The sequence below is a fragment of the Flammeovirga sp. SJP92 genome, assembly GCF_001583495.1.
In the GTDB taxonomy this organism is placed as follows: domain Bacteria; phylum Bacteroidota; class Bacteroidia; order Cytophagales; family Flammeovirgaceae; genus Flammeovirga.
The window spans coordinates 1-99081 of record NZ_LQAQ01000034.1 but is presented as its reverse complement, the minus strand read 5'-3'; the positions used below and the strand labels follow the sequence as shown (position 1 = coordinate 99081).

The 99081-nt window shown below is 33.8% G+C and carries 85 protein-coding genes; 71 read left to right on the top strand and 14 right to left on the bottom strand.

Translation table 11 applies throughout. From position 1 onward, the window contains the following. Positions 1-210 precede the first annotated feature (210 nt). A complete protein-coding gene (locus AVL50_RS32920) occupies positions 211-357 on the top strand; it encodes a hypothetical protein (RefSeq protein ID WP_157491219.1) in 147 nt (48 codons plus the stop codon). A gap of 336 nt (positions 358-693) precedes the next feature. Here AVL50_RS32920 and AVL50_RS08585 read toward each other — a convergent pair whose 3' ends face one another. Next, on the bottom strand, positions 694-2364 hold the full coding sequence (locus AVL50_RS08585) for a Hint domain-containing protein (RefSeq protein WP_172826801.1): 1671 nt from the start codon (positions 2362-2364) through the stop codon (positions 694-696). Positions 2365-2432: 68 nt separating this feature from the next. Then, complete coding sequence (locus AVL50_RS08580; protein WP_062616080.1) at positions 2433-3248, bottom strand: hypothetical protein; 816 nt, start codon at positions 3246-3248, stop codon at positions 2433-2435. A 635-nt stretch (positions 3249-3883) separates the two neighbouring features. Here AVL50_RS08580 and AVL50_RS08575 point away from each other — a divergent pair. The 55 genes from AVL50_RS08575 (at position 3884) to AVL50_RS08300 (ending at position 50783) form a co-directional block, all read left to right on the top strand. Further along, on the top strand, positions 3884-4915 hold the full coding sequence (locus tag AVL50_RS08575) for a hypothetical protein (protein ID WP_062616079.1): 1032 nt from the start codon (positions 3884-3886) through the stop codon (positions 4913-4915). A 186-nt stretch (positions 4916-5101) separates the two neighbouring features. Beyond that, positions 5102-5443 (top strand): hypothetical protein, encoded by a 342-nt coding sequence (locus AVL50_RS08570; RefSeq protein WP_216639022.1) that lies wholly within the window; start codon positions 5102-5104, stop codon positions 5441-5443. A 439-nt stretch (positions 5444-5882) separates the two neighbouring features. Continuing rightward, positions 5883-7133, top strand: a complete 1251-nt coding sequence (locus AVL50_RS08565) for a TlpA disulfide reductase family protein (protein WP_062616078.1) — start codon at positions 5883-5885, stop codon at positions 7131-7133. A gap of 296 nt (positions 7134-7429) precedes the next feature. After that, complete coding sequence (locus tag AVL50_RS08560) at positions 7430-7924, top strand: hypothetical protein (RefSeq protein WP_062616077.1); 495 nt, start codon at positions 7430-7432, stop codon at positions 7922-7924. A gap of 124 nt (positions 7925-8048) precedes the next feature. Further along, complete coding sequence (locus AVL50_RS08555; RefSeq protein ID WP_157491218.1) at positions 8049-8495, top strand: hypothetical protein; 447 nt, start codon at positions 8049-8051, stop codon at positions 8493-8495. Between the two features lie 121 nt (positions 8496-8616). Further along, a complete protein-coding gene (locus AVL50_RS08550; RefSeq protein ID WP_062616075.1) occupies positions 8617-9084 on the top strand; it encodes a hypothetical protein in 468 nt (155 codons plus the stop codon). A 208-nt stretch (positions 9085-9292) separates the two neighbouring features. Continuing rightward, on the top strand, positions 9293-10021 hold the full coding sequence (locus AVL50_RS08545; RefSeq protein WP_157491217.1) for a hypothetical protein: 729 nt from the start codon (positions 9293-9295) through the stop codon (positions 10019-10021). Between the two features lie 97 nt (positions 10022-10118). Beyond that, on the top strand, positions 10119-10718 hold the full coding sequence (locus tag AVL50_RS08540) for a hypothetical protein (RefSeq protein WP_062616073.1): 600 nt from the start codon (positions 10119-10121) through the stop codon (positions 10716-10718). A gap of 118 nt (positions 10719-10836) precedes the next feature. After that, positions 10837-11418, top strand: a complete 582-nt coding sequence (locus AVL50_RS08535) for a hypothetical protein (protein WP_062616072.1) — start codon at positions 10837-10839, stop codon at positions 11416-11418. Positions 11419-11662: 244 nt separating this feature from the next. Continuing rightward, positions 11663-12019: a hypothetical protein gene (locus AVL50_RS08530; RefSeq protein WP_062616071.1), complete on the top strand. Its 357-nt coding sequence runs from the start codon at positions 11663-11665 to the stop codon at positions 12017-12019. Positions 12020-12594: 575 nt separating this feature from the next. Beyond that, positions 12595-13296, top strand: coding sequence for a hypothetical protein (locus AVL50_RS08525; RefSeq protein WP_157491216.1), 702 nt, complete (start codon positions 12595-12597; stop codon positions 13294-13296). Positions 13297-13300: 4 nt separating this feature from the next. Further along, positions 13301-14296 (top strand): response regulator transcription factor, encoded by a 996-nt coding sequence (locus tag AVL50_RS08520; protein WP_172826800.1) that lies wholly within the window; start codon positions 13301-13303, stop codon positions 14294-14296. Positions 14297-14706: 410 nt separating this feature from the next. After that, complete coding sequence (locus tag AVL50_RS08515) at positions 14707-15594, top strand: S9 family peptidase (RefSeq protein WP_172826799.1); 888 nt, start codon at positions 14707-14709, stop codon at positions 15592-15594. Positions 15595-15680: 86 nt separating this feature from the next. Further along, positions 15681-16142 carry an HAD domain-containing protein gene (locus AVL50_RS08510; protein WP_062616067.1) on the top strand — a complete coding sequence of 154 codons (462 nt, stop codon included), beginning with the start codon at positions 15681-15683 and terminating at the stop codon, positions 16140-16142. Between the two features lie 95 nt (positions 16143-16237). After that, on the top strand, positions 16238-16999 hold the full coding sequence (locus tag AVL50_RS08505) for a hypothetical protein (protein ID WP_062616066.1): 762 nt from the start codon (positions 16238-16240) through the stop codon (positions 16997-16999). A 217-nt stretch (positions 17000-17216) separates the two neighbouring features. Beyond that, entirely contained in the window at positions 17217-17756 is a 540-nt protein-coding gene (locus AVL50_RS32915; RefSeq protein WP_062616065.1) for a hypothetical protein, read from the top strand. Next, complete coding sequence (locus AVL50_RS08495; protein WP_062616064.1) at positions 17734-18075, top strand: helix-turn-helix transcriptional regulator; 342 nt, start codon at positions 17734-17736, stop codon at positions 18073-18075. Before AVL50_RS32915 ends, AVL50_RS08495 begins: the two co-directional genes overlap by 23 nt. 194 nt (positions 18076-18269) lie before the next feature. Beyond that, positions 18270-18944, top strand: coding sequence for a hypothetical protein (locus AVL50_RS08490; protein ID WP_062616063.1), 675 nt, complete (start codon positions 18270-18272; stop codon positions 18942-18944). A gap of 4 nt (positions 18945-18948) precedes the next feature. Further along, entirely contained in the window at positions 18949-20217 is a 1269-nt protein-coding gene (locus AVL50_RS08485) for a hypothetical protein (RefSeq protein ID WP_157491215.1), read from the top strand. Positions 20218-20376: 159 nt separating this feature from the next. Then, the gene (locus AVL50_RS08480) at positions 20377-20937 is read left to right on the top strand and encodes a Crp/Fnr family transcriptional regulator (protein WP_062616061.1); all 561 of its coding nucleotides are present in this window, start codon (positions 20377-20379) and stop codon (positions 20935-20937) included. Positions 20938-21022: 85 nt separating this feature from the next. Further along, positions 21023-21757: an SDR family oxidoreductase gene (locus AVL50_RS08475; protein WP_062616060.1), complete on the top strand. Its 735-nt coding sequence runs from the start codon at positions 21023-21025 to the stop codon at positions 21755-21757. Between the two features lie 49 nt (positions 21758-21806). Next, positions 21807-22598 carry a DJ-1/PfpI family protein gene (locus AVL50_RS08470; protein WP_157491214.1) on the top strand — a complete coding sequence of 264 codons (792 nt, stop codon included), beginning with the start codon at positions 21807-21809 and terminating at the stop codon, positions 22596-22598. 785 nt (positions 22599-23383) lie between these two features. After that, a complete protein-coding gene (locus AVL50_RS08465) occupies positions 23384-23962 on the top strand; it encodes a hypothetical protein (protein ID WP_062616058.1) in 579 nt (192 codons plus the stop codon). A 53-nt stretch (positions 23963-24015) separates the two neighbouring features. Further along, positions 24016-24549, top strand: coding sequence for a hypothetical protein (locus AVL50_RS08460; protein WP_062616057.1), 534 nt, complete (start codon positions 24016-24018; stop codon positions 24547-24549). 35 nt (positions 24550-24584) lie between these two features. Further along, a complete protein-coding gene (locus AVL50_RS08455) occupies positions 24585-25472 on the top strand; it encodes a tetratricopeptide repeat protein (protein ID WP_172826798.1) in 888 nt (295 codons plus the stop codon). Positions 25473-26022: 550 nt separating this feature from the next. Beyond that, positions 26023-27093, top strand: coding sequence for a hypothetical protein (locus tag AVL50_RS08450; RefSeq protein WP_157491213.1), 1071 nt, complete (start codon positions 26023-26025; stop codon positions 27091-27093). A gap of 161 nt (positions 27094-27254) precedes the next feature. Then, positions 27255-27872, top strand: coding sequence for a hypothetical protein (locus AVL50_RS08445; RefSeq protein WP_172826797.1), 618 nt, complete (start codon positions 27255-27257; stop codon positions 27870-27872). A 171-nt stretch (positions 27873-28043) separates the two neighbouring features. Further along, positions 28044-28649, top strand: a complete 606-nt coding sequence (locus tag AVL50_RS08440) for a hypothetical protein (protein ID WP_062616053.1) — start codon at positions 28044-28046, stop codon at positions 28647-28649. Between the two features lie 139 nt (positions 28650-28788). Further along, positions 28789-29451, top strand: a complete 663-nt coding sequence (locus AVL50_RS08435) for a hypothetical protein (RefSeq protein WP_062616052.1) — start codon at positions 28789-28791, stop codon at positions 29449-29451. A 102-nt stretch (positions 29452-29553) separates the two neighbouring features. Next, on the top strand, positions 29554-31104 hold the full coding sequence (locus AVL50_RS08430; protein ID WP_062616051.1) for a hypothetical protein: 1551 nt from the start codon (positions 29554-29556) through the stop codon (positions 31102-31104). Between the two features lie 229 nt (positions 31105-31333). Next, positions 31334-31981, top strand: a complete 648-nt coding sequence (locus AVL50_RS08425) for a TIGR02117 family protein (RefSeq protein ID WP_062616050.1) — start codon at positions 31334-31336, stop codon at positions 31979-31981. A 137-nt stretch (positions 31982-32118) separates the two neighbouring features. Next, entirely contained in the window at positions 32119-32607 is a 489-nt protein-coding gene (locus tag AVL50_RS08420; RefSeq protein WP_062616049.1) for a hypothetical protein, read from the top strand. A gap of 3 nt (positions 32608-32610) precedes the next feature. Further along, positions 32611-33399: a hypothetical protein gene (locus AVL50_RS08415; RefSeq protein WP_062616048.1), complete on the top strand. Its 789-nt coding sequence runs from the start codon at positions 32611-32613 to the stop codon at positions 33397-33399. A gap of 7 nt (positions 33400-33406) precedes the next feature. Continuing rightward, complete coding sequence (locus AVL50_RS08410; RefSeq protein WP_062616047.1) at positions 33407-33826, top strand: SMI1/KNR4 family protein; 420 nt, start codon at positions 33407-33409, stop codon at positions 33824-33826. A gap of 658 nt (positions 33827-34484) precedes the next feature. Then, entirely contained in the window at positions 34485-34931 is a 447-nt protein-coding gene (locus tag AVL50_RS08400; protein WP_062616045.1) for a hypothetical protein, read from the top strand. Positions 34932-35104: 173 nt separating this feature from the next. Further along, positions 35105-35647: a DUF2284 domain-containing protein gene (locus AVL50_RS08395; RefSeq protein WP_062616044.1), complete on the top strand. Its 543-nt coding sequence runs from the start codon at positions 35105-35107 to the stop codon at positions 35645-35647. A 79-nt stretch (positions 35648-35726) separates the two neighbouring features. After that, positions 35727-36569 (top strand): hypothetical protein, encoded by an 843-nt coding sequence (locus tag AVL50_RS08390; RefSeq protein WP_062616043.1) that lies wholly within the window; start codon positions 35727-35729, stop codon positions 36567-36569. Positions 36570-36610: 41 nt separating this feature from the next. Next, positions 36611-37435 (top strand): hypothetical protein, encoded by an 825-nt coding sequence (locus AVL50_RS08385; protein ID WP_062616042.1) that lies wholly within the window; start codon positions 36611-36613, stop codon positions 37433-37435. A 389-nt stretch (positions 37436-37824) separates the two neighbouring features. Next, on the top strand, positions 37825-38781 hold the full coding sequence (locus AVL50_RS08380) for a DUF5694 domain-containing protein (protein ID WP_062616041.1): 957 nt from the start codon (positions 37825-37827) through the stop codon (positions 38779-38781). A gap of 255 nt (positions 38782-39036) precedes the next feature. After that, positions 39037-39486, top strand: coding sequence for a hypothetical protein (locus AVL50_RS08375; RefSeq protein ID WP_157491212.1), 450 nt, complete (start codon positions 39037-39039; stop codon positions 39484-39486). A gap of 72 nt (positions 39487-39558) precedes the next feature. Then, complete coding sequence (locus AVL50_RS08370; RefSeq protein WP_062616039.1) at positions 39559-40755, top strand: S41 family peptidase; 1197 nt, start codon at positions 39559-39561, stop codon at positions 40753-40755. Positions 40756-41643: 888 nt separating this feature from the next. Then, on the top strand, positions 41644-42225 hold the full coding sequence (locus AVL50_RS08365; RefSeq protein ID WP_157491211.1) for a hypothetical protein: 582 nt from the start codon (positions 41644-41646) through the stop codon (positions 42223-42225). Between the two features lie 538 nt (positions 42226-42763). Continuing rightward, positions 42764-43300, top strand: a complete 537-nt coding sequence (locus AVL50_RS08360; RefSeq protein ID WP_062616037.1) for a cupin domain-containing protein — start codon at positions 42764-42766, stop codon at positions 43298-43300. Between the two features lie 189 nt (positions 43301-43489). Beyond that, the gene (locus AVL50_RS08355) at positions 43490-44326 is read left to right on the top strand and encodes an SDR family oxidoreductase (RefSeq protein WP_062616036.1); all 837 of its coding nucleotides are present in this window, start codon (positions 43490-43492) and stop codon (positions 44324-44326) included. Positions 44327-44499: 173 nt separating this feature from the next. Further along, positions 44500-44973 (top strand): hypothetical protein, encoded by a 474-nt coding sequence (locus AVL50_RS08350; protein ID WP_062616035.1) that lies wholly within the window; start codon positions 44500-44502, stop codon positions 44971-44973. 256 nt (positions 44974-45229) lie between these two features. After that, a complete protein-coding gene (locus AVL50_RS08345) occupies positions 45230-45463 on the top strand; it encodes a hypothetical protein (protein WP_062616034.1) in 234 nt (77 codons plus the stop codon). Positions 45464-45517: 54 nt separating this feature from the next. Next, complete coding sequence (locus AVL50_RS08340) at positions 45518-46255, top strand: hypothetical protein (protein ID WP_062616033.1); 738 nt, start codon at positions 45518-45520, stop codon at positions 46253-46255. Positions 46256-46265: 10 nt separating this feature from the next. After that, positions 46266-47000 (top strand): hypothetical protein, encoded by a 735-nt coding sequence (locus AVL50_RS08335; protein WP_062616032.1) that lies wholly within the window; start codon positions 46266-46268, stop codon positions 46998-47000. A 71-nt stretch (positions 47001-47071) separates the two neighbouring features. Continuing rightward, positions 47072-47353, top strand: a complete 282-nt coding sequence (locus AVL50_RS08330) for a DUF2024 family protein (RefSeq protein WP_062616031.1) — start codon at positions 47072-47074, stop codon at positions 47351-47353. 61 nt (positions 47354-47414) lie between these two features. Beyond that, a complete protein-coding gene (locus tag AVL50_RS08325; RefSeq protein ID WP_062616030.1) occupies positions 47415-47981 on the top strand; it encodes a MarR family winged helix-turn-helix transcriptional regulator in 567 nt (188 codons plus the stop codon). A 45-nt stretch (positions 47982-48026) separates the two neighbouring features. Continuing rightward, entirely contained in the window at positions 48027-48434 is a 408-nt protein-coding gene (locus AVL50_RS08320; RefSeq protein ID WP_062616083.1) for a hypothetical protein, read from the top strand. Between the two features lie 41 nt (positions 48435-48475). Then, a complete protein-coding gene (locus AVL50_RS08315) occupies positions 48476-49048 on the top strand; it encodes a hypothetical protein (RefSeq protein WP_062616029.1) in 573 nt (190 codons plus the stop codon). 120 nt (positions 49049-49168) lie between these two features. Further along, on the top strand, positions 49169-49525 hold the full coding sequence (locus tag AVL50_RS08310; RefSeq protein WP_157491210.1) for a cystatin domain-containing protein: 357 nt from the start codon (positions 49169-49171) through the stop codon (positions 49523-49525). Between the two features lie 120 nt (positions 49526-49645). Next, on the top strand, positions 49646-50332 hold the full coding sequence (locus tag AVL50_RS08305) for a VOC family protein (RefSeq protein ID WP_062616027.1): 687 nt from the start codon (positions 49646-49648) through the stop codon (positions 50330-50332). A gap of 82 nt (positions 50333-50414) precedes the next feature. Beyond that, positions 50415-50783, top strand: a complete 369-nt coding sequence (locus tag AVL50_RS08300) for a phage holin family protein (protein ID WP_062616026.1) — start codon at positions 50415-50417, stop codon at positions 50781-50783. A 71-nt stretch (positions 50784-50854) separates the two neighbouring features. Here AVL50_RS08300 and AVL50_RS08295 read toward each other — a convergent pair whose 3' ends face one another. Continuing rightward, positions 50855-52171 (bottom strand): O-acetylhomoserine aminocarboxypropyltransferase/cysteine synthase family protein, encoded by a 1317-nt coding sequence (locus tag AVL50_RS08295; protein ID WP_062616025.1) that lies wholly within the window; start codon positions 52169-52171, stop codon positions 50855-50857. A 410-nt stretch (positions 52172-52581) separates the two neighbouring features. On the opposite strand from AVL50_RS08295, the gene AVL50_RS08290 reads away from it, so the two are divergent. Then, entirely contained in the window at positions 52582-53442 is an 861-nt protein-coding gene (locus tag AVL50_RS08290) for a hypothetical protein (RefSeq protein WP_157491209.1), read from the top strand. 304 nt (positions 53443-53746) lie between these two features. Here AVL50_RS08290 and AVL50_RS08285 read toward each other — a convergent pair whose 3' ends face one another. Genes AVL50_RS08285 through AVL50_RS08255 form a run of 7 tightly spaced genes read right to left on the bottom strand, consistent with a single transcriptional unit; the run spans position 53747 to position 61439 of the window. Beyond that, positions 53747-54829 (bottom strand): heparan-alpha-glucosaminide N-acetyltransferase domain-containing protein, encoded by a 1083-nt coding sequence (locus tag AVL50_RS08285; protein WP_063850614.1) that lies wholly within the window; start codon positions 54827-54829, stop codon positions 53747-53749. A gap of 3 nt (positions 54830-54832) precedes the next feature. Further along, positions 54833-56638 (bottom strand): IucA/IucC family siderophore biosynthesis protein, encoded by a 1806-nt coding sequence (locus tag AVL50_RS08280; protein ID WP_172826796.1) that lies wholly within the window; start codon positions 56636-56638, stop codon positions 54833-54835. Positions 56639-56654: 16 nt separating this feature from the next. Then, the gene (locus tag AVL50_RS08275) at positions 56655-57002 is read right to left on the bottom strand and encodes a GNAT family N-acetyltransferase (RefSeq protein ID WP_172826795.1); all 348 of its coding nucleotides are present in this window, start codon (positions 57000-57002) and stop codon (positions 56655-56657) included. Then, positions 56990-57382, bottom strand: coding sequence for a GNAT family N-acetyltransferase (locus AVL50_RS08270; protein ID WP_062616020.1), 393 nt, complete (start codon positions 57380-57382; stop codon positions 56990-56992). The genes AVL50_RS08275 and AVL50_RS08270 overlap by 13 nt, the downstream gene beginning before the upstream one ends. Positions 57383-57387: 5 nt before the next feature. Beyond that, the gene (locus tag AVL50_RS08265; RefSeq protein WP_062616019.1) at positions 57388-58578 is read right to left on the bottom strand and encodes an MFS transporter; all 1191 of its coding nucleotides are present in this window, start codon (positions 58576-58578) and stop codon (positions 57388-57390) included. Continuing rightward, positions 58575-59894: a lysine N(6)-hydroxylase/L-ornithine N(5)-oxygenase family protein gene (locus AVL50_RS08260; protein ID WP_062616018.1), complete on the bottom strand. Its 1320-nt coding sequence runs from the start codon at positions 59892-59894 to the stop codon at positions 58575-58577. The genes AVL50_RS08265 and AVL50_RS08260 overlap by 4 nt, the downstream gene beginning before the upstream one ends. A gap of 12 nt (positions 59895-59906) precedes the next feature. Continuing rightward, positions 59907-61439 (bottom strand): aspartate aminotransferase family protein, encoded by a 1533-nt coding sequence (locus AVL50_RS08255; protein WP_062616017.1) that lies wholly within the window; start codon positions 61437-61439, stop codon positions 59907-59909. Positions 61440-61773: 334 nt separating this feature from the next. Between AVL50_RS08255 and AVL50_RS08250 the strand changes: the two genes are divergently transcribed. The 5 genes from AVL50_RS08250 to AVL50_RS08230 all read left to right on the top strand — a co-directional run bounded on the left by AVL50_RS08250 (position 61774) and on the right by AVL50_RS08230 (position 69062). Continuing rightward, complete coding sequence (locus tag AVL50_RS08250; protein ID WP_062616016.1) at positions 61774-62721, top strand: AraC family transcriptional regulator; 948 nt, start codon at positions 61774-61776, stop codon at positions 62719-62721. A 21-nt stretch (positions 62722-62742) separates the two neighbouring features. Further along, the gene (locus AVL50_RS08245; RefSeq protein WP_062616015.1) at positions 62743-65082 is read left to right on the top strand and encodes a TonB-dependent receptor; all 2340 of its coding nucleotides are present in this window, start codon (positions 62743-62745) and stop codon (positions 65080-65082) included. A gap of 23 nt (positions 65083-65105) precedes the next feature. Beyond that, the gene (locus AVL50_RS08240) at positions 65106-66347 is read left to right on the top strand and encodes a DUF4374 domain-containing protein (RefSeq protein WP_062616014.1); all 1242 of its coding nucleotides are present in this window, start codon (positions 65106-65108) and stop codon (positions 66345-66347) included. 106 nt (positions 66348-66453) lie between these two features. Further along, the gene (locus tag AVL50_RS08235) at positions 66454-67599 is read left to right on the top strand and encodes a PepSY domain-containing protein (protein WP_062616013.1); all 1146 of its coding nucleotides are present in this window, start codon (positions 66454-66456) and stop codon (positions 67597-67599) included. Between the two features lie 440 nt (positions 67600-68039). Beyond that, on the top strand, positions 68040-69062 hold the full coding sequence (locus AVL50_RS08230) for a LacI family DNA-binding transcriptional regulator (RefSeq protein ID WP_062616012.1): 1023 nt from the start codon (positions 68040-68042) through the stop codon (positions 69060-69062). 479 nt (positions 69063-69541) lie between these two features. Here the strand turns inward: AVL50_RS08230 and AVL50_RS08225 are convergent, their stop codons facing one another. Then, the gene (locus AVL50_RS08225) at positions 69542-70012 is read right to left on the bottom strand and encodes a GNAT family N-acetyltransferase (RefSeq protein WP_062616011.1); all 471 of its coding nucleotides are present in this window, start codon (positions 70010-70012) and stop codon (positions 69542-69544) included. A 174-nt stretch (positions 70013-70186) separates the two neighbouring features. Here AVL50_RS08225 and AVL50_RS08220 point away from each other — a divergent pair, with 174 nt between their 5' ends. Further along, positions 70187-71260, top strand: a complete 1074-nt coding sequence (locus tag AVL50_RS08220; protein WP_062616010.1) for a type IX secretion system membrane protein PorP/SprF — start codon at positions 70187-70189, stop codon at positions 71258-71260. 18 nt (positions 71261-71278) lie between these two features. Then, entirely contained in the window at positions 71279-76972 is a 5694-nt protein-coding gene (locus AVL50_RS08215; protein ID WP_062616009.1) for a PKD domain-containing protein, read from the top strand. Between the two features lie 43 nt (positions 76973-77015). On the opposite strand, the gene AVL50_RS08210 is transcribed toward AVL50_RS08215, so the two are convergent. The 3 genes from AVL50_RS08210 to AVL50_RS08200 all read right to left on the bottom strand — a co-directional run bounded on the left by AVL50_RS08210 (position 77016) and on the right by AVL50_RS08200 (position 81908). Beyond that, positions 77016-78515, bottom strand: a complete 1500-nt coding sequence (locus tag AVL50_RS08210; RefSeq protein WP_063850612.1) for a sulfatase-like hydrolase/transferase — start codon at positions 78513-78515, stop codon at positions 77016-77018. Between the two features lie 195 nt (positions 78516-78710). Further along, complete coding sequence (locus AVL50_RS08205) at positions 78711-80348, bottom strand: sulfatase (protein WP_062616008.1); 1638 nt, start codon at positions 80346-80348, stop codon at positions 78711-78713. A gap of 39 nt (positions 80349-80387) precedes the next feature. Further along, a complete protein-coding gene (locus tag AVL50_RS08200; protein ID WP_062616007.1) occupies positions 80388-81908 on the bottom strand; it encodes a T9SS type A sorting domain-containing protein in 1521 nt (506 codons plus the stop codon). A 770-nt stretch (positions 81909-82678) separates the two neighbouring features. Here AVL50_RS08200 and AVL50_RS08195 point away from each other — a divergent pair. The 7 genes from AVL50_RS08195 to AVL50_RS08165 all read left to right on the top strand — a co-directional run bounded on the left by AVL50_RS08195 (position 82679) and on the right by AVL50_RS08165 (position 98986). Next, positions 82679-85045 (top strand): PDZ domain-containing protein, encoded by a 2367-nt coding sequence (locus AVL50_RS08195; RefSeq protein WP_062616006.1) that lies wholly within the window; start codon positions 82679-82681, stop codon positions 85043-85045. 43 nt (positions 85046-85088) lie between these two features. Beyond that, positions 85089-86534 carry a glycosyl hydrolase family 30 gene (locus AVL50_RS08190; RefSeq protein ID WP_062616005.1) on the top strand — a complete coding sequence of 482 codons (1446 nt, stop codon included), beginning with the start codon at positions 85089-85091 and terminating at the stop codon, positions 86532-86534. Positions 86535-86561: 27 nt separating this feature from the next. After that, the gene (locus AVL50_RS08185) at positions 86562-88199 is read left to right on the top strand and encodes a glycoside hydrolase (protein ID WP_062616004.1); all 1638 of its coding nucleotides are present in this window, start codon (positions 86562-86564) and stop codon (positions 88197-88199) included. Positions 88200-88524: 325 nt separating this feature from the next. Further along, positions 88525-90324 carry a sulfatase-like hydrolase/transferase gene (locus tag AVL50_RS08180; protein WP_063850616.1) on the top strand — a complete coding sequence of 600 codons (1800 nt, stop codon included), beginning with the start codon at positions 88525-88527 and terminating at the stop codon, positions 90322-90324. A gap of 102 nt (positions 90325-90426) precedes the next feature. Beyond that, positions 90427-94833: a cadherin-like beta sandwich domain-containing protein gene (locus tag AVL50_RS08175; RefSeq protein ID WP_172826794.1), complete on the top strand. Its 4407-nt coding sequence runs from the start codon at positions 90427-90429 to the stop codon at positions 94831-94833. A gap of 108 nt (positions 94834-94941) precedes the next feature. Then, positions 94942-97617, top strand: coding sequence for a hypothetical protein (locus tag AVL50_RS08170; RefSeq protein WP_062616001.1), 2676 nt, complete (start codon positions 94942-94944; stop codon positions 97615-97617). Positions 97618-97627: 10 nt separating this feature from the next. After that, complete coding sequence (locus AVL50_RS08165) at positions 97628-98986, top strand: alpha-L-fucosidase (protein ID WP_062616000.1); 1359 nt, start codon at positions 97628-97630, stop codon at positions 98984-98986. The last annotated feature ends 95 nt before the right edge of the window (positions 98987-99081 follow it).

The window sequence follows — 99081 nt, the reverse complement described above, 5'->3', positions numbered from 1 at the left end:
GAAAAGTATGCTCGCTTGCAAACACTTGCGAAAGCTCAATGAAGAATTCTATCGGTAAGCCGTATGAGGGAAAACTTCACGTACGGTTTGATGAAGGGGGTTCTGATAGCTTTCTCAAAATGATTACATTTATAATTATTTAAACAGAGAGAGCTATCAGGCTCTACTCTACGGCATTATCATCAATATTATTACTAAAAAATAAAACAAATGAGTTTCGAAATTTCAGTTGTAGCAGAACAAGAAGATATATATGTTGATACATTTTTTAGTGAAATTTTTACAATATTTTTAACAGGTTGGGAGTTTGAACAAATAATTAAATTTTCAGGTATAGATATGACTCCAAATGTTTAAGTTCCTTATCGTAAGTCATCCTCTCATTTCTCATAGATATAAAGATTATTAATAGAGTCTTAACTTGATATCTAGTCAAAGTATAGCGGGTAAACATTCCTTACGCTACAGTTTGGCTTATCGCTAAAAAGGTTTTCAGGAAACCTTTTCTTAACGCTTTTCCCTCCGACTGTGGTTTCAAAACTTCTAAAAAAACATAAGTTTTAAAACGCTCGACACCCAAGCCTCCTCCTCATATTTGTTTACCTGCTATGTATTCAAATTAGGCCTGAAAATCTCTGATTCTCGTATTTTTGCCTCCTATGGTAGTTAGGTTGATTTACATATTAAAATGAGTTATTTCTTTTTAAAATATATTTCAACATCCTCATGTAAAAATGAAGGAACTTGTGATTTTATCCAATTTATGTCATTTAACCTCAATTGACGTTGTATATGCTGAGCATTAACATCTCCAACTAGGAAGCCATTGGCGAAAAATGTACCAGAAGGGACAGAGACATCATGAGAAGATTTAAAATTGGATGTTGCCAGATTGCACATGATGCCTGCATCTTCTATTTGTTCTATTTTGGAAATCTCTTCCATCCCATCAATGGTTTTAAGTTTTTCACCTATTAGTAATTCCTGAGCTGTTTTAGACTCTTCCTGAGTAAAAAAGATATGATTGTGGCTCGTAATTATTTCTTTTTCTTTAGAGGTTATGATTTTATAAGCATTGCTTTTATGAATACCTTTCGTTGTCCATAAAACCTCCACTACATCACCTTTTTCATTGATAACTACTTTATCTCCAGCTTTTATTTCTTCTATTACTTTTTGATGATTACCTTCTAGAGTAACCAAAGCGTCTTTACCTAGACAATGCCAAACAAAATTTATGGGCATTATTCGTGTCGTTCCGTTAAAAGTTGAGTCTTCATAACCTGTGCTTATGACATACGTTACTCCAAAGTGACCATCTTCCAAGACTACTGCAATCTCTGCATAAAAAGCTGCTAGGATATCTGAACTCCAAGGTACGTTTCCAAAAGTTATTGGGTTTCCTCGATCTTTAGCATCTACTCCGGGAGGTAAATTCCAAACCAATTTCTTTGGATTGTTTTCATCAACACTAAAACTTTCAGCTATATGGTCATATTCTTGTGCATTTAGTTTTGTATTACCTCCAGAAGTTTTATCTGTTAGATCAATTTTTAGAAGTAGATTTTTACCAAATACTAAAGGAGATTTGATGTTTTTCGAGAATGTTGCATTTCCAACAAAAGGAACTTTACCTATTGGATGATTCTGGGTTTTTTCATCCCAAACATAATCAAATTGAGCATCACGTCCTTGGTCACTCCACGGTCTTCCGAGACCTATATTTACTGCCTTGTCATTTAGAGGGTTTCCTGATGTACGTATAGGGGCGTTAATCTCTTGTTTTTCTGAAAAGTTCATATTTGAACTTGTTTGACGCTTCACTATACCGGATATACCTTCATTCTCCTCTTTAATTCCTGTTGTAGATGGGAAGTAAATATATGACATAAAGGATTCTACGCCTGTATCCGTTGAATCGGAATGGTCAGAGTTTATATCTAAATATGTATTCCAAAAGCTTTTTCCAGAACCATGCGCTACGATGTCCTTGGTTTCTGTATTTTGAATAAGCAAAGTCATATCCATAGCGTCAAAACCTCCCACTACAGTACCAAAACCAGTAGCCACAATTGTATTATCTTTTTGTTTGTCAACAACAGGTATTCCAAAAGTAGTTTCCCAACCGGATATCTCCTTCTTTATAGCTTTCTTTTGATAATCAGAATCTCTCTTTTGGTGCTTTTCCTTTATTTTTTCTAAGCTTATTAAAGTCCCTGGGTATTCTTTTGAATGTCCACTTAAAAAAAACATTAGCTTCGCAAATTCAAATTGTTTTTCATCTCTGAAATCAAATTCTAAATGATCTTCCTCCTCCAAAAGTTTGTTGATATACTTGAATAATTCTTTTTGGTCTTTTGTCAAACTGTGCATAGTAAGAAATTTAAATACCCGCTTTGTATGATCGACATATCAAAGCGGGTAATGATTAATTAGGCTAGTTTATTGATCGATTTAAAGAACGCTATTTCCGACTCATCAAGTGGTACAGAAGGAACTTTTGAGACGGCTAATAACTCTTGCAAGCTACTATTATCAATCTGACAGGTTATCTGTCCTTCTATAGTATCCGTTTTGACATCAATTCCTAAACTATCAAAGTTAATGTCAAATGAGTTTTCTTTTAAATCTTCTTCTACACTTAGGTTATTATCTGAATCTCTCTCAATTATATTTTGTGATATTGCAGACACACCTTTGTCTGAATTAAAATAAAAATAGGTCATTTGTGAAAGAAGCAAAGAAGTAGATAATATCGTCAACTGAGTAGTTGTACAAGATAACCTAAATGGGCCAACATATATATATTTTCCAAAAGTTAAGCCTTTGAAACCAAGCTTAAATAAATTGTGTCCTCCTCCAGCTACGCTTTCAAGGTTACCCTCCCCCTGAACCAAGCCTGTAGTGATATTCGTTTCGGGACTTACCAACGGGTTTTCAGCCTCATCGAATGGTATCTTTTCTAAGGGCTGTATTACGTAAGTCACTCCTCCTTGATCATTTCCTTGGGTTGAATTAGGCACAGCAATTGAAGCATATGAAGTTGGAGAAGTATTGGCAGCATAAATAGTTGATTTACCGTCAACATTTTTTCTATAAAATGTGACTCCTCCTGATTCCACAACACCAAAAAAGCTAGCGGAACTTTCTTCATGTACAAAAACAGATCTGCTTTCCCCCGGACTTAATGCTTGGCAAACTTTCCCTATAAGCATACCCCCTGTTAATAATGCGTTTATTATACTCATTTTAGTTTGGATTTAAATATTAAATAGTTGGTTTGTTATAATTAACTGAGCTATCGCTCTTTTAAAAATTTTGAATTAAAACTCTTAATTATAAAAGTTATAAACTTTTCCTACTCAATTTAAAAATAGGCTTTTCGGATTCCGCCTTTGTAATTAAAACTGATAGTAGCTACTCAATCGAATAATTTGTTTTGATTACTTTACAAATGTCTTATGATATTAGACTATATTTTAGAGTATAAATACCTGATTTAAAAAAATAAGTACTAACACCTAATCTTAGTTATCTCCTAACATTTGATAATTCAAAATTGAGGCATTAATGACTTGAATTATGGTGAAATGTCATGATTGCTTGATATTAGTGTATAAGCGTACTAATTCTTGGCACAAAAGGAAAAAGTGCATAACAATTTATAAACGTAATAGGAGCAAAGGTCTGTTAGATTTGGAAAAGTATGCCCGTTTGAAAACGCATGCGAAAGCTCGTTGAAGAATCCTATTGGTAAGCCGTATGAGGGAAAACTTCACGTATGCTTTGATAAAGGGGGTACTGATAGTTTACTGAAATTTACTACTTTTATAATTATTAATTTGAGTGAACTATCAGACTCTACTTCTACGGTAAAATTTAAATGAAACGAGCGTCTAACATATTACTGATTTTGTTCTTGATTATTTCAAGAATTAATACTTATGGTCAAATAACTATAGCACCTTTATTAACTATTAAGGATAACTTGTTGGATATAAATTATAACGCAAAGCAGGAATATTGCTTATTTGAAGCTGAACCGAAAAATTTAATTGAAAATCCAGAATATAGAGCACAATTAATTAAAGATTACAGAATTAAATCTATTACATACAAGACTTTATCAGATGAAAAGACTGAACTATTTGATAGCACAGGTCACCTAGTAAAGGTAAGGATAATGAACAATCAAGAGCAGATTCGAGAAGTAAGTTATTTCAATGAGATTAACAATCAATCATTTCTTGTAAAATCTTCACCAAATAGAAAACCTTCTAAAAACCTCTATTACTACAACTATGATAAAAATGCCAACTTGATTAGTTATAATGAGATTGACAAAAGAGGCTTTTTTCGAAGAAGATATAGAGCTTCACAAAATTATATATATGATACAAACGGAAATCTTCGCGAGATTAAAGGAGTTAAACAGTTCGACTATGATTCTGCAAATAGATTAGTATTGGAAAAGGAAATAAACATCTATGGTGAAAGATTTTCAAAAGTCAACAGAATAAAAAGGGATAGAGCGAATTATGCTAATAGACAATTCAAAGAGTACTTTTATAATTCATCTGGATTATTAAAACAGATTCGAATTAACCATTTTGACAGCCTCCAATTCAAAAATTACAAGATAACATTTGAGCACGATGATTTAGATCGATTAATAAAGATTACGAAATATCATGCAAGTGGAGAGGAATGGAAAGTAAATAAATTGGAGTATTCAAATGGATACATAATTACAAATTCTAAAATTTTGTGTTCAGGTTCTGATAGCTTTACCATTGTCAAAATGCTATATCACTATGAAAATGGATTAATAACTAAAAGTGAGAAGTATTTTAGTAATAAATGGACAACAGAAAAACAGATAGAAGAAGTCAAATATGAGTATACATTCTATTGATTTGATATGAAAAATTTGCATAACAAAAAATATAGGTCATTTGGCGAATAGTTCTAAATTTGAACAAGGTAACATTAAATAAAATACATATCGGTTTGATAGGCAGGTGTTTTTTGTGCCAAATGCTGCATTTTCAAACCGTTGTGTACAATTATGTTAAACACTCAGATGTAAAAATTTAATTCAGTGGAAAATAAAAATAACGAATCAATTTGTGAAAAAATAGGTGTAAAGCCTGATAGACCAACACCAAATTCTATTATTGGATTAGCAATAGATTCTTTAGGCAATGGTGTAATACATGGTTTGAGGCACCCTTCTGAACAGAATACCAATGGGTGGTATATTTGGTCAGGTGATTATTCAGAATATGAAGATTTTTTTAAACCTGTTTGTAAAGAACATCTAAATGAGTACATAAAAATAGACCTAGAAAAGTATTTGGATTTACCAGCAGGATATCGATTTTTAATTGATGGGAATCAATATGAAGATGTTTGGTTTGATGAGAGTCTTCTTGAAATTTAATTATTAAAGTCAAAGATTATTCTTATTTAAATTACTGTTTTACGTACTAATGTTTTAATCTATATAGACGTATATTTTATATATTCTACAAAATTCATTTATGAGTTATATCAATATTTTGAAAGATTCAAATTGTAAATACTAATTTCAAATGCAGTTTTATTGAATTGGAAGTTAAATAAATAGTGCAGAATAATTAGGGTTTAGTTTGGTCTTCAAAACCAAAAATTTAGCTCTAGTTGAACAAAGGTGGTGAGTAAACAATTAATTCTGAAATCATATTTGTGATGAAGTTCTTCTCCTAATCAACATCACATTCATGTGGTTATTCTCTCTTTCACTTCTTAAAAAAGCTATTCTTGTTTTGTAATACATAAAAATGTAAATTCATATCATCTTTCAACAATCTAGTAGCAAACTTTGAAAACTGAAATCTAAAATGAAACTAATAACAAACTTCCTATTACTATTTGTAACTGTATTTTTTTTCAACTGTTCATCAACTCAAGAACAACTTCTTGAAATCAATGGAAAAACAGTTGGGGTAGACACTAAATCCATAATTTTAGTCAAAGCTGGTCAGTATATTGACTCTGACTCATTGATTGAAATACCTGTTAAGGATGGAGAATTTTACTATAAAGCAAAGTTAGATTATCCTCAGTGTGTGGAATTGTATCTAGGAGAAGCAAAAAATATTGGAGGAAGATTTATGCCTCTGTTTTTGACAAATGAAAAAATTGACTTAACAATTTACGCTGAAAAAGAGTTTGACAAAAACGTAGTTGAAGGTGGTGAACTCAACGCTCAATACCAAAAGTACAAAGTAGATAATATATTCATTTCAAAATTAAATACTTTGCATGACAGTATGGCGCTGTTATTACAAACTGATCAATTTCATAGTGATCAAGCAAAACAGTTAAATGCAGCAAAAAGAAAACCTGAAAATCGTGAGGATAAAGTCATTATTCAACAAAAAATTAATGATTTAAAAGAGAGCAATCAGTATTTAAGCACGAAAGCACAAATCATTGATAACAAATTAAAATTGTACAATAAGAAACAGAAAGAATTTCAGCAAGATTACATAGAAAAAAATCCTTCAATTGTATCTTACTTTTTCTTTATTCAAGACCTTATGTATCATAAAGAGAGGGTCGATATTAATATCGCTAAAAAAAATCTTCAGCTTCTTTCAGATGCAAACCCCAATCACCCATATAATACATTGGCTTACAACTTAACTAAAGCAATTGACAACATAAAAGTTGGGAAAAAATATGTTGACTTTACTGCACCTGACTTGAATGGAAATAATATCAAACTTTCTGAAAAAATTGAGAATAAGATTGCTTTGTTAGATTTATGGGCAACTTGGTGTGGGCCTTGTATTGTCAAAAGTAGAACTATGGTTCCTGTATATAATGATTTTAAAGACAAAGGTTTTACAATTATCGGAGTAGCAGGAGAAAGAAAAAATACGGATAAATTTATCAGATTTCTCGAAAAAGAAAAATGGCCTTGGTTGAATTTGGTAGAAGTAGATGATCAAAATAATATATGGCAAAAATATAATATAGATGGAAGTGGCGGTGGAATATTTCTAATTGATGAAAACGGGGTGATTCTTGTCAAAGATCCAACTGCGGAAGAAGTTAGAAAGGTATTGGAATCGCGTTTGAATTAAAACATTTTACAAGGATTTAGTAAAATACAATCAGAGTAAAATTATAAAATGAGGATAAAGGCTGATAGGGAGAATATATAAAAAATAGTTCTTGTTGTGGTTCGTGTGGACGTCCCTACAACGGTATCCATCGTAAAGGATACCTTACAAAATTGAAAGTAAATTGAGGGGACATTATATTGCAATATTCTTTCGGATCACTATAAAAAGCACTTGAGAGGCCATAAGGTTTTGAATGTCCTCACAAACCACAACAAGAAGCCTCCAACTCAATTTACATTTACTCTATACATAAGATGAAGCAATTTATTATTATTACATTACTAATTACCTCTTTCTCTAATGAATTAAAAGCATGTGAATGTACACGTCCATGGAATGACTCATTTAAGAAGACCATTAAAACATCTAATTTTGTAGCCTTGGTTAAGATCATTTCATTTGATTCTTATGTAGGCCATAATCCCTCGGGTGGCTCTGAAAAAACTCCTTATTCAATGACCGTAGAAATAATAAGAAAGTTTAAAGGAAAAGAACAGAGAAAGAGAGTCACTATATATGGAGATGATGGAATGCTTTGCAGACCATATCTAACAGCCTTTGAAATAAATAAATACTATTTAATATCACCAAATGCATTAGAAAAATCTTCAAAAACCGATTACTATTTCTTTTTATGCAGAACTGAATTTTTGAAGGTGGATCTTAATAAAAATAAAGTTTTTGGAAGGTACTCATTTTTTCAAAATAGCGCTTCGATAAATTCAGTTGAACGAGTTTGCAGAAAATAAAGAAACACTTCGACTGTTTTCAAAAACAGTTTACGCCATGAATCGACTGACCTAACCTATCTCTCAAAGCGTGGTCATTCTGATGTCAAGATTCTAACTTAATAAGATGATAAGGTAGATAAATATGACACTTCAGAAAAATACCTTATTACTATTGGGAAAAATGGACAAATCTGAAAAAATTAAAAGGTTAATTATTGATTTTGAAAATGACAAAATTTCAAGTGAAAAAGCATTAATTGAGATTAATAAACTATCAAATATTGTGGTTGATAATTTCTCTTTACAAACCTATAATTCAAGTATGGATTTAGAAATGTATGTGAGGATTTTGACGATAGAGTCTATTGTGGATTGGCAAGAAATAGACGACAAAAGAGCTATTGATCTAATAAATGAAATCCTTGAGTCAACTGATGATGATGCAGTACTCCACAGAAACTTTGAGGCGCTTGAAAAAAGATATTCAAAACCCACTGGCACATTATCTGATTGGATATTTCATGACGATATTACGGAAGCAAATGAATTATTACTGTTATTAAAGAAAAATACAACGATTATTTTATAAGGGTACAGATACATTCTATTTTAATAATAATTTTATGGTTTTCTGTAAGAATAATTTTAATAGCCAAAAGGTGACATTCAATTTGAAATAAAACAACAACTAAAACAAACATCAAAGAGTTATGGGAGTAGCAACATATGTGCAAGGGTACAAGAAAAATGAAGACTGTATTTCAGGAAAGATTCAATCTATTGGGTGGTTTGAAGTCAATAAAAACAAAATTCAAGATCACAAAATCGAGAATTCATTTATGGTCTTTCACGAAGAACTACACTCATTAATGTATATAATGAGGTATGAAGTACCTTATGATCTCGGTTTTTATGATTTAAGAAACCTTACTTTTTATTATCATATTGTCGATTATATTACGGGTAACGGATATTGTCAAATTAATAATGAGCCTCATGAGGTAATGTTTGATGGTAAAAATGTATTAGAAGCTCTATCTTCTATTTATAATGTTTTTGATCGTTTACCTCTTGATGAAGAGATTAAAACTTCTGAAAAAGAAATCCTAAAAGAGCTTATCGAAATATTAACCATCATATCTAACAATGATGGGATTGTAAGTTTCACTTTAGGTTAAATTTACCAATGGTTAGATTTCGTGTCATTGCAGTTACATTACATCATAAAAAATCTTCAATATCAAAAAGCCTCATCTATATATAATAGCTCTTATCATCTTGGTTTGTTCTTGTCAAGAGAAAAAATCAAAATTAGATAAAGCATCATTTACCAATACTAAGTGGGTATCAATCACTGATGATGAAACAGATTACCTCTCGTCAAGTATGTTGATCATTGATTCAATTGGTAACATCACCTATCAAAATCAAGATAATAGTGTTTATATTTCAGAAATTACTGATTACGATTCTAACCGCTATTATTCTTTTAAAGGTGAAATTGTTAGGCATACAAAAGACACAATTGAAATAGAATTAAATACACCAATTAGAATTGAAGTACAAAATTTAGGGCCTTTTACTATCCATCAAAAAAAGCTATCATTTGTGAACTTAGAAAAAGAACTACAATATAATACAGACTTTAACCTTATATCATTATCAAGCAATTGTCACAAAAATAATTACAAGGGTTTTACTATAGAGATTGTAGAAAATGGTGAAGTATTTTTTTTCGGTTCGTTATCCAGGGGTTCTAGTATGGAATTGTATACAAGCCAACTAAGTGATTTTCAAATGTCAATGTTAAAAAGTTTATTGGACATAGCTGTTTTAAATACACCAAGGTCATTTTATCAAAAACCATATATTCTTGGTAATGGTCATAATTGCTATATTCATTTAAAAATCTCTACAAATAACTCAAATGACGAAGCTATTATGAGTCAAGACGATATAGATTATAATGTGAAAGAGCTAACCGATTTTATGAATAAAATAATTGACAATAATACATTTGAGAAATATAAAGACGAGCATATTTTTCAAACAAAAAGATTTTATAAAAATAGTTTTAGATTAAGTGATTACTTCAGTAATTCAAAATATAATTAACTAAAGCAATCTAGCAACAGCTAAACGTTACATGTTGGATGATGTACCTTCTTATATCGTTTAGCGAATTCATTTAAATTTACCATAAAGAAATAAAATGGAAGAAGAATTATATTCAAAGTTCGCTCAAGAAATACTTGAGAGCCCTGACGAAGTGTATGAACTGACAGAAAAGGACATTCAAACAGGAACAATTGAGTTTCTGATAATGAGGGAAGAAGGATATGCTGAGTACGTCATTGAAATTGGGGTGGAAGAAAATGAGTTTAGCGACGAAACCAATTATGGTGGTTTTACCATTGAAATGCCTATAAAATCATATGGTTTCAACTCATTACAAGGAAAGACTTTTGATAAAGATGATTTAATAGATACTCACGGTTCTTTCTACATCGTCAATAGATATGAAGATTTAGAAATTCATAGCATTACTTTTGGTCAACTGAAAGGAGAAAATCTGGAGGCCTCAATCGAGTTCTCACTAATCTATCCAAATTGGAAAAAATCTAAAGGGACGATCAAATCATCATTGAAAATCGGACCGATCGTAGTTAGTAATCAAATTGTTGATCCTTCAGAAGAAAACCGGGAAAAAACACTTTCTATTTTGGAAAACTATCTTGATCAATCTGAACTGGATCTTGATTCCAACATTCCAAATATGAACGGATTTAGATTTCAATATAGGGTGAAATAGAAAGTACACTATAATGGATATATTCTATGGTGTTTTAAAAAATATAATTTGACATACTGGTATTTATTCAATGTTCGGAGCCAATACAATTGTAACTTTATTACACACTTAATTTATTATGAGAAGGCAGAAAATGATACTGTTAGTATTATTATTAGGGATGTCATTCAGAGCTTACACTCAAGAGGTTGAAGCTATAATGCCATTTAATAATATGATATACCTTGGCGATAGACCGATACCATTACAAAGTAAACGGGTCGATTTTGGACTAAGAGTTTGGTTTAATATTGGGACGTCTATAGACAGAATAATAACTTTAACCAAAACAACAACTTCAAATCAAACTGAAATCTATTGTTACATCCAAGAGATAGGGACAGTTCATAAAAGAAAGAAGAGTAAACAGATCTATAATCGATATGAAGCCAAACCAAATAGTGGTTATGATACTTTCTTAAGTACAATAGATAGTCTCAATCTTTTTGATTACAAAAGTCAAGATACTTTTGAACATGTATTAGATCACAATCCTTTTTCAGTTTATATGATTGAAGTTAAAGATAAAGACAGGTATAATTTTTTTGAGTTTAATACTTATTGGCCATATAAAGAATATGCAATAGAAAAGCAGTATGAAGAGCTTATAGAACTTATAGTTTCTGAATTTGAAATAAACTTTAGATTTCCGGAGAAATAAAACTAGCTACACCAATAGCAAAACATCAAGTCTCGATCGACGCGACCTCCCTCGCAGTTTAGAAATTTCTTTGGAACACATTGATCTTTATGCGAATTAAATTCATCTTTTTTATCTGTTTACTGATAATATCTTCATGTAATAACAAACGATTTACAACTCCAATAAATATCAATAAATCGGTGAGATATATTGAGTTTGTTGATAGTGTCATTCAACAGCATTCAAAATATGAAACTGTAAAATGGATTTTGTGCACCCTGTAAATGTACAAAGAACAGAAGATGTTGTAAATGATAATTTTGGAGATAAAGATCTATTAATACCTCAAACCTTTGTTCCTCCACCAACGATTTTAACGTATGAGTTGAGTGACTTTTCATTTGAGGAAAGTAAAATAAATGTAGATGTTTTGCATCCTTCTAATTTCGATATGAATCTAGATTCATTGTGTTACGAGGAGTCAATGAAGAGAGGTAAAGGAATAATTTTTTCCAAGCCCTATTTTTGGAGTGACTCTCAAGATAAGAAATGGATAGACTATCAAATAATAGAAAATCCTTCATATGATTTGGGGTATTTTAGAATAGAATATAAATAAAAACGTGTGAAATAATTAGAGCTTAGTTTGGCCTTCAGCCCCCAATAATATGTCCTAGTTGAGCAAAGGTGGTGGAATCTTTCTAATTGATGAAAATATGAGAATTCTTGCCAAAGATCCAACTGCGGAGAAAGTTAGATAGGTATTGGAGTCGTGGTTGAATTAAAGAACGTATAAATTATCAACCGTAAAATAAACAGGGCAGTTCAGTCATCGATATATATACCTACAGACTTCAAGCTAATCATGAAACCCAGAATTGAGAAACCCTCACTATATGTGGTTTTGAACTAATAGTCATCATAGCGAATGATATTTATAGTTGAGGGAGCAGTCTATAGTGAAAAACACATCCCTGTATGCTTATACGCAGAAAATCAATTGAATATATTTTAAAATCATCCTTAGAGTTTAATTTTTCATACTTCTTTCATACCTTTTTCCTACCCCATTCGGACCTATTTTTTTGAATGCTCAAGTTAAATTTGCTCTCAAATCAATTATTAGACATTAAATTTACAATGATGCGAAAAGACATAATTTTTTTATTCGTTTTACTTCTAAACAACACCTTTGTGTTTTGTCAAGTAGAAAAAGATAAGCCGGCAGACAACTACATCTACCCTCCTAATTCATATAATAATTATGAAGGGTTGACACCTAAAGAAAGTTGGGATATTCACAAAGCAGCTTACATCAAGCAATTGAAATCAAAAGGAAGTACAGGTGAAGAATACGATAAAAGTCTTCTTGAATATGAAAAACAGAAAGAGGAATTTTTAACCCAAGTGAAAGAACAGAATAGAATTGCAGAAGTTCAAAGGGAGAAAGACGATGAACTTAGAAAGCAACATGCTATTCAAAGAGAGAAAGATGCTGAACTTAGAAAGAAATCACAAGCTTGGAGAGAACATTCCGAAGATATATTAATTAAAAATATTACGCTCTCTAATAAATCCAATGGTAGTAAACCAATCACTTTTGATGTACCCACAAAAACAACTTTGTACATAGGTGTCCGAGCACATATACGTTCTGGAAATGTTTCAATCGAAATTTTCAATCCTAAAGGAATTAAAGAAGGAGAACTATCTTTAAAGTATCAACCAAATTCAAACGAAAATAGTGATGGACCGGAATATACCTCAGGTGCACTTAATAAAACAATCTCAAATACAGATGTTGGGGAATGGCAGATAAAAATCTCATCCCAAAAATCGAACGGTAATATTGCCATGTCCGTTGCTCAATCTATTAAACCTACTGTGGATGAATAAAATAATGAAAAACACAATAACTATTCTCCTCCTCATTTTGTGTTGTCAAGTCAATGCGTTTTCTAATAATATTGGTCACATATCTGGCAAATTGATATTAGATGATACTTGGGACAGAAAAATATATGTGTCCTACCTCAAAACATTTGAAAAAGAATATGCTGTTTCGAATGATATAATAATTACAAGTGCCACTATTGATAGTCTTGGTAATTTCAAAATAGATTTGAAGAAGGTGCCAACAGAATGGTCATTCTTCCGATTACATATCGTCAAAAAAGGCGTTTCACCCAACTCATTAGTCATTGGCAGTTTAGATGAAAATTTTATGCACTTAATCGCCAAACAAGATTCTGAAATAGAATTGTTCAATACGGGAGGAAGGCCAATATTCTCGAATACAAAAATTAATGGGGCCGACCATATGAAGACTTTTGACTATATTAAAAAACTGTCTAATTATCCCAATTCAATTGACTACGAAAAGTCAATCATAGAAAAGGAATTTATTAAAGAGGTCGTCTCAGAAAAGTTAAAATCAGTTGCAGATACCTGCAAGCATCCATTGGTTTCTCTTTATGCCATTTACCAAATCGATTTTCAAGCAAATTATTTAGTTAATCCTAAATTTTACGAGGACTATTTGTCAAAATGGGAAAATGAAAACAGTTCATATTTTTATTCCTTCCGACAAAAATTCCATATTGTTGAAGATGATTTCTCCAATGAAAATACTATAAAACACATCATTTTTTTTATGAGTGTTGTAGGTTTTATTACAGTTGGTGTTTTGATTTTATTTAAACGTAAAAATCAAAACATCAATCAATTAAGCATTCAGGAACGAAAAATATTTGACTTATTAAGAAATGGCCTGAGTAATAAAGAAATATCAGCTGAATGTAATATCGAGTTAACCACCGTAAAATCACACATAAGCAGTATTTACTCCAAACTAAAAATAAAATCTAGAAAAGAAGCTGTAAATTTTAAAATCTAAATCAAAATAAAAACCTTCAAATAACACTATTCTTCTTAAGGTAAATCTGTAATAAAACGCTCAAAGTCGGGATCTACACCCTCATTGGGTTGTAACATTATTAAAACGCTCATACCTGAAGGCAAATCGACACTTCTTGTTTTGTAATACATTACTATTTAAATTAGAATCATCTTTCAACAATCACATGAGCAAACTGATTTTTTGATGGGATATTCTAAACATTTTTTACTAATAGATACAAATTATTATGCTAATTCGAGGATCTAGTGGTAAAAGCATTCTTATTATTCATCATAGATAAAGGATAAAACTCACTATAATACTATTTAAAAATGAATTTAATATTGAATCGTGCTACTCTGACACAATCATTTCAAATACCAATATACCAAGAGAAAAATTTCATCATGCAAAATATAAAATCACTAGCTATAACATTTATACTTATTGCAAATTTTATAAGTCTATGTACTATAGAAAGTTCTGCACAAGTTCAAAAATCGAGATATAAAGACTTTAGAAAAAATTTTAAAACCTCTATAATAAAAGAAATAAAAGCACCTCAATTTTATAATGAATTTGACTCACCTCCTGAGAATGTTTCGGTTGTTTCATACGAATCTAACGGAAGAAAACTTAAAGGACTTCTGAATACGGTTAACTTGGATTCAACCAAAAAAACAAAAGCAATAGTATATTTACATGGAGGGTTTTCCCTTGGGTATTCAGACCTTTCAGATTGCCAGCCATTTATAGACGCTGGGTATATAGTCTTTGCTCCAACATATAGAGGTGAAAATGGTAATGAAGGCAATTTTGAATATTTCTTTGGAGAAGTAGAGGATGCTGAAAATGCAGTAAATTGGTTAGCTAAGCAAAGCTATATCGATTCAGAACAAATATTTGTCTTTGGTCATAGTATTGGAGGAGGAATGTCAGCTTTATTAAGCCTCAATAATAATTGTGCTTCAAAGCTAAATGGTAGTAGTTCCGGAATATATTTTCAGGAATGGCTACCTCAATTAGTAGATGAAGAAAATATGCCTTTTGATATATCCATTGAAAATGAAATCCTATATCGATGTCCAGTTTACACATTAAACTATCTAGAAAGAAGACACTTAATGTATATAGGTTCAGATGATGATTTCGAATGGTACAAAACAACAATAGAAGAAATGTATGAAAATACCATTCCCAAATACTTTAATCTGATTGAATTAGATGGTGATCATTTTTCAAGTTTAGAACCTTCAATGATAAAGTTTATCGAAGAAATTGAAAAAAAACTATAAAAAGGAAATAAAACTAACATTACATTTCTAGACTAAAGAGAAACACCTGCATCCAAGGAGAGTTTTTTAATACAATCTTAAAAAAAATGAGGAAACCTACTTTGATTTTGGATCTAGATGGAGTTTTAATTACAACTCCGATGTGGAAAGCAGACGAAATTGATGCAGATGGATATTCAAAATTCAATGCAAATTGTGTTACTAATTTAAATAAACTTCTATCTGTTTTTGAATGCGATATTATATTAAGTTCAACACGTAGAACCGTGAAAAAATTGGATGAATTCAACGAAATTTTCAAGTATAGACAGATAAATTGTCCAATAAAATCATTTCTACCTATTTATGACCACTGCAAGAATCGAAAGGAAGAGATTGAACAATATATAAATGAATCAGATATTGTCGATTTTTTAATTATTGACGATGATAAATCCTTAAATAGCTTGAATCCATCTATTCAAAATAAATTAGTTCGAACAGAACTTATAAAAGGGTTCAATGAAGAGAAATTAAATGAGGCAATTAGGATTATAAAAAGATCATAATCTCTTATTTGATGCTATTGTTGTATGGTAGTTATTAAATATTTGTTGGAAACAATGTGTATCTAAAAAGCTGAAATAGTAATAAATTCAAAATCATGACTTCTATGTTAATCAATTATGCTCCTTTTATTTCAATTTATAACTTAGATGATGTTGAAATTCAATTACAAGATGAGGTAATATGGCTTTTTTCTAAGCATCTAAAAGGATTAAAAGCTTCAAGAACACGATTAAATATTCATATTTTAGAAAACCCTAAAGAGATATTTGTAGATGAAGAAACGAGTATAAAGTCTGTTTCGATATATTTTGATGTGCCAAGTTTTTTAGAATTAGAGAGAGAAAAGAAGAAGGAGTTGTTATTAACCTTAATCTATGATTGTTTATCAATCATAAGTGAAAAAGTTGAAGGGTGGGTGCAAGGAAATATTGAAGAAGCATATCAAAATTGCTTGAATGACGAATGCCCAAATGTATATATCACTAATTATAAACAAAGCCCAAACAGAAAAAGGAAAGTAGCAATTAAGTATGTTCTTGATGGAAAAAAAGTAACCCTATTTTTACTGCTAAAAATAAAAGCAACGCAAACAGAAAAAGAGTATAAATTAATTGAAACATTTCTGGATGAGTTGGCTTGGAACAAAACTTTTCAAAACCCTCGATGGTTAAATGACGGTGAATTTGGTTTTACTTTAAAGAACAGTAATGATGTCATGCTTACTTATAATTTTGAAAAGGAGTTTCCTAATTGGATCCATAATGGAAGTTCTTCAGTTGACTTAGGCCACATTAGACGTGTTACATTTAGAGAATTTAATTCAGTTGAAGAAAGAAGGAGATGGGTGAATTTTTAAGAGTCAGAAAATCCAATGATAACATACTATATAATGCTATTACCTTGTGATAGTAATTTATAAACGAAGTGTTATATTGAAACACCTAAACAAATGAATACTACAACTAAACTTGTTGCAAAAGAAAATGCTTCAATTTGAATATATCTTACTCTTTATAACCTACACTGCATTGACCATTTCTTTGTTTCTGCAAATACTGTGTTACAATAAGAAAATGGAGAATCGGGAGACGATTGGGTTTACAATTTCACTTCTATTATTATTAATCTCCATAAGTGTGTCCCCATTATTTCAAGAGGAAGAGACGACAACCCTTTCTACCTTACTTTGTATGATTTTGATCTCTTGTACTACCTTTTTGGATACGTTGAGTCAACAGAAACATTCCATCCCCGTTAAGTTTAAAAAAATACACATTGGGGTTTCAATAGTTTTAGCGGTAATAGTGATCGGTGCAAAGCTATTGGGTGAAATGATTTTGGCACAATGGGCGGTGATTGTATTTCTAATTATTTCCATCGTAACATCAATGCTTATTACAAGAAGTACAAAGGCCATCCAGCAATTCCAGCATTTGGAGAAATCTAATAGGATTTTTGCACTCACTTTTCTAGTGCTGACACCTATTTATCTGATTTTTCATTATGCTTTTGAACAAGAGTACCAACATTTTCAAATTGGGTTTCTATTGTACATTGCTTTTACAGCATTGGCTATCAGAAAAATCTACGATGATTTTTCATTATGCTTTTGAACAAGAGTACCAACATTTTCAAATTGGGTTTCTATTGTACATTGCTTTTACAGCATTGGCTATCAGAAAAATCTACGATGACATGCAAAGGTTGTCTCTCATCCAAAAAGATAGCACACCCAACGGACAGCAATTCAAGAACTATTCTCTTACAAAACGGGAGCAAGAAATAGCATCTTTGCTTCACAAGGGTGTGACTTATCAGAATATCGCTGATCAGCTTTTTATTTCTCTACCTACTGTAAAAACTCATGCAAGTAATATCTATAAAAAATGTGGTGTGAAAACCCGTAATGAACTTTCAAACTTGCTTCGATAATAGAATTTCGATAGTTGTCAGTCATCATTAGCCCACGACTTAAGTCGTGGGCTAATGATGGGGTAAATAATACAACTAACTGAATATCAATGCTCATACTTTTGTATGATATTCCTTTATCAGGCCTAAATCATACTTTTACCCGATTGTGAACCTCTCACATCACTAATAGTTTTGCTTCAAAAATTAAGATTATGAAGCACAAATTATTACTCATCACATTTATTGTTTTTTATTCCATTGGGACTAATGCACAAGAAATAGCACTGCATAAGACAACCTCCAAAAAACAATGGAATGCTACTGACTATTCTTCTAAGGTGAATAGCGTCTATAAGGATTCTATTCAAAGTAAAACTACGAAGTTCTTTATTGCCTATGACCTTGGAGAAGCTGTTTTTAACCAATTCAAATCTCTGGGTGGAGAAGTAGGTATAAGGTTTAAAAATGACCACTTACTAAGGCTTGCTTTCACCTATCTTTATTTGTCTGAAAAACATCTATCTTCTGATTTTGCAAAAGCGGTAGACGGTAAAAATGTAAAAGGAAAGCAAGTTGGTTTTGAATTCTTTTATGACTTTCCTGTTTTCACCAAAGGGCTTTATATCGCACCTTCTTTTGGGTATTATGACCATGAATACACACATACTATCTCTAATGAAAAACTTCAAAAATCCTCTTTTACTATTGGAAGTGCCATCAGTTTTGTGGAAACAGATGTAATGAAAATAAAAGGTCTTTACTATAGAGTTTCTCTTCCATTACGATTCACCCTTGATCCCATTCAGGATACACAACTCGGTGATACAACCGTTAAGAATAATCGATTTGATAATAGTATTTGGTTTTTCATTGGCTTTCAATTTTAATAAAATGGATAAGATAATAATCACAATCATCATGAGTTGTTTGTTCGTTTTCAACCTACAAGCTCAAGACAATACATCCCAAAAACAGAGATTGGATTTTGCACAAATGTATTTAGAAGCAGGGGGCAACTTTTTCCCTTCCTTTACAGGGAAACAAATGATCAACGGAGAGGTAATGCCCATTGATTACTCCGCTACTTTAAATCCATACATCACTTGGGGAGGATTTCACTTTTGGGGTCATACCGAATTCTATGTAACATTCCCTCTAAGTCAAATCAACTTGGATGGAAATGATGCCCAGCACAAAATGCTACATTCTGTAGCAACTGGAGCAAGGATCTACCCTTGGGCCATGAAAAAAGGGAAATTACGTCCTTATATTGGCTTTAACTGGGGTGCATTGACATTTGAACAAATTCCGCAGACAGGAGAGAAACATACCGCGATTGCTAAAGATTTTATGCTGAATTTTGATGCAGGTTTAATGTACAGTTATAAAAAAATCGCATTCAGAATGGCCGTCAATTATTTTCCTAATACTAAATGGAAATACCCTCTTAGTAAGACTGATATGACAGAAATTAAAACGCCTTCGTATTCCATTCAATTTGGCTTACTTTATTCTTTTGACGCTACCAAAAACAATACTCAAAAGAACCTTGATCAATGGAATAGTTACCCAAGTGTTTCAAAGCTTTCTTATGATGCCAAATCATTCGGAGACTTCTTTATTGGTGTTGGACCTTCCATCTCATTTTCACTTTCCAATTCAGCCTACAATGCTCAGGAATTTCCTTATTTACAACAACGATTAGCTTCTTCCAGCTATCTTGATTTTGCATTGGGTTATCACTTTAACAAAGCCAACTTTTTCACAGCTTTATCTTTCAGAAACCCAACCTTTACCACCGAGGGGTTTGGCACCAAACAAACCCTCCAAAAAAACTCATGGACTCTAGAAGCGAATAAATTTCTGATTGACTTCTCTGGCTTTGCGCCCTACATTGGTCTCAATCTCGCCTATGATACTATTGAATACACAGAGGAAGTAGATGGATCGAAACGTAGTTTTAATTATTCATCCTTTGAACCTGGACTTACTTTTGGGTGGGACATTGTACCCGGAAAAACCAATGAAGCTATTATTCTCAGAACCAATCTAAGATGGTATCCTTACTCTAGCTTTAAGGTTGATGGTAAAGCATTTGATTTTAGTCAGCTAGAATATAATTTGATTCAGGTGGTGTTTTATCCGCAAAGGCTTTTCTAATAAGCTGTACTTAAATCAAGACTAAGTCTTCTCTTTTTTTAAAAAAAAGAAATATCAATTGATAGTAGGCGATAATTCTGTTTATAGTGTATTCAATAGATAAATTTTCAGTACTTTCAGATGTATTTTGTCGAGTTAGTTATGGAGTGAAATTATAATATGCTAGAAGAAACTTTAAAACAGATTGTCCCTTTTGATGATAAAACACTGGGAAAACTGACACATCTATTCGAGGAAGTTCACCTAAAAAAAGGGACAAAATTTGCTGAAAAAGGAGAATATTCAAGGAATATTGCTTTTGTAAGATCAGGAGTTTTACGAGCGTATTACAGTAGTGAAAAAGCAGAGGAATACAATAAAACATTTTTTACAGAAAATAATTTTGTTGGAGCTTATTCTTCATTAATTACGCAAAGCCCAAACCTTATTGATATTGATTGTCTTACTGACTGCCGATTGCTTGTAGCTACTTACCGGGACGTTATTGCACTTTATGATCAATATCCTCAGGTAGAAAGGCTTGCTCGTATTCTAGCCGAGCAGTTTTTTGTAAGGAAGGAAAAAAGAGAAATAGAATTGGTAACCTTAGAAGCTAAAGACCGCTACGTTATTTTTCAAAAAGAGCATCCAGAGCTCGAACAACTTATACCACAATATCACATTGCTTCTTATTTGGGGGTGAGCCCCACACAGTTGAGTAGAATTAGAGCCCAAAGATAAAACTCCTCTCCATTCCTTTACATATGTAAAGGGAATCCTTCCTAAAATCCCTGAACTTTGTATCGCAACATTTAGACAAAATAATATGCGATTAAACGGAAATAAAATTCTTATTACAGGAGCGACGGCGGGAATTGGAGAAGCATTACTTCATAAGTTTCTAGCCCTTGATAATCAAGTGATAGCCATTGGTAGAAATGAACTAAAGCTAAAAGAATTAGCCCAAAAAGATAAACGAATAATTCCATTTACTTGTGACATCTCCAAAATTGATGAATTAAAGGAGCTGAAACTTTTTATAGAAGAAAAGCACCCCGACACCAATATATTAGTCAATAATGCTGGGGTTCAATGCAACTATCATTTTGATGAAGAAGAACAACTGATGGACAAGATAGAACAGGAAATCGATGTCAATTTTAGAGCACCTCTTCAACTTATTGCTTTGACGTTGCCCTTTCTAAAAAACAATGATAATTCGGCTATCGTCAATGTATCATCAGGCTTGGGGTTAGTACCCAAAAGGCAGGCGCCAGTGTATTGTGGTACAAAAGCAGGGATTCATATTTTTTCCAAAGCCTTACGCTATCAACTTAAACATACTAAAGTATTTGAAATTATCCCGGCTTTGGTAGATACTCAAATGACTGCAGGCAGGGGAAAAGGAAAAATAGCACCTGAACAGTTGGTTGAAGAGTTTATCGTTTGCTTCAAAAAAGACAAATATGAGGTAAGTATAGGAAAGGTAAAACTATTAAAAATTATCAATCGCTTATTTCCTTCAATTGCTGAGAAAATCATGAAAAATGGAGGTGAATAATGACTTCATCATTCCAACATCCGAACTTATCAAACTCAAAAAGTACAAAATGAAACAGATCACAAAAGCAATCATATTATTCATCTCGTTATTGGTTTCGACTTCAACATTTGCTCAAAATAGTAAAGTGTTATTTGTCATGAGCGAGGCAGATACTTTACTATTGAAAAAAGGAAAAAAGAAACGCTCAACGGGTGTATTTCTCAATGAATTTTATCAAGCTTACAAAGCGATAATCAATGAGGGTTATACAGTAGATTTTGCAACGCCTTCAGGAGGAAAAGCCTCCATAGATCAAGAAAGTTTAAATGATGATTATTGGAAAGAAAACCTAGAGATGAAACAAGAAGCAATTGATTTCTGGGAGAGTAATACTGCCTTTTCCAATCCTATGATTTTAGAGGAAGCTATCGAAAGAGAAAGCGAATACATTGGCTTAGTGATACCAGGCGGACAGGGACTTATGGTTGATTTGATTTATGATCAAAATACTCCTGAACTCCTAAAATCTTTTGCCAAGGATCAAAAAGCAATAGGTTTAATATGCCACGCTCCAAGCCTGATTACAACTATTCCAAAAAATGATAATCCTTTTATCGGCTACAATGTCAATTCTGTGACAGGATTTGAGGAGTTTTACATCGAGAAATTTATAATGAAAGGCAAGCCTAAGAACCGTAAAATTGCGAAACAACTTAAAAAACTAGGATTGAAATATGAAAAGGGCAGACCAGGTAAAAGCTTTGCAATAAGAGATAGAAACTTAGTCACCAGTCAAAACCCGTATTCAGGCAACAAGTTCAATACACTCTATTTGAAAGCCCTCGAAGAAGTGAAATAAAGCATTTCAATCTACATACACTGAATCTTTAAATGACTACTCGATAAATATGATAACTCTGTTTGGCCGTTGTATTGCAACGGCTAAACGTATTTCACACTACTTACAAATCAAAGAAAAGTACAGCTACAAAAGTCCATCATTTCAATTATGGGTTTACATTAAAGGAAAAGAAGTCAAGTAGTCATTTGGTGATTTGTAATATAAATTAGAATAATAATGTATTGCGTTTGATAGTTTGAAATTCTTTTCTACCTTGATAGAAGTAAACTATATATTACTTAAAGTATTACTATTACAAGAAGTAATTTTTCTATAGAATTCAAACAAACGCTTAATCATGAATCAAAAAGTTGAATTCATTCTATCCAAAACCTTGGTTAAATTACAGAGAAGATGGCAATTTCTAAAAAGGGCTTAAGGCAAATCATTGTTGGCAATCGTCAATTTTACTGGAAATTTCACGAAAAGATTTTTGTGTTTTCGGAAGAATATAAAAATAGGGTGTTAATTGTAGATTTCGGTTGGTATGATGTATGACTTTATGTAAATGAAAATAAGTCTCCTGATTTTGAGCCAAAAAACGTTACACCCAAGTTTGTTAGTGAGTCAATTAATTATGCTTTGGCTCAAGGTTGAGGTGATGAAAAAATGGAAATAGAATTTAGAAATGGAGTTTACTCAAAAAAAAATAAACAGTATTCACATAAACATTAAAACTGTATTTTGGAAGGATAGACCTTTATTACAGTTTGGTGAATTTTTGATCATAAACTAATATAAGAATGAAAAAATCATTACTCTTACTTCTTTTTACGCTATTCAGTTTTTATGGATATACACAATCAATCGCACCTGCACCAACGGATAAGGCAGTCGTTTACTTTGTTAGATCTTCATCGTTAGGGTTTGCTATAAATTTCACTTATTTTGATAGTACTAAAGTTATTGGTCGTTTTAATGGACCAAATTTTTTGAGATATGAGTGTGATCCCGGTGAGCATTTGTTTTGGGCTAGGGCAGAAAATAAAGATTATGTTAAAGCAGACCTTGAAGCAGGAAAAATTTATGTTATCGATGTTATTCCAGAAATGGGAGCTATAAAAGCAGGACTTCAACTACAACCTATTAACTCTCCTAATTATAAAATGAAAAAGACACAGAAACTGCTTACTAAAGGCACATCTGAATCATTTACTGAAGCAGAATTAGCAGAGTTACAACAGCAAATGGAAGAGGTTGTAATAAAAGGGTTGGAAAAGTACAATAAAAAGGAATCAGTGAAGGAGCTTGGTGACTTAACATTTGAGCCTGAGAACCTTTTATATATCAAAAAGAAAGAAAAAGATAAAAAAACGATGTAGAAATGTCAAGGAAATTTAGTTTACAATGTACTTAAAGGGAATTTATTGATACCATGAAAATACTAAAATATATAGCATTAACTGTGATAGTTGTAGCCGTTGCGTTGGCATTTTCTTATAAGCAAATTATCTCTGCTGTTTTGATACCGCAATATATAGAATGGGCCTATGAAACAGATAAAAAAGGCTTAGAAATTGGTGTGCCCTTAAACGATAAAGAGCTATTACTGGCTTCTGATATCGGGATCAAACACCCGGATAAAGTAAGGTTAGTTTACGTGGATCAAGTTCCGTTCCCTCGTGAGAATTTTGCCTTAAAAACACTTGGCGAAGCACTGGGATTTATTGGTGAAGGTATTATAAATAATGCACAAGCTTTTGGCTATTCAATATATATTCGAAACGGATATGAGTTAACTCGACCTAAATTAGCTCATGAACTGGTACATGTACTTCAGGTGGAAAGGTCTAGTTTAGAGATAATAATAACACAGTATTTTTCAGATTTAGAAAAATATGGATATGACAATGCACCATTGGAGGTTGAAGCTTATAAAGCCAATAAGAAATACAGCGAAAACTGGTAATAATAGTAATTAATAATAGTACTAAAATGAGAGAAATGAGATTTTTTATTTTACTGATTCTGAATGTAGTAACGACTTCTATACTACATGGACAAACTCTAACGGAGAAAATAGCAAAAAATGCTTGCGAATACTTGGATTCAATAGATAAAAACAGCATCAATGAAGATAGTATTCAATCCAGCGTTGCTATAGCAATGGCCAAAGTTCTATCTGAAGATTCTTTAACTTCAGACGAAAAAGAATACCTTGGAACAATGGAAGGTATAAAAGGGACATTAGAAGAAACATATAATTTACTTCCAAGTGACTGTTATAAAGTAAGGTGGTATGTTTTAGAATCTAAAAAAAGTATTTTTTATAAAAGTTCTGACAACCAATCAGCAAATGATTGTTTTGAAAAAGGGAATGAATTTTTGAAAAGCGGTAATTATAATAAAGCCCTCAAGCAATTTAAAACTGCAGTGAAAAAAGATAATAATTTTATCTATGCCATTGATCATTTAGCAATCTCATACAGAAGAAAGGGAAACTTTAAATCAGCAATAAAGTATTATAAAAGGTCCCTTGAAATATTTCCTGAAGGAGATCTTGCACTACTAAATATTGCAGTTTGCTATTCTTTAACCCAAGATTATGAAAATTCAATTGATAGTTATAGTCAACTTAAATACCTTTATCCTGATAATCCAGAAGGTTATTTTGGGTTATCAAAAATGCTGTTTTTGAGAGGTGATTATGAGAATGCCTTAGACAATATCTTTATTGCACATCGCATATATGTTGAAATGAACTCTAACTATGCAAAAGATAGTGAGCAAATAATGGGGCTTATGTTTTCAGAACTTAAAAAATTGAATAAATCAGATTTGATAGAGAAAAAAGCGAAAGAGCATAATATAGAGGTACAGGTACAGAAATAATATCTACCAGGAATACTTTAACTGCATCAAAAGCACATAGTATTATAGCATCAAAAATGAGATGTATTGGTTAAACAAATTAGTTTAAAGCAATGATGAAGAAACAGTTTCAAAAGTTTTTATTAATATCCATCTTCACATTTTCATTTTTGGTGGTGGCTTTCTTTTCAGTTTATTTTTGGTTATCCATTAAATGGAAAGATTTCATTTCTGTTCAGGAAATGATAGAAATATTACACCCTCTTTCCAAATGACCATAGAGCAACGGAAAAATTTTTGATATTGAAAAGGGAGAAATAATAAAGCGTTCTTACTATAAGCTTTGCAATTACTTGGTAACTTATTTCTAAAACGTTCAATTACTATATCTCTTGTTTTGTAATACATAAAAATGTAAATTCAAATCATCCTTCAATAATCTAATAGCAAACTTAAACTTCATGGGTTTTGAAGGCTTTTTTACAAATGGATATATACTATATGGCGTCCATCCTTTAAATTTTGAGGGATAAGTGTCATTGTGCTTATCCAATGTTGGCGGTAATTTAAGATGAAGAAAACGACATTACTCATATTATCAATTTTAATTGGATTAAATTCGTATTCACAGAGTGAAATGAAATCCATAAAGCTATCTGATGAATATTCATGGAGAAGTCATTCTCAATCAGAACTCAATGAATTTTACTTTGAAGTTGAGCCTATCAAGAATTCTGTGTACAAATATCATTTTCGACATCAAAGGGATGGACAGATAATTGACATTTATAGTGATAATGGAAAAGTCTTTTCAGGTGAATTAATAAATTCCATTATCCAATATAAAGACATTAAAACAGACTACGGAACAGGTTCAAAAGCCAATAGTTACATTTATCAGAGCATTCAATTGAATACTGATAGTGCAACAAAAGTTGGTGCAATGATATTAAATCAAAAGTTTTATTCAACACCTACTGATACATTAATTGCAGGGTGGAATTTTGGTTGGTTAGATTGTGGGAGTATAAGTTTTTCTTTTAAGGTTCAAAATAATTTTAAGGTTTCAGAATACACTTGTCATAGGCTTCAAAATGATTCAATAAATTATGTGACTTCGATAAAGACAATGTACGATACAATTGGTCAAATACTCGATTTGCAAAATAAATATTCTGAATTTGAACCCAAGCTGGATAAAGGAAAAACGTATTCTAAAAATGGATTTGTAATGATGTATATAATGAGTGAAAAACAATCATTAGCATTCCAGAAAAGCAAACCTCAAAGAGAATATTTAAAATCAATTAAAGATACTGTTGACACTTATTTGAAAGCGGAGATTGTAAAACAGAAAATTGAATTTAGCGAAATTGACTGCATTGAAGACTATCAATTGACTTTTAATAAAAATGGCAAATTGAAAGATGTTAAAGTATCTAATTACGATAAGCCAAAATTATCTGACGGACTAGACTTCTATTTTGAAGAAAAACGAGAAATTCGGAAATGCAAAAAACTTATTAAACAAATTTTTAAAGAAATTGACATGAGTTCCTTCAATATGAAATTCAAGATATATAGAACATTAAGTTTTGGACTTGAAAATGAAGCTCAATTGAGCGATAATATGATATATTGAAAAGATAAACTTGCCGCCAACAGTATATAAATTTCATAGCCGAGATAGTAGTGATTTCAGGGTTTGTAACCCACTTCAACTTTCGTATAGTTTGACAGGAAAGTGACACGCAATTTATACGAACTGTTATGCTTTATTCATATATGAAGAAATTTTCTCAAATGACATTTTTACAATTAAACAAACACAAACTAAAATATTTAATTATTACTTGTACATTGATAGGTTTCGTCGCAAGTGAATTATTTTACTGGGGTATAATGCATAATAACCAAAATGAAATCAATCTTTTAATTAATGTATCGACATGTCTATCTATTGGTTTTATTTTTACTTTAATTGTGTTTTCATTTGCATATATTGAATGGGCTTCTAAAATGTATTTTAGACAAAAAGTTTACAAGCTCATTTCAATGAAAGAGTTAAAATTATATGGCTTTAAATTTAAAAAAATTAATACTGATTCAAACTTCTTTTTTACTGAAGAAATTTTAGAAGGGAAAATTGAAGGATTCAATGTATTTTTTGATTCTTTAGATTTCAATTTAATTAAAATATTCATGGAAGTTAAACCATCAAGATCGATAGGTAAAATTGAGTTCTCTGAAATAGAAAGTAAAATGGCACATTTAAATGGAAAGTTAGTTTATGGTGGAGTTTCTATACATTATAAAAAAGAACGTCTTCTTAAAATGAATACAAAAATGATAATTAATGAAATAGAAGATATTATTTTACTTTTAACAGCTCATGACATTCAACCCTTAAACAAAGCATAACAACAGCTTTCTATCCATCCACTAGTTAACACGTTCGTTGATCGTAGTTCAATCAGGAAACATAAAAGGTTATAGTTTGCTTCGACGAAAGTAATGTTTATGATAAAGGAAACAGCAAATGAGATATTGTAAACGGAAGTTGTATGGTTAAAGAATGAAATTTACTAAAAAATGAACTGGGTATTAGTAGGAAAAAATTTGAACCGATGTATTATTTCAACGATAGTTTTATTGGTTTCAGTGTCATTCGGTTTTAGTCAAACTTCACAAAAAACGGACACTTTTCAATTTGAAGAATTTTGGATTTCAAGGAATGCAGATTGGCAAATCGCTTATGATGATGTGAAATATTGTTCAAGTGCATTGATTATAAAAAGTAAAGATTCTGTTTATGGAGTACTTTTTCCTGGTTCGCTAGCGCTAAGTAATGACACAATTAGTGTTAATCAAGAAGCAGGCTTTCCAAATACATGTGTAAAAGTTGGAAAAGTTAAGGTAGGGGAAGGGGCGATTGTGAGAATTGATTACCCACATGAGAACATTGAATTTATGGTTTTTGATGACACAATTAGTATTAATCAAGAAGCAGGCTTTCCAAATACATGTTTAAAAGTTGAAAAAGTTAAGGAAGAAGAAGGGGAAATTGTAAAAATTGATTATCCACATAAATACGTTGAATTTAAGATTCTTAATGACACAATTATAGAATTTGATAAACAACAATTTATTCGGACAGAAAAAACAGTCCTATATGGCTGTTGGTGTGATTGGGAATAAGAAAAAATATATACAAAATAGGCGAGGTTGTTGCAAAATCAACGGTTGTAGCCCACTTTAACTTTCGTGTAGTTTGATAAGTTGAAGCCTGCAATTGCCTCCTTTGCATTTACTCGCTGTTATTAATTTCAATTAAAATATGACTGCAAAAGACCTTATCTATAAGCTTCTTGACTATGATTATCTATGGGCAAGACCAGATCTTAAAAACGAAAAACCAAGTGCTATTAGAAGGAAACAAATAGAAGCATTGTTGGAGGCATTTGGATTGTCAAAAAAATATGTAAACCCACTGGTTCAAATAAAATATTCTATTGTTGGGAAAAAGGAAGAGTTAAGTAGAGTGAAACAACTTAACAAACTGACCAATATTCAGTATTTATTGCAAGGAGAGTTTTTACATGACAGACCATATGAAGAAAACAAGGAGCTATCAGAACAAGCAATCAATAAAATTAAAGAATTGTTTGAACATGTTCCAGAAGATAGAATGAGTAGACCTGTAGATATCGGATGGATGTTCAATAATTTATGGAATTTTCGTCAAGAAATTTACAAAGTGACTTATCCAAATGGTGGAATGTTAGAAGGTTTTTCAATTGGTTTGATTTACAGTCAATATCTACAGAAAGAACTAAAAGATCTTATTAAAGATAATTTAGAAAATATAGATAACACGCTTTGGTTAATTCTTGACCCAAAGCAACGCGAAATTGAAATTGAAGAATTAACATCAAGATTCAACTATCCTGATGTTGATTTAGACAAAATTGATTTAGATTGGAGAATTGATAATTATTAAAAATAAGCATAAATGTAGCTGTAAAATTAAAGCAGTCCTGCAAAGCAATAAAGCTTTTTAGTCCGAATATTACGGGTAAGCCTTAAAGACAACATAGAAAAAATGGAAATCTGGCAAAACATAGAAATCTTAAGACGTCCTAACAAAACTTGGTTTTTCTCTAAGAACAACACTGAAGAGAAAATTAACGCCTTGACTAAAATTGCCAATGATGGCCATACAAACATAATTTACAGCTTAATAGAGTTTCTAAAAGATAGCAATAGAGAAATTCGAGAAGCTACTTGTAGGACGATAACTCACCTATTCCAAAAAATAGACAGTAAAAAAGGATATTATGATACTCTAAAACACTGTGGGATTTCAGAAAGTGATATTGACTTTTATGAAGCGAATTTTCCAAAGGAACAATTTGTAGAATTGTTAGCCATTAGCTCATTAAACAGAAGTGGTTATGTTAGAGAAAAAGCAGTAAAAAAACTTTCACAAGTTGATAGTTCAAGAGCTATTCAATTTCTAATCTATCGCTTAGCTGATTGGGTTTTGCCAGTTCGACAAGCTGCACAAAATGGTATTGATAACTATAAAACAACTCATTACATCGATAGCTTAATTGAAAATTTGCCAATTTTTGAATGGCTTCAGAAAGTTCAACGAACAGATTTAGGCAGTGTTTACAGAGACATTGTTGAGTTCATTGCTTCCAAAAATAGGACATATGTAATTGATAACTTTAAGAAGTACCCAGACAAATTAAGAATTCTTTTAGCTAGATATATTTCAATTTCACTTAGAGACAATTCCCAAGAATTAAAATTGTTTTTATCTGACAAACATTTTTTGATTAGGAAATTAACAATAAGCCACTTTGAAAAACTTGAGCAAACTGTAATCGAACAATTACTGAATGATAAATCAGCTAATGTTAGAATTCAAGCACTTTATTGTTTAAAAGACCAAAATGGTTTTGAAATAATTGCAGAGAAGTTTTTATCGGACAATTCCGCTACAATACGTCATTTTGCTAGGTTTACGCTTAAACAATCCAACATTGACTTCGCTAAATTTTACAATGACTGTTTACAAGAAAACAAACAAGTCATAGGATCATTAAACGGACTTGCTGAAACACAAGGTAAACAGTATTTGGAAACAGTTAAGGTATTTCTAAATGATAAAAGAATTAGAATCAAAAAGACAGCATTTTTAGCTGTTTGTAAGCTCGATGAAGAAAGTGCTTATGACTTTGCATTAGCAAATCTGGACAGCCAATATCTAGGTCTTAGAAACTTAATCATTGAATTCTTATCGCGTATTCCAAGACAAGAAATATTGATTAGGGCAAAAATTATATACGATAAAGGCGATTATGAGTTAAAGAAGTCAATGCTAAAATTCTTCAACAAAGTTGGTGGTTGGGCAACAATACCTGACTTGATGATTGGAACAATTGATCAAAACGAGAACATAAGACAATTAGCACTTGATTATTTACAAAATTGGAGAAGACGAGCAGTAAGACTATTCTCAACACCAAAACAAGGTGAAATTGAAAGAGCAAAACAGGTTTTCAAGTTTGTAGATGAGATACACCAAGAAAAAAAATATTTTAAATCAAACCCTGTTGAGGGACTTGATTTTTACTTCAAATAAAAGAGTAAGCCTGTAACAATATAATAGTCGAAATAGCATTAAATTTAACATGTTTATTATATTTCAAACATGCTCTATAAATATAGAATCTATGAAAATAACGAAGAATAAGAATATCAGCCGAATTATTTCTGATGCAAAAGGATTTAGTCTTGAATAATTTTAAATGGAAGACTAATATAAATATAAAGTAAAACACAATTGTCAGCACATATAAAAGCAAAATTTTATGAAAATAGGAAAGAAAATATTGAAGTGGACTTTATTTTTTTTACTAATTCCAATAATCTATGTAGTAATCTCTCTAGTTCTATCTTTAATAACTGTTGATAGAATTGTAACTGATGAGCGTTCTGAAAAACTGATTTATTTAAATACAAATGGAATTCATTTAGACATTGTAATGCCAATTGAAAATGTCGATGTTTTGGTTTTGTCGGGAATAAAATACCTAAGGAACGAGAAGTATTTATCCTTTGGTTGGGGAGATGAGAATTTTTATATCAACACTCCAACATGGGGAGATTTGACTTTTAGTAATGCCTTTAGAGCAATGTTTTTAAAGAGTTCAACTTTAATTCACGTAACTCGATATCGACAAAAGCAATCAGGTTGGATTGAAATAAAAGTAAGTGAATCTGAGTTACAAAAACTCAATAGTTACTTGCTTAATACGTTTGAAATGAAGGAGGACGGAATGAAAATTATTCTAGAAAATAAGGGGTATACCTCAATAGATGATTTCTATAAATCAAAAGGGAGTTATTCTTGCTTTAATACCTGTAATAGTTGGGTAAATACTGGATTTAAAGAAAGTGGATTAAAGTCTTCTTTATGGACACCTTTCGACTTTGGATTGATGATGAAATATGAATAAAACTATTGAAAAGATCTAGTTTAAATGTCAAAGAATAAATTCTTTAAAATGGTTTCTGGTGATAATCTACCACTTCAACACCACTAATAATTAAACTAAATAGTTAATCAAATAAGTAGTTTTTATATCACAATTTTATGAAAGAGAATATTTGGGAAATAAAACATTTAGAATTTGATATAGAGGAATTCAAAATAAAAGATGCGAAATACAATATCTATAAAGGTGAAGATGGAGTATGGGAAATGACTATTTGTTTTGAAGAGTCGACACCAATCAAGCGTGATAAAGAGTTGGAAAAAATAATTGATCCTGTACCCAACTTTGAGGCTACAGCTCTATTAACAGCCGATACTTTAGAATTAAAAGTAGGGAGGAAGATTTACCAAAAAGAGGGATATGATAATGAAAGAGAGGAAAATCTATCCAACGTATATTACTTTGAGCATAGTAGTGTGGAAGAACTTGAAATAGAGTTACTCGACGTCAATGAGACTTGGATGAAAGCAAATGTAAAAGGGAAAACATTAATAAATGGTTCTAATGGTAATTTACCTGATGCAGACTTTTTAATACAGAATACAATTTTTAAGCTAGATAAAACACTTGAAAGAAGTGTGATGTAAGAGATGAAATACATATTAATATTATTGGCTCTCATTTCATTGAGTGCTTGTATTCAAGACAATAAGAATGAACAACGCAACAGACTTGAGTATGTAATTCATCCGAATCCGGATGATACGCTGTGTATTTCTGAAATTGAAAGAGCAAAAAGGGATATTGAAAATGGTAAGATTGTGTTTACACAAACTGCTGGTTTCCTTTTTGGTTTTATCACTTATGAAGCTGAATTGAGAGACCTCTGTAAATTAAATGGACTTGAATTTGATTATGATCTAAGAAGTTGTGTGGTCTATGAAGGTCAGTCAGAAGGTTGTTATGGAGATTATATGGACAAGATAATCATTGATAAATATGGAATAGACTTCAAAGAAAACCTTCACAAAAAAGCTGAAAGCCTTTACCAAATTAGCAATCAATTAGAAGATGAAATTGTTCAATATTTGGATTGTGACATACCACCAAGATTACCGAATGAAACGAAACAGACAAGCGATTACAATCTAACGGTTACGGTTAATAGACCTAATATAAAAGAGAAAAAGGAAAACTATGGTGGTTGGCCATTTTTTGACATAGGTTTTACTGTAGAAAAAGATAGTACTATGTCTGGGTTTCATTCCATCAAATTTATGGCAAAACTTAAAGAAAATAAGAAATACAAAGATGAACTTTTTGAAATTGCTGTAAAACACATAAAAGCTGAATATCCAATTTGGATACCAGGTGAGGCTGATGGAAAACAGGTAAGATCAGATGTTAATGTAAGAGTGATAATAACGAAAAAAGAATAAATACCACATGAATATAGATGATATCAGAAAAATTGAATTGGAGCTAAATATCGAACTTCCTCAACATTTTATTGATTATATCACAAATTACCCAATAGAACTTACTAAGCTTAAAACAATGTTAGGTGAGTTGTTATTTCTTTATGATGATCCAGAACAACTAATTTCAATAAACCAATACCTTGGATTCTATGGATCAGAAAAATTAATTAAACAGAAACTTTGTATTGGTGAAAACGGTGGGGGAGATTATTACCTGATTAATTTAAAAGAATTATCAGATGAAAAAGTTTATTTCTGGGATCATGAAGAGTCGACTGAAAGGTTTTATAATGAAAAAACAGATACTTGGGAATGGGAAAAATTAGAATTTTCAAAAAATCTAAAAGAACACGAAAAAGAAATTCTTGAAATATTTGGGCAATAGTTAAAGGTTCAATTGTTATTACACACATGAATCTGACCTATTGATTTATGAATTGGAAAAGATTCAATTTATATCACAGACAGTTATCAACTTAAATAATCTAGATAATTACGAGAACATATCAATCTCCTATCTATAGGAGAAAGAGGTAGCTTGAATTTAGTTTTAAAAATTTGCTATCTTTAATCATTGTAACATTCAATGATATGGCATCTAAAAAAGGCACTCTGTATTAAGTACTAATCGTATTTAATACATCATGAAAACCAGAATTAATAAGAAGTATTACAACTTCACTGAGAAGCAAAAAAGAAATGATACCCATCGACTTGTGTGTTTTCATTTTCACACTGTTGGTAAAGAAATGAAAGTTCTTGCAAACAAAAAATTCAGAAGGGAAAACAACCGTATCTTAAAAGAGATCCTGAATAAGGGAAAAGACAAACCGTTTGTTAAATACTGCAAGTATATGTGGTGGGATTGTTAAACTAAAAATGATATGAAGGCATAATAATTTTAATTTCTTAAGCCTTCTTTTATATTGTTTGTATAATCGTAATACTTAGGTTTTTCGGTTCATTATTATCAATGTAATAAAGTATTATTTCGAAAATGAATAAGGAGGTTCTAATTTTACTAAATAACAAATTGTGAAAACATGGAAACCAAAGCACTCTTTTTTTTAGTCATCATCTTTTTTATTGTAGGTCCGTTTAGTACGGTATTCGCACAGTCTTCAGATTCGTCAATTTGTCAACAAAAAATTGATACGCTTACAAATCAGACCTATTATTATAATGTAGATACTGTTGCAAAACTGAGGGACCCTAAAAACACTTTGCTTAAGGAAATTTCAAAGCTTGTAAAAGTTTCTGATGTGGCCAAAAAGCAAGGTATTTCAGGTGTGAAAATTATAGTATTTTATTTGATAGCTGAAAATGGAGATGTATTTGGTACAAGGTTTTTGAGAGGGGAGGAGCAAATAGCAAACAAGGAAGAAATTATTCAAATCATAGAAAATAAAAAATATACACCGGCTATGTGTAATAATGAAAAGGTAATATCAAATGGCCTTTTTTCTTTACAATTATGTTTTAAGTACTAGTACAGAAGAAAATTTGTCCTGACTCTTTAGTGAAGGAAAAATAAGCTAGAAAGTATGCGAAACTATCAATTGTTAGTGGATTAAAACGTAGTACTAAAACGATATAAGAAGTATCAAAACGTGTTTGATATAAACGTTACAAGCAAGGAAATTAAAGAACAATTATAAGACTTATGCTAAAAGAAAATGAGATGATCGAGGTGTGTCTAACGAAAGGAGCTTTTAAAGCACACATGATTGAAGTAAGTAGAATTACATTTGATGAGAAATTAAGGAAATATTGTGAAGTAAATCATTGTGGGCAGTTCGGGAAAAATTATGCATGTCCACCTTTAGTAGGTGAAATAGAGGAGACTATCACAGAAGCAAAAAGCTATCAAAAAGCATTAGTGTATCAAACTGTAAATGATGTTCCTGAAGCTTATGATAAAGCGGAAATGATCAAGGCAATGAAGGCTCATGGCAACGTTTCTAACAAAATCAGTAAAGAAATTAATTTACATTATGAGAAGCACCTTGATTTAAGAGCAGGCCCTTGTACAGTTTGTAAGGAATGTTCTGTTGTTCACAATGAGCCTTGTAAATATCCAGAAAAGAAAAGAGCATCTCTTGAAGCTTATTGTATTAATGTATCGTTTTTGGCAAAGGAATGTGAAATGGAGTATGTAAACGGTAAAAACACAGTGACTTTTTTTGGTGCATTTTTGTTGAAGTAAAATAGATAAAGGGAGTATTAAGTACCTAAGTACAAATTCAAAATTCTCTATTTTGGGCTTAGTACATAAACAATAAATAATGAAGAAAATTTCAGCAGACGACTTAGTAAATCAAGGGAGATCCAAATTTGTTAACAGACCTTTAATCTTCGCTTTTGGTTTAATTCCAATCAACTTTTTTTTGTCAATTTTTTTAAGACCTTATATAAATGAAGAAATTTTGGAATACGATTTTTTATTTCCATTCTTTTCTTTTTCAATTCCATTACTTGTCGCTTTTATTTATGTACAATATAATATTGGACCTTGGAGAATTTGGGCCTACAAAAATGTAGATAATAAACATGCTTTTCACCGTAAGGCACTTGAACAAAAAATATTTTCAAGTGCAAGTGGCTCTTTTTTTATGAGCCAAGCACAAAAAGAACAACTTAGAGAAATTGAACTGTTGCTAAGAACTAGTAAAGAAAAAACGTCTAAATCTTACTTGCCTAAAAACCATAAGGTGTGTTATTACAATAGTCGTTTTTGGATAATAATTCACCTTTTATTCCTTGTGCCGTTTACCTTTTTAGGTTTGTTCTCTTACTTTGATCTTGATGCAGATCAAAAATATACTTTCGAAAATATACTTCTTCTTTTAGGTTGTTTGATAGGGTTATTTCTCATATCAAAAAATATAATTCGTTTGTTGGATCGGAAACCAAAACTCACACTTGATAAAAATGGTATCAAAGAGAGCAATCAGAAAGTAATCAGGTGGAATGAATTTTCAACTGCAAAAATTAAAAGAATAGGTCATAAAAATAGTAAAGAAGTATTGGAATTAACTTCAAACAAAAAGGTAAAACATATTAATCTTGATCGTTTATCTATTAATCATTCTGAGATATCAGATTTTTTGACTTATCATGGAAAATAGAAATCATTTACTTTAAGCATTACTCAACAAACAAAATTACAATGAGACAATTATTATTACTTGTATTTATGCTATTGAGCTTCAGTTTATTTTCGCAAACTAAAAATGCTGATAAACTGCTAGAAAAAGGAAAATTACTATATAGAATGGACAAAGGTTCTTGGTATGGGACAGATCATTTTTTATCAAATTTCCCCTCAAAGAAAGATTCTATCGGTGGCTATTTATCTTATGAGGACACAAACAATAAAATAAGAACTATATTTTTTAGCAGGTACAACCCTGATAGGATTTTAGCAAGGTATGAATTTGAGACGATCCCTACTGAAACACCAATTTCGATAGATACAATACATCATCAAGTGACGGAAGAGGAGAAAGTATTAATCGCGGTACGATCGGATACCTTCCAAAGAATATATAAGCAGACCAATAGCTTTTATAGTCATTATGAGAATACTTCATTAAATATTATACCATACCGTAATGAACGCTCTATAGATGTTTATGTCGTTACTGCTCCAAGAACTCATGGTGTGGTTTTAATAGGAAACGATTATAAACTTTCATATAGTCATAAAGGTGAATTCCAAAAAGAAGAAAAGCTACATAATAGTTTAATACAGTTGCCTTATGCTTCTGAAAAAGGGGCTTCAAAGATTCAATCAACAATTCATTCCCATGTCAAATCTGACCTAATTACTGAAACAGATATTTGTACTTTACTTCTGTATAAAGAGTATGTGGAATGGACACAACATATTGTGGTAGGTGATAAATTAGTATCCATTTTTGATCTTGAAAAAACAACTTTATTCACCATGAAAAGAAAAGTCTTCGAGAAATTATATAAACAGGAACAATAATAAGTGGTTCTCAACTGTGTGGCTAGTTTGTTATGAACTTGCTAGTTACATAGTGTCTAAGTTTTTGACTTCCATTTAATTAAAAAAATCACTATCAATGCTGTAAATAAAAGAGATACGTTATATATTGTAATCCGAAAAATAAATACTAAGTCAAAAATAAAATATAGTTAATTCTAATTTATTGTTTTGAATTTGTACTTATTTAAATAAAAACTAAACAGAATACATCCAAATTAAATAGAAATGTTAAAGTAAACATTGGCTAAGATCATGTTCTGAACATACTTTAAGTATCAGCTATAATTACATCCATCAGCAATACTCCAACTGTTTGCACTTTAACAGTTTCCATTTGTCCAATTCTAAATATTTAAACTAAAAAGCAAATGTCCAAAAAACTATCTATGAGGATAATTTATTCTCTCTATGTCCTATTCTTTTTCTTTTCTGAAGCTCATTCACAAGAAAAAGAGGTGTTATTGATTGGTAGTATGCACACCGTTCCCAAGCTTGTAAAGCATAGTTACAAGCCACTCCTTCGGAGAGCTCTCCAATATAATCCAGAAGCCATTTATGTTGAAGCACCAAGAGGTGATGATACTTTAAGCTGGGAATATTTAAAAGATGGCTGGTCAGACAATTATAAACAATTTTATTTCCTTTCGGACTCTTTAATAAAGAATTTTCAGTATAACGAAATAAAGTTAAATCAGTTACTTGAAAAAAGGCTAGAAGAAATAACAGCTAGCGAGTTAGATATTATCATTAATTCGTTCGGTTATTTAAGGGACAATCCCAATTATGAGTTGTATAGTTACATCAAGAAATATGGTATTAAAGGCTCCAAAAAACCTACTCGTCATGAAGATGGAGATTTAACCGCAAAACTGGCCATTAAGCTTCAATTGAAGAGATTAAAATCTATGGATTTCCAGCAAACAAATAAGGAATATCATGAAGCTTGGGATCAATGTGGTGCAGAAGGTAGAAATAATGGCAACAATGATATCAATAACAAATTGAACAAGAAACAATATAATAGTGCAATACTTCCAGCTCTTTTTCGAGGATTGGGAATGCATGTAAATACCCAAAAATCATTGGAGCGACTTCATCAATTATCTTCTTTCACTTATGTGAAAAACAAAACCGAAGGTTGTTCTTTAGGAGAGAAATATTGGAGGATACGAAATGAAAATATGGTGAAGAACATTGCCGAACAGGTTTTGAAGGGTACTGAAAAGAGAAACTTAGTTATAGTTGGTGCTTCACATATTATTGGACTAAAAGAAGAATTTGAAAAGAGTTATCCAGAAATAAAACTGATATTTTTAAATATGTAATAGAGCTCTACACCAAAGACATAGTGATAAACTGTGTTTTTGGTTTTTTATTGAGTAGATTCCAATCAAATAATTTTTATTGTGTAATTACAATTTCTAATCATAGAAAGTAAAAAACGAGGTGTTTTGATTATGGGTTTCAAGTTAATTGGAGGAAGTAAAGGAATGTCATAAAAGATGGTTAGCAGTTATTAGTATAAGAGTGATGGGGCTAAGTAAATACATGAACAAATAAATAATATTAATACACATCATATGCTTTCAATTCGCAGAAATCCTTTCAAAAAAGAGAACTACTTAAGACTTTTGATTCCTTGTATACTTATGAGTTTATTTTTTAGCCTTGAGGCAATAGAACTTTTATTTAATGCACCATTTATTTATATCGCTATAATTATTTCAATAGGTGTTTTATTGGCTTTATTTATTTGGTCGAGACAATATAAATATGTGGAGGAAATAGAATTAGAGCCAGATAAGATTACTATTGTACAAAGGCATTATTTTAAAATGAAAGTATTTTCTTGTCCCATCCACAAGGCCGATTTTAAAAGTAATAGCTCATTTTTATATTTAAATTTATACGTCCCAAAGACCTTGAAATTAGAAAAGTTTAAAATTCCATTTTCAGAATGGAACGATTTAAAAAAATTAGAGCAATTATTGTATCAATATAAAAACAATAATACCATTACCGTTACCTAATTACAGGAAGAGATTGATTTCAACTCCTAAGAGGTTTGGTGCTAATACATTATACACTACCAACCATAAATTATGAAAAACTACATATTATTCCTTTTATTATTAGTGAGTTGTAACTCTAAAAAGGAATCAGAAAATGTAAAAGAATTTCTAGACTTTACAGACAAACTATCCACGGAATTTATTTATAAAGAGGAGAAAAAAGCGATACTGGATTGTATCAGATCGGAATATATATCAGCTGTGGATACCCTTACTACTGATTACAATAAAGTACTTTTTTATGAAAATGTCCTCAACGAATTGTATGACTCTCATATACATTTAAATGTCAATACTGGTCAGTCGTACCGATTAAGTGCACCAGTCTACGTCAAATACATTGAAGGGAAATATATTATAAAAAATGTATTCTCCTCACAGCTCGTAAATACTCTTGATGAAAATATTATTGGAGCAGAAATTTTGGAATTCAATGGTATTCGTTTTTCAAAAACAATAGAAGATTTTCCAACAAAATGTCATCAAAAGAACCAAAGCGAGGTGAAAGAATGGCTAGCCAATAAAATTGTAGCAGGACAATTACATCGACCAAGGGTTCTAGATCTTCGCCTTCAGAATAACTCCACCATAAAACTGGATCTTGATCAATTAAACTACAAGGAAAGTAATTCAGTATTGGATTATTCAGTTGAGAACAACATTGGTGTGATTCGAATCAATAATTCGCTTGGTGACTCTCGCCTAGTGGATTCCTTAGACTTAGCCTTGCTCCATTTAATGCAAACCGATGCTCTAATTTTAGATTTACGAAATACACCAAGCGGAGGAAATACAGATGTAGCTGAACCTATATTAGGACGATTTATTTCTACTACACAAGGCTATCAAAAGTGTGAAAGTATCAAAAGAAAATATATTAAAGAAGTATCACCTCGAAAGGAAACATATAAAAAGCCTTTGTATGTTTTGGTTGGCCGATGGACAGGTAGTATGGGAGAAGGCATGACAATAGGTCTTGATGGAATGGGCAGAGGTATTGTTGTAGGCACTGAAATGAGTCGATTAGCAGGAGGAATTAAAACAATTGATTTCTTGAATAGTAAGTTTGGTTTTACAGTTTCCATTGAAAAAATGTATCATTTAAATGGTCGCTTGCGCGAAGAATTTGTTCCATCAGAATATGTTGATCAGAAAAGTAGCAAAGAGGATGAATTTATGCTTTATACTAAAAAATTAATACAAAGTAGTCTCAATGGAGAAGATTAAAGGATTGTCTCTCAATAATTACTATTTTTTTTCCTGACTGTTCTAAGCCTTTATGCCGAGGCATTTCTTATAACAATAAAGCAAGCCAACCTACTCTCAGGTAAATTGGCTTGTTTGTATATTACAATCACCATTAAAATGTGGTTTGAAATAAGCCAGTATTCCGAATAAAATCAATCCATTTTGCTGTAATTAAGGATTACAAGTGTTAGGACTCGCAACCCGTACGTCCAGGCATGTACAGTGTTGCATCTATTTGAAGGAGTTGTCCCATACCCATGAGAAAGAGGATCTTCCCACTGTTCGTAATGTTAAGCGTTAGCGTCATTACGAACTATATTATTGTTTAAGTTTCCGAACTTAAAACAAAAAAACATAAGCCAATCTACCCTCACGTAAATTGGCATGTTTGTATATTACAAATCACCATTAAAATGTGGTTTGAAAGAAGCCAGTATTCCGAATAAGATCAAACCGTTTTTGGTAATTAAGGATTAAATCAATGTAAGTGCTAGGACTTACATCGTGTACATAGTAGCATATGTACAGAGTGTAAGTCCTAGCACTCGCAAACCGTACGTACCGTTATGTACAGTGTGTACGTGCTAGGATGTACTGCATCGACAGTGAGGAGTCGTCCCATACCCATGGGAAAGAGGGTCTCATAGTAATGGGAAAAGATGTCCCCTCTATATGGGAAACCCTTTCCCATGTATAGGGGAAAGAGTTCCCCCTTTCTACTACAAGTGCGATCTCCTGCTTAACACTAATTTGACCGTTGCAGGAACGTTCATTTACAGGGTGATTTATTAATGATATGTTTACATTCAACACGAGAAAAGAAGAGAAATAATATTTAGATTTCATTTTTAAATGAAAAACCAAGTTATGAAAGAAAAAACACTAACTATCATTGCTCTTCTATTTTCTTTGTTCGGTTGTAAAAACAACGATGCTGAACACACGAATAGCATTCTAAAAGAAAAATTTCAAGGTCAGTATGAAATTGTATCAGCGACTTCAGACGTAGCAGTTGATCTAAATATGGATGGTAAAACGTCCAGAAATCTTTTAGAAGAAAACGTTGAAATAGTAAATGCAGGAATCTCTTTAATGATTAATGAAAATTCGAATCTATTTACAGAACATTGGCCTATTGAGTATATTGGAGTGGAACCAGGAGTAGCGTTTGATTCAACAAAATATTATCCCTCTTACACCTTGGATTATGCGAGATATGCCATCACAAGTCTTTTCCAATTTGATGATAGTCAAAAGGTCATCGATTTGATAAACCCTGAGCCTGTAATTTCAAATGGAGTGGCTGATGCACGATTCGTTTTTCCTGATCAGATTGATGTAGAAGACGACCTTATTATAGTGACTTCTACAAGAAATCTATACACATTCAAGGGATACGTAAAAACTCAAATTACAGCAAAGTACAAAAGGTATACAACAATACTTTAGATCTGTACTAAAACAAAAATAAAATTAAATACTATTGTCTAGGTACTAATACATTGTAAACTAAGTTTTCGTTATTTAAGTGTATAGAAATCAGGAGATTTCTGATGATTTGAAGGACACGAATGACGCTAACGTTTAACATTCGTGCTATTGAGCTTTATACCATTATAGTTTGGTAGTACTCCCCCTGGCCTTGAAGGGAAAAGCGTTAAGAATTTCATGAATTGAGCCGTTAAAAATGATTTTCTTGTTTGAGCAAAGCGAGTTTAAAATCATTTAGGCGAGTGGAATGAAATTTAGCTTTTGACTTCTAAGCCTAGATTTTTTGCTTCGTTTTTCATCAATGGAAAAATGAAGAAGAAGGAAGCTTGAAAGTAGGACATAAAAGCTTGCAAATTAATTGACTATAATTTCACGGTAATTTAGTTACAATGTACTAATCTAGTAATAAAAATGAAGCCTCTATGGTTTTTAAAGTAAATACTTTGAAAACCATAGAGGCTTGTTCAGTTTTAAGTTTACACTCAATTTCAAATACATGGAAAACAAAAAGAAAGAATTCAGAAGAATTGTAACAGGTCATTCAAAAGAAGGGAAATCCATTATAGTAAATGATGCCATTGTAGAAAAGATAGACCTTGGTGGAGGAAAAGAATTTATGCAACTATGGGGAAGTGATACCATTCCAAAACACCCTGATGATGGTACAATGGAAGAGTACCTTGATTGGTTTCCAAAAGTTGGAGGACATCGTTTTTTCATATGGATTGTTCCGCCTAAATCACAAAAAAATGACAAGCCAAAATCAAAAGAAGAAATAGAAAGCTTAGTACCAGGTTTTTTACAACATTTTGAATCCGAAAACCCTGGTATGCACACCACAGATACGGTTGATTGCACTTATTTGATATCAGGTTCCATTGTTTTGGAATTAGATGATAACGTAGAGCTAGAGATGAATCAAGGAGACTCAATTATTCAAAATGGAACAAGGCACAGGTGGCATAATAGAGGTGAAATTCCTGCTGTCTTAGTCACAACATGTATAGGTTCTGAAAGAATTACGACTGAATAAAGGCTTATATCAGAGGAAAATCACAGATACTAAGTACAAGTTGAAGCTTTGGTCCCTCAACGAATAATAATAACTAAATTTTCATAACCTGCTAATATCCGATATGTATACATAATGCTTCAATATGTATACTTTTATCGTTTTAGCTACTACTAAATTTGTGTATATCATTTATAAAACGCTGATAACATGAATAAAACAGTTTTAATCACAGGGTGCAGCTCAGGATTCGGAAAACTAGCGGCTAAGAAGTTTCACAAAGAAGGTTGGAATGTAATTGCAACAATGCGTTCTCCTGAAAAAGAAACAGAATTGAATAAGCTCGATAATGTCTTTGTGACCGCACTAGATGTTACAAGTAATGAGAGTGTAAAGAAAGCGGTGAACGATGGATTAGAAAAATTTGGTAGTATTGATGCTTTGGTAAACAATGCAGGATATGGTGGACATTCATTCTTAGAACAATTTACAGAAGAACAAATTTATGCCATGTTTGAAACCAATGTTTTTGGAGTAATGCGTGTTTGTAGAGAAGTATTGCCACATATGCGTAAACAAAAAAGCGGTAGTGTGATCAATATTACATCTATGGCAGGGTACATGGGTTTAACTCTAACCTCTACTTACTCCGCTACAAAATGGGCTGTTGAAGGTTTAACGGAATCGATGGCAATGGAATATAAACCTTTTGGTATAAATGTAAAAGCTATTGCACCTGGAGCGTTCGGAACAAACTTCGTGAATGCTAGCGATAACAATTTTGAAGGGGGTGATGAAGAAATCCAAACTGCATCAGCAAAAATAGGAGCTCATTTTTTAACTGTAGTTCAACAAATGCAGGAACAAAGTGGTCAGGTAGCCGACCCTCAGGAAGTTGCTGATAAAATTTATGAGTGTGTTACCACAGATATGCCTGTTCATAACATTGTAGGAGCAGATGCAGAAATGCTAAAAGGTATGATTGATACAATGCCACGCCAACAGTTTATTGAAACACTCGACGATATGTTGTTGCCAAAAGATTAACTCTGAATATCGACAAATGAATAGTGAGAGTAAAGATGACGGAAGAAAAGGGTCTCAATTATTGAGGCCTTTTTTGTCAATATATTTTGTATACTTTAATTAAACTTTGTAAGTTAGAAACTTAAAGCAAAAACATTTAAACTTCTAATTACTCATAAATAAAAACTAATATAATGAAAAATCTATTATTGATTCTAACTTTTGGCTTTTTGTTATTTTCATGCGACAAGAGTGATGATATCATCGAAATTAATGAACAAGACTATCTCGTCTTTGGTCACTTTTACGGTATGTGTGCTGGCGATGGGGCTGGATGTGTTCAAACTTACATGCTGACAGACCAAAAATTATACGAAGACGTGAAGAATGATTACACAGGGCAAGATCTTCAATTTATTGAAATGAGTAATGATTCTTTTGCCCAGGTGAAAAATTTGGGAGACTATTTTCCTACTGAACTTTTAAATGAAAGTGATGGAGCATTTGGATGTCCCGATTGTGCAGATGGTGGTGGTTTATACATTAAGCTGTCACAAAATGGAAATGTTAGAAGTTGGAGAATAGACCAAATGAAGGACAATGTTCCTGAATATCTTCATACTTTTATGGATAAAGTAAATGAAAAAATTGCTCTCATTGAGAAGTAATTAATATTGGGTCAAGAATGGAATTAAGTTTATTAATTACTAATTTGATCTTTAAAAATAGACATTCCTTTATATAGGGATGTCTATTTTTTTGTTTCATAAAGGTTACGAATAGAGAAGTATACCCTCTAACTTAAGAGGAAAAAGCACTCATTTTATCAAAAAAGAAAAAAAACTAGCATGAAAATTTTAAAAGTTAGGAATCCTATTTATATTTACATCAGCAATATCGCTTAACACTCTAAATTTTAATAAAATGAGTAAGTCAATTTTTTATCACGCAGGTTGTCCAGTTTGTGTAAGTGCAGAACAAGATCTTATCCATTTGATTGGGTCTGAAAAGGTAGAAGTCGTTCACCTAGGAGAGGAAAGAGGTAAAATTGAGAATGCAGAAAAAGCAGGTGTGAAATCCGTCCCAGCTTTGGTTACACCAAATGGAAATGTTCTCCACATCAATTTTGGTGCTTCTCTAGAAGATGTTAAATCTTAATCTATTTTTTTAATACAAAAAGTTAGGAATCCTAATTTAAAAAATCTATTTTTTATGAAACAATTAGCAAGTTTTCTTCTTCTCTTCATTTTTACATTATCAGTATTTGCTCAAGGACAAAATGAAGATCCCAACTTTAAAAATAGTCCTGATCTAAAAATTACTGATGTATCTGTGGTTTTTGATAGCCGATTAAGCCAACTTATTTTCACGATTGAAACGGAAGGTTTGGCAGGCAATTCAACTCCTTCAGCTTTTGGAAAAATGGATGGTGCCCCAGTTTTGGGGTACGTTTTTCCAACCACTTTAAAACCGGAAGATGTGGGGTTTAGCACAACTGAAGGGATTGTAGCTTTAGCATTGACTTCACATCCTGATTTTGATGACACTCCGTTATGGGATGAAAACAATGATAGAAATTATGCAAATGATGGTGTGATTTGGCATCCCCACTGGGTAGTTCTGACAGAGGATACCAGAGTTTCAGGTGGATTGGCGGTAAAACAATTTAATCCTGATGACAAGAATGTTACCCTGCCACCTACAAATCCTGGAATGCCGATGTATATGGATTCCCCAGGTTATCCCGTCATCACCAAAGAAAATGAAGTTAGAGTTGTTGTACCAGCGTATCGAATGAGTCATAAAACACAGTTTAATTTTGACGCTGTGACTGCTTATATGCAGGTCAATGCTTCCAATGCAAACTATCCTATGCTTGGCGTTTATGCTGTGTATTCAATCGCTTCTGGAGATTTGTCTTTGCCTTTTACAGTTAGTAATAATCTATAAAGTGGTCATTATGAAAACGTATTACAGAAGAATAGTAGGATTGATTTTAGGTCTAGCATTTTTTTCATGTTCTAATGAAAAAGATATTCATGGAGAGACTGAAGTGAATGAGAACTTTAGTATAACGTCAGCTTCTGCTTTCTATAATGAAGATTTAGAACAAATTGTGATGTCTATGGAAGTTCAAGGTGTGGCAGGAGAAACAATACCAATAGCCATTGGACAATTGGATGAGGCACCAGTGTTTGCTTATGTTTTTCCGACGTCACTAAAAAGCGAGGATATAGGTTTTGGGATCGAAGAAGGAATCGTGGCCATGGCATTGACTTCGCATCCTGATTTTGATGATACTCCACTTTGGGATGAAAACAACGATAAGAATTATACAAATGATGGAGTTGTTTGGCACCCTCACTGGGTTTTGTTGGTGAGTGATCCAAGGGTAAAAGGAGGTTTGTCAGTTAAACAGTTTGAGGTCGATGCCCCAAATGTTACTCTGCCACCCACCAATACTGGAATGCCAATGTATATGGATTCTCCAGGTTATCAAGTAGTGACAGAAGGAAAGAGTATATCGGTTGTAATTCCTGTGGCTTTTATAAATCATAAAACCAATTTCAATTTTGATGCAGTTACTGCTCGTATGCAAGTCAATACGTCAGATTCAGAGTTGCCAATGTTGGGTGTTTATGAAGTCTATGGAATTTTATCAAAAGATTTATCACTCCCATTTCAAAGTCAATAATTAAATTTTCTTTTCATACTCAATACTTTGTAATAGAGTTTAATATTTTCAACCGAAAAACAACTAAAAAAATGGAAGAAGTAATTCAAAGCAATGTCAATGTTTGGGACACTTATGTCACAAAAAAAGACGGCAATACGATGCATTTTGATATTATTGCTCCGGTAGAAATTACTGATCCAGAGCATATTTATAATTATGGTAAAGCTTATCTAAAATTAAAAGGACAAGAAGGACAACCGCTTTCCTCTAAACAATGCAGGCTATGTCACATTGAATCATTAAAACCTGAATGGGAGGAAGAAATTAATCAAAAAGGATATTTCATCATTGAGATGGAAGGTTGCAATTAGTAAATCAAAATTAGGATTGCTAACTTTATGGCAGTCCTAATTTTTTAATTGTAAATCAGTTTTGAATATAGAATCAAAAATAGTCAACGGATTAGAAAGACTTTCAGAAGCCTTAAAAGCATTACTTTGGGAAAAAGCGAAAACATATGGTATAAGTCCCATACAGATTCAGATTCTTTTATTTGTAGCAAAACACAAAAGAGAAATTTGTAATGTGAGCTATCTCGCCAAGGAATTTAATGTTACAAAAGCCACTATTAGTGATGCTGTAAGAGTATTGATAAAGAAAGAATACTTAGAAAAGGATTATTCCCCAACAGATAACCGAAGATATAATTTATTGGTGACTTCATCAGGTGAAGACTTAGTGCAACAACTTTCCGGATACGCAGATGTATTTAATAAAGAGTTATCCTCTTTCAACGAACAGGAACTAGCCAATATATTTGATACGTTGTCAAAATTGATTTTTCAATTAAATCAAAAAGGCATCATTCAGGTACAAAGAACCTGCTACAACTGTAAATATTACAGTGGAGATAAAAAAGAAAATCATCACTGTAACCTATTGAACAGTAAACTAAAAGGGGACGAAATTAGAATTGATTGTGATGAATTTGAAGGGTAATATGTTGTTTCAAATTTTAGGCCATCATCCATCTTAATGGCAAACATGAAAGTATATATTTTTGGTAATGGAAATATCAAGTTTTCAGAATTTGAGGTTTTATATTTGAAACCTTTACAAGAATTGGTATTTAATAAAGGTGTTGAGTTTATTGTCTGTGATTTTCGTGGAGTTGACACCTTAATTATGGAATATTTAAAGTCAGAAACTCCTAATGTAACAGTACTTCATATTGGAGAGCAACCTAGATATATTCCCGATAGATACAGAACAAAAGTAAGCCAATGGAAGGTTATTGGAAGTTTTGAAGATGATGAAGCTAGAGATCGTTATGCCATAGAAAATTGTACTCACTTTATAGCGAAAGACTTTAATTCAAGCCCAAAAAGAAAAAGTGGAACTCAAAAGAATATAGAGTTATGCCTAACTTTGGGAAAGGAACAAATTGAATAAATATAGAGATGTACTATTTATCTACTTGAAGCAATTGAACTATGGATTTCGAGCAAACAATACAAGGTCTAGAAAAAAACAAAACCATCTTATTGGGAAATAGATTCATTAAAAGAGTTAATAAACTGATTACTTATTATGGACTTCGATTCCAAAATATAAAAATTTCAATACTTATAGCTTCCATCATTACCCTATCTTATACAGCAGATGCTCAGGAAAAAGTATATGTTTTAAATGAAGGGGAAAGTAGTTCGATATTACACCTTAAAGAAAATGGCATTTTCAAATATTTTTATGCTTCGGGTGGGTGTAAAGGTGAGGTGATAGGTCATTATGAAGTTGACAGAGGAAAAAATATCACCTTTTTTCCAGAGAAAGAAAATACAGAAGAGAATTTAGAACAGCAACGTATAAAACGTAAGGTACCTTTAGAAGCTCTGAAAAAAGAAAATAATGACTTAGAGATAGCAATTTCAGATATGATTCCTTGTTATCCAAACCTAAATGAGGGAAAGTGGGCTTTGAAAAAGGAGGGAGTTTTACAAAGAAAAAATATGGAATGTTCTTGTTGGTCTTCAAAAGGTTTCCACAAGTTAAAAAATGAATTTTGAAATAGAACTCAGGGCATAAGAGGTGTTTCAAACATGCTTTTATAGTAAATCTAGAGGAAAGGGCTTAAATTGAGAAAAGATGTTTTAATCATAAAACAAAACAACAAAAATCTATATACAATGAAGACAAAAACACTATTTCTTTCATTAACAGTATCACTAATGCTCTTTTCTTGCGATAATTCAAATAAAGATACTTCAAAAAATCAGATGGAAAAACAAGTTCCTTTAGTTGGAGGATGGTCAGATTCGTCCATCACACCAGAAGTAAAAGAAGCGGTCAATTTTATTATTTCTACAATGGATAAACCAGCTTCTCTAAAAGAGATCATTTCTGCAAAAAGTCAAGTGGTCCAAGGTATGAATTATGAAGTGATTTTTTCATTGGAAGACAATTCGGTTTGGACTGGGAAAGTATACCGAGACTTAAAGGGGAACTTTACGCTTTCGAAACCTATAGAGAAAAAGGTGGATTAGTAATTAAAAATGGAAACCATTTGAGAGTAGAGACATACAAAGAATCTTTTGATAAAAGCTCTTTTTTCTTATCCCATTAGGGAGTAACTTAGATGAGCATTTTAATATCAATCTATCCATATGAAAATCAAAAAGCTCTATCTTAAAACCCCATATTTAGAGGAACAATACCTTTTTTATAAAGACACTTTAGGATTTCAGGAACTTTATAAAGAGGCAGAAACTATAGCTTTTCAAATAGGGCAGTCTGAACTGGTTTTGGAACAATCTCAAGCAAGTAAACCTTATCATTTTGCTTTAAATATTCCTTTTGAATTAGTAGAACAGGCTGTTTCCTGGTTAAAGAAAAGAGTCACTATATTAAAAGAAGGAACATCAGATATTCAAGACTTTTCTGCTTGGAAAGCAAAAGCCATTTACTTTTATGATAAAGATCAAAATATTGTGGAGCTTATTGGTAGAGAAGATGTGAAAGGAAACCCACATGATACTTTCAATGCTGCAGCTGTAATTTCTATTTCCGAAATAGGAGTACCTTCAAAAAACATTGAAAAAGTGTATCAATCCTTAGTGAATATTAATTCGTCAGAGTTGCCAATTTATGATGGTTCGTTTCAACGTTTTTGTGCTGTAGGTGATCCCGAAGGCTTGTTTATTTGCATTAATAATGAGAAAAAAGGAACTTGGTTTCCAACAGAAGATGCAGCTTACGCATCAAGTTTTAAGGTAGAAATCTTAGAAAATCATAATTTGATAAACCTCAAATATTGTGATATTGAAGAGCAATTCAAGATTAATAATTCCTAATAATGACAAGAGTCGCAGTTTTGTGTTATTTTAGGAATGACTTTTTAAAGAAATAAATTAGAATCTAATTAAAATTTAAAATATGAAAGACTTTATCATTCGAATCTTAGTATCTGCCATAGCTGTTTGGGCATGTGCAGGCTTCTTCCAGTGGATTGCACCAAGTTCAGGTGTTCATTTGACAAATTATGGGACAGCAATTTGGGCCGCTTTAGCCATCGGTTTTATGAATGCCATTGTAAAACCAATTTTAACCCTTTTGACTTTACCTATTACGGTTTTGACATTAGGTCTTTTTCTATTGGTCATCAATGCTTTGATGTTCTATTGGGCAGGTTCACTGATTAATGGATTTGGAACAGGAGGATTGTTAATGTCATTCATTTTCAGTTTAGTATATTCAACAGTGTTGACTTTTTTAGACAGTCTTTTTGGAGTGAAAAGAGACTAGAAAAGAAGTAATAAAAAAACTCCCAATTTCTAACATCGAGAAATTGGGAGTTTTTTATAGCTAATAATTCCTTAAGCTACAGGAACTTGTGTTTTTTGCAATGCTTGTTCGATGTCCGCTAAAATGTCATCGATGTGTTCATAACCTGTAGAGATTCTGACCATACCAGGCGTTACACCACTTGCTATTTGTTCTTCAGCACTCAGTTGTTCGTGAGTAGTAGAAGAAGGGTGAATAGCCAACGTTTTGGCATCACCGACATTGGCTAAGTGAGAAACAAGATTTAATGAAGAAACAAAAGTTTTTGCTGCTTCGTAGCCACCTTTCACTTCAAAACTAAATACACCACCGGCTCCGTTAGTCAAGTATTTTTGAGCTAGCTCATAGTACTTACTTGATTTTAAACCTGGGTAATTTACTTTCTCAACTAACTCATGAGCTTCGAGCTTTTCAGCAAGCGTCTGAGCATTGGCCACAATTCTCTCCATACGTAAAGAAAGTGTTTCTAATCCTTGCGTCAATTGGAAAGAGTTGAAAGGAGAGATAGCAGGGCCATAATCACGAAGACCTTCTACTCTCGCTCTGATTGCAAATGCAATGTTTGGTAAGCCAAGCGGGTTGCCTTCTCCAAATACTTCCCAGAATTTCAAGCCATGATAACCTTCAGACGGCTCAGTGAAAATTGGGAATTTACCATTGCCCCAATCAAAGTTGCCACCATCAACTATGATACCACCAATAGACGTACCATGACCACCAATCCATTTTGTCGCTGATGCTGTTACAATGTTAGCACCATGTTTTAGTGGTTGGAATAAATAGCCACCTGCACCAAAAGTATTGTCAACTACCAATGGAATTTTATTGGCTTTTGCAATTGCTGCAATTTTTTCGAAATCAGGAATATTTAATTCTGGATTACCGATTGTTTCCAGATAAATTGCTTTTGTCTTATCATCAATTTTTGCTTCAAAAGCCTCAGGAGTGTCTCCTTCAGCAAAACGTGCCTCAATGCCAAGGCGCTTAAATTGTACCTTGAATTGATTGTAAGTTCCACCGTAAAGGAAAGAAGAAGAAACAAAGTTGTCTCCATTTTCCATGATGTTTGTCAAAGCAAGGAATTGAGCTGACTGACCTGATGCTGTAGCTACTGCTGCCACACCACCTTCCAACGCGGCCATTCTTTTTTCAAAAACATCAGTTGTTGGGTTCATGATACGAGTATAGATGTTACCAAACTCTTTCAGTCCGAAAAGATTGGCAGCATGTTCAGCGTTATCAAAAACGTAGGATGTCGTTTGATAAATGGGTACGGCTCTTGAATTAGTTGTTGGGTCTACTTCTTGGCCTGCATGTAATTGTAATGTTTCGAATTTGTAATCGCTCATTTCTTAGTATCTATTTTTTAAATAAACAACTTGTATGAATTAGTGTAGATTCAGGTGAAAAGTATTACTCTACTGAATCTATAGGTAAAGTAAAGATAACTTACTTTAGAAACAAAATATTCCACATAAATTTTGCAGTTTTTAATATAAGTCTTCTTTTATTCAAAAGATAGAAAATTATCACCTATTTTATTGAAATTTAGTAAACTTATCGCTCTGATAACGTGATTAATATAAATCCATTGAAATTGAAAAGTTTTTGTTAAAAAAAGTCAGTTTTGATGTTGTATTTTTTACTATATCACAATCTATCTTAATCTTTCTAAATGTATGATTATGATATTTACATCTCCCTCAGAAAGCAGGTAAATTTGAGCATACACTATAATAATACTTACTACCGTACTAAATTGAAATATTCACTTTACATAATCATCACTATTTCTTTGGGACTCAATTTATTTAGTTGTAAATCAATAGAAAATAAAAACGAGCTTCCTAAAAAAATAACTTATAAGACTATCCATAAGCAGGAATTAGACTTTAAAAAGAAGAATGTTACTGGAATGGTTTATTCGGAAAACCTGAAATCTTTTTGGATTCAGACAAAATCTGAGAATGAGCCCTATTTGTTTTTGATAAATCCTAAAACAGGAAAAACAAAAGATAAAATCTTCGTCAGAAGTACGTCTTTTGGGTGGCAGGGAATATCGAATTATGAAAATACGTTGCACATTGGTGATATCGGGGATCCAAAGCGAAAAAGGAAAAGTATACAGGTTTATTCTATTGCGGAAGGAGATATAAAAGATCAATTTACTGTGCCGTCTATCAAAACGTTTTCTTACCCAAGAGGAAAGAAAGACGCTAAAGCAATGGTTTACCATCCAAAATTGAAGCAGTTCTTTATCTTCACTTATGGTGCTAAAAAATCAGAAGTATATAGTATTTCTTCAAAATTGGATAAAGGAACACTCAAGAAAGTAGGAGAGGTGAACCTTCAAAAAGTTACCGACGTACAGCTTTCTTCAGATTTCTCAGAATTATTGATTGTGGCAAATAATGAAGTAAAAGTTTTCTCTATAAAATCAGAAAAAGATATTTTATCAGTGATTGATACTGGAATGCCTATTTTTCAGAAAAGGCTGAATAATTGTGTATTTCAAAGCGGATGTTTTTATGGGCACAAAAATGACCTTTGTTTGTTGGTATACAATCCTATTCAGAATAAAACATTCTATACTTTAGAGCAAAAAGAAGGGTATTACTAAAGTAAAACTTTAAAGTTGTAGTTTGAGAAGTACTAAGTACAAATTCAAAATGAACTATGATTTATTTTTGACTTAGCACTTACAAGATAAAAACCCACCTTAAATATTAAGGTAGGTTTAGGTATGACTCTTTATATAGGAACTAAGACATAATTATTTAATACTAATTCTTATTAATATTTTGCGAATACTTGCTTTGAAATTTTAGATAGAGACTACTATTCATACGTTTTTTAACGTCATACTCACAAAAAATATTTTAGAATTAATTATCAATTATTGTTGGCTTAGTACTAATAGGAAATTAATGAGAAGCAAATCTTCCCGTGAGAGATGGTTTGCTTTTTTTTGCTTTATCAATGACAATTAATAATGCAAAAACGAAAAACGAATAAATCGGAATAATCATTAGTACCCCTTGTTGATTCATGGTTGCAAAGCCGAAAAGCCCCATTCCCCAATCAATAACTACCCATTGAAGGAAATAGATAAGGGTCACGTTTTTACTTGCATAAACCAGAAATGGGAAAAATTGAGTGTTTTTTATGGCTTTAAAAATAAGGTGAGAAATGTAAATAAATGATGTATTTACTCCAAGTAATAATAGCATCCCACCTGGCCCTAGATGATAGTAATCTCCAAAGTGATAATCATAATCAAGGTAGCAAAGAAGGGCACCAATGCTTATTGTAATTCCTGATAGGATTATCACTTTTTGGAAGAAGCCTTTAATATTTGTTTTATTTTCTATGTACAATTCACCTACAAATCGTCCCATTAAAATAAAGCCCATCCAAGGAAATACGGGGAAGTAAACATTGTATTGATTTCCCCATAAGAGATCCAACATGTAATCAAAACCATCAATTCCCAGTCGTATTCCACTCAATGCTCTTGAGGAAAGAATAACTGACATTGCTACACCCAATATCATGTACTTGTTCTTGAAAATGGGTACACATAAACTCATGATAATTAATGATACACCAGCAAGCTGAAGAATATCTCCCAATAAGAAGAAATGAATAGAATTATCCACAAGATGCTCTGGATTCAACCCATGAGCAACGATCAATTTATTTGGGAAGAAACCCAAGAGCATCGGGATAATAAACTTGAACGTGTTCAGGAGGTAACCAATCACCAGTATTTTAAACCCACGTACAAGCAATGCCTTAAAACTCTGACGTTTTGAAAAAACAAAAGATATACCCATAACCACCATGAAAGAAGGGCTTCCTCTTTCCACCCATTTTATGATAAAACCAAGGTTGGTCTCATTCCATGTGTCGGCTGTTGCATACATCATCATGCAATGCAATGGTATTAAGAATAACACACTAATGCCTCTAAATACATCGAGAGAGTGTAATCGTTGTGTACTCATCTTCTAAACTAAGTTGGGTTGAAATTGATGAATAGGGTTTTTAATTCTACCAATAAACTGTAAACTATTTACTGGATCAGTAAGATCTACCATTTGTTTATTGTTTTGAAGTTGTAATCGGTTTAAGCAGGAAAGAATAAAGTCTTCACTGAAAAGATCACTTTTAGCAAATTTCTCAGACAAATGTGGGTTTTCTGTTTGATAAGAAAGAATACATTCACTCACCAATTCCCAGAACTGATTTTCTTTCATCACTTTGTGTTCTTCCACTATTTGACCAATAAATCGGAAAAAACAGTCAAATACATCTGTTAAAATACTTAATGCTTTAATCTCATCAGTTGTTTTTACTACTAAACGCTGCACAGGTTCAGGCAATCCTTCTTCCTCTTCAAACAATACTACTTCTTCTGTAATGTCTTTCATGAAAACACCCACTGGAACATTATTTTCCATTCTTAAAATGAGGTTTTCTCCATGAGGCATAAAAGCAATTTCATGTTGATACAAACAGTGAAGAAGTGGTTTCAGATACACATTCAAATAACAACAGATCCATTCTTGAGGAGTAAGTTTTGAAGTTTCAATGAAGGCTTTAAGTAATGATTCACCTTCAGGAGTGATATGTAATAGAGAAGCCATTGTGGTTGCTTTTTGTCCCTTTTGAAGATACTGTTCTGGCGATTCTCTCCAAAGCACTGCCAACATTTTATTGTAAGCATTGGTCCTTCCTAAAGACTCAAAATTAGTATTTCTATAACCCATGGTCGCTACCTCACCCAGCATTTCAAAACCGTACTTGTTCAGATATACATCATGTTGGAGTTTTGTATTGATCCATTCTGTAATAGAAGGTGTGGACTGCATATAATAAGGAGACAACCCACGCAAGAAACCCATATTCTGAATAGATAATGCAGTTTTTACATAAAACTTTTCAGGGTAGCTTTTATTGAACAGTGTTCGGGTAGATTGCTGTGGCTGGTAAGTATCAGCACCCTCACCTAATAGTATCAATTTTTTCTTCGTAATATCGGAAGCGAAGATTGTAGATAGCTTACTTTGCCATTGCCAAGGATGCATTGGAAAGATTACATAATCATCAGGGTCTAATCCACGTACTTGTAGGATATTTTTGAAAATCTCAAATTGGGCTTTTCCCATCTCTTGCTGCATGACATCTTCATAACTCAAGCCAGCAACAGCCGTGAAAGTAGCCACAGAACGGTGTCCTGCCAGCCACAATAGTTGAAAGCCGTTTGATGCCTCCGGAGAATAGTGTAGGAAATCTTCAGCAGTAAAACCAATTCTCCCACTGTTGGCGACAAAACAAGGGTGCCCTTCAATCATATTGCCTTCAATGGTTTGGAAATTTGAATGAGCAAGTGTTGAAGCTGAAGTTTTATGGTGTTTGTATTTATAATTCAAAGAGTAAAGAGTATTCGTAATCTCTTCCAGATAGGTTGGTAACATTTCTGCAGGGATTTCTAATTGATCTTTAAACTCTTGAATAAAATCTATTAATAAAATGTCTGTTTTTTTGCCGTTGACTTGCTTAACTATACTATCAACTTTGATCCACCAATGATCCAATTGAAGAATTTTAGCATCAAAAATATAACTGAATTGCTGGTCAGTACTTTGGATCTGATAAGTTGAAAATTCACCTTCTGAGATTAAAGACGGTTGAAGTAGTTTTTCGTGAGCAAATTCACTAATGGCCTTGCAGACATATTTCTGGTTGACCTTTTCCCAAGTTGAAGCTTCCAAATGATCTACAGCTTCTTTGTGATGAGCGAGTGTGTGCATATTCATAATGAGAAGATTATGGAAGTTGAATGTTATCTAAAGCTTTTTGAAAACTGCTTCTGTTATTAAAAGCAAGAAATGCTGTTTTCTCTTCAAACTCGATTTTTTTATCATAAATAAAACCAGCTCTCTTGTTGAGCACATGAATTTTCTCATTGTTGACATCGGGCTCAACAACAACTCTTTCTACTTCTTCTTGTTGAAATAAGAAAGTGAGTAGGTAAACAAAAATATGAGTGGTGAATTGGGAGATAACCATTTCTTTAGGACCCGCAAGAATATGAAATCCATAATCTCCAATTTTTGCATCATAGTGTTGACCTACTCTGTCTTTGGGAGCATAATAAAATTCTACCAAAAACACTTTCTTATCATTGAGTACACATGAAATCCATAATCTCCAATTTTTGCATCATAGTGTTGACCTACTCTGTCTTTGGGAGCATAATAAAATTCTACCAAAAACACTTTCTTATCATTGAGTACACCCCAAAAAACACAAGTATTCTTTCCTTCAAGAATTTCTTTATAGGAGTCGTATACTGTTTCGATGGAACTGTTTTCCAATTGCCAATATTTAGCATAGGGTTGGTTAACCCAATGGTGCAGCAATGGAACATCTTTGTCTAATTGAAAAGGAGCGAATTTAAATGATAAATCCTGATTAATGTTGTAACTGCTTTCAGTAGCTTTCTTCTGCCAGAAGTCTACACCAAAAGGAGTTTCATATATATTTTGTACCATATTATTTAAGCATTTGCTGTTGTTAGTTCAGGTTCTTTCTCTTCTTTTTTAAGATAGGAGCTGAACCCTAAAATGAAGAAACTAGCTGTTAAAAGAAACCCTGCAATTGACATCCAGAATGTCATTTGAATAGAAAATAGTTCTACTGTATACCCTGCAATCATTGAAGAAATCAGTACACCAAAGTTTTGCATCAAGTGTATTCTACTATAATCTGTGGCATACTCTGAGGGTGTTGAAAGTGTGAAGGCAATGACATCAAACTGTACATACAATTGAAAAATTGCCCAACCATATACCAATCGACCTATGATCACTACAGCTTCAATCATACTGCCTTGTAAACCAATTCCTACAATGCCTAATATTAAGGCAGGGATAATCTGTTTAAAACTACTTTTCTCTGATTTGAATTTATGATTGTACCACAATGCCACCAAACCTACAAAAGCAGGAAGTGAATACATCAATCCAGAGACCACTTTGCTATCATATTCAGAAATGGTTTCCCAATACACAGAGAAGAAAGGACGGATCAAAAATGTACTGAAGTAGAGTGTCATTGTGATACCGCCAATCATAAAGATGGGCTTTTTGATATGGAAGAACCCTTGTTGTGTACTTGCCTCCTCATGTACAATTGATTTTACATTTCGTTTGTATTTGAGGTAAAAACAGACGGCTAGTTGAAGGAAGTCTCCAGAGGCCATAATAAAAAATACAACATAGGTGTCGATATAATCAACAATTGCACCTCCAATAAAGGCACCAAGTATGGCTCCAAGGTGCACAATGACAGACAGAATACTGATGGAAGAAGTATGTTCATCTTCCTCATCCAATTGCATGATATAGGGGTAGATGAGGAGATAACTTCCCTTGAAAAAAATCATCAAAAGCGCTACTCCCCAAAAGAGCATGATATTGTCAACCCAAAATATACTGACACATAATATTCCAGCGATTAATTGTGTATAAATTAAGAGTGAAAATAGATCTGCATTTTTTTGAACTCTGGCCCAAAATGGGAAAGCAATCATTACGGTCAGGCAACATGCAGCCAAGTAAAAACCAACATGTTCTGAGCTGAAAATTTCAAACCTTTCACCAAAAAACTGAGGATAAAAGGGATGAAGCATTGTATCGCTCACCACAGCCACAAGTGTGATGAGCATCAATATTGTTTTTACTTTCATACCAGAATTTCTTCTTTTATGATTTCCTCTTTTTCTGAAACTTTGAATTGTTGGAAAGCAATTTTCTTTTCAATGGGATAATATTTCTTTCCTGTAATTTCTTTAATGATATAAGAATTACGGTAGCTCCCCATACCAAGATCTGGAGAAACAAAACCATGTGTGTAAAGCTCTGCATTTTGAACAAAGATATTTTTACTTTCTTTATCGATTGTATAATTTCGATTAGCTCTCAATCTGCCTTTTTCGTCCCATTGAACATGTTTCAACAGACCTTCCATAAATGAAGGTAATTGATAATGATAGCCTGTTGCCATTACTACTGCCTCTGTGTCATGTTGATAGTATTTTTCTTCTTCGTTTTGAAAAACTTCAAGCTTTACTTTATCTCCTTCAATGCTAGAAGCAGTTACCGTTGAGTTGGTTCTCAAATTGATATCTACATCATTCATTAATTTCTTAGCATAGATAGTATCAAAAATGCTATTGATTAAATCAGAGTTGATGCCTTTGTACAGGTGTTTTTGTTCTTGTAGTAATGCCTCTCTTTTCTCTAATGGTAGGTCAAAGAAATAGTCCACATACTCAGGAGAAGTCATTTCCAAAGTAAGTTTTGTATATTCCATTGGGAAAAAACGGTGTGAACGCGTGACCCAATTGAGTTGATAACCATACGCATCTACTTCTTCTAATAAATCACTGAAAATCTCTGCGGCACTTTGACCACTTCCTACCACAGTGATGGCCTTTTTCTTTTGAAGTTCAGCCTTATTTGAAAGGTAAGAAGCAGAGTGAGTTGCCTTTTTACCAATACCTTTGAGAGCATTGGGAACATAAGGTTTGGTACCCGTTCCCAATACTACTTTTTTACATTTGTAAATCAAAGGCTCATCAGTTCCAGTAGTTAGGCAAGTCAGATAAAAAACTTGTTCATCATCATTGTAGCATACCATTTCAACATTGGTTGAAAACTTCAAGGTATTCAGTTGCTGTACCACCCATTGGCAATACAAATTATATTCGTTTCTCAGCAATAGGAAGTCTTCTTTGATATAAAAAGAATACATTCTTCCCATTTGCTTCGCATAATTCAAAAAAGAGTAAGGGCTAGTAGGATCGGCCATAGTGACCAGATCTGCCATAAATGGAATTTGCAATGTTGTACTTTCCATCAGCATGCCAGGGTGCCAGTCAAATGCATCAGATTTATCTAAAAATAGACAGTCTAGCTCTTCAATTGGTTCCGTAAGACAAGCTAATCCAAGGTTAAAGGGACCAATTCCAATCCCAATAATATCATATATTTTATCGTTCATTTGTTTGTTTTATTAAGCGATGTTTTTCTCTTCTTCTACTATTTGATGTCCTATTTTTGAAAGGATGCCAAGAATTTCTTCAAAGTTCTTTTCAGTCATAATGGGATTCAGAATGGTGAACTTCAAATAATAATTACCTTTGAATTTTGTACCTGCAACTACTGCTTCTCCATCTGCAAATAACTTTTTTCTTAAAAGCATATTCAGTGTATTCAGTTGAGTATCGTTCATGTTTTCTGGCTTAAAACGGAAAACCAAGGAATGAAGGGCAGGGGGATTGAGCAATTCAAATTCTAAGTGATTATCTATTATTTTCGCTGCTTTTTGCGTCAGTTGAAGCGTTTGTTCATAATATTTACCCAATTGATCTGTACCCATTAATCGGAATGTCATCCAAAGTTTTAAAGCATCAAACCTTTTGGTAGTTTGTAATGACTTATCAACTTGGTTAGGTACTCCAGCATCTTTATGATCCTTTGGATTTAAATAATCCGCATGATGACTGATTAAATTTAGGCTGTTAGGATCTTTCACCACAAAACCACTGCAACTTACTGTTTGGAAATAAGTTTTATGATAATCTACCGTTGTAGAATCAGATTTTTCTATTCCAGCTAACAGATATTTATATTCATCAGAAAGCAGTAACCCACCTCCAACAGCCGCATCGACATGGAACCAAATTTGATAACGTTGAGCAATGCTTGCAATTTTGTTTAATGGATCAATACTTCCATAATCCGTAGTACCGGCCGTGGCCACAACTCCAATAGGGCAGTTGCCATTGATATATTCATTCAAAATAGCCGACTCCAACGCTTCTGTATCCATTACAAACTGATCAGATACTGGAATACTTACAACTGCTTCTTCCCCTAAACCTAATAATGCAGCACTCTTTTTAATACTGAAATGACTGCATTCGGAGCAAAATATTTTTAGTTGACCTTTTGCCTGAGAAACCCCTTTCATTGTGACATCATGTTTTTGTCTTTTATGATAAAATGCGTCTCTCATCAACAAAACGGCCATTAAATTAGATTGCGTACCACCACTAGTAAACACACCGTCAGGTGATTTATAGCCAATTTGCTTACCCGTCCAGTCAATCAATTTCTGCTCAATAAATGTTCCTCCTGCACTTTGATCATAAGTGTCTAATGAAGAATTGACGGCAGAAAGAATTTGCTCTCCAATCAATGATGGAATCACAATGGGACAATTGAGATGAGCAATATATTTTGGGAGATGGAAAGCTACTGCGTGATCTAGATAAATATTTTCTAGTTCATCCATCACATATTGTTCATCCAGCGGCTGTTTGTTGATATTGATTTGCTCAAAAACAGTACTTAGGGTATTGTGATCCATTCCACTGAAGGGCTTCTTTCGATTTTTCAAAAACTTAAAAACCCTTTTGGTGGCCGAGATAACTCCCTTTTTATACTTGAATATATTCTCCTCATTTTGATTAAAAAGAAATGAAAAGTTAATAGCGTCATTGGCTTTTGGCTGGTTGTTTTCCTTTGCTAATAAAGGTATCATTATGTTGAAAGTTAAGATGTAATTTTAGTTTTGTTATTTAGAATAAGTTTAAATAACACTGCAAATATTGGCAGGCTTTACCTTTGGAAAGCATCGATTTCAGAAATTAAAATTACGAAAAAAGGTATTCTTGACTTATCAGAAAGAGATTGAAGATAGTAAAAGTTAAATTTTAATCTTTTGTTAAATAATTTTTTAGCGTGTTCTGTATTGGTAAAGTACAATATTTTGAGTGTTTTTATTCTGTGTTTTGTTATTTTAAATTAATCTAAATAAGTATAGTTTTGTTTCCGTAAATAAATCAATTACAAAAACACAAATATCTCTCTCTAGCATGGAGAAAATTGAAATATCAGAACTATCCTACTCAAAAAACTTAGAAGAACTTACTAGAGTCTCTCATACCAATATTAATGAAAACAGTAAGTTGAGGAAAAGCAGTAAGTGGAACACCAACACGGCAAGCGGAGCTGTGAAGGAGTTTTCTTTTGCTTCATACCAATTAAAATACATCACCTTAAAAACTTATCAAGAAACTATTTTTCATTTAGACGACAACAGTTATTACATGATTTTTAGTTTAAAGGACAATGGGATCACTATTCAGAAAGATCAGTCACTTTCTGTAGAGGAAGGGATCATTATCAAGCAAAAGAAATTGGAGTTTTTATGCAGGGAAAATAAAAAAATTGAACTCTTGGTCTTATCCTTTAATAAAACATTTTTTGAACCTTCATTTGAAAACGCATCACAGATTTTCAAGGAAATTTTTCCCAATAATGTGTCAACCTCTTTCGAGCTGAACAAAAAGATCCAAGAAATTCTCTGGGATATTATTGAGAATGATAAGTCAGGTGATAGCGAATATTTGTATGTAAATGCTAAAATTTATGAACTGATCACTGAAGTATATGAATTAAGGTTTCCTGTAGAAAATACGCAAGACGAAAAGCAGGAGAAACTACTTAAGGTGAAAAGTATTATTACAAATAATTTGGAACACCAGTATTCTATCCCAGACTTATCCAAAAAAATTGGCATGAATGCCTCTTATCTAAAACGAAATTTTAAAGAAGTATTTAATGAAACCATCTTCGAATTTGCCAATAGGAAAAGAATGCAGAAGGCACAGGTTTTATTAGTCTCAACAACGCTTCCTATAGCCATTATTTCAGAGAAAATAGGCTATCAGCACGCGTCACATTTTTCCTATGCTTTTAAAAACAGCTTGGGAATAACACCTAATAAATATAGAGCTCAACACAAACAAAATGAGGCTTAATCCTCCAATAGAATCAAATTAATGAAAACATTCATCTCACTTCTATTCTTACTTTTTGTAGGTTCTACTGCTTTTGCCCAAAATAAATTATCAGGGACAGTAGTAGATGATGCGAACAAAGCGGTCTCCTTTGCAACTGTTCATGTGAAGGAACTAAAGAAGACCACACGAACAGACATTAATGGCCATTTTTCTTTTGAAACTTTAAAGGCAGGTACTTATACGTTGCAAATTACTTTTGTGGGTTTTGAAGCTTTTGAACAAGCTGTTAAGGTGCCAATGAAAAGTCCTTTGAAAGTAGGACTGAAATCTTCGACTACAAAGCTGGATCAAGTCACTATTTATGGTAAATCTGATGCAACTTTGCTTAGAGAAGAGGCATATGCTGTAGAAGTTATAGAAACCGAGTTGTTTAAAAATACAACTGTAGATGCTAGTCAGTTATTAGGTAGAATCTCTGGTGTTAATATCAGACAAGACGGAGGTTTAGGTTCAAATTTCAGCCTTTCATTAAACGGTCTTTCAGGTAATAGAATTAGAACTTTTATTGATGGGGTGCCCATGGACTATTTTGGTTCGTCTCTGACTTTAAACAACTTTCCTGTCAATTTAATTGAAGGAATTGAAGTTTACAAAGGTGCTGTTCCAATTCACCTTTCTTCTGATGCATTGGGTGGTGCCGTTAATATTATTACTTCAAAAAGGCCAATTAATTATTTAGATGCTTCTTATTCCTATGGGAATTTCAATACACATAGGGCTTCATTTAACACACAGTACCATCATAAGAACACAGGCTTTACAGCAAGTATAAAATCCTTCTATAACCATAGTGATAATGATTATGAAATGGATGTTCACCTTCTGGATTTTGAAAGTGGAAAACTGGCAGATGAACCCACAAAGGTCCGAAGATTTCATGATGCTTATACCTCAAAAATGGTTTGGGGAGAAGTTGGTTTTATGGGGAAGAAGTTTGCTGACGAGTTAATGGTAGGAGTGATGTACTCTGATAATTATAAGGAAATACAACAAAATCCTTATGCAACTGGTGTGACTTCATTTCCCAATGGAGAAGCGTACATTCAAGAAGATAAACTGATCTATAATTTCACTTATCATAAGAAGAATCTTTTTTGGAAAGGCTTCAATGTAAACAGTTATGTAGTATATGTAGACTCAAAAACAAATACTGTTGATGTGTGTCCACACCGTTATGATTGGTTGGGTGGGTATGAGGAAAATGCTCATGTCACTACTGGTGAAATGGGTAGAAAATCAGACCTGCTTTTTTATCAGAAAAATCTTCTTGGAAACTTTAATGCTGAATATGCATTAACCAACAATCATAGTATTGCGGTGAATTATTCCATGAATAAGTTATCAATAAAAGGAGAAGATAAGTATCAGCCTCAAAATAATACGCAATTCTCTGAACCTAATGATGTTACAAAACAGGTGATAGGTGCATCTTATACCTATTCTGCTTTTGAAGATAAATGGAGCAATATCGTTTTTGGTAAGAAATATTTCTACGATCTTTTTGCTATTCAATCCAATTTCCAAGGTACAGAATCAGAAGAGTTTAAATATGTCAATGACGCTAATGGTTATGGATTGGCGAGTACTTTCAAACTGAATAAAATTCAATTGAAAGCTTCTTATGAAAAGGCGTACCGTTTCCCTGAATCGTATGAATTATTTGGAGACGGATTGAATGTAATACCTAATCAAGAATTACTACCCGAAGAAAGTGATAACCTTAATGTAGGTGTACGATTTAGTTCAGAACCTGGAAAATCAAATAGGCTTCATTTAGAAGTCAATGGTTTCATCCGAGGTACTAAAAATTATATTCGTTTTGAACCAAGAATGAACAGAAGCTATTACTTGAACGATAAAAGTGTAAGGGCAAACGGAGTGGACTTGACATTAAACTACAACATCAAAAATACTTTTAATATAGGCTTTGCAGGTACCTATCAAGACTTAAGAAATAATGATTCAGAGTCCGCATTTTATAGAGATAGAGTACCCAACGAGCCTTACCTTTTTGGCAACCTTACGTTGAGTTTCAACAAACAGCTCCGAAGAAGGCAAAGCATTGCAGTGACAACAATATCAAGATACGTTCATGACTTTTATTTCAAGTGGCCAAGCCTAGGTTCAGAGTCTTCAAAGGCGGAAATTCCAAGTCAACTTACTCACAATATAGACATTACTTACACTTTGAAAGACGGAAGATATAACCTGTCTCTCTTGTGTACTAATATCCTTGATACAAAGGTTTACGATAACCTTAATCAACAAAAACCTGGTCGTGCATTCAGTATAAAAGCACGTTATTTTATTCAGAATTAAAATTTAACAAACATTTTTTCAACATGAAAAAGCAATTTTTACAACTCATCTTTACTGGACTTTCACTTTTCTCTTTCTTCTCATGTGAGGAAAGTAGTAATACTACTACTCCTGCTGAAGAACAGAAATTTGTTTTAGGCATTGAGGCAGAAGGTGGTCAGGATGTTCTTTTGACAGCAGATACAATTTTTCAAGGAGAGATTTCTCCTATTGGAAATGGATTGGAACAACCTGCATGGATGTCATTTTTCAAGGCGGGAGATATGATTATTGCAGCCGGATATACAAGTGATAATATTTTTACGGGCTACAGCTTAAGCGGTGAAGAAGGACAATTGATCAATGAAGGACAATTGATTACCGATCAAGGTGTGTATGCCACTACAAATGTGGATGACAATTACTTTATTGCCATTGGTTCACCTCGCGAAGGTTTTGAAGAAAGAACAATCTATCTGATTGACAAAAATGACATGTCAATAGAAAGCAGAGCCAAAACGAGAATTGATGAAAGAAGAGAAGAAGATCTAGTGGCTTTTCCTACAGGTGTTTCTGTTGTAGGTGATAAATTATTTCTCTCTTATTTCTTGACAGGTACAGGTGAAACGGTGCCGGCATTTGCAACTCCAAAAGCCGAAACTGCAAAAATTGCTGTTTATGACTACCCTTCTATGGAGTTTGTAAAATTGATTGAGGATACTAGAACTTCAGAAATTGGTAGATATACTTCAGACTTTTCTATGCAAGAAGATGAAAATGGCAACATCTATACCTTCTCTACTTCATCATTGGCTTGTGGTTTCTTGCCTACGCCAACTACTCCTTCAGGTTTCTTAAGAATCAAGAATGGTGAAACAGATTTTGACTCTGATTATTTCTTCAATTTCCAAGAAAAAAGTGGTGGTTATAAAATCAATACTGCTGTATACCTTGGAAATGGAAAAATGTTAGTTCGTGCCGTAATGAGTGATTTGGTACATTGGTCTGCTTATTCACCTAATATTGAAGCTGGTTCAGAGCATTTAAGCTTTATGATTGTTGATTTAAATGATCAATCAGTAACTCAAGTGTCTAATATTCCAATGACTGGCGGTGGCTGGGAAATGGCAGCTTTAGTGAAAGATGGAAAAGTATATGTAAATGTATCGAACTCTAATGGAGCTAAGATTTATACTATTGATGTTGCAACAGCCAAAGCTTCAGAAGGTGCAAGTATCGTAGGTCACTATACAAAAGCCATCTTCGAGTTGAATGTTGCAGAGTAATTCAAATAAGACATTTTGGGTTGGACCCTAATTACAATGTACAAGCCAAACCTTGAAAACTTGGCCATAGGGTTTCCTATGGCCATCTTCTAATTATACCCATCCTATGACACTAAAAAAGATTATCGGAAAAATACATTTATTATTAGGCCTAGTTTCGGGACTGGTAGTATTTATTGTTTCAATTACAGGAGCCATCTATGCTTTTGAACACGAAATACAGGAATTAATTCAGCCTTACAGATTTGTAAAAGAAGTGAAAGGTGAGGTGCTTCCTCCTTCTGAAATCAAAAAGATTGCATTAAAAGCCACAGACGGTATGAAGGTACAGCGTATCTATTACGAAACACCTCAGAATGCTTCGATGGCTTTGCATTATGCAGATGATGCACCCTACTTTTATTTGACTTTTATCGATCAATATACTGGTGAAGTTTTAAAAGTTAAGAACCTCAGAACAGACTTTTTTACTGTTGTTCTTTATCTACATATCTCTTTACTATTGCCTTATGGAGAACAAATAGTAGGGGTCTCAACACTTGTATTTCTTGTGTTATTAATTTCAGGAATGGTTTTATGGTGGCCTAAAAACACAAAAAAGAAAGCCTTAAAACAAAAATTCAAAATAAAGTGGAGTGCAAGATGGAGAAGACAGAATTATGATTTGCATAGTGTATTAGGTTTCTACGCTACATGGATTCTTATTTTTACGGTCATCACTGGTTTGGTTTGGTCTTATTCATGGTTTGAAAAAGGGGTTTATTTTGTTTTATCAGGAGGAAAAACTATGGTAGAACAAAGAGAGTTACTGTCTGATGCTAGTATTAAATTTGATTCTACATCAACAACAATTGATCAAGCTTGGAATAAAGTCTTGAAAGAGGATGAAACGATTTTAGGTTCCGCTATTTACATTCCTCAAAAGAGTGAAGATATAATTAAGATCTATACAAGTCCCGAACATGGACAATATGGAAAATTAGATTGGAGGTATTTTGATCAGCATACTTTAGAAGAGTTTTCAGTAAATGATTACCGTGGAAGATACAAGGATACAACTCTAACGGATAAAATTATCCGTCTGAATTATGATATACACACTGGAGGAATTTTAGGTCTGGCAGGGAAGTTCATTATGTTCTTTGTATCTCTTATAGCAAGTAGTTTGCCGGTTACAGGTTTTTTACTTTGGAGAGGTAGAAAGAAAAAGAAGAAAACAGTAAGAAAAGAGAAAACGTTGGAAATGGTATAAGAGTACGTTTTAAATTTCTCTTTTACAGTGATTTAGTGTTATTGAAAGTTAATGTCGATAGGGTGAAAGTAGGGCCTCATTGTATTACTATTGACAATAAGATCATAGTAATAGTATTAAACTACAGACTTTAATTATCGAATAGGGTTTTCTTTGATAAACAGATTAACACAAACTTTTGGAGATAAAATAGCACTTAAACTCCGACTTTTTAATCTATTCAAGTATCAGTAAATACAGATTACACTTAGAGCATTAAGTTGTAAATGGCGAGAAGCCTTCTCTATCATGGAGGGGCTTCTTTTTTGTCCATAAAAATCTCATTCATGTTATTTTCAAGTTAGATGATTTTCATCTGTCAACCTTACAAAGAGGGGAGAGGAGTATAAACCTTCTATGAAAAATGATATATTTGTAGAAGTCAAACAACAATTTTTTTCATGGGCAAGGTATATACAATTCACGACATCGCAATTCGGCTTAACATTTCAAAATCTACAGTTTCAAGAGCCTTGAGAAATCACCCTGATGTGAGTAAAGAGACGAAAACTCTTGTCCATGAGATGGCGGCGAAACTGAATTATCAAAAGAATATTTTAGCGTCAAATTTAGCAAGTAAAAATACCAATTTGATAGGTGTTGTGATACCAGAGATTGCCCGTCAGCACTTTTTTGCCCAAGCATTAAGTGGCATTCAAAAAGTAGCCAAGGAACATGGTTATATTGTGATGGTCTGTCAATCCAATGAGGAATACGAAGAAGAAATTAATCAAGTAAATGCGTTGGTAAACAGTAGAGTAGCGGGTATTTTAATTTCATTATCGAAAGAAACCAATGACTATCAACACATCACCAACGCTCAAGATAGAAACACTCCAGTCGTTTTATTTGACAGAGGAACTGACAAGATTGAGATTTCACAAGTATTGGTGGACGATTACAAAGGAGCTTATGAGATCACTTCCCATTTGATAGAAAAAGGATACCAAAATCTAGCACACCTCAGTGGGCCAATGTCTTTGTCAATTAGTCAAAAAAGGTACAAAGGCTTTATGGATGCTTTAAAAAATGCCGGACGATCTACGACAGATGCTTATGTACTTCAGTGTGATAATCTGAGTTTGGATGCCAAAGAAGCAACGGAACGTATTTTAGCCTTGAAAAAAAGACCTGATGCCATTTTTTGTATGAGTGATTATATGGCGATCCAAGTATTGAAAGAGCTTAAAGCCAAGGGAATTAAAGTGCCAGAGGAAATTGCCTTGGCAGGTTTTGCTGGTGATCCGATAACCGAAATTGTAGAACCCCAACTTTCTACGGTAGAACAGCCCGCCTTTGATATTGGTGTGCAAGCGGCCAAAAGATTAATTATGGAAATTGAAACTGAAGACAGGGAAACGCTTGGGTTTATTCATAAAATATTGAATACAAACTTATTGGTTAGAGAGTCTACATCAGTTTAATTATACTAAATTCTTTTATGAATAAAGTGGTTGCTTATTGTGGTTCGTTAGGATGTTATAATGCAATATTCTTACAGCACATCACTTTAGTAGATTATTCTAAGTATATGGCAAAAATTGATTGAATAGTTTTTCTAGCTGTGAATCAAATTTATTTTATAAGCATTGAGAGAGTATTTCGTAAAAGATACATCATAAGCATTAGTTGACCCGCCTTTGAAATAATTTGTGACTTTAAAAGTAGGTAAATGTATTCATGATTGTTTGAAAGGATTTAAAACCACTTTCTTCCACATCATTATACAATCTAATTAGTTTCAAGTTTGCAACTTTCTACTTGTGATACCTTCTTTAAAAAAATAGATGTGATGCATGGATAATTTATTAGCCTTATGAATATTTCTGAGACCAATAAAGTATAAAATCGATTATTTGTTAGTAACTCTCGGATAATGATCATGTTATGATAGAAATTGAGATTATGGTATCAACCGCTTTGTGTAAGTAACTTTATCATCACCTTCAGCCCAAAAATCTTTCAGTACAGCTTCTTTCTTATAACCTAATTTTTCATAAAAAGTGCGGGTTAACGTAAAGGCATCAGTTCCGGAAGTGTCAACAATTAGAATTCTAGCACCATTTGTAGAAAGATATTCTTCCAAGAAAGCCATCATTTCTTGCCCTATTCCTTTCCCTTGATGAGAAGCGTGAATACCAATTGCATAAAGGTTGAAAGTGCCATCGGTAAATTTTTCAGGAGCACAAAACCCAATACCAATAGGGATATCATTGATCAATGCTGTAAACCAAATCTCCTCTGAGTTTGAATTCTCAAAATAATCTGAAGACATTTCTTCTAACATTTCTGCAGGAAATAATTCTATGGATTGAAGCACCTTTTTTAAGTCATTTAAATCTTCTTTTTGAATGAGGCGGATTGTATATTTCATGCGTGTTTTAATTTAAACGGTTTCATTATGAAGGAATGCGAACCCAAAATACATAAATTTGAAGGTGTATAAATCTCAAACTATTAATTCTTGCCTAAGAAACTTAAAAAAATCAAAATATTACGTAGATTTGAAGTGTTCAACAACCAATTTTTTTGAGAACAAAGCAAAACTATGTCTTACAAACTACTTTACTTTATTGTATGTCTTCACATTGTGAATTTACTTTCCTTATCTGAAGCAGATGTACAGGCGCAAGACGCACAGTTATCACAATATTATGCCTCCCCACTTTATTTGAACCCTTCTTTAGCAGGAACAAGCGGAGACGGCAGAATAAATCTGAATTATAGAAACCAATGGATTGGCGTTCCGCTGAATTACAATACTTTTTTAGCGTCATTTGATACACCTATTCCTAAAAAGAATATTGGTGTAGGTTTTTTAGCACATCAAGATGTACTGGGAGTCACTTCAGGTACGGCTATGACACGATTTTCATTCAATCTTACAGGAGCTTACCACTTAAAAATTAACAAGAAATATAGCTTGAGTTTTGGATTACAAGGTGGATTTGAGCAATCTACATTAGGCTTCAATAATTTTATATTTAATGATCAGATTGATAACGACGGTAATATTGGAAACTCTACTGCCGATCGTTTGACAGATCAAAACAAAATTTATCCTGATGTGTCTTCGGGATTGATGCTTTACTCCAATCAATTCTGGGTGGGTGCTTCAGTTTATCATATGAATCAACCGAATATTTCCCGTCTTCAGAACGGGGCAGATATTCTTCCACTTCGATTCAGTGTGAATGCCGGATATAAAATCCCTTTGACCTATAAGTGGAAAGGAGCTATTGCCAATTATGATGACAAAACCATCAGTTTGATGATGCATTATCAATCACAGGGCACAGGTGATCAGTTAAGTTTGGGCGCCACTTTAAATTACAATCCTATCATTTTTGGGATGTGGTACAGAGGTTTGCCTGTAAAAGCAAACGGACATCCAGATCAGATCAATCAAGATGCTTTTGTAGTGATGTCGGGTGTAAAGTTGAACCGATTTACTATTGGATATAGTTTTGATTTACCGATTGGGGGACTCACTCTGGGGGAAGGAAACTCTCATGAAATATCCATTAGCTACAACTTGAATTTCTATCCTAACTACTACAAAAAAAGGAACTTGAAAAAAGAAATTCCAAGCCATGCAAAATGTCCAATACCATCCATTTAATTTCAGTAAACTAACAATATGAAAAGCAAGCTTTATAATTTCGTATTACTTTTATTTATTATCCTCTGTTTACCTCAGTTTTCATTTGCTCAAAAGCTTATGGCTAGTGCTTCTGAAGGTATGTCAGGAGGAGAGGACATTACAGAAAAAACAATAGATCGCTGTAAGACTTATTATTCGTATTTTTATATCGGTGATGAGGGAAATGGAACGATTTCCAATGTATCATGGGACTTTGGAGACACCAATACTTCCACAGAGCGAAATCCATTTCATACTTTTCAGACAGATGAAGAAAGAACCTTTAATTTGGTGGTGACCTTTACACAAAACGGCACTTCAAAATCATTGAAAGCGACTATTAAAATATCCAAATCTCCAGAAGTGAGTTTTACGGCAAGCACAACAGAAGGATGTGATGGAACACAAGTTTCTTTTGCGGTAGAATCCTCTATAGAATTAAGTGATGTGCAATTTATTCTCAATGGTCAGGTATTGGATGAAAACGAATATTCGAGAGCATTGCCGGCTAGGGATCAACCCTATATTGCAACTATCCGTGGTAAAACAGCCAACGGTTGTGATATTGAAGAAGTGCAGGAATATATCACTATTTCTGATTTAATCTTACCAAGTATAAGCCCTTCTGAGGTGATTACTTGTGCCACTTCGGTGAATCAAACGTTTAAGGCTTCGGCAATTTTTGATAAAACAGGAAAAACAGTGGCAAGCGGAATGTCTTACGAATGGGATTTTGGAGATGGTAATTCTGGACAAGGTGAAGAAGTGACGCATTATTATGATACCTCAGGTGGAGATCATTACACAGTGACAGTGAAAGCTACTTATGGTGGGTGTACACAAACGGCTACCGTTCCTGTTGTTTTAGATGCAGGTACAAATATGTTTTATTATGAATTACCCGATACTTATTGTGCTTTTTATCCTGTATCCTTTATCCCTGATTTACCAGAGAACCTTAAAGATCAAGAAATTGTTTGGAGTTTTGGAGGTGGAAATATTATTACCTCACAGCTTCCAGACACAGTAACGTATAACTTTACGAATACAAGTAACTTTACGCAGATTGTTACAGTGACTGCTTATGTTGGAAAAAACTGTAGCTATTCACAGGTCATTAATATTCCTCCAATGGAACTCTCGGATATTACAATTAAGGCCGACAGAGAGGTCTTTTGTACCGAAAACTATTCTGTTAACCTAAGCATCAATAATTTACATGATGTGACAAACTTTTTCTGGAGAATAAAAGATACCGATAAAAAGCTTTATGAAAATGAGTTGAAGCCTACTTTTACATTAAGTGGGTATGGTGAACATACGATTGAATTGGTAGGTAATGATGCAGGAGAATGTGTCATTAATGAAATTGATATTTATTCTTATCCCATTACTGCAGAAATAATTGATGTTTATAGTGATTGTGCACCTCACACGTTAGAAGTTGGATATGTATTGACTCAAAATGAAATGGTTGCATCCGATAATTCGGCATCGAGATCATGGGAGGCTATAGGAAGAAATACGGGTGCAAAAGTGTCTGGTACAGGAAAACGTTTTGAGATGAAAAACCTTGCTGCGGATATTTATGATCTAAAAGTGACAATAAATTTTGCTGCTGGATGTACAGTCACAGCAACAGATGAACTGCAAGTAGGTGAGCCTGTAAAAGTAGATTTTGAAGTATTGGATGGTCCCGATTTTTGTAATGGTGCACTTGTTCATTTCAATAACACAACAGACTTGGGAACAATTGATGAAGCAGAAGTCACTTACCTTTGGGATTATTTTGGTGATGGAGCATGGACTTCTTCAATTGATGCTAATGGTTATCAAACCTATGATCATCTAGAGCCAGGGGAATATACTGTTGGTTTAAAAGCAGTTCAAGATGGATGTGAAGGTGATCCTGTTTATAAGACCATCACAATTTTAGAGCCTCAAGCTAATTTTGTATTAGGGGTCACAGAACTTTGTAATCCTGAGAAAGTATACATCGAAAATATCTCAAAAGGAGCTGAAACGGGAAGTGATTATGTATGGGAAATAATAGTGGGTCTAGATACCGCCAATATCATTACAAAAGACATTAATGAGGACATTGTTAATCACCCTGATTTTCTTGCTTTAGGTATTGATTACGGGGATGAAATTAACGTTAAACTGACTATTGAAAACCAAGCTTCTGTTCCTTCAGTCCCTACAGAAGGATCAAGTTATTGTATTCATAGTTATTCCAATTCAATTTCTATAGCCGTAAAACCAGAACCAATTGATATTCACTGGGATTTTACATTATATGATGATATTGGAAATTATACTAATCCTACTGAAATCTGTCAAGGTACTGGATTGTATTTTGATCCAAAAGTAACCGATTCAGGATATTACAGCTGGTCTTTTAGAAAAGAAAATACATCAATTCGTTTGTATCCTTATTACAACAGTAGAACGCCTTATATGAATTTTCATGAGGCTGGAAATTGGATTATAGAGTTAACCGCTTATTATTACAATGGCTGTTCAGAAACCGTAGAGCAAGGTTTGATTACGGTTCATGCTATGGACATCACTGTACGATCAGATGAGTATGCAGTATGTTTAGGAGAAGAGGTTACGTATTCATTAAGTGCAAGTTCAAGAATTGAAGCTCCCAATCCAAGTTGGGCTTGGTATGTCAATGGGGAAATGGTTGAAAGTGGAACAGGAAAAGACGTTCCAGATTTAAAATATACGTATGATACTTTAAAGGTGCCACAGAGTTGGAGTAATGAGGTGTATCTTCAGGTCTCTTCAGATTTGACCAATTGTGAAATCAATTCCTATAATGTATATACGCTGGTGACAAAACCTATTATAGATTTCTCAAGTGATGCATCTGAATACGTCAATTTTAATTTTCAATGTGATTATGTTGAAACCTATATTGATCCAAACATCTCAGATACTACTGTATATTATCCAGATTATGCAACTTATAAATGGAAAGTAAGAGACCCTTCTGGCGTCACTTCTTCAGTAAGTGAAAGCGACAGACTGAACGGTGTTTTCAGGTTTGATGCATTTTCAGCAGGCACACACACCATGGAACTTGAAATCATTGATTTTTATGGTTGTAGCACCACAGATTCTATCACTTTTGAGGTGCCAGATTTGCCACTAGGAGAGGCCCATTTTACGGCTTCTGACTCTGTGCTTGATTGCCCAGCAAAAGTTGATTTTATAGATAAAGCAGATGGGACTGAAGGTAATTCAGTCTTAAGGAAATATGCTAATGGTGATGATGTGCCTATTTATCAATGGATTTGGACAGTGGAACAAGATGGTTTGATTGTCAATACTATAGAAATGTATACAGGTGAATTGGAATATTATTTTGGACCTGGTGATTATGAAGTTCGCCTTGAAACCATTGATGTTCAAAGTTGTTCCAATCACTCAGAACCTTTTGCAGTGAGTGTGAAAGGTGTAAGTGGCTCATTTTATATTAATAAAAAAGCAGGATATGCACCACTCACCACTGAGATGATTGCACTGCCAGCTTTTGTATCAAGTGAAGTAAAAGAAATTGGATACATTTGGGCATCCGGCGATGGTTATGAAGGGGTTGATTCTCTTCAAACATTTACTTATACCAATGATTCCAATTGGGTGTATTCACCAAAACTTATTTTTGAATCTACACTCGATCTTGGAGATGGAGTGGAAGCGAAGTGTAATTATGATGCAATTACGGATGAAACAGTTACGATTTTTAAGAAGCCGGAATTGAGTATTGATGATATTATTGTCTGTATTTCTGAAGAGACTTATACTGTAAAAGGATACGATGAGAACTTTCATCCAGCGGATCTTTATGTGGAAGATAAGTTTAGCTATAAGGCCACCACAAAATATCAATGGATTGTGGATGGGGAAGAAATTCCTGCTGAAAATGGAGGTGCAGATTCAGTAGCAACTTTTTCTTATGGTACTTCAGGAGGGTATTTTGAAGTCAATCCTAATCATCCAGGAGGGAGAGATTATACCTTAGAAATATGGATAGATGCAGTATATGAAGATTTTATCAATAGTGAAAATAATCATACTGATACAAAAGTGGCCTTTTCCACAAGGACTTTCAATGTGAAGTTTGAACCATCACCGAATGCTGTAATTGCGAACCTTTCTGAGGCTTGTGTTTTAGATTCAGCACTTTTGGATGCAAGTCAATCTAATTTTGAACCTTTCACATACGGTGAGATTTCAGAGTATACTTGGGAGTTTTTACTAGATGGTAAATTAGTGGATAGTTTTTCAACTCCTGATTCCATTTCATATTATAAATTTCCAGAGGCAGGGATTTATACCGTTAACTTAACGGTCACTACTGAAAATCTTTGTGCTGAAGATTCTACTTCTTCTTCAGTCGTGGTTTATCCATTGCCTGTGGTCAATTTTGAAGCACCTGATGTTTGTATTGGAGAAGAAACGGTATTTACCAATACTTCTACTTTTAATGGAATAGATATTAATACAGACCCGTCTATTGTAAAAGGGTTTGAGTGGTATTTTGATTGGGAGAATGATTCGACTGCAGTAAGTTCAACAGCAGTTTCTCCAACTTTCACCTATGCTAAAGCTGGAACTTATAAAGTTAAATTATTGATACAATCTTATAAAGGCTGTGTAGAAGAGATCATACAAGATGTTTATATAAGCGATTATCCTTACTTAGAGCAACAGGAGGCTTTTTATCTTTGTGAAGGGTCATCAACTACTTTGTCTGTAGAAGGAGGAACTGTTTTTGAATGGAGTACGGGGGAAACCACATCGAGCATTACTGTTACACCGACTGAAGAGACCACAGTTTATACTGTAAAGGCATGGAATGATACAGGGTGTTTTACCGAAGATAGTGTAACAATCCATAGTATTTTACTACCAAAACCTGAGCAATCAACATATTATGCTTGTGAAGGAGAGAGCATTGAAATTGATGGAACTATCATTGGCTTTGAAGGTACTATTGGTCAATATCAATGGTCTGAAGGTACCGCTGGTCCTAAAATCACAGTGTCAGAACCGGGCATTTATACTATGACAAACCTTGTAACACACGATCTTTCAGGAGTTGAATGTTTAATTACACATGAATATGAGTTTTTACACAGACCTTTACCTCCTGAATTTGAAGTGCAAGACACGCTATTTTGTTTTGAAGAATTAAATGAAATTGTAATACAAGCACCTGAAGGTGAAGGATACGTTTATGCTTGGGAAGATTCTGATGAAACCACCTCTTCAGTAACACGTTTTGAAGGAGGAGAGTATACTGTACGTATTGTAGATACCTCAACAGAAGATAACTGTGAGACTGTTACTTCCATGGTGGTGACAAGAGGTTGTCCTCCAATTTTCTTTAATCCAACGGCCTTTACACCTAACTCGGATGGTGTAAATGACGAATTCATTATACGTTCAAAATACGCTGTCAACTTGAAAATGACCGTTTATAACAGCTGGGGAGAAATTATTTTCCATGCTGATTATAAAGATTCCAATGAAGCACAGCAAGAAGGTGTAGGTTGGAATGGTACTTATCAGAATAAATTGGTGCCAGCATCGGTTTATACAGTCATCATAGAATATGAAAGTGAATTCTTTGGAACGCAACATAGAGATGCAACTCATGTTACTGTAATTAAGTAATACAAAAAAAGAGAGCTCGTTTAAAAAGCTCTCTTTTTTGCCTTTATTTCATCTCGCTTATATTAGAGAAAAAAGCATTATAATTTTCCGTTACATCCAAAGGATCATGAAGCTCTTTCTGAAGTTCCTTGAATTTCATAAATAACTTATCCGCAATTTTTCTGTATTTTTTCTGATGGGCCAAATCATTCATTTCATTAGGGTCTTTCTTCATATCATACAATCTCACTTTATTGATAATGGGATAGATCATTAATTTATAACGATCCGTTCTTATCATACGTTGAGCATTCAAATACGCACTGTAAATTGCTTCGTGTCCCTTTTTCTTTCCCGATAGGATAGGCATTAAAGATTGAAAATCTACGTCAGCATCACTTCCCGCTATATCCAAAGCAGTGGCCATAACATCTTGCAAGTAAACTTTCTCATTGATAGTTTTCCCTTTTTTAATTCCTGGACCAGCTATAAACAGAGGAACACGAACACTAGCATCATACAAATTTTGCTTGCCTACAAACCCATGATCGCCCATAGCCAAACCATGATCAGCAGTGAAAATGATATAAGTGTTCTCTTTCTTCCCACTCGCCTCAATAGCGTCAAGCACCTTCCCAATTTGCTCATCCATATGAGTGATGATGGCATAATATTCTTGTCGGTTGACTTTTACAGCATACTCCGTTCTAGGAAATGGTGCCAGCCGCTCATCCCTTAATTCTCTTCCAGAAGCTATACCTTCATTATAAGGATATTCTGGGATATAAGAGGCCGGTAGTTTGATATTTTCAGTCGGGTACATATCTACAAACTTCTTAGGAGATTGTCGAGGATCATGAGGTGCATTAAACCCTAAATAGATGAAAAAAGGATCTTCTTTTTGAGAGGCCAAATCAATGAAGTTTACGGCATTTTCACCTACCACTTCACTCCAGTGTTTTCCCCCTTTCCAATAGCCACCAAACTTCTCATCGTAAGGTTTCCATTCATCTTCATGACCTTCCAAAAATTTTCGAGCATACCTTTGTCTTGACTGCTTTGGCATTCCGCCTTTCACAAATCTAGTAACATCAAAAACGCTGTCAGCATCTACCTCAACATGCCACTTTCCAGTGAGATAGGTAGTATAACCGGCTTCTTTCATATAAGAACTCCAATACCCTTCAGCTTCAGCATGCTCAATATCAAAAGCTTTCATGTCTTTATGCATGTATTTTTCTTCCGGTTGAGGAAGCTTTTTTTGATAAGATGCCGCTGTCCATAAAGATTTACCCGTATTCAGCATCGTTCGGCTAGAAACACATACGGCAGGGCTCCAAGAACCCATATTATAGGTATGCCAAAACGTAGTGCCTTGGTTTCTTAAGCGGTCCAGATTTGGTGTTTTAATTTCATTATTGTTGAAAGAACCAATACTCTCAAAGGTTTGATCATCCGCAAAAATAAATACGATATTCGGTTTGCTGTCCGTTTGTTGTGCCAAAAGATTGAAAGAGTAAAGTAGGCACATCACACAGGTTGATGCAATTTTGTAATAATTCATTTGATGTATAATTTGTTTGTGTAAGTATTAGGAGAACTATATTTAGGTGTTTTTGAAAAGGGAAGAGGGATGAGGGAATGTGGCCTGTATTATGATTCAAGAACCATTTTTCTTAACTCTTAACTCTTAACTCACAATTCTTCCCTCTTCCCAAAAATTGCCCAACTTTTTCTGTCCTACTCCTAGTTTCAGTTTTTACCAAAACTCATTACCCTTATCCACTTTAATATTTTGATGCTGTTGGATAAATTGCTCAGCGAGTTCAGGAGAATCTTTGTATTTCAGTTTCAGTTGATCTAATTGTTCCTTCAATTCGTTCACTACATCTGCATATTTCTCATCATGATAAATATTGTTCATTTCACAAGGATCGTTGAGTCTGTCGTATAGTTCCCATTCATCCACATCATAATAGAAATGAGCAAGTTTATACTCTTTAGTGGCGATGCCGTAATGCCTCTTCACCATATGTACACTTGGGTATTCATAGTAGTGATAATACACTGCCTCTCTATTCCATTTTTCTTTTTCAGCCATTAAAAGTGGCATTAAACTTTCACCTTGCATGTCTTGAGGAGCCTTGATCTCTGCCGCTTCCAAGAAAGTTTGTGCAAAATCTAAATTTTGAACCATCTCATTTTCAGTAGTTCCAGCTTTTACTTTGTCTGGCCAACGTACTATAAGAGGTGTTTTGAAAGATTCATCATACATAAATCGTTTATCAAACCAGCCGTGTTCTCCAAGGTAAAATCCCTGATCAGAAGTATAAACCACAATTGTATTTTCAGCCAAACCACTTTTATCTAAGTAATCTAACACTCTACCCACGTTGTCATCAACAGAAGAGATACAAGCCAGATAATCTTGCATATACCTTTGGTATTTCCATCTCATTTTATCTTCATCATTCATTGTCGGCCACTCTTTCTCAAAAACTTCATTGATGGAATCAAGTACTACATTATACAGCTTCTTTTGTTCCTCAGTCGCTCTATTAAAAGGACCATAAAAACCATTTTGAAATTCTTCCACAACGGGCGTCACCTTACTGCCCATTTTTTCCAACAGCTCTGGACGAATTTTACTATCATGACTGTACATCATATGCGTCAACAAATTCATTTCTGCTGTTTTCGCCGCTGTACCTCTGTTCTGATAAGTATCAAATAAAGATTTAGGCTCAGGGAACTGCTTTTTCGTGTATTCCTCAAACTTCTCAGGACTAGGCCACCATGGTCTGTGGGGTGCCTTGTGCAAATACATCATCATAAAAGGTTTACTTTCATCACGTTTGTTTTTCAGCCAGTTTAAAGTGAGGTCCGTAATGATGTCTGTTACATAACCAACAATGGTTGTATCACCCCTTGGAGTGTGAAAATCGGGGTTTAAATAATACCCTTGGTCAGGCAGAATCATAAACTCATCAACCCCTTTTGGATTATTCCCAAAATGAAGTTTTCCAAACATAGCGGTCTGATAGCCATTTTGTTGGAAGATCTGAGGGAAAGTGATTTGTGTAGTATCAAAAGGCATCAAGTTATCAATTTTACCATTGATATGAGAATGCTTACCCGTTAAAATTGTCGCCCTTGAAGGAGCACAGATAGAGTTGGTCACACAAGCATTTGTAAATATCATTCCTTCATCAGCCAACCGGTCAATATGAGGGGTGTGATTCAATTTTCCTCCATACGCACTGATGGCTTGGTAAGCGTGATCATCAGACATAATGAAGAGAATATTTGGTCGTTTTGCCGTTTCAGTGGCTTTTTCACAGGAAGTGAATGCCATTATCGCTGTCATGATCAACAGTGATATTTTTTTTGTATTCATAATTTTTAGTTTTAATTTTCTTGAAATGAGGGCGAACTATTATTTGATAAGTTTCCCTTTAAAGATTTTAGAATTGTCCAACGTTATAATGTAGTGGTAATAGCCCGACGGTATTTCTTGTACATTGATTTCATTTTTGTCATTAGTTTGAATGATTTTATTGCCCTTTAAGTCAAACATCTCAAATTGTAAAGTGCCGTATTGTTGTGAAGCGTGTATTTTAAGAAAGTCTTTCACTGGATTAGGAAATACAGTCACTTGAAGGATCGGATTGTCATTGCTCAATAAAATATCATCTTCAGAATAGAATAAATATGATTTATGATTGGGTGACCATACAGCTGTGGAATTACTCCATTGGTATACACCCTGATATTCTAGATATCCAATTGAATTGTAAGACTGTGAAAGTTTTGATGCACCAACCCATTCACCCTTCTCCCAAACGTATTTTTCTTTATTAATTTGACGACCATTTTCATTAAAAGCTATAAGGTAGAGCTGATTATTGTCCCATTCTTGTTGTTCAGTATTCCAAGTTTCAACAAGTTGCTCTACATTATACTGATCCTGATCGTAGGTGTATTGAGTTCTTAATGATGCTATCCATCCCATCACATATTGGTATTTAAATTCAGTTTTTACCATCAGCTGATTATGGACATTATAACTTGCTTCTTCTTTCTCAATCGACAGCCATTCATAGGAAATCCATTGGTAGTAAATTTTTTCAATCACATTTGAACTTTCATCATACTTGAATTCATATTTTGTATCATTTACCCAATTTTGAAAAGAAGCATCTATAATAGACACCGTTTGAATCGATGTGTTATTGGTATAGTCGAAGTTATGTTCTTCCTTTCTTATAGCTACCCATTCATCCAACCAATTATATAAGGTATACAGCTCTAAATCATTTTGCTGATTATAGTGAAAAGTTTCTTTGGTAGATTCTTCCCATTGATTCGAGTCAGTATTCCAAGTGTAAGCTATTTTTTGAGTGAATTGATTTTGTGCACTAAAACTGCTCTCTACTTTTGAAACGCCCACCCAATTGTTGAGCACATTCTCCCATTTATAAAAATAAGAGGAAAGTACATTTCCAGAAGTGTCATATTTCTTTTCACTTTTATAAGTACCCTTCCATTTTTGAGCAATTGCATCCCATTGATAAGTCACAGATAAAGCCAAGTTTCCATACTCATCATATTCATAACTATTTTTCCTGTACCTTGACCAATCTTTTGCTTCCGTTTCCCAATTAAAATTAAAAGCTTGAGTCGTCCTATTATAAGCATCAAATTCATAAATCGTTTTTGACACAGGTGTAGAATCTGACGCATTAGAAAAGGAGTAAGAGATAAAAGTATTGGGTACTTTTTCTTCTTGCTTATTACTATTAAAGGTTGATATTAAACTAATGTATTTATCACCCATTTCCAGAGGGAGAGGGGAGTTGTAGTAGTCACTTTTACTTTGTGCAAATACATCAAATTGAATCATAAAAGTGACAAACCCAATGTACAATACTTTGAAAAGAAAATTGAATTTCACCATACTAATTTTTTACGTTGCTTATGTATCAATGCGTAGCCTGCTAAAATCGGTCTGAGCAGAGGTAATATTTTATGTATTGTATCTGAATAAGAGAATACGTTTTAAAAAATAATTTATAAAATCAAAAAACATAAAACAGTGTATGCAATTTCGTTATTCAGCGAATAATAGAATTGAAATTTAGAGAATTTAAGGGGATACTGATGTATCAATATGGGTATACATATGTAATCTACCATTGATAATCAGTGTTTTATGAAATTAATATTCTTCAGATATTTTTGTAATCGCTTTTCTTCTTGTTATAATTGTAATGTAGCTTTTCAAAAGAGAAACACTAAAATTTGAAAAGAGATATTTTTTAAAGTTGTTATTTATATAAGTCTAAAATTACTTTGATCTAATGATGTTATTGATGAATATATATATAAATAGAGCAAGATTTTTTAATCGTCAAGGACTCCACACAATTGATTGTTTATCTAGGAATAATGCAGTCGATTGCACAAGTAATATAGGAGTATTAATGTCTATTTATAAGTATATTAAGGTGGTTTTTGTCGGGTTTAAATATAATGTCTACCTTCAAAAAATTAAAAATATAGCCTACAATCAATGCAATCGATTGTATTTTTTGAAAAATCTCTTGGATTATAAAATTTAGCTTAATAAGTTTACGACACAATGAAGAACAATCCCTGAAATTTTGTTTATTTTCTCTTACTGCAAGCAATCGATTGTTCACTTGGTTTTCTCTCAATAATTATGAAATGATGAATAAGTTTATTTTACTATTATTAATAGTTTTTGCTCAAACTATTCCTTCAATTGCTAAGGAAGTAATCCTAACGGTTACGAATAATTTAACCTCTCATAATGAGGCTGAGTTAGTGTTCTCTGATGTTCATGAGGCAGTAAAGCAAGCGTATGTTTTGAAGCAAAAAAATGTAGCAACATCTATTGTCATCAGTATTGAAGAGGGAGAATATTACTTAAGAGAGAGTATTAAAATCGACGCCCAGTTAAGTGGGTTGACCATCAAAGCAAAGCAAGGGGATAAAGTGACTTTAAAAGGGTCAGCTCCTTTGAAATTAAAATGGAAAAAACATAAAAAGGGAGTGTATGTGGCTAAAATAGAGGAAGATATCGATTTTGATCAATTGATTATTAATGGTCAACCTCAAATTTTAGCAAGGTACCCCAACTATAATGAAGAGGGTGGATATTGGCAAGGACATGCGAAAGATGCTATTTCTGCTGAACGCATTTCCACTTGGAAAAACCCTAAAGGAGCAATTTTTCATGCAATGCACGGTGGTAAGTGGGGAGGATTCCATTATTTGATAGAAGGAGTGGATCAAAATGGACAAGCAATTCTATCAGGAGGTAAACAAAATAACAGACCATCAAAACCTCATGAGGAATTGAGAATGGTAGAAAATGTGTTGGAAGAGTTAGATAGTCCACACGAATGGTACCTAGATAAGGAAGATAAAAAACTTTATTTTTATCCAAGTAAAGAAATTGACCTTTCTAAAGTAGTTGCTGAAGGGGTGGTTTTAAAAGAATTAATTCGAATTGAAGGTACTGAAAATCAAATTGTTGAAGATGTTTCAATTCAAGGAATCAAGTTGGAGCACACAAAGAGAACATTATTTGAAGAATACGAACAACTACTAAGAAGTGACTGGTCAATTTATAGAGGAGGAGCAATTTATTTAAGTAATGCGAATAATTGCGCTATTCAAAATTGTGAGTTGACCAACCTTGGAGGGAATGTAATTTTTGTCAGTGGACGCAATCAAAACCATTTAATCAGCGGAAATCATATCTATAATTGCGGTGCAAGTGCCATAAGTTTTGTAGGAAAATCCTCAGCTGTACGCTCTCCATCGTATACTTATAGAGAGTATGTAAAATTGAGTGATATGGATAAAGTTTGGGGACCTCAATCCAATGATTATCCTACAAATTGCGTTGCTGATGACAATTTAATATACCGCATCGGAAGAATTGAAAAGCAGACTGCGGGCGTACAAATTGCAATGGCTATGAATATCACTGTGAGTCATAATAGTATTTATGAAGTGCCAAGAGCTGGAATTAATATCGGTGATGGTACTTGGGGTGGACACGTTTTGGAGTGCAATGATGTGTTTGATACAGTGTTGGAAACTGGTGATCATGGTTCATTCAACTCTTGGGGTAGAGATCGCTTTTGGCATCCTAACAGAAAAGAAATGAATAAGTTAGTTGAAAACGATGTCACTATGCCTTACTGGGATGCCTGCAATACGACGGTGATCAGAAATAATCGTTTTAGATGTGATCATGGATGGGACATTGATTTAGACGATGGGTCAACAAACTATCACATTTACAATAATTTATGTCTTAATGGAGGAATTAAATTGAGAGAAGGGTTTGGTAGAAGAGTGGAAAACAACATTATGGTCAATAATTCTTTGCATCCTCATGTTTGGTTTAAAGCATCTGAAGATGTGTTCAAAAGAAACATTGTTCAGGATAGTTATAAAGATGTTGGAGTAGAAGAGTGGGGACGAGAAATGGATTACAATTTATTTCCGTTTGAAGAATCATTGATGAAAGCACAAGTGTATGGGATTGAAAAACACAGTGTTTATGGAAATCCTGCTTTCAAGAATCCTGAGGCATTAGATTTTTCAGTCAAAGAAAATTCAAAAGCATTAGAAATTGGTTTCGTGAATTTTTCAATGACCGCTTTTGGAGTTAAAAGCCCAGCATTAAAAGCAATGGCGAAAACACCAAAAGCACCAGTTCTGACAGAAAAGAGAGTGTCCTCAACAGAAAGCCCAACAGTGGAATGGCTGAGAGCAAAATTAAAAAATATCGAATCTAAAGAAGAGCAATCTGCTTATGGATTGGAAAATGACAATGGAGTAGTGGTGTTGAATATAGGTGCTCACAGTTTGGTTGGAAAATCTGGAATGAAAAAGAGAGATGTCATTTTAGAGGTAGAAGGAACGAGAGTGGCTGATCTAAAAGAATTTTTTAATGTGTTAAAGGAAAATAATAGCAAATCAAGTATAAGTATAATAGTTATGAGAAATCAAGAAGAACAAGAATTTAAGGTTCTTCTGAAAGAGATAAGATAGCTAAAATTAAACTACATTTTAATAAACTTACAAGGAATGAATTATGAAGAAAAACGTCTTACTTATTAATATACTCTTTTTAGTATTTGGCACTCAACTATCGCAAGCACAAAAAGTAGAGGTAGTCAGTACAACTTCAGAAAACCCGTGGGTATCTTTGAAGAAAAAGGAAATTGTTGTGGCGGAAGCGTCAGGTCAAAGTGATATTTCAATTTATGCAGATCAAAGAGTGCAGGTGATTGATGGAATTGGAGGCTCTTTTAATGAATTAGGTTGGACTGCTGTGAGTTCACTTCCTGCTGAAAAAAGACAAGAAGCATTTGATGCATTGTTTTCAGAAGAAGGCTGTAACTTTTCGATGTGCCGTCTGCCGATCGGTTCAAGTGATTATGCATTAAGTTATTACTCACATGCCGAAGTGCCGGAGGATTTTGTGATGCGTGATTTCAACATTGTCAGAGACCAATACATCCTTATTCCTTATATCAAAGAGGCATTAAAAGTGCGTAAGGATCTTAAATTATGGGCCTCACCATGGAGCCCTCCGGCTTGGATGAAAGTCAACAATCATTATTCATTGCGTAGAGGTGATGTGGAAGGAAGACCGAATGGTAACAGAATGCCTGAAGGAGCGGAGATCATGAGTAATGCGACGGCATTTAAAATGCAAGAAAGATATTTGAAAGCCTATGCTTTATACTTTTCAAAATTTGTACAAGCTTACAAAGAAGAAGGAGTACCACTTTGGGCAATCATGCCTCAAAATGAGATCAAATGGGCACCCAACTGGCCTGCGTGTACATGGAGACCAGAAGATATGTCTTACTTTATTGGTGAATACCTTGGACCACAATTTGAAAATGACGGTTTAGATACTGAAATCTGGTTAGGAACAATCAATAACAGCGATCCTAATTATGTCAGAACAATTTTGAATAAAGAAAAATATGCGAAATACATCAAAGGTGTTGGTCTCCAATGGAATGGGTCAAAAGCATTACCAAAAATAAAAGATGAATATGCTGGGATGAAGTTTATGCAAACGGAGAATATGTGTGGTGAGCAAGAAAATGATTGGACTTCATTAGAAGCTTCTTGGAAGATGATTGTTCATTATTTCAAAAACAAAACAGGCTCTTACATGTATTGGAATATGATCTTGGATGAGACTGGAAAAAGTGCTTGGGGATGGCCTCAAAACTCTATGATTGTAGTGGACCGTGAGAAGCAAGAAGTGATTTATAATGATGAATTCTATTTATTCAAACACTTGTCACATTACGTTCAGCCAGGAGCACATTACTTAAAATCTTCAGAAGGTGATAATCACGTTGCTTTTGAATTAACCGATGGAAGAATCCTTTTGATGATGTACAATCCAGAGGAGTCGGCAAAGAAAGTGAGTGTGGATGTTAGTGGAGTTGCCGCTTCATTTGAGGCAAAAGCGAAGTCTATCAACTCTGTGATATTCAACATGAACGTTAATTAATTTTGAAGATTTAGTTCATCTAATAGCATGAAAAAAGGAATCTTATTATTGTTCTGTCTAGTCTTCTTCCAAAGCTTACACGCTCAAAAAGTCGTTGTAGATGCGAAGGCTGAAGGGGAGAAATTTGAACACTTTTGGAGTAAGTGTGTCGGAGCGGGAAGAGCGAACGAAGCACTGAGAGCAGGCTGGCTAGAACAGATGGAAAAAGTCCATAATGAATGTGGATTTGAATATGTGCGTTTTCATGGATTATTTCATGAGGATATGTTTCCTGTACTTACTGAAGGAGGAAAATTAGTTTACAATTGGCAATACATAGACGATGTGTTTGACCGACTATTGGACATGAATGTTCGTCCTTTTGTAGAGCTGGCTTTTTTCCCAGAACAGTTTGCCGCTGAAGACTCAAAAACGGTTTTCTGGTGGAAAGCGAAAGTAACTCCAGGACCAGAATACGCAAAGCAATGGCACGATCTGATCCAAGCTTTTACACAGCATGTAGTAGATCGTTATGGAATTGACGAAGTAATGAATTGGTATTTTGAAGTATGGAATGAACCCAATTTATACCCTTTCTTCTGGCATGGTACAAAATCACAGTTTTTTGAATTGTATAAACAATCAGCCATTGCAGTAAAGTCTGTTGATCAGCGACTTAAAGTAGGAGGACCTTCTACAAGTAACTTCGTTCCAGATGCTAGATTTGATGGTGAAATCATCAACAATCATGTATCAGAAGAGATCTTTAAAGTAGAGGATATCAATGAGTTAGAATGGCATGGTGTATGGATTGAAGACTTTTTGAAATACTGTGAAAAGGAGAAACTTCCAGTAGACTTTGTCACTACACACCCTTACCCAACTGATTTTGCTTTCAATCCTGAAACAGGAAAAGGAAGAGGTTTGACTAGGTTTGCCGCATCTACAAAGAATGATATTGAATGGTTGAATGAGGCCATTAAAAAAAGTGCTTTTCCAGATGCTGAAATTCATTTGACGGAGTGGAATACGAGCCCAAGCAGCAGAGACCGAATGCATGACTGGTTACCTCCTGCCGCTTACATTGTAAAGACTAATTTAGAATGTATCGGACTTACAAACTCCTTAGCATTTTGGACGTTCACGGATATTTTTGAAGAGAAAGGTGGTGCGTCAAGTATTTTTCATGGAGGGTTTGGTATGATCAATTACCAAGGTTTAGTAAAGCCAAGTTTTCATGCCTACAAGATGTTGCATCAATTAGGAGATGAAAAACTCTTTGAGAATAACCATTTATTTGTGACCAAAAAATCAGGTAACGGGAAGGTTATAGGGTTGGCTTATAATTATCCTGATGATCACTTAGAAGCAGTACCTTCAAGCATCAATACCTTCAAGAAGCTTGAAAAAATGGGTGAATCAAAACAGCTTGATTTTACGCTGAAAGGCTTGAAACCAGGGGCTATGTTTAAAATGGAAACCCTTGATCAAGACCACGGAAACATCTTCGATTTTTGGGAGAAAATTGGGAAACCAGAACCACCCACTCGTGAACAGATTAAGACCATGAAGAAAATAGCGGAAGCTTTAGATACTGAAATTATAAGAGCGAATAAGAAGGGTGAAATCTCTATTTCAAGAGAATTAAGCCCATGGAGTTTGGTGCTTATACAACAGATTGACTAAGAGCATACTTGAAATATCTATTTTAGTGAAAATTCCCCCTTTCAGAACGTGAGTTTATTAATTTCATCAACTATAGAACCACTATTTTTTCTGAAATTAATTTCCTCACAACCTAAAATGGAAAATTTTCACTTCTAAAATATATTTTCCAAACATGCTCTAATAAAGTTTCGATTTTTTTATACCTCAAAATTTCACGATGTGGACTAAAATAATAGACAAAATGACTCAATTAATTTTGAGTTGAAATTAAAAAGTGAAAAGAGCCAGCATCCTTTGGGTGTTGGTACTTTAAAAAATTAAATCAACTATTAAATCAATGTTTATGAAATGGATTTTTATCATATTGTTTTTTGTACGGGTAGCGGATTGTTTTGCTCAAGATAAGCCCAATGTGATCATAATTTTGGTCGATGATCAAGGATATGGAGACATTGGAGCATTGGGAAATCCTTACATAAAAACACCACATATAGATCAGTTATATGCTGAAAGTTCACGATTCACAGACTTTCATGTGAGTCCTACTTGCGCCCCTACACGTGCTTCTTTGCTTTCAGGAAGACATTGTGATAGAGCCGGCGTATGGCACACTGTTAACGGAAGGTCTTTGATCTTAGAACGTGAAACTTTAATGGCACAGACTTTCAAAGAAAACGGTTACAGAACAGGAATTTTTGGGAAATGGCATTTAGGTGATAATTACCCATTCAGACCTCAGGACAAAGGTTTTGAAGAGGTGTTAGTACATCACGGAGGTGGCATCGGGCAAACGATGGATTTCTTTGATAATGATTATTTCGATGATGTCTACCATCACAATGGAGAACCAAAACAGTTTGAAGGATACTGCACAGATGTATGGTTTGAGAACGCGAAAAAGTTTATTGATCAAAAGGGAAATGAACCGTTCTTCTGTTATATCCCAACCAATGCCGCACACTCTCCTTATTTTGTAGCCGATAAATATTCAGCTCCATATAAGGACAATAAAGAGATACCGAATCCGAACTTCTATGGAATGATCACTAACGTGGATGAGAATATCGGCAGTCTGATGACATTTCTAAAAGAGAAAGATATTTTGGACAATACCATCATCATTTTCACGACAGATAATGGTACTGCAGCAGGAGCAAAAGTAGAAGGCCACCGTTTTAATGGATTTGTGGTAAAAGGTTTTAATGACGGAATGCGTGGTATCAAAGCCAGTATCTACGAAGGAGGTCATAGAGTGCCTTTATTTATTCATTGGAACAAAGGAAATATCAATAAAGGGAGAGACATTGACGCACTTACAGCACATTACGATTTATTCCCAACACTAATTGAATTATGTGATTTAAAACAATCGAAATCGCTTCAATTTGACGGGAAAAGCTTAGTGCCATTATTGAAAAAGAAGAATTCAAAAAAATGGAATAAAGATAGAATTGTCATTGTAGACGGGCAAAGAACAGAGGTGCCTCAGCCTTGGCTAAATACGACCTTAATGCAGGATAATTGGAGACTAGTCAATGGAGAAGAGTTATATGATTTGAAATCAGACCCTGAGCAAAGAAACAACATTGCAGCACAGCACCCTTCAAAGATAAAAACTCTAAAAGAAGCGTATGCTGAATGGTGGGAGGAATTAGCCCCTACATTTGCGGATGAACCTTATATCCATTTAGGCGCCAAAGAAGAAAACCCTACCACATTACATTGCCATGATTGGCACACTGAAAAAGTAAGCCCATGGAAGCAAGACCATATCCGAACAGGTTATAGAGACAATGGTTATTGGTCGGTGAAAGTGGTACAATCTGGAGTTTATAACATCAAACTTCGCCGTTGGCCTAAAGAAACCAATTTAGCATTAGGAGCATCTGTGGCACGTCGACCAGCATTAGCAGGTACAAGTGTTACCGCAAGCAAAAAAGGGAAGTCTTTAGCCATCAAAAAGGCAAGCATAAAAATACAACACATAGAAGAAGAGAAAGAAGTAAATACCTTGGAGCAGTCTGTTGATTTTCAGGTAAGATTAGAGAAAGGAACAGCACAACTCGACACTAAATTTATTCTAGAAGACAACTCAGAATTAGGTGCTTACTATGTAGAGGTGGAATACCTTCCGCAATTGTAATAAATACTATCGGCAATGATTAATAGCCAGAATTGAAATGAAACTTTTTGAACTCATTTTTTAATGAGTGTTACATATAATTTTTTTACTAACATATTACTTATGAAATATCTATTTACAAAATTGATACTTGGTATTATGATGCTTTCATCAGTCATTTGTTCCCAATCCGTAGGACAAGTGGTTGCTGAAAAAGTAAGAGCGGTACCTACTATTGACGGAGATGCGACAACAGAATTTTTGTTGCTTGAGCATCTTATTGCAACAAAAGCTTCAGATAGCGGACAAGACTTACAAATATCAGATACTCAAATTGAAGCTTCAAAACCAGGGGCTTATGTAGAATACCAAGTAAAATCTACTGTTGGAGGTGATTTTTTAGTGGTAGTTTTAGCAGGCACAATAAAAGATAATGCACAGCTAAATGTTGGTGCTTATAAAACAACTTCAGAAACATGGCCTGCAGAAGGTTTAGGCGAAACACAATCCATCCTCAATACAAATAACTGGGCGCACCAGAACCCTTATTATTTTCCATTGACACTAGAGGCTGATGAAGTATACACGGTTAGAGTTACATATGTTAATACAGTTGCTAACGATTGGGTATGTAATATTCATGGTATCTCATTTGAAGAGTCAACAGGTTCAGTAGATGCAACATTAAAAAGTTTGACAATTGATGGAACAGCCCTTGATGGTTTTGATCCAGCGGTAACTTCTTATGACGTTCCATTGCCAATAGGTGCATCAACAATACAGATTGCTGCTGAAGCAAATGATGCAAACGCAAAGTCTGTTTCAGGAACTGGAGAGGTGACAATTACTGAAAATGTTACACCAGTGACGATCACTGTGACTTCTGAAAGTGATACACAACAAGAGTATGTTCTTAACTTCTTCAAACCAATTGAAGTAACTGTAGGAGCAACCATAAATGGTTTTTCTGACGCCTACCATAACAATGGAATAGCGGGTAATGATTCAAAACTCAATAATATTCAAAATGGAGACTATATCGAATATTATGTTTATTCAGCAACGGATCAAGACATACAATTAAAACTTATCTGTTCTAATGGTTATGATACACCAAACAGCTTTCTAAATATTTCTACTTACCCATTAGGGGGTGATTGGACACTAAATGAAGAATTATCTTACAATATTCCTTTTACAAGCTGGGGTAGATTTGATGATAGATTCATTGAGGGCATTTTAAGTTTTAATGCCAACGAACTAAGTGTTTTAAGAATATACGGTATCACGGAACAGAACAATGCGGCCGATATTTTTGAATTGAGTTTTACAGAAGCACCAGCAGAAGGCGTATCTACAGATGCAACTTTAAGTACTTTGACGGTTAATGATGTTGAAATTGAAGGTTTTAATCCTGATGTAGTTCAGTACACAGTGGCACTTCCTTTCAACACTACTTCTGTAAAATTAGGAGCTGTAGCTAATGACGCAGCGGCACAAGGTATTGAGGGATTAAATGATAATTTGACAATCTCTGAAGGAAAAACTACAGCAAGCATTGTTGTAACAGCAGAATCAGGAGCTAAGAAAACATATACAGTTGATTTTGTTACTCCAATTGAAATCGTCAACAACAAAGCATTGGACATACAAGAAGATGCCTATTACTACAAAGGTATGAATGTCATTCCAGGTAGATTGAATGCAACGAAAAACGGTACTTACATTGAATATTACGTGTACTCTGCAACTGACTTAAATCTTACCATGAAGGTGAATTGTACCAACGGTTACGACACGCCAGATAGTTACCTGAATGTTTCGACTTATGAACTAGGTGGAGAATGGACATTAGATCCTGCGAAATCATATAATGTTCCATTTGTGGGGGTTGTAGGAGATTGGACTCAAGCAGACGATAGAAACGTGAACATTCCAGTGATGTTAACAGCCAATACACCAGTACTTTTAAGACTTTATTGTGTGACGACAACAGGAAATGCTGCCAATATTTATGGAATTTCATTTGAAGAAAACGTTGGATCAACAGATGCTACATTATCTACATTAACAGTTAATGATGTGGAGATTGAAGGTTTTGATCCTGAAAAGATTTCTTATAAAGTCGTATTGCCAATGAATACAAGTTCTGTAAAGATTGGAGGTACTGCTAATGATGCGGCTGCTCAAGGTGTAGAAGGATTAAGTGATGATTTCATGATCAATGAAGGAAATACGAGTACTACTATTGTGGTTACAGCAGAATCAGGAACTAGAAAAGAATATACAATCAACTTCGTTACTCCAATCCAAGTTGCAATTGATAAAGCCTTGGATATTCAAGAAGATGTTTATCATTATGAAGGCTTGAATGTGATTCCTGGTAGAGTGAATGAGACAAAAAATAAGACGTTTATAGAGTACTATGTTTACTCTCCAGTTGATGCGGAATTCAGTTTTAATATTCAATGTACAAATGGATTTGACACACCGGATAGTTACCTGAATGTTTCAACTTATGAAATGGGAACAGATTGGGAATTAGACCCTTCAAAATCATACAACGTTCCATTTGTAGGCGTAGATGGAGATTGGACACCTGCAGACGACAGATTTATCAATGCACCTATTGCATTGAAAGCCAATACACCTGCAATAGTTAGAGTATATTGTCTTGCATCAACTACTAATGCTGCCAATATTTATGGGTTTAAATTCTTAAAAGCCGAAAAATCAGCAGATGCTACTTTAAGTGATATCAAAATTGATGATGTATCAGTTTACAATTTCGATCCTGTCACATTTACTTATGATGTTTTGTTGTCAAATGAAACTACATCAGTAAACATCTCAGCTGAGACCAATAACGCTAAAGCTACCATTACAAGTGGTTTAGGAGCAATTGCTATTGATTCGGATCAAAAGCAGCATGAAATCGTAGTAACAGCAGAAAACGGTGAAGAGAAGACATACACAATCAACTTCACAAAAATTGCTCTATCTGTGAATACCAACTTATCAGATTTACAAGTCAACAACGTAACTGTTGAGAATTTTGATCCAATGGTATTGAACTACGATGTAACACTTCCTGCTAAAACAACTTCAGTGGTAGTGGGTGCAACATTAGCGGATAATGCAAGTGAAATTCTTGAAGGAGTTGGAGAAGTTACTCTGACAGAATATGAAACAGAACATGTAATTACTGTAGAAGCTGAAGCAGGAAATAAGAAAGATTATGTTATCAATTTCATTGTTTTAAAATCAGAAGTTGCCACGTTATCTGATCTACAAATCGATGGTGCAACAGTGACAGATTTTGATGCGGCTACTCAAACTTATGATGTGACCTTGCCAGCAAAGACGTCAAGCGTAGATATTGCCGCTACAGCCACGGATGCTGACGCAATGATAGATGGTGTAGGAACAATCGCTTTAGACGCGTATGCGGTGTCTCACAGCGTTGTAGTGACTGCTGAAGCTGGTAATACAATGGAATATACGATCAATTTCACAGTATTGAAATCAGAAGTTGCGACTTTATCAGATTTACAAATCGATGGAGCAACAGTGACAGGTTTTGATGCTGCTACTCAAACTTATGATGTGACCTTGCCAGCGAAGACTTCAAGTGTGGAGATTGCCGCTACAGCTACGGATGCTGATGCAATGATAGATGGTGTAGGAACAATCACTTTAGACGCGTATGCGGTATCTCACAGCGTTGTAGTGACTGCTGAAGCTGGTAATACAATGGAATATACGATCAACTTCACAGTTTTAAAATCAGAAGCTGCCACATTATCCGATTTACAAATTGATGGAGTGACAGTAACAGGGTTTGATGCAGCTACTCAAACTTATGATGTGACTTTAGCCGCGAAGACATCAAGCGTGGAGATTGCCGCTACAGCCACAGATGCTGACGCAATGGTAAATGGTGTAGGCACAATCGCTTTAGACGCGTACGAGGTGTCTCACAGTGTTGTAGTGACCGCTGAAGCTGGTAATACTATGGAATATACAATCAACTTCACAGTCTTGAAATCAGATGATGCTACATTATCCGATTTACAAATCAACGGTGAAACAATTGCAGGTTTTGATAAAACAGTGAAATCATATGAGGTGGTTTTAACTGAAGTTTCTACGATGGTGATTGGAGCAACGGCAAGTGATATTGATGCTGATGTAAGCGGTTTAGGTGAAATTATTCTTTCGGAAGGAGAATTATCGCATACTGTAACGGTTACTGCTGAGGCGGGTAATACAGAAGAGTATGTGATCAACTTTAAAGTTTCTATTGTAAGTTCTATTGATGTAGCACAAGAATACTTCAAAGTGATCGCTTCTGTAGGAACGATTCAGGTAAATAACTTGAAAGGAGGAGAGCAAATCGCAATCTATGATCTAGAAGGCAGACAAATTAAAAACCATACTGCAGCATCAGGTGCTTACGTTACAACAATGGCAAGAGGTATCTACTTAGTGGTAGTTGGAAATCATGTCTCAAAAGTATTTGTGCAATAAATAGTAAAAAAAGTAAAACCAGCACCTGTTTCAGGTGCTGGTTCACCACCAAAATTCATCAAAAGTATAGTATAATAATCTACAGTTTTCAGAAACACTTCTACATCTATGAGAAAATCTAATTACATCATATTCCCCCTATTGATCTTACTGAACATCTTTGTCTCCTGTAAAGAATCGCCTGTCAATCATCCTACAATTTATGTGAAGGAAAATGATAGAGCAGAAGTTCTGAAGAAGATAGAGGAACAGGATTGGGCAAAGCAATCTTATCAAAAAATTAGCAATAGAATTACGCCCTATGTACTTCGTCATATGAATGATCCGGAATGGATCACATCACGCCTTTCTATGTACTGGAAAGAGGGAGAACGTTTTACACAGTGCTACATCAATAAAAATCAAGACTGGGATTATGGCACTGGCAATGCACCCGTACCCACGGTTCGTTTTCCTGGTATGCGTAGATGGAATAATTATATCAACGTCCCTTTGGAAGATCGAATTCCTTATAGCGAATCGGGCGACATGCTGGGTATAGACCGTTCAAGCAGTGATAAATCATATGTAAAAGTGCCTTACAAAAAATCAGGTCATATGATTCGATACAACAACCTCGATATTTTAAAATTAGGGGAGGAAGCGGCTTTTCTTTATTGGTTGACAAAAGACGATAAGTACGCAAAGTTTGCAGCGGATATCTATTGGACGTGGATTTTAGGGACTTACTATATGGAACCACCTTTAGATCCTAACAAAGCAACAAAAGGACCTGGGGGATATGAACCAGGTGGAATTTTAGGTTATTATGACGTAGAGCAAATTCATGATAACACACAAGTCAGTGCGGCAGTCATTTACGATTTTCTGTATTACTACCTTCAAGATCATCCGCATGAGCATTTAAAAGAAATCAACAAAAGTGTAGTGGAAGTGTCGGGCGTTGTATTCAAGCGTTATATCGATTTAGGTTTAATCAGAGGTGGCAAAAGAGGAAATTGGAATGTCAATGGCTTTAAAAATATCTTGAACAGTATGTTGGTATTGGAGCCGAACGATTTCTATAAAGATGGAAAAGGAAAGGACTATTACATTCCGTACTACACAGAAATCACAACAGATTATCACGCCGCATTGCCGGATATTATGAAGGTTTGGGATGAAAAAACGGGACTTTGGCCAGAGTCGCCGGGTTACGCATCTGGTATGATCCCAACGGTGTTTGATATGGGCTTAAAGCTTTACAATAACAACATCAACACAATGGGCAACAACCCCATGATTTTGAAAGCTGTTTTAGCCAATCTGAATTGGTTAGATGCAAGAGGTAATTTGGTTGTTTTTGGAGATATGAGAGGAGGCCCGTTTGGGTATGACATTTTTGAAGATGTAATGGCGTATTATGTGAAAGAAGGAAATCAGGAGGGAGCATCACAAATGGCGGCGATCATACAGAAAGGTGTGGATTTAGGACAGCACCAGCGTGATAATTTTGATTGGAAAGGCATCTCTTTATATCAACCTCTTTCAAATGTGGAAGGAAAACTTCCATTCAAAGAATCAGTATATTCTGAACGTCACCGTCATGTTATTCAAAAAAATGGCAATGATGCTGACAATGCAATGATGTTTACACTGTACGGTGGAGATAAAGGAGCCCACCTTTCTGCCAATGGATTAGCAATGCAGTTATATGCAAAAGGATGGGCGATTTCACCAAAATCTTCCGCTTATGAATCTTACTGGACGGAAGATTTCAAATACTTCAGTGGTGCAACGGGATCGAATACCGTACTTCCAGGTTATTCAAAAGGGGAAATTGTTGTGAATGGAATTGATCCTGAAATTGGAGATAACGGTTTTTACAATACTAAGGTGACTTCAAAAAACTGTTCTTTTACAGATATATCAGCTTCTGAAAAAAGACGTTTAGTTGCCATGATCAGAACTTCAGAAAATGCAGGTTACTATGTAGATATCTTCCGTTCTGATTTGGATGAAAATGATTACCTCTATCACAACCTCGGAAATGATTTTCAATTGTACACTGCAGATGATAAAAGTATTTCAACAACAGCGGTTAACAGTTTAGGACCAACTTATCACAAAGGTTATACTTATTTCAAGAATCCAAAGAAAGCAAACTGGGAACAGGATTTTAAAGCTCGATGGACCATCAATGCGGTATCGCCAAGCCTAGTGACAGATATGTGGATGGTAGGTCAAAATAACCGATCACTCTTCCAAGTCGAAGCACCTGCAGTCACGTTGAGAAATGATATCACACCTCAGGCCGTCAATAGCAGTCCTGAAGGAACGCCAACTTTGATTGTGAGACAAAACAGCAATGCACTGAAAGATCCATTTGTAGCCGTTTTTGAATCTTATTTTGAAGGAGAATCTTCTTTGGTAAATGTCTCTTCTTTAGAGAAAAACAAAAGTGAAATCACAGCATTACAAGTAGAATCCAAGAAAGGTTTAATTCAAAATATTATTTCTTCTACTGATAACGAATCACATAAACTACAAAACGGAGTGGAGTTTAATGGTGTTTTTGGAGTGACATCATTCAAAGACAATCAGCTCGATTACCTCTACTTAGGAAAAGGAAAGCGCTTAACACTCAACGATTATACCATTGCCTCAAAAAACGGAAATGATGTGTCGGCTGAACTGCGTTTCGAAAAAGGACAATACTATTACTCGTCAAATGATGAGGTGATTATTACCATCAAAGGAGAACATCAACAGGAATACCCTGCTGGATACAATATAGAACTATAAGAAACAGACAATGAGAAAATACACACAACTGATCTGCTTAGCTACAATGCTTTTAGGCTTTGCATGTAATTCTGTCAAAAAAACAGAAGAAGTGAAACTAACCGATGATGAACGTATGGAATGGTGGAGAGATGCTCGTTTTGGCATGTTTATCCACTGGGGTGCTTACTCTATGCTTGGCGGAGAATACCAAGATTCGATCTGCTGGGGCGGTGCCGAATGGGTGATGGATAAATTAGATATGACAATTGAGGAATATGAAAAGTACCCACGTAGTTTTAACCCTGTGGATTTCAATGCTGAAAAATGGGTTTCATTAGCTAAAAACGCAGGCATGAAATATATTGTACTGACCTCAAAACACCATGACGGTTTCTGTTTATGGGATTCAAAAGTAACCGATTATGATATCATGGATACTTCACCATTCAAACGAGATATTATCAGAGAAATGGCTGAGGAATGTAAAAAGCAAGGCATCGTTTTCTGTCTGTATCACTCTATCACAGACTGGCATCACCCTCAAGCACAATCCATATTTTACCCTGATTACAACATCGGGCAAAAAGATCAGACAAAATCAAATCCTGAATTTCCGAAGTATTTTAAAAACTATTTAAAACCACAAGTAGGAGAACTTTTAAGCAACTATGGAGATATTGGCGTGATATGGTTTGATGGAGAATGGATTGCTGATTACACTACAGAAATGGGTAAAGAAATGTATGATTACATTCTAGATTTACAACCCAACACAATTGTCAACAATAGAGTGGACAAAGGACGTAACGGTATGGCGGGCTTCAATGTGGAAGGAAATTTTGTAGGTGATTTTGGTACGCCAGAGAAAGAAGTTCCGGCAACAGGAATTGATGAAGATTGGGAAGCATGTTTCACAATGAACGGTTCTTGGGGCTATAAACCTTCTGATCTGAACTGGAAAAGCGATACGTTATTGATCCAAAGTTTAGTAGACATTGTATCAAAAGGCGGTAACTTCTTGTTGAATATTGGCCCTGATGGCCTAGGTAATGTTCCTGAAGAAAGCGTAGTTCGTTTGAACACAATGGGAGAGTGGATGAAGGAAAATGAAGAAGCCATTTACGGAGCGAAAGCTAGTCCATTTGAAAAACCAGAATGGGGTGTTTATACATCAAAAGGAAATGTAGTTTATGCTCACGTTTTTGATTGGCCAGAAGATGGCAAACTTCCATTAAACGAAAAAGTAAAAGTGAAAAGTGCTACACTGTTAGCATCTTCAGGTTCAAATATAGAGTGGGTAGAAGGGGCACTTCAGTTACCTGTTCAACCTACCAATAAGTTTGTTTCAGTCGTTAAAATTGTTTTAGACCAAGAACAACCACTGTAGAATTGAATGAAGAATTAAGAGGGAAGAATGAAGAATTATGGTTCTTGATGTGGCTTAATAACCACCATAAAAACCATTTTACGAACCATAATTCT

Bases quoted from the DNA above. Each gene is read 5' to 3' on its own strand.
- AVL50_RS08300 (WP_062616026.1), top strand. From the start codon at position 50,415: ATGAAAGACTTTATCATTCGAATCTTAGTATCTGCCATAGCTGTTTGG.
- AVL50_RS08435 (WP_062616052.1), top strand. From the start codon at position 28,789: ATGACTGCAAAAGACCTTATCTATAAGCTTCTTGACTATGATTATCTA.
- AVL50_RS32920 (WP_157491219.1), top strand. From the start codon at position 211: ATGAGTTTCGAAATTTCAGTTGTAGCAGAACAAGAAGATATATATGTT.
- AVL50_RS08330 (WP_062616031.1), top strand. From the start codon at position 47,072: ATGGAAGAAGTAATTCAAAGCAATGTCAATGTTTGGGACACTTATGTC.
- AVL50_RS08175 (WP_172826794.1), top strand. From the start codon at position 90,427: ATGAAATATCTATTTACAAAATTGATACTTGGTATTATGATGCTTTCA.
- AVL50_RS08420 (WP_062616049.1), top strand. From the start codon at position 32,119: ATGAAAGAGAATATTTGGGAAATAAAACATTTAGAATTTGATATAGAG.
- AVL50_RS08195 (WP_062616006.1), top strand. From the start codon at position 82,679: ATGATGAATAAGTTTATTTTACTATTATTAATAGTTTTTGCTCAAACT.
- AVL50_RS08285 (WP_063850614.1), bottom strand. From the start codon at position 54,829: ATGAGTACACAACGATTACACTCTCTCGATGTATTTAGAGGCATTAGT.
- AVL50_RS08400 (WP_062616045.1), top strand. From the start codon at position 34,485: ATGGAAACCAAAGCACTCTTTTTTTTAGTCATCATCTTTTTTATTGTA.
- AVL50_RS08505 (WP_062616066.1), top strand. From the start codon at position 16,238: ATGACTTCTATGTTAATCAATTATGCTCCTTTTATTTCAATTTATAAC.
- AVL50_RS08200 (WP_062616007.1), bottom strand. From the start codon at position 81,908: ATGGTGAAATTCAATTTTCTTTTCAAAGTATTGTACATTGGGTTTGTC.
- AVL50_RS08255 (WP_062616017.1), bottom strand. From the start codon at position 61,439: ATGATACCTTTATTAGCAAAGGAAAACAACCAGCCAAAAGCCAATGAC.
- AVL50_RS08215 (WP_062616009.1), top strand. From the start codon at position 71,279: ATGAAAAGCAAGCTTTATAATTTCGTATTACTTTTATTTATTATCCTC.
- AVL50_RS08355 (WP_062616036.1), top strand. From the start codon at position 43,490: ATGAATAAAACAGTTTTAATCACAGGGTGCAGCTCAGGATTCGGAAAA.
- AVL50_RS08310 (WP_157491210.1), top strand. From the start codon at position 49,169: ATGAAGACAAAAACACTATTTCTTTCATTAACAGTATCACTAATGCTC.
- AVL50_RS08335 (WP_062616032.1), top strand. From the start codon at position 46,266: ATGAAAACGTATTACAGAAGAATAGTAGGATTGATTTTAGGTCTAGCA.
- AVL50_RS08540 (WP_062616073.1), top strand. From the start codon at position 10,119: ATGGAAGAAGAATTATATTCAAAGTTCGCTCAAGAAATACTTGAGAGC.
- AVL50_RS08350 (WP_062616035.1), top strand. From the start codon at position 44,500: ATGAAAAATCTATTATTGATTCTAACTTTTGGCTTTTTGTTATTTTCA.
- AVL50_RS08365 (WP_157491211.1), top strand. From the start codon at position 41,644: ATGAAAGAAAAAACACTAACTATCATTGCTCTTCTATTTTCTTTGTTC.
- AVL50_RS08385 (WP_062616042.1), top strand. From the start codon at position 36,611: ATGAGACAATTATTATTACTTGTATTTATGCTATTGAGCTTCAGTTTA.
- AVL50_RS08240 (WP_062616014.1), top strand. From the start codon at position 65,106: ATGAAAAAGCAATTTTTACAACTCATCTTTACTGGACTTTCACTTTTC.
- AVL50_RS08485 (WP_157491215.1), top strand. From the start codon at position 18,949: ATGGATAAGATAATAATCACAATCATCATGAGTTGTTTGTTCGTTTTC.
- AVL50_RS08580 (WP_062616080.1), bottom strand. From the start codon at position 3,248: ATGAGTATAATAAACGCATTATTAACAGGGGGTATGCTTATAGGGAAA.
- AVL50_RS08180 (WP_063850616.1), top strand. From the start codon at position 88,525: ATGAAATGGATTTTTATCATATTGTTTTTTGTACGGGTAGCGGATTGT.
- AVL50_RS32915 (WP_062616065.1), top strand. From the start codon at position 17,217: ATGGAGAATCGGGAGACGATTGGGTTTACAATTTCACTTCTATTATTA.
- AVL50_RS08340 (WP_062616033.1), top strand. From the start codon at position 45,518: ATGAAACAATTAGCAAGTTTTCTTCTTCTCTTCATTTTTACATTATCA.
- AVL50_RS08535 (WP_062616072.1), top strand. From the start codon at position 10,837: ATGAGAAGGCAGAAAATGATACTGTTAGTATTATTATTAGGGATGTCA.
- AVL50_RS08245 (WP_062616015.1), top strand. From the start codon at position 62,743: ATGAAAACATTCATCTCACTTCTATTCTTACTTTTTGTAGGTTCTACT.
- AVL50_RS08460 (WP_062616057.1), top strand. From the start codon at position 24,016: ATGAAAATACTAAAATATATAGCATTAACTGTGATAGTTGTAGCCGTT.
- AVL50_RS08555 (WP_157491218.1), top strand. From the start codon at position 8,049: ATGACACTTCAGAAAAATACCTTATTACTATTGGGAAAAATGGACAAA.
- AVL50_RS08295 (WP_062616025.1), bottom strand. From the start codon at position 52,171: ATGAGCGATTACAAATTCGAAACATTACAATTACATGCAGGCCAAGAA.
- AVL50_RS08510 (WP_062616067.1), top strand. From the start codon at position 15,681: ATGAGGAAACCTACTTTGATTTTGGATCTAGATGGAGTTTTAATTACA.
- AVL50_RS08375 (WP_157491212.1), top strand. From the start codon at position 39,037: ATGCTTTCAATTCGCAGAAATCCTTTCAAAAAAGAGAACTACTTAAGA.
- AVL50_RS08190 (WP_062616005.1), top strand. From the start codon at position 85,089: ATGAAGAAAAACGTCTTACTTATTAATATACTCTTTTTAGTATTTGGC.
- AVL50_RS08345 (WP_062616034.1), top strand. From the start codon at position 45,230: ATGAGTAAGTCAATTTTTTATCACGCAGGTTGTCCAGTTTGTGTAAGT.
- AVL50_RS08495 (WP_062616064.1), top strand. From the start codon at position 17,734: ATGATTTTTCATTATGCTTTTGAACAAGAGTACCAACATTTTCAAATT.
- AVL50_RS08260 (WP_062616018.1), bottom strand. From the start codon at position 59,894: ATGAACGATAAAATATATGATATTATTGGGATTGGAATTGGTCCCTTT.
- AVL50_RS08550 (WP_062616075.1), top strand. From the start codon at position 8,617: ATGGGAGTAGCAACATATGTGCAAGGGTACAAGAAAAATGAAGACTGT.
- AVL50_RS08380 (WP_062616041.1), top strand. From the start codon at position 37,825: ATGTCCAAAAAACTATCTATGAGGATAATTTATTCTCTCTATGTCCTA.
- AVL50_RS08395 (WP_062616044.1), top strand. From the start codon at position 35,105: ATGCTAAAAGAAAATGAGATGATCGAGGTGTGTCTAACGAAAGGAGCT.
- AVL50_RS08530 (WP_062616071.1), top strand. From the start codon at position 11,663: ATGGATTTTGTGCACCCTGTAAATGTACAAAGAACAGAAGATGTTGTA.
- AVL50_RS08220 (WP_062616010.1), top strand. From the start codon at position 70,187: ATGTCTTACAAACTACTTTACTTTATTGTATGTCTTCACATTGTGAAT.
- AVL50_RS08455 (WP_172826798.1), top strand. From the start codon at position 24,585: ATGAGATTTTTTATTTTACTGATTCTGAATGTAGTAACGACTTCTATA.
- AVL50_RS08440 (WP_062616053.1), top strand. From the start codon at position 28,044: ATGAACTGGGTATTAGTAGGAAAAAATTTGAACCGATGTATTATTTCA.
- AVL50_RS08545 (WP_157491217.1), top strand. From the start codon at position 9,293: ATGTTGATCATTGATTCAATTGGTAACATCACCTATCAAAATCAAGAT.
- AVL50_RS08560 (WP_062616077.1), top strand. From the start codon at position 7,430: ATGAAGCAATTTATTATTATTACATTACTAATTACCTCTTTCTCTAAT.
- AVL50_RS08270 (WP_062616020.1), bottom strand. From the start codon at position 57,382: ATGGTACAAAATATATATGAAACTCCTTTTGGTGTAGACTTCTGGCAG.
- AVL50_RS08515 (WP_172826799.1), top strand. From the start codon at position 14,707: ATGCAAAATATAAAATCACTAGCTATAACATTTATACTTATTGCAAAT.
- AVL50_RS08470 (WP_157491214.1), top strand. From the start codon at position 21,807: ATGAAACAGATCACAAAAGCAATCATATTATTCATCTCGTTATTGGTT.
- AVL50_RS08490 (WP_062616063.1), top strand. From the start codon at position 18,270: ATGAAGCACAAATTATTACTCATCACATTTATTGTTTTTTATTCCATT.
- AVL50_RS08210 (WP_063850612.1), bottom strand. From the start codon at position 78,515: ATGAATTATTACAAAATTGCATCAACCTGTGTGATGTGCCTACTTTAC.
- AVL50_RS08250 (WP_062616016.1), top strand. From the start codon at position 61,774: ATGGAGAAAATTGAAATATCAGAACTATCCTACTCAAAAAACTTAGAA.
- AVL50_RS08450 (WP_157491213.1), top strand. From the start codon at position 26,023: ATGAAGAAAACGACATTACTCATATTATCAATTTTAATTGGATTAAAT.
- AVL50_RS08170 (WP_062616001.1), top strand. From the start codon at position 94,942: ATGAGAAAATCTAATTACATCATATTCCCCCTATTGATCTTACTGAAC.
- AVL50_RS08410 (WP_062616047.1), top strand. From the start codon at position 33,407: ATGAATATAGATGATATCAGAAAAATTGAATTGGAGCTAAATATCGAA.
- AVL50_RS08225 (WP_062616011.1), bottom strand. From the start codon at position 70,012: ATGAAATATACAATCCGCCTCATTCAAAAAGAAGATTTAAATGACTTA.
- AVL50_RS08520 (WP_172826800.1), top strand. From the start codon at position 13,301: ATGAAAAACACAATAACTATTCTCCTCCTCATTTTGTGTTGTCAAGTC.
- AVL50_RS08230 (WP_062616012.1), top strand. From the start codon at position 68,040: ATGGGCAAGGTATATACAATTCACGACATCGCAATTCGGCTTAACATT.
- AVL50_RS08305 (WP_062616027.1), top strand. From the start codon at position 49,646: ATGAAAATCAAAAAGCTCTATCTTAAAACCCCATATTTAGAGGAACAA.
- AVL50_RS08475 (WP_062616060.1), top strand. From the start codon at position 21,023: ATGCGATTAAACGGAAATAAAATTCTTATTACAGGAGCGACGGCGGGA.
- AVL50_RS08165 (WP_062616000.1), top strand. From the start codon at position 97,628: ATGAGAAAATACACACAACTGATCTGCTTAGCTACAATGCTTTTAGGC.
- AVL50_RS08235 (WP_062616013.1), top strand. From the start codon at position 66,454: ATGACACTAAAAAAGATTATCGGAAAAATACATTTATTATTAGGCCTA.
- AVL50_RS08315 (WP_062616029.1), top strand. From the start codon at position 48,476: ATGGATTTCGAGCAAACAATACAAGGTCTAGAAAAAAACAAAACCATC.
- AVL50_RS08565 (WP_062616078.1), top strand. From the start codon at position 5,883: ATGAAACTAATAACAAACTTCCTATTACTATTTGTAACTGTATTTTTT.
- AVL50_RS08445 (WP_172826797.1), top strand. From the start codon at position 27,255: ATGACATTTTTACAATTAAACAAACACAAACTAAAATATTTAATTATT.
- AVL50_RS08465 (WP_062616058.1), top strand. From the start codon at position 23,384: ATGAAAAAATCATTACTCTTACTTCTTTTTACGCTATTCAGTTTTTAT.
- AVL50_RS08205 (WP_062616008.1), bottom strand. From the start codon at position 80,348: ATGAATACAAAAAAAATATCACTGTTGATCATGACAGCGATAATGGCA.
- AVL50_RS08430 (WP_062616051.1), top strand. From the start codon at position 29,554: ATGGAAATCTGGCAAAACATAGAAATCTTAAGACGTCCTAACAAAACT.
- AVL50_RS08390 (WP_062616043.1), top strand. From the start codon at position 35,727: ATGAAGAAAATTTCAGCAGACGACTTAGTAAATCAAGGGAGATCCAAA.
- AVL50_RS08265 (WP_062616019.1), bottom strand. From the start codon at position 58,578: ATGAAAGTAAAAACAATATTGATGCTCATCACACTTGTGGCTGTGGTG.
- AVL50_RS08575 (WP_062616079.1), top strand. From the start codon at position 3,884: ATGAAACGAGCGTCTAACATATTACTGATTTTGTTCTTGATTATTTCA.
- AVL50_RS08480 (WP_062616061.1), top strand. From the start codon at position 20,377: ATGCTAGAAGAAACTTTAAAACAGATTGTCCCTTTTGATGATAAAACA.
- AVL50_RS08185 (WP_062616004.1), top strand. From the start codon at position 86,562: ATGAAAAAAGGAATCTTATTATTGTTCTGTCTAGTCTTCTTCCAAAGC.
- AVL50_RS08360 (WP_062616037.1), top strand. From the start codon at position 42,764: ATGGAAAACAAAAAGAAAGAATTCAGAAGAATTGTAACAGGTCATTCA.
- AVL50_RS08280 (WP_172826796.1), bottom strand. From the start codon at position 56,638: ATGCACACACTCGCTCATCACAAAGAAGCTGTAGATCATTTGGAAGCT.
- AVL50_RS08320 (WP_062616083.1), top strand. From the start codon at position 48,027: ATGAAAGTATATATTTTTGGTAATGGAAATATCAAGTTTTCAGAATTT.
- AVL50_RS08370 (WP_062616039.1), top strand. From the start codon at position 39,559: ATGAAAAACTACATATTATTCCTTTTATTATTAGTGAGTTGTAACTCT.
- AVL50_RS08425 (WP_062616050.1), top strand. From the start codon at position 31,334: ATGAAAATAGGAAAGAAAATATTGAAGTGGACTTTATTTTTTTTACTA.
- AVL50_RS08415 (WP_062616048.1), top strand. From the start codon at position 32,611: ATGAAATACATATTAATATTATTGGCTCTCATTTCATTGAGTGCTTGT.